The sequence below is a fragment of the Modestobacter muralis genome (assembly GCF_010682105.1).
GTDB classification, from domain to species: domain Bacteria; phylum Actinomycetota; class Actinomycetes; order Mycobacteriales; family Geodermatophilaceae; genus Modestobacter; species Modestobacter muralis.
Genome location: NZ_JAAGWH010000012.1, coordinates 1 through 111868 on the forward strand (window position 1 = coordinate 1; position 111868 = coordinate 111868).

General features: G+C 75.2%; 117 protein-coding genes and 1 pseudogene (1 of these 118 cut by a window edge). 47 read left to right on the forward strand and 71 right to left on the reverse strand.

The window, feature by feature from the left end:
* Window positions 1–651, reverse strand: a pseudogene (locus GCU67_RS03435) (hypothetical protein); the annotation flags it as partial.
* A gap of 264 nt (window positions 652–915) precedes the next feature.
* Here GCU67_RS03435 and GCU67_RS03440 point away from each other — a divergent pair.
* Window positions 916–1788: an aminoglycoside phosphotransferase family protein gene (locus GCU67_RS03440; protein WP_211660701.1), complete on the forward strand. Its 873-nt coding sequence runs from the start codon at window positions 916–918 to the stop codon at window positions 1786–1788.
* On the opposite strand, the gene GCU67_RS03445 is transcribed toward GCU67_RS03440, so the two are convergent.
* Entirely contained in the window at window positions 1785–2501 is a 717-nt protein-coding gene (locus GCU67_RS03445) for a demethylmenaquinone methyltransferase (RefSeq protein ID WP_163609700.1), read from the reverse strand. The genes GCU67_RS03440 and GCU67_RS03445 overlap by 4 nt on opposite strands.
* Window positions 2502–2539: 38 nt before the next feature.
* Between GCU67_RS03445 and GCU67_RS03450 the strand changes: the two genes are divergently transcribed.
* Together GCU67_RS03450 and GCU67_RS03455 are read left to right on the forward strand one after the other, a co-directional pair.
* A complete protein-coding gene (locus GCU67_RS03450; RefSeq protein WP_163609701.1) occupies window positions 2540–3793 on the forward strand; it encodes an isochorismate synthase in 1254 nt (417 codons plus the stop codon).
* Window positions 3794–3898: 105 nt separating this feature from the next.
* Window positions 3899–6571, forward strand: a complete 2673-nt coding sequence (locus GCU67_RS03455) for a putative bifunctional diguanylate cyclase/phosphodiesterase (RefSeq protein WP_163609702.1) — start codon at window positions 3899–3901, stop codon at window positions 6569–6571.
* On the opposite strand, the gene menD is transcribed toward GCU67_RS03455, so the two are convergent.
* A complete protein-coding gene (gene menD / locus GCU67_RS03460) occupies window positions 6558–8342 on the reverse strand; it encodes a 2-succinyl-5-enolpyruvyl-6-hydroxy-3-cyclohexene-1-carboxylic-acid synthase (RefSeq protein WP_163609703.1) in 1785 nt (594 codons plus the stop codon). The genes GCU67_RS03455 and menD overlap by 14 nt on opposite strands.
* A complete protein-coding gene (locus tag GCU67_RS03465) occupies window positions 8339–9295 on the reverse strand; it encodes an o-succinylbenzoate synthase (protein WP_163609704.1) in 957 nt (318 codons plus the stop codon). Before GCU67_RS03465 ends, menD begins: the two co-directional genes overlap by 4 nt.
* Window positions 9296–9432: 137 nt before the next feature.
* On the opposite strand from GCU67_RS03465, the gene GCU67_RS03470 reads away from it, so the two are divergent.
* Genes GCU67_RS03470 through GCU67_RS03485 form a run of 4 tightly spaced genes read left to right on the forward strand, consistent with a single transcriptional unit; the run spans window position 9433 to window position 12778 of the window.
* A complete protein-coding gene (locus tag GCU67_RS03470) occupies window positions 9433–10125 on the forward strand; it encodes a CDP-alcohol phosphatidyltransferase family protein (protein WP_163609705.1) in 693 nt (230 codons plus the stop codon).
* Window positions 10118–10687, forward strand: coding sequence for a hypothetical protein (locus GCU67_RS03475; RefSeq protein WP_163609706.1), 570 nt, complete (start codon window positions 10118–10120; stop codon window positions 10685–10687). The genes GCU67_RS03470 and GCU67_RS03475 overlap by 8 nt, the downstream gene beginning before the upstream one ends.
* 37 nt (window positions 10688–10724) lie before the next feature.
* A complete protein-coding gene (gene menE, locus GCU67_RS03480; protein WP_338104744.1) occupies window positions 10725–11909 on the forward strand; it encodes an o-succinylbenzoate--CoA ligase in 1185 nt (394 codons plus the stop codon).
* The gene (locus GCU67_RS03485; protein WP_163609707.1) at window positions 11909–12778 is read left to right on the forward strand and encodes a 1,4-dihydroxy-2-naphthoate polyprenyltransferase; all 870 of its coding nucleotides are present in this window, start codon (window positions 11909–11911) and stop codon (window positions 12776–12778) included. The genes menE and GCU67_RS03485 overlap by 1 nt, the downstream gene beginning before the upstream one ends.
* On the opposite strand, the gene GCU67_RS03490 is transcribed toward GCU67_RS03485, so the two are convergent.
* Both GCU67_RS03490 and GCU67_RS22670 read right to left on the reverse strand, forming a co-directional pair.
* Window positions 12771–13103: a DUF4229 domain-containing protein gene (locus tag GCU67_RS03490; protein WP_163609708.1), complete on the reverse strand. Its 333-nt coding sequence runs from the start codon at window positions 13101–13103 to the stop codon at window positions 12771–12773. The two genes, GCU67_RS03485 and GCU67_RS03490, sit on opposite strands and share 8 nt — an antisense overlap.
* Window positions 13096–13524, reverse strand: coding sequence for an Lrp/AsnC family transcriptional regulator (locus GCU67_RS22670; protein WP_338104745.1), 429 nt, complete (start codon window positions 13522–13524; stop codon window positions 13096–13098). Before GCU67_RS22670 ends, GCU67_RS03490 begins: the two co-directional genes overlap by 8 nt.
* A gap of 138 nt (window positions 13525–13662) precedes the next feature.
* On the opposite strand from GCU67_RS22670, the gene GCU67_RS22675 reads away from it, so the two are divergent.
* Entirely contained in the window at window positions 13663–13887 is a 225-nt protein-coding gene (locus GCU67_RS22675) for a hypothetical protein (RefSeq protein WP_163609809.1), read from the forward strand.
* A gap of 78 nt (window positions 13888–13965) precedes the next feature.
* Here GCU67_RS22675 and GCU67_RS03505 read toward each other — a convergent pair whose 3' ends face one another.
* The 14 genes from GCU67_RS03505 to GCU67_RS03570 form a co-directional block, all read right to left on the reverse strand.
* The gene (locus tag GCU67_RS03505) at window positions 13966–14262 is read right to left on the reverse strand and encodes a hypothetical protein (RefSeq protein WP_163609709.1); all 297 of its coding nucleotides are present in this window, start codon (window positions 14260–14262) and stop codon (window positions 13966–13968) included.
* A 135-nt stretch (window positions 14263–14397) separates the two neighbouring features.
* Window positions 14398–15348: a c-type cytochrome biogenesis protein CcsB gene (ccsB, locus tag GCU67_RS03510; RefSeq protein ID WP_163609710.1), complete on the reverse strand. Its 951-nt coding sequence runs from the start codon at window positions 15346–15348 to the stop codon at window positions 14398–14400.
* Window positions 15345–16979 (reverse strand): cytochrome c biogenesis ResB family protein, encoded by a 1635-nt coding sequence (gene resB, locus GCU67_RS03515; RefSeq protein WP_170311001.1) that lies wholly within the window; start codon window positions 16977–16979, stop codon window positions 15345–15347. Before resB ends, ccsB begins: the two co-directional genes overlap by 4 nt.
* A 67-nt stretch (window positions 16980–17046) precedes the next feature.
* On the reverse strand, window positions 17047–17868 hold the full coding sequence (locus GCU67_RS03520) for a cytochrome c biogenesis CcdA family protein (protein WP_163609711.1): 822 nt from the start codon (window positions 17866–17868) through the stop codon (window positions 17047–17049).
* A gap of 1 nt (window position 17869) precedes the next feature.
* Entirely contained in the window at window positions 17870–18451 is a 582-nt protein-coding gene (locus GCU67_RS03525; protein WP_163609712.1) for a redoxin domain-containing protein, read from the reverse strand.
* Window positions 18444–19079 (reverse strand): histidine phosphatase family protein, encoded by a 636-nt coding sequence (locus GCU67_RS03530; protein ID WP_338104746.1) that lies wholly within the window; start codon window positions 19077–19079, stop codon window positions 18444–18446. Before GCU67_RS03530 ends, GCU67_RS03525 begins: the two co-directional genes overlap by 8 nt.
* On the reverse strand, window positions 19076–20476 hold the full coding sequence (gene hemL, locus GCU67_RS03535) for a glutamate-1-semialdehyde 2,1-aminomutase (RefSeq protein WP_163609713.1): 1401 nt from the start codon (window positions 20474–20476) through the stop codon (window positions 19076–19078). Before hemL ends, GCU67_RS03530 begins: the two co-directional genes overlap by 4 nt.
* Window positions 20477–20579: 103 nt before the next feature.
* Window positions 20580–21509, reverse strand: a complete 930-nt coding sequence (gene hemB / locus GCU67_RS03540) for a porphobilinogen synthase (RefSeq protein WP_246214532.1) — start codon at window positions 21507–21509, stop codon at window positions 20580–20582.
* A 65-nt stretch (window positions 21510–21574) separates the two neighbouring features.
* Window positions 21575–23143, reverse strand: a complete 1569-nt coding sequence (locus tag GCU67_RS03545) for a bifunctional uroporphyrinogen-III C-methyltransferase/uroporphyrinogen-III synthase (RefSeq protein WP_163609715.1) — start codon at window positions 23141–23143, stop codon at window positions 21575–21577.
* A gap of 73 nt (window positions 23144–23216) precedes the next feature.
* Entirely contained in the window at window positions 23217–24158 is a 942-nt protein-coding gene (gene hemC / locus GCU67_RS03550) for a hydroxymethylbilane synthase (protein WP_163609716.1), read from the reverse strand.
* Window positions 24155–25561, reverse strand: coding sequence for a glutamyl-tRNA reductase (locus GCU67_RS03555; protein ID WP_163609717.1), 1407 nt, complete (start codon window positions 25559–25561; stop codon window positions 24155–24157). The genes hemC and GCU67_RS03555 overlap by 4 nt, the downstream gene beginning before the upstream one ends.
* The gene (locus GCU67_RS03560; protein WP_163609718.1) at window positions 25558–26274 is read right to left on the reverse strand and encodes a redox-sensing transcriptional repressor Rex; all 717 of its coding nucleotides are present in this window, start codon (window positions 26272–26274) and stop codon (window positions 25558–25560) included. Before GCU67_RS03560 ends, GCU67_RS03555 begins: the two co-directional genes overlap by 4 nt.
* Window positions 26275–26482: 208 nt before the next feature.
* A complete protein-coding gene (locus GCU67_RS03565) occupies window positions 26483–26746 on the reverse strand; it encodes a glutaredoxin family protein (protein WP_163609719.1) in 264 nt (87 codons plus the stop codon).
* Window positions 26739–28328 carry an AMP-binding protein gene (locus tag GCU67_RS03570; RefSeq protein ID WP_338104747.1) on the reverse strand — a complete coding sequence of 530 codons (1590 nt, stop codon included), beginning with the start codon at window positions 28326–28328 and terminating at the stop codon, window positions 26739–26741. Before GCU67_RS03570 ends, GCU67_RS03565 begins: the two co-directional genes overlap by 8 nt.
* A gap of 143 nt (window positions 28329–28471) precedes the next feature.
* Between GCU67_RS03570 and GCU67_RS03575 the strand changes: the two genes are divergently transcribed.
* The 3 genes from GCU67_RS03575 (at window position 28472) to GCU67_RS03585 (ending at window position 31508) form a co-directional block, all read left to right on the forward strand.
* The gene (locus GCU67_RS03575; RefSeq protein WP_163609721.1) at window positions 28472–29161 is read left to right on the forward strand and encodes a sigma-70 family RNA polymerase sigma factor; all 690 of its coding nucleotides are present in this window, start codon (window positions 28472–28474) and stop codon (window positions 29159–29161) included.
* A 110-nt stretch (window positions 29162–29271) separates the two neighbouring features.
* Window positions 29272–30537, forward strand: coding sequence for a hypothetical protein (locus GCU67_RS03580; protein ID WP_163609722.1), 1266 nt, complete (start codon window positions 29272–29274; stop codon window positions 30535–30537).
* 59 nt (window positions 30538–30596) lie between these two features.
* Complete coding sequence (locus tag GCU67_RS03585; RefSeq protein WP_163609723.1) at window positions 30597–31508, forward strand: HAD-IB family hydrolase; 912 nt, start codon at window positions 30597–30599, stop codon at window positions 31506–31508.
* Between the two features lie 161 nt (window positions 31509–31669).
* Here GCU67_RS03585 and GCU67_RS03590 read toward each other — a convergent pair whose 3' ends face one another.
* The 8 genes from GCU67_RS03590 to GCU67_RS03625 all read right to left on the reverse strand — a co-directional run bounded on the left by GCU67_RS03590 (window position 31670) and on the right by GCU67_RS03625 (window position 37932).
* Entirely contained in the window at window positions 31670–31885 is a 216-nt protein-coding gene (locus tag GCU67_RS03590; protein WP_163609724.1) for a hypothetical protein, read from the reverse strand.
* 38 nt (window positions 31886–31923) lie between these two features.
* Window positions 31924–32829, reverse strand: a complete 906-nt coding sequence (locus GCU67_RS03595; RefSeq protein ID WP_163609725.1) for a lysophospholipid acyltransferase family protein — start codon at window positions 32827–32829, stop codon at window positions 31924–31926.
* Window positions 32822–33952, reverse strand: coding sequence for an NAD-dependent epimerase/dehydratase family protein (locus GCU67_RS03600; RefSeq protein WP_163609726.1), 1131 nt, complete (start codon window positions 33950–33952; stop codon window positions 32822–32824). Before GCU67_RS03600 ends, GCU67_RS03595 begins: the two co-directional genes overlap by 8 nt.
* 10 nt (window positions 33953–33962) lie before the next feature.
* Complete coding sequence (locus tag GCU67_RS03605; RefSeq protein ID WP_012854759.1) at window positions 33963–34061, reverse strand: 30S ribosomal protein bS22; 99 nt, start codon at window positions 34059–34061, stop codon at window positions 33963–33965.
* A 244-nt stretch (window positions 34062–34305) separates the two neighbouring features.
* Window positions 34306–34644: a helix-turn-helix domain-containing protein gene (locus tag GCU67_RS23120; protein ID WP_237496660.1), complete on the reverse strand. Its 339-nt coding sequence runs from the start codon at window positions 34642–34644 to the stop codon at window positions 34306–34308.
* A gap of 429 nt (window positions 34645–35073) precedes the next feature.
* Window positions 35074–35901 (reverse strand): pyrroline-5-carboxylate reductase, encoded by an 828-nt coding sequence (gene proC / locus GCU67_RS03615; RefSeq protein WP_163609727.1) that lies wholly within the window; start codon window positions 35899–35901, stop codon window positions 35074–35076.
* A 55-nt stretch (window positions 35902–35956) separates the two neighbouring features.
* Window positions 35957–36988: a hypothetical protein gene (locus tag GCU67_RS03620; RefSeq protein ID WP_163609728.1), complete on the reverse strand. Its 1032-nt coding sequence runs from the start codon at window positions 36986–36988 to the stop codon at window positions 35957–35959.
* Window positions 36988–37932, reverse strand: a complete 945-nt coding sequence (locus GCU67_RS03625; protein ID WP_163609729.1) for a Ppx/GppA phosphatase family protein — start codon at window positions 37930–37932, stop codon at window positions 36988–36990. Before GCU67_RS03625 ends, GCU67_RS03620 begins: the two co-directional genes overlap by 1 nt.
* A gap of 84 nt (window positions 37933–38016) precedes the next feature.
* Between GCU67_RS03625 and GCU67_RS03630 the strand changes: the two genes are divergently transcribed.
* Window positions 38017–38856, forward strand: a complete 840-nt coding sequence (locus GCU67_RS03630) for a DUF3109 family protein (protein WP_163609730.1) — start codon at window positions 38017–38019, stop codon at window positions 38854–38856.
* Here the strand turns inward: GCU67_RS03630 and GCU67_RS03635 are convergent.
* Window positions 38752–39828 (reverse strand): helix-turn-helix domain-containing protein, encoded by a 1077-nt coding sequence (locus tag GCU67_RS03635; protein WP_163609731.1) that lies wholly within the window; start codon window positions 39826–39828, stop codon window positions 38752–38754. The genes GCU67_RS03630 and GCU67_RS03635 overlap by 105 nt on opposite strands.
* A gap of 81 nt (window positions 39829–39909) precedes the next feature.
* Here GCU67_RS03635 and GCU67_RS03640 point away from each other — a divergent pair, with 81 nt between their 5' ends.
* Entirely contained in the window at window positions 39910–40140 is a 231-nt protein-coding gene (locus GCU67_RS03640; RefSeq protein ID WP_163609697.1) for a hypothetical protein, read from the forward strand.
* Window positions 40141–40190: 50 nt separating this feature from the next.
* Window positions 40191–40397 carry a DUF3072 domain-containing protein gene (locus tag GCU67_RS03645; RefSeq protein WP_338104748.1) on the forward strand — a complete coding sequence of 69 codons (207 nt, stop codon included), beginning with the start codon at window positions 40191–40193 and terminating at the stop codon, window positions 40395–40397.
* A gap of 278 nt (window positions 40398–40675) precedes the next feature.
* Here the strand turns inward: GCU67_RS03645 and GCU67_RS03650 are convergent, their stop codons facing one another.
* Together GCU67_RS03650 and GCU67_RS03655 are read right to left on the reverse strand one after the other, a co-directional pair.
* Entirely contained in the window at window positions 40676–41356 is a 681-nt protein-coding gene (locus tag GCU67_RS03650) for a response regulator transcription factor (protein ID WP_163609733.1), read from the reverse strand.
* On the reverse strand, window positions 41353–42663 hold the full coding sequence (locus GCU67_RS03655; protein ID WP_163609734.1) for an ATP-binding protein: 1311 nt from the start codon (window positions 42661–42663) through the stop codon (window positions 41353–41355). The genes GCU67_RS03650 and GCU67_RS03655 overlap by 4 nt, the downstream gene beginning before the upstream one ends.
* A 239-nt stretch (window positions 42664–42902) precedes the next feature.
* Here GCU67_RS03655 and phoU point away from each other — a divergent pair, with 239 nt between their 5' ends.
* Window positions 42903–43568 carry a phosphate signaling complex protein PhoU gene (gene phoU, locus GCU67_RS03660; protein WP_163609735.1) on the forward strand — a complete coding sequence of 222 codons (666 nt, stop codon included), beginning with the start codon at window positions 42903–42905 and terminating at the stop codon, window positions 43566–43568.
* A gap of 105 nt (window positions 43569–43673) precedes the next feature.
* Here the strand turns inward: phoU and GCU67_RS03665 are convergent, their stop codons facing one another.
* From GCU67_RS03665 to mshA, 3 genes are all read right to left on the reverse strand, one after another.
* Window positions 43674–44426: a phosphoglyceromutase gene (locus tag GCU67_RS03665; protein WP_163609736.1), complete on the reverse strand. Its 753-nt coding sequence runs from the start codon at window positions 44424–44426 to the stop codon at window positions 43674–43676.
* Window positions 44427–44528: 102 nt separating this feature from the next.
* Window positions 44529–45776, reverse strand: a complete 1248-nt coding sequence (locus GCU67_RS03670) for an aminotransferase class I/II-fold pyridoxal phosphate-dependent enzyme (protein ID WP_163609737.1) — start codon at window positions 45774–45776, stop codon at window positions 44529–44531.
* Between the two features lie 259 nt (window positions 45777–46035).
* Window positions 46036–47430 carry a D-inositol-3-phosphate glycosyltransferase gene (gene mshA, locus GCU67_RS03675; RefSeq protein WP_338104749.1) on the reverse strand — a complete coding sequence of 465 codons (1395 nt, stop codon included), beginning with the start codon at window positions 47428–47430 and terminating at the stop codon, window positions 46036–46038.
* Window positions 47431–47542: 112 nt separating this feature from the next.
* Between mshA and GCU67_RS03680 the strand changes: the two genes are divergently transcribed.
* Window positions 47543–48319: an SDR family oxidoreductase gene (locus tag GCU67_RS03680; protein ID WP_163609738.1), complete on the forward strand. Its 777-nt coding sequence runs from the start codon at window positions 47543–47545 to the stop codon at window positions 48317–48319.
* A 53-nt stretch (window positions 48320–48372) separates the two neighbouring features.
* Here the strand turns inward: GCU67_RS03680 and GCU67_RS03685 are convergent, their stop codons facing one another.
* Together GCU67_RS03685 and GCU67_RS03690 are read right to left on the reverse strand one after the other, a co-directional pair.
* The gene (locus tag GCU67_RS03685) at window positions 48373–48654 is read right to left on the reverse strand and encodes a hypothetical protein (RefSeq protein WP_163609739.1); all 282 of its coding nucleotides are present in this window, start codon (window positions 48652–48654) and stop codon (window positions 48373–48375) included.
* A complete protein-coding gene (locus GCU67_RS03690; protein WP_163609740.1) occupies window positions 48651–49685 on the reverse strand; it encodes a UDP-N-acetylmuramate dehydrogenase in 1035 nt (344 codons plus the stop codon). Before GCU67_RS03690 ends, GCU67_RS03685 begins: the two co-directional genes overlap by 4 nt.
* Before the next feature lie 40 nt (window positions 49686–49725).
* Here GCU67_RS03690 and GCU67_RS03695 point away from each other — a divergent pair, with 40 nt between their 5' ends.
* Window positions 49726–50571, forward strand: coding sequence for a class I SAM-dependent methyltransferase (locus GCU67_RS03695; RefSeq protein WP_163609741.1), 846 nt, complete (start codon window positions 49726–49728; stop codon window positions 50569–50571).
* Here the strand turns inward: GCU67_RS03695 and GCU67_RS03700 are convergent.
* A complete protein-coding gene (locus tag GCU67_RS03700; RefSeq protein ID WP_163609742.1) occupies window positions 50537–51121 on the reverse strand; it encodes a TetR/AcrR family transcriptional regulator in 585 nt (194 codons plus the stop codon). The two genes, GCU67_RS03695 and GCU67_RS03700, sit on opposite strands and share 35 nt — an antisense overlap.
* A 72-nt stretch (window positions 51122–51193) precedes the next feature.
* On the opposite strand from GCU67_RS03700, the gene GCU67_RS03705 reads away from it, so the two are divergent.
* A complete protein-coding gene (locus GCU67_RS03705; protein ID WP_163609743.1) occupies window positions 51194–51880 on the forward strand; it encodes an alpha/beta fold hydrolase in 687 nt (228 codons plus the stop codon).
* A 4-nt stretch (window positions 51881–51884) separates the two neighbouring features.
* Here GCU67_RS03705 and GCU67_RS03710 read toward each other — a convergent pair whose 3' ends face one another.
* Window positions 51885–52601, reverse strand: coding sequence for an SDR family NAD(P)-dependent oxidoreductase (locus GCU67_RS03710; RefSeq protein ID WP_163621124.1), 717 nt, complete (start codon window positions 52599–52601; stop codon window positions 51885–51887).
* Between the two features lie 87 nt (window positions 52602–52688).
* Between GCU67_RS03710 and GCU67_RS03715 the strand changes: the two genes are divergently transcribed.
* Window positions 52689–53303 (forward strand): TetR/AcrR family transcriptional regulator, encoded by a 615-nt coding sequence (locus GCU67_RS03715; protein ID WP_163609745.1) that lies wholly within the window; start codon window positions 52689–52691, stop codon window positions 53301–53303.
* On the opposite strand, the gene GCU67_RS03720 is transcribed toward GCU67_RS03715, so the two are convergent.
* On the reverse strand, window positions 53293–53508 hold the full coding sequence (locus GCU67_RS03720) for a hypothetical protein (RefSeq protein ID WP_163609698.1): 216 nt from the start codon (window positions 53506–53508) through the stop codon (window positions 53293–53295). The two genes, GCU67_RS03715 and GCU67_RS03720, sit on opposite strands and share 11 nt — an antisense overlap.
* On the opposite strand from GCU67_RS03720, the gene GCU67_RS03725 reads away from it, so the two are divergent.
* The 4 genes from GCU67_RS03725 to GCU67_RS03740 are packed head-to-tail and all read left to right on the forward strand — an operon-like array spanning window position 53473 to window position 55682.
* On the forward strand, window positions 53473–53745 hold the full coding sequence (locus GCU67_RS03725) for a VOC family protein (RefSeq protein ID WP_246214533.1): 273 nt from the start codon (window positions 53473–53475) through the stop codon (window positions 53743–53745). The genes GCU67_RS03720 and GCU67_RS03725 overlap by 36 nt on opposite strands.
* Window positions 53746–53800: 55 nt before the next feature.
* Window positions 53801–54589, forward strand: coding sequence for a maleylpyruvate isomerase N-terminal domain-containing protein (locus GCU67_RS03730; protein ID WP_163609746.1), 789 nt, complete (start codon window positions 53801–53803; stop codon window positions 54587–54589).
* A gap of 2 nt (window positions 54590–54591) precedes the next feature.
* Window positions 54592–55452: a spermidine synthase gene (locus GCU67_RS03735; protein WP_163609747.1), complete on the forward strand. Its 861-nt coding sequence runs from the start codon at window positions 54592–54594 to the stop codon at window positions 55450–55452.
* A gap of 26 nt (window positions 55453–55478) precedes the next feature.
* A complete protein-coding gene (locus GCU67_RS03740; RefSeq protein ID WP_163609748.1) occupies window positions 55479–55682 on the forward strand; it encodes a PspC domain-containing protein in 204 nt (67 codons plus the stop codon).
* Between the two features lie 13 nt (window positions 55683–55695).
* Here GCU67_RS03740 and GCU67_RS03745 read toward each other — a convergent pair whose 3' ends face one another.
* From GCU67_RS03745 to GCU67_RS03775, 7 genes are all read right to left on the reverse strand, one after another.
* A complete protein-coding gene (locus GCU67_RS03745; protein ID WP_163609749.1) occupies window positions 55696–55980 on the reverse strand; it encodes a DUF2516 family protein in 285 nt (94 codons plus the stop codon).
* Between the two features lie 146 nt (window positions 55981–56126).
* Window positions 56127–56918, reverse strand: a complete 792-nt coding sequence (locus tag GCU67_RS03750) for a hypothetical protein (RefSeq protein WP_163609750.1) — start codon at window positions 56916–56918, stop codon at window positions 56127–56129.
* On the reverse strand, window positions 56915–57403 hold the full coding sequence (locus tag GCU67_RS03755; RefSeq protein ID WP_163609751.1) for a helix-turn-helix domain-containing protein: 489 nt from the start codon (window positions 57401–57403) through the stop codon (window positions 56915–56917). Before GCU67_RS03755 ends, GCU67_RS03750 begins: the two co-directional genes overlap by 4 nt.
* 250 nt (window positions 57404–57653) lie before the next feature.
* Window positions 57654–58631: an asparaginase gene (locus GCU67_RS03760; protein WP_163609752.1), complete on the reverse strand. Its 978-nt coding sequence runs from the start codon at window positions 58629–58631 to the stop codon at window positions 57654–57656.
* 146 nt (window positions 58632–58777) lie between these two features.
* Window positions 58778–59344: an RsiG family protein gene (locus GCU67_RS03765; RefSeq protein WP_163609753.1), complete on the reverse strand. Its 567-nt coding sequence runs from the start codon at window positions 59342–59344 to the stop codon at window positions 58778–58780.
* A 58-nt stretch (window positions 59345–59402) separates the two neighbouring features.
* Window positions 59403–60512: a CAF17-like 4Fe-4S cluster assembly/insertion protein YgfZ gene (gene ygfZ, locus GCU67_RS03770; protein ID WP_163609754.1), complete on the reverse strand. Its 1110-nt coding sequence runs from the start codon at window positions 60510–60512 to the stop codon at window positions 59403–59405.
* Window positions 60509–60985: a transcriptional repressor gene (locus tag GCU67_RS03775; RefSeq protein ID WP_163609755.1), complete on the reverse strand. Its 477-nt coding sequence runs from the start codon at window positions 60983–60985 to the stop codon at window positions 60509–60511. The genes ygfZ and GCU67_RS03775 overlap by 4 nt, the downstream gene beginning before the upstream one ends.
* 38 nt (window positions 60986–61023) lie before the next feature.
* Between GCU67_RS03775 and GCU67_RS03780 the strand changes: the two genes are divergently transcribed.
* From GCU67_RS03780 to GCU67_RS03790, 3 genes are all read left to right on the forward strand, one after another.
* Window positions 61024–61869: an aminotransferase class IV gene (locus GCU67_RS03780; protein ID WP_163609756.1), complete on the forward strand. Its 846-nt coding sequence runs from the start codon at window positions 61024–61026 to the stop codon at window positions 61867–61869.
* Window positions 61870–61940: 71 nt separating this feature from the next.
* Window positions 61941–63251 carry a Na+/H+ antiporter NhaA gene (nhaA, locus tag GCU67_RS03785; RefSeq protein WP_163609757.1) on the forward strand — a complete coding sequence of 437 codons (1311 nt, stop codon included), beginning with the start codon at window positions 61941–61943 and terminating at the stop codon, window positions 63249–63251.
* Between the two features lie 335 nt (window positions 63252–63586).
* Window positions 63587–64312, forward strand: a complete 726-nt coding sequence (locus GCU67_RS03790; protein ID WP_211660703.1) for a hypothetical protein — start codon at window positions 63587–63589, stop codon at window positions 64310–64312.
* Between the two features lie 67 nt (window positions 64313–64379).
* On the opposite strand, the gene GCU67_RS03795 is transcribed toward GCU67_RS03790, so the two are convergent.
* Together GCU67_RS03795 and GCU67_RS03800 are read right to left on the reverse strand one after the other, a co-directional pair.
* Entirely contained in the window at window positions 64380–66086 is a 1707-nt protein-coding gene (locus GCU67_RS03795; protein WP_163609758.1) for a DUF885 domain-containing protein, read from the reverse strand.
* Entirely contained in the window at window positions 66083–66655 is a 573-nt protein-coding gene (locus GCU67_RS03800) for a heme-binding beta-barrel domain-containing protein (protein ID WP_163609759.1), read from the reverse strand. Before GCU67_RS03800 ends, GCU67_RS03795 begins: the two co-directional genes overlap by 4 nt.
* A gap of 322 nt (window positions 66656–66977) precedes the next feature.
* On the opposite strand from GCU67_RS03800, the gene GCU67_RS03805 reads away from it, so the two are divergent.
* Both GCU67_RS03805 and GCU67_RS03810 read left to right on the forward strand, forming a co-directional pair.
* Entirely contained in the window at window positions 66978–67778 is an 801-nt protein-coding gene (locus GCU67_RS03805; RefSeq protein ID WP_338104750.1) for an alpha/beta fold hydrolase, read from the forward strand.
* Entirely contained in the window at window positions 67778–69532 is a 1755-nt protein-coding gene (locus tag GCU67_RS03810; RefSeq protein ID WP_163609814.1) for a putative bifunctional diguanylate cyclase/phosphodiesterase, read from the forward strand. The genes GCU67_RS03805 and GCU67_RS03810 overlap by 1 nt, the downstream gene beginning before the upstream one ends.
* Here the strand turns inward: GCU67_RS03810 and GCU67_RS03815 are convergent.
* Window positions 69469–70437 (reverse strand): NAD-dependent epimerase/dehydratase family protein, encoded by a 969-nt coding sequence (locus tag GCU67_RS03815; RefSeq protein WP_170311002.1) that lies wholly within the window; start codon window positions 70435–70437, stop codon window positions 69469–69471. The two genes, GCU67_RS03810 and GCU67_RS03815, sit on opposite strands and share 64 nt — an antisense overlap.
* Window positions 70438–70564: 127 nt before the next feature.
* On the opposite strand from GCU67_RS03815, the gene GCU67_RS03820 reads away from it, so the two are divergent.
* Window positions 70565–71239 (forward strand): WHG domain-containing protein, encoded by a 675-nt coding sequence (locus tag GCU67_RS03820; RefSeq protein ID WP_163609761.1) that lies wholly within the window; start codon window positions 70565–70567, stop codon window positions 71237–71239.
* Window positions 71240–71337: 98 nt separating this feature from the next.
* Window positions 71338–72186 carry a S1 family peptidase gene (locus GCU67_RS03825; RefSeq protein ID WP_163609762.1) on the forward strand — a complete coding sequence of 283 codons (849 nt, stop codon included), beginning with the start codon at window positions 71338–71340 and terminating at the stop codon, window positions 72184–72186.
* A gap of 109 nt (window positions 72187–72295) precedes the next feature.
* Here GCU67_RS03825 and GCU67_RS03830 read toward each other — a convergent pair whose 3' ends face one another.
* The 5 genes from GCU67_RS03830 to GCU67_RS03850 all read right to left on the reverse strand — a co-directional run bounded on the left by GCU67_RS03830 (window position 72296) and on the right by GCU67_RS03850 (window position 75728).
* Window positions 72296–72589, reverse strand: a complete 294-nt coding sequence (locus tag GCU67_RS03830; RefSeq protein WP_163609763.1) for a DUF1416 domain-containing protein — start codon at window positions 72587–72589, stop codon at window positions 72296–72298.
* Between the two features lie 2 nt (window positions 72590–72591).
* A complete protein-coding gene (locus tag GCU67_RS03835) occupies window positions 72592–73425 on the reverse strand; it encodes a sulfurtransferase (protein WP_163609764.1) in 834 nt (277 codons plus the stop codon).
* 335 nt (window positions 73426–73760) lie between these two features.
* Window positions 73761–74096 (reverse strand): thioredoxin family protein, encoded by a 336-nt coding sequence (locus GCU67_RS03840; protein ID WP_338104751.1) that lies wholly within the window; start codon window positions 74094–74096, stop codon window positions 73761–73763.
* A 94-nt stretch (window positions 74097–74190) separates the two neighbouring features.
* A complete protein-coding gene (locus GCU67_RS03845; protein ID WP_163609766.1) occupies window positions 74191–74901 on the reverse strand; it encodes an LmeA family phospholipid-binding protein in 711 nt (236 codons plus the stop codon).
* Entirely contained in the window at window positions 74898–75728 is an 831-nt protein-coding gene (locus tag GCU67_RS03850) for a hypothetical protein (protein WP_163609767.1), read from the reverse strand. Before GCU67_RS03850 ends, GCU67_RS03845 begins: the two co-directional genes overlap by 4 nt.
* 147 nt (window positions 75729–75875) lie before the next feature.
* Between GCU67_RS03850 and GCU67_RS03855 the strand changes: the two genes are divergently transcribed.
* The 6 genes from GCU67_RS03855 to pstB all read left to right on the forward strand — a co-directional run bounded on the left by GCU67_RS03855 (window position 75876) and on the right by pstB (window position 81898).
* Entirely contained in the window at window positions 75876–76616 is a 741-nt protein-coding gene (locus GCU67_RS03855) for a winged helix-turn-helix transcriptional regulator (RefSeq protein ID WP_163609768.1), read from the forward strand.
* Between the two features lie 56 nt (window positions 76617–76672).
* Window positions 76673–77581 (forward strand): mycothiol synthase, encoded by a 909-nt coding sequence (mshD, locus tag GCU67_RS03860; protein ID WP_276508387.1) that lies wholly within the window; start codon window positions 76673–76675, stop codon window positions 77579–77581.
* Window positions 77582–77780: 199 nt separating this feature from the next.
* The gene (pstS, locus tag GCU67_RS03865; RefSeq protein WP_246214534.1) at window positions 77781–78929 is read left to right on the forward strand and encodes a phosphate ABC transporter substrate-binding protein PstS; all 1149 of its coding nucleotides are present in this window, start codon (window positions 77781–77783) and stop codon (window positions 78927–78929) included.
* 128 nt (window positions 78930–79057) lie between these two features.
* The gene (gene pstC, locus GCU67_RS03870) at window positions 79058–80008 is read left to right on the forward strand and encodes a phosphate ABC transporter permease subunit PstC (protein WP_163609770.1); all 951 of its coding nucleotides are present in this window, start codon (window positions 79058–79060) and stop codon (window positions 80006–80008) included.
* Entirely contained in the window at window positions 80008–81093 is a 1086-nt protein-coding gene (gene pstA, locus GCU67_RS03875; protein ID WP_163609771.1) for a phosphate ABC transporter permease PstA, read from the forward strand. The genes pstC and pstA overlap by 1 nt, the downstream gene beginning before the upstream one ends.
* Before the next feature lie 25 nt (window positions 81094–81118).
* On the forward strand, window positions 81119–81898 hold the full coding sequence (pstB, locus tag GCU67_RS03880) for a phosphate ABC transporter ATP-binding protein PstB (protein WP_163609772.1): 780 nt from the start codon (window positions 81119–81121) through the stop codon (window positions 81896–81898).
* 139 nt (window positions 81899–82037) lie between these two features.
* Here pstB and GCU67_RS21625 read toward each other — a convergent pair whose 3' ends face one another.
* Entirely contained in the window at window positions 82038–83444 is a 1407-nt protein-coding gene (locus GCU67_RS21625) for an LCP family protein (RefSeq protein ID WP_338104752.1), read from the reverse strand.
* 1223 nt (window positions 83445–84667) lie between these two features.
* On the opposite strand from GCU67_RS21625, the gene GCU67_RS03890 reads away from it, so the two are divergent.
* Window positions 84668–85636, forward strand: a complete 969-nt coding sequence (locus tag GCU67_RS03890) for a hypothetical protein (RefSeq protein ID WP_163609773.1) — start codon at window positions 84668–84670, stop codon at window positions 85634–85636.
* A gap of 58 nt (window positions 85637–85694) precedes the next feature.
* Here the strand turns inward: GCU67_RS03890 and GCU67_RS03895 are convergent, their stop codons facing one another.
* Window positions 85695–86126, reverse strand: coding sequence for a DUF2795 domain-containing protein (locus GCU67_RS03895; RefSeq protein ID WP_163609774.1), 432 nt, complete (start codon window positions 86124–86126; stop codon window positions 85695–85697).
* A gap of 13 nt (window positions 86127–86139) precedes the next feature.
* A complete protein-coding gene (locus tag GCU67_RS03900; protein WP_163609775.1) occupies window positions 86140–86349 on the reverse strand; it encodes a hypervirulence associated TUDOR domain-containing protein in 210 nt (69 codons plus the stop codon).
* 324 nt (window positions 86350–86673) lie between these two features.
* Here GCU67_RS03900 and GCU67_RS03905 point away from each other — a divergent pair, with 324 nt between their 5' ends.
* The 5 genes from GCU67_RS03905 to GCU67_RS03925 all read left to right on the forward strand — a co-directional run bounded on the left by GCU67_RS03905 (window position 86674) and on the right by GCU67_RS03925 (window position 92254).
* Window positions 86674–87483 (forward strand): SIP domain-containing protein, encoded by an 810-nt coding sequence (locus tag GCU67_RS03905; RefSeq protein ID WP_163609776.1) that lies wholly within the window; start codon window positions 86674–86676, stop codon window positions 87481–87483.
* A gap of 109 nt (window positions 87484–87592) precedes the next feature.
* On the forward strand, window positions 87593–88330 hold the full coding sequence (locus tag GCU67_RS03910) for a response regulator (RefSeq protein WP_163609777.1): 738 nt from the start codon (window positions 87593–87595) through the stop codon (window positions 88328–88330).
* Window positions 88327–89925 (forward strand): sensor histidine kinase, encoded by a 1599-nt coding sequence (locus GCU67_RS03915; RefSeq protein ID WP_338104753.1) that lies wholly within the window; start codon window positions 88327–88329, stop codon window positions 89923–89925. Before GCU67_RS03910 ends, GCU67_RS03915 begins: the two co-directional genes overlap by 4 nt.
* A 137-nt stretch (window positions 89926–90062) precedes the next feature.
* On the forward strand, window positions 90063–90971 hold the full coding sequence (gene cysD, locus GCU67_RS03920; RefSeq protein ID WP_163609778.1) for a sulfate adenylyltransferase subunit CysD: 909 nt from the start codon (window positions 90063–90065) through the stop codon (window positions 90969–90971).
* Entirely contained in the window at window positions 90971–92254 is a 1284-nt protein-coding gene (locus GCU67_RS03925; RefSeq protein WP_163609779.1) for a sulfate adenylyltransferase subunit 1, read from the forward strand. Before cysD ends, GCU67_RS03925 begins: the two co-directional genes overlap by 1 nt.
* Window positions 92255–92272: 18 nt before the next feature.
* Here the strand turns inward: GCU67_RS03925 and GCU67_RS03930 are convergent, their stop codons facing one another.
* Complete coding sequence (locus GCU67_RS03930; RefSeq protein ID WP_163609780.1) at window positions 92273–93034, reverse strand: globin domain-containing protein; 762 nt, start codon at window positions 93032–93034, stop codon at window positions 92273–92275.
* Window positions 93035–93308: 274 nt separating this feature from the next.
* On the opposite strand from GCU67_RS03930, the gene GCU67_RS03935 reads away from it, so the two are divergent.
* On the forward strand, window positions 93309–93872 hold the full coding sequence (locus GCU67_RS03935) for a dihydrofolate reductase family protein (protein ID WP_163609781.1): 564 nt from the start codon (window positions 93309–93311) through the stop codon (window positions 93870–93872).
* Window positions 93873–93920: 48 nt separating this feature from the next.
* Here GCU67_RS03935 and GCU67_RS03940 read toward each other — a convergent pair whose 3' ends face one another.
* The 4 genes from GCU67_RS03940 to hrpA form a co-directional block, all read right to left on the reverse strand.
* Window positions 93921–94382 (reverse strand): cupin domain-containing protein, encoded by a 462-nt coding sequence (locus tag GCU67_RS03940; protein ID WP_163609782.1) that lies wholly within the window; start codon window positions 94380–94382, stop codon window positions 93921–93923.
* 125 nt (window positions 94383–94507) lie between these two features.
* Window positions 94508–95455 (reverse strand): NADP-dependent oxidoreductase, encoded by a 948-nt coding sequence (locus tag GCU67_RS03945; protein WP_163609783.1) that lies wholly within the window; start codon window positions 95453–95455, stop codon window positions 94508–94510.
* A 65-nt stretch (window positions 95456–95520) separates the two neighbouring features.
* Complete coding sequence (locus tag GCU67_RS03950) at window positions 95521–96375, reverse strand: MmyB family transcriptional regulator (RefSeq protein WP_163609784.1); 855 nt, start codon at window positions 96373–96375, stop codon at window positions 95521–95523.
* A 244-nt stretch (window positions 96376–96619) separates the two neighbouring features.
* The gene (gene hrpA / locus GCU67_RS03955) at window positions 96620–100570 is read right to left on the reverse strand and encodes an ATP-dependent RNA helicase HrpA (RefSeq protein WP_163609785.1); all 3951 of its coding nucleotides are present in this window, start codon (window positions 100568–100570) and stop codon (window positions 96620–96622) included.
* A gap of 179 nt (window positions 100571–100749) precedes the next feature.
* On the opposite strand from hrpA, the gene GCU67_RS03960 reads away from it, so the two are divergent.
* Both GCU67_RS03960 and GCU67_RS03965 read left to right on the forward strand, forming a co-directional pair.
* Complete coding sequence (locus GCU67_RS03960; protein WP_338104754.1) at window positions 100750–101265, forward strand: MarR family winged helix-turn-helix transcriptional regulator; 516 nt, start codon at window positions 100750–100752, stop codon at window positions 101263–101265.
* Window positions 101262–103259 (forward strand): MDR family MFS transporter, encoded by a 1998-nt coding sequence (locus GCU67_RS03965; RefSeq protein ID WP_163609786.1) that lies wholly within the window; start codon window positions 101262–101264, stop codon window positions 103257–103259. Before GCU67_RS03960 ends, GCU67_RS03965 begins: the two co-directional genes overlap by 4 nt.
* Window positions 103260–103539: 280 nt before the next feature.
* Here GCU67_RS03965 and GCU67_RS03970 read toward each other — a convergent pair whose 3' ends face one another.
* Complete coding sequence (locus tag GCU67_RS03970) at window positions 103540–103719, reverse strand: hypothetical protein (protein WP_163609787.1); 180 nt, start codon at window positions 103717–103719, stop codon at window positions 103540–103542.
* 297 nt (window positions 103720–104016) lie between these two features.
* On the opposite strand from GCU67_RS03970, the gene GCU67_RS03975 reads away from it, so the two are divergent.
* A complete protein-coding gene (locus GCU67_RS03975) occupies window positions 104017–105072 on the forward strand; it encodes a YihY/virulence factor BrkB family protein (protein WP_163609788.1) in 1056 nt (351 codons plus the stop codon).
* Window positions 105073–105149: 77 nt separating this feature from the next.
* Here GCU67_RS03975 and GCU67_RS03980 read toward each other — a convergent pair whose 3' ends face one another.
* Window positions 105150–105857, reverse strand: coding sequence for a hemerythrin domain-containing protein (locus GCU67_RS03980; protein ID WP_163609789.1), 708 nt, complete (start codon window positions 105855–105857; stop codon window positions 105150–105152).
* A 128-nt stretch (window positions 105858–105985) separates the two neighbouring features.
* On the opposite strand from GCU67_RS03980, the gene GCU67_RS03985 reads away from it, so the two are divergent.
* Window positions 105986–106210, forward strand: a complete 225-nt coding sequence (locus GCU67_RS03985) for a hypothetical protein (protein ID WP_163609790.1) — start codon at window positions 105986–105988, stop codon at window positions 106208–106210.
* A gap of 3 nt (window positions 106211–106213) precedes the next feature.
* Here GCU67_RS03985 and GCU67_RS03990 read toward each other — a convergent pair whose 3' ends face one another.
* The 7 genes in view from GCU67_RS03990 to GCU67_RS04020 are tightly spaced (each overlapping or abutting the next) and all read right to left on the reverse strand, a layout consistent with a single transcriptional unit that may run on beyond the window.
* Window positions 106214–106948 (reverse strand): PIG-L deacetylase family protein, encoded by a 735-nt coding sequence (locus tag GCU67_RS03990; protein ID WP_163609791.1) that lies wholly within the window; start codon window positions 106946–106948, stop codon window positions 106214–106216.
* A complete protein-coding gene (locus GCU67_RS03995) occupies window positions 106941–107543 on the reverse strand; it encodes a hypothetical protein (RefSeq protein WP_163609792.1) in 603 nt (200 codons plus the stop codon). Before GCU67_RS03995 ends, GCU67_RS03990 begins: the two co-directional genes overlap by 8 nt.
* Window positions 107540–108376, reverse strand: a complete 837-nt coding sequence (locus tag GCU67_RS04000) for an HAD family hydrolase (RefSeq protein WP_163609793.1) — start codon at window positions 108374–108376, stop codon at window positions 107540–107542. Before GCU67_RS04000 ends, GCU67_RS03995 begins: the two co-directional genes overlap by 4 nt.
* Window positions 108373–109524, reverse strand: coding sequence for a non-hydrolyzing UDP-N-acetylglucosamine 2-epimerase (gene wecB, locus GCU67_RS04005; protein ID WP_163609794.1), 1152 nt, complete (start codon window positions 109522–109524; stop codon window positions 108373–108375). Before wecB ends, GCU67_RS04000 begins: the two co-directional genes overlap by 4 nt.
* Window positions 109521–110672 carry an ATP-grasp domain-containing protein gene (locus tag GCU67_RS04010; RefSeq protein ID WP_163609795.1) on the reverse strand — a complete coding sequence of 384 codons (1152 nt, stop codon included), beginning with the start codon at window positions 110670–110672 and terminating at the stop codon, window positions 109521–109523. Before GCU67_RS04010 ends, wecB begins: the two co-directional genes overlap by 4 nt.
* Window positions 110669–111856 (reverse strand): archaeosortase/exosortase family protein, encoded by a 1188-nt coding sequence (locus GCU67_RS04015; protein ID WP_163609796.1) that lies wholly within the window; start codon window positions 111854–111856, stop codon window positions 110669–110671. Before GCU67_RS04015 ends, GCU67_RS04010 begins: the two co-directional genes overlap by 4 nt.
* Window positions 111849–111868 carry the 3' portion of a glycosyltransferase family 2 protein gene (locus tag GCU67_RS04020; RefSeq protein WP_338104755.1) on the reverse strand. The gene runs 1459 nt beyond the window's last position, so 20 of the gene's 1479 nt are visible here — the last part of the coding sequence; its start codon lies off the right edge, out of view — the gene reads right to left on this strand; the stop codon is at window positions 111849–111851. The genes GCU67_RS04015 and GCU67_RS04020 overlap by 8 nt, the downstream gene beginning before the upstream one ends.

Here is a 111868-nt window from a genome sequence, read left to right on the forward strand (position 1 = left end):
CCGGTCAGCCGCCGCAGCATCGACGGCGATCAGTGCGGCCGCGGTGCGCTCCTGCAGCCGGACCGGCGTCTCCCCCGCACGCGCCCACCCCAGCGCCTGGGCCTCGACCTCGGCCACGACCGCCGGCTCCACCTGGCCACCCGCGGCCTGCGACTGACCGGCCAACGCCCGCACGATCGCGTTCGCCCGCGGCTCGTCCACCAACCCGTCCGCCAACGCACCCCAGGTCGCGGGCAGCTCGCGCACCAGCGCCAATGACCGCTCGGCCAACCCCGTCGCCGCACTGAGCGAGACGCCCTTGAGCATCGCAAGCTCGTCGACCAGGAACTCCGAGACACCGACCGGCACCCGGGTCGGGGCCCAGCCCTCGACCCCGTGGCCGGGTTGGTCGTCGGTGAGGTCGGTCTGGGCCGGACGGCGGGCGGCCAGCTCCGCCACCACCACCGCCTCGTACGCAGCCAGCTGGGCGCGGCCGTCAGCGACCGCACGCATCTCGCGCACCAGCTCGTCCTCGGTGCACAGTTCCGGCACCAGCACCTCCGACAGCCGGGTCCGACGGCGCGTCGCCCCGGGCGGGGGTGGTACCCAGGCAGCCCGGGGCTCGGCACGGTCGACGACCGTCAGCCCCACCCCGTAGCCGCCTCCGAACATGCCCCCACGCTAGCCAGTGGGTACGACAGTTCCCGCAGCTCAGGCGTGTCCTTGCCCAGGCACGAGACACCCGTCGAGCGGCCCGCCCTCATGCTCCCCATGCCGCACCTCGCCAGCAGGGCCGTGGCCGACCCAGCCTCCAGCGAGAGCCGGCCAGCAGCACCGCACCCAGCGCACGGAGCCGGGTGGCGGGCCGGCACCCACCCGGCCTCCCGGGCGGGAAGGCGGTGGACTCGTCACCCCACAGCGGGCAGGGTCGGCGGTGTGCAGCTGCCTCCGCTCGACGAGATCCTCGTCCGCCGACTGATCGCCGCACAGTTCCCGCAGTGGGCCGGCCTGCCCGTCACCCGCGTCGAGCCGGGCGGCTGGGACAACCGCACCTTCCGGCTCGGCACGGAGCTGCTGGTCCGCCTCCCCAGCGCCGCTGAGTACGCCGAGGCGGTCGCCAAGGAGCAGCTCTGGCTGCCCGTGCTGGCCCCACAGCTGCCGCAACCGGTCCCCGTCCAACTGGCCGCCGGCGCGCCCGGCGAGGGCTTCCCGTGGCCGTGGTCGGTGTACGGCTGGCTGGACGGTGAGGACGCCGCCACCTCACCGGTCCGCGACCTCGCCGCCCTCGCCGCCGATCTTGCCGCTTTCCTGGGCGCGCTGCAGGCGATCGACCCCTCCGGAGGACCGACCCCCGGAGCACACAACTGGTTCCGCGGCGCACCGCTGACCCACTACGACGACGAGACCCGGCAGGCGCTGGACGTCCTGGGCGACGCCGTCGACCGCCGGGTCGCCCTCAGGGTCTGGGACACCGCCCTCTCGACGACCTGGCCGCACCCACCACGCTGGTTCCACGGCGACGTCGCGGTCGGCAACCTGCTGGTCCGCGACGACCGCCTCGCCGGCGTCATCGACTTCGGCACCTGCGGCGTCGGCGACCCCGCCTGCGACCTGGTCATCGCCTGGACGCTCCTCGACGGCCCCAGCCGGACGGCGTTCCGCGACGGCCTCGACCTGGACGACGACACGTGGGACCGGGCGCGCGGCTGGGCGCTGTGGAAGGCGCTGATCGTCCGCGCCGGTCTGGTCGGCACCACCGCCGTCGAGCAGCGGCACACCGGGCGCGTGCTCCGGGAGCTGCTGACCTAGCGCTTCGTGCCGCGGTGCAGCGCGACGACGCCGCCGGTGAGGTCGCGCCACTCGACGCCGGACCACCCGGCCTGCTGCAGCCACCCCGCCAGCTCGGCCTGTGCCGGCCACGCCCGGATCGACTCCGCCAGGTAGACGTAGGCCTCGGGGTTGCTGCTCACCGCCCGGGCGATCGCCGGCAGGGCGCGCATCAGGTACTCGGTGTAGACGGTGCGGAACGGCCCCCAGACCGGGCTGGAGAACTCGCAGACCACGAGCGTGCCGCCGGGCCGGGTGACCCGGGAGAACTCCCGCAGCGCGGCCACCGGGTCGGCCACGTTCCGCAGCCCGAAGGAGATGACGACGCCGTCCACGCTCTCGTCGGCCAGCGGCAGCGCCATCGCGTCCCCGGCGACCTTGGGCACGTCCCGCGACGCCCCGGCCCACAGCATCCCCTGGGAGAAGTCGCAGGCGATCGCGTGGACGCCGTCGGCGGCGAGCTCGACGGTGGAGACCGCCGTCCCGGCCGCGACGTCGAGCACGGTGGCCCCGGGGCGGGCGCCGAGCGCCTCGCGGGTGGCCCGCCGCCACCCGGCGTCCAGACCGCCGGAGAGCACCGTGTTGGTCAGGTCGTAACGGCCGGCCACGCGGTCGAACATCGCGGCGACCTCCGCCGGGCGCTTGTCCAGCCCGGCCCGCACGCCCGTCGCCTCTGCTCGTCCACCGATCGCCACGTCGGCGACGCTACCCGTGGGCCTCCTACCCTGGAGCGGTGACCACGACCACCGCGAGGGCCGCTGCGGTGACCACGACCCCCCTGGGCACCCGCCGCACCCCGCTGCTCTCGCTGGTGCCCGCCGACGGCGCGCTGGCCTGGGTGCGCCGCGGCGAGGGCCTGGTCGGCTGGGGCGAGGCCGACCGCCTGGAGGTCAGCGGACCCGACGCCCTCCGCGAGGCCGCCGCGTGGTGGGCCGACCGGTGCGCCCGCACCGCGGTCACCGACCCCCTCGGCGTCCCCGGGTCCGGCCCGGTCGTGTTCGGCTCGATCGCCTTCGACCCCACGGCCGGGACGTCGGTGTTCGTCGTCCCGGAGGTCGTCGTGGGCCGCCGGGACGGCCGGACCTGGGTGACCGTCACCGGCGAGGACCCCGACGCGGTCGTCGAGACCTCCGAGCAGCACGCGGCCACCTCCATCGGCCGGCTCGCCTACGCGAACGGGGCACTGGACCCGGTCGCCTGGTGCGGCGCGGTCGCCACCGCGGTCTCCCGGATCGAGGCCGGCGAGCTGGACAAGGTCGTGCTCGCCCGCGACCTGCTCGTCTCCGCCGACCGGCCGCTGGACCCCCGCCGGCTGCTGCTGCGGCTGGCCGAGCGGTTCCCCGACACCTGGACCTTCGCCGTCGACGGCCTGCTCGGCGCCACCCCCGAGCTGCTGCTGCGCCGCACCGGCCGCGACATCGACTCCCGCGTGCTGGCCGGCACCGCCCCCCGCGGCGCGGGCGCCGAGGACGACCGGCTGGCCGCCGGCCTCGAGGACTCGGTCAAGGACCACGCCGAGCACGCCTACGCCGTCGACTCCCTCGCCGACGCGCTGCGGCCCTTCGTCGAGGAGCTGCACGTCCCCGAGCGGCCGGCCGTGCTGACCCTGCCCAACGTGCGGCACCTGGCCAGCGACGTCCACGGCCGCCAGCGGGACGGCGACCCCACGGGGCTGCTGGAGCTGGTCGGTGCCGTGCACCCCACCGCCGCGGTCTGCGGCAGCCCGACGCCGGCCGCCGCCCGGGTCATCGGCGAGCTCGAGGGCATGGACCGCGGCCGGTACGCCGGGCCCGTCGGCTGGCTGGACTCCCGCGGCGACGGCGAGTTCGGCCTGGCCCTACGCTGCGCCCAGCTCACCGGCGCCGACGGCGGCCGGCAGGCGCGGCTGTTCGCCGGCTGCGGCATCGTCGCCGGCTCCGACCCCATCGCCGAGCTGGCCGAGACCCAGGCCAAGCTGGCCGCCTTCCAGGCCGCGCTGGAGGACTGACCCTCCCTCCTCTGGGGGGACGGGAGCCGGCGGCACTGGAGCGGCGGGCCCGACCTGCCGACACCTCACAGGACGACATCCGTCGACCGGGAGGACATCGCACCCATGGGCACCACGACGGCCACCACTCGCGGACGGGCGACCGTCGGCGGCTGGCTGCTGGTCGCCACCGCCCTCGCCCTGGTCCTGACCGCCTCGTTCCCGACCGAGTCCCTGCTCACCGAGGTGAGCTACCTCCTGGTCAGCGCCGGCGCCGCGACGGCCGCCTGGGTCGGCTCCCGACGACGCGGCCCCGGTGGCGGCACCCGCCGGCTGGCCGTGGCCCTCACGCTCAACGCCGTCGGTGACCTCGTGTGGCAGCTGCAGGACTGGCTGGCCGGGAGCACCCCGGAGGTGTCCCTCGCCGACGTGGCCTACCTGGGCAGCTACGTGGCCCTGGGCGCCGCGCTGGTCGCCCACGCCGGGGGCGGTGCGACCAGCCCCCGCGAGCGCCTCCACGCGCTGTTGGACGCCGCGGCCGTGCTGATCGCCGCGCTGCTGGTGGTGTGGCAGGCCTCGATCGGCACCACCCTCACCGACGACTCGCTCACCCTGGTCAGCAAGGTCGTGCTGGCCGCCTACCCGGTGCTGGACGTGCTGGCCGTCGGCCTCGTCGTCCGTGCGGTCGTGCTGCGCGCCCGGCTCGACCTCCGCGCGGTGCTGCTGGCCCTCGGCGCCGCCGCCTGGGCCGCCTCGGACCTGGGGTGGCTGCTCCTGGCCGCCGCGGAGGGGATCGGGGACTGGCTCAGCGCCGGCTGGCTGGCTGGCGCGGTGGGCCTCGCCGCGGCGGTCTGGGCTCCCCCGTCCACCGCCCCGGAGCATCCGCCCACCGACTCGGTGATCGGCCACTGGCGGGTCACCTGCGCGTTCCTGCCACTCCTGGTACCCGGCATCATCGAGTTCGACGCCTGGCTGACCGGCATCGACGTGAGCCCGCTGCCCGGCCTGCTCGCCACCGTGGTCCTCACCGTGCTGGTCGTCGTCCGGGCGCAGCGGCTGCTCGCCGACGCCGTCCACTCCCGCGCCGACGTCCGGTCGCTGGCCCGCCGCTACGAGGCGCTGGCGCTCAACTCCTCCGACGCCGTGGCCGTCGTCGACCCCGCCGGCGTGCTGACCTCGGACTCCGCGTCGTTGGCCGAGCTCCTCGGCCAGCCCGGCCAGGCCGGGCGGTCGCTCCCGCAGCTGCTGAGCAGCATCGGCGTCGACCCCGCCGACGTGCACGGGGTGCTCGCACGGGCCACCGCCCTGCCCGGCGAGCCGGTCGAGCTGGAACTGCGCGGTGGGCACCCCACCGGCGGCGTGGTCTGGCTCGGCGGCCGGGCCGTCGACCTGCGCACCGACCCCGACGTCGAGGGCATCGCCGTCAACGTCTACGACATCACCGCCCGCAAGCTGGCCGAGGCCGAGCTCGCCCACCAGGCCTTCTACGACGGCCTGACCGGGCTGGCCAACCGTGCGCTGTTCCTGGACCACACCGAGCAGGCACTGCGCCGGGCCGGCCGCACCGGCAGCCCGCCGATCGTGCTGTGCCTGGACCTCGACGGGTTCAAGGACGTCAACGACAGCCTGGGCCACCTGGCCGGTGACGAGCTGCTGTGCACGATCGCCGGCCGCCTGCTGGGCGCGGTGCGGTCCGCCGACACCGTCGCCCGGCTGGGTGGGGACGAGTTCGCCGTCCTGCTCGACGACACCCGCGGCGGCGTGCCGTTGGCCTCCACACTGTCCGAGCGGCTGCTGGAGGTCATCGGCGAGCCGGTCGAGCTCGGTGGGCACCGGGTGCGGGTCGCAGCCAGCATCGGCATCGTCGCCGCCGACACCGGCGCCACCCCACTGTCGCTCTTCCGCGACGCCGACATCGCCATGTACCGCGCCAAGGCCGCCGGCCGCGCCCAGGCCGTCGTGTTCGACCCGGGCATGCGGGCGGCCGCGCTGCAGCGGATCGAGCTCGAGCGCGAGCTCGCCGGGGCGCTGTCGGCCGGTCAGCTGCGGCTGGTCTACCAACCCGTGGTCGACCTGCAGACCGAGTGCGTCGTCGGGTTCGAGGCGCTGCTGCGCTGGCAGCACCCCACGCTCGGGGCGGTCGGGCCGGACCGGTTCGTCCCGCTCGCCGAGGACACCGGCTCCATCGTGCCCATCGGCCGGTGGGTGCTCGCCGAGGCCACCCGCACCGCCGCACGCTGGCAGCGGGACCACCCCTCGGCCACCCCGCTGTCGATGGCGGTCAACGTCTCCGCCCGGCAGCTGGCCGACGGCACGCTGCTCGCCGACGTCGCCGAGGCGGTGGCCACCAGCGGCATCTCGCCGTCCTCACTGGTCCTGGAGGTGACCGAGACCGCGCTGGTCACCGACCCCGACGCCGTGGCCGAACAGCTGCTCGCGCTGCGCGGCCTGGGCGTGCGCCTGGCGCTGGACGACTTCGGCACCGGCTACTCCTCGCTGAGCTACCTGCGCCAGTTCCCGGTCGACGTGCTCAAGATCGACCGTTCCTTCGTCGACCTGCTCGACGGCTCGGCCGAGGACGCCGCCATCGTGCACGGCCTGGTGCAACTGGGCCGCACCCTGAAGCTGGAGATCGTCGCCGAGGGCGTGGAGACCGAGGCCCAGCGCGACCGGCTGCGCGCCGAGCGGTGCCAGCTCGCGCAGGGCTGGCTGTTCGCCCCCGCGCTGGAGGCCGACGAGGCCGAGCGGCTGCTGCTGTCCCGGGCCCTGCAGACCTCGGACCCGCTCAGCCAGAGCTGAGCCGGCCCAGCGCCGCGGCCGCGACCTCCCGCAACCGGGTCCCCAGCGCCGCCTCGGCGGCGGCGTCGGTGCGGACCACGACCACCCGCGGACCGCCGGCGCCCAGCGCTTCCACCAGCTGCGCCGGGTCGCTGACCGCGGTCGCCGCCCAGCCCAGCGCGCGGGCCACCGCCACCAGGTCCCGGCCGTGCGGGGTGCCGAACACCCGGCGGAACGAGGCGGCGTGCTGCGGCTGCCCGGGCTCCAGGGTGGTGAAGATGCCACCGCCGTCGTTGTCCGGGACGACGACGGTCAGGTCGGGCCGCTGCTCCCCCGACCCGGTCAGCAGGCCGGTGAGGTCGTGCAGGAACGTCAGATCGCCCATCAGCGCGAACGCCGGCCCGCCCCCGGCGCCCTGGTGCGCCAGCGCCGCGCCCACCGCGGTGGAGATCGTGCCGTCGATGCCGGCCACACCGCGGTTGGCCAGCACGGTGAGCCCCGGCCGCGGCACGGCGAGCCGGTCGACGTCGCGCACCGGGGTGGAGGAGCCGAGCACCAGCAGCGCCCCGGCCGGCAGGGTCGCCACCAGGTCGCGGGCCAGCCGCGCCGCGGTCAGCCCCCGGCCGGGGACGTCGTCGAGCTCCGCGTCGACCGCGCGGCCCACCCGGTCGGCCGCCGCCGACCAGTCCGCGGCCCAGCCCCCGGCCACCGACCCGGCCCCCGGCGCCCGGCCGGGGTCGCGCAGCGCCAGACCCGGGTCCAGCTGCGCACTGCCGACGACGGCGGTGCTCCGGGACGGGTCGGCCCAACGCGGCGAGGGCGAGTAGGTCTGCACGGCCACCGCGGGGTCGGCCAGCAGCGCGTTCACCGGCCGGGACAGCGTCGGGCGGCCCACCACGACCACCCGGTCGGGCCGGTGCGCGGCCAGCCAGCCGGGTGACCCGAGCAGCAGGGCCGGCCCGCGCAGCGCGCCCGCGGCACCCCAGGCACCGCTGCTGGGCTCGGCCAGCACCGGCCACCCGCGCTGGTCGGCGACGACGGCGGCGGCCCGGCCGACCGCGGTCGGTGCGTCACCGGCGACCACCAGCGTGCGGTCGCTCCCCGCGGGGTCGACGTCGGTCAGCGGGGCGCTGCGCGGCCCACCGACGCCCGCCGTCACGGTCCACGGCTCGCCGTCCGGCCGTCCGGCGAGGTCCCCGGCCAGGCGTCCCGGCCGGGCCCCGGGGCCGGCGTCGTCGGGCATCAGCGGCTCGCGCAGCGCCAGGTTCAGGTGCACCGGGCCCGGGTCGCCGGACAGCTCACCGCGCGCCACCACCAGCGCCTTGGCCACGACCGAGCGCCAGTACCGGTTCTGCGCGGCCTCCCGGCCGACCTCGGGCACCCCGACGTCCAGCGCCCAGCGCACCGCGCCGCCGTAGAGCCCGACCTGGTCGATCGTCTGGTTGGCGCCGGTGGCGCGCAGCTCCGGCGGCCGGTCGGCGGTGAGCGCCAGCAGCGGCACCCCGCTCTCGTGCGCCTCGAGCACCGCGGCGTGCAGGTGGGCGGTCGCCGTGCCGGAGGTGGTGAGCACCGGCACCGGCCGGCCGCTGGACTTCGCCAGCCCGAGCGCGAGGAAGGCCGCCGTCCGCTCGTCGATCCGCACGTGCAGCCGCAGCCGGCCGGCGACCTCGGCGTCGGCCAGCGCCACCGCCACCGGCGCGGACCGGGACCCCGGTGAGAGCACGGCGTCGGTGACGCCGCCGCGGACCAGCTCGTCGACGAGGACCCGGGCGAAGGCGGTGGCCGGGTTCACGCCTGCACCGCCGCCAGCCGGGCGAGCCAGCGCCGCGTGGTCTCGGGGTCGGCAGCGGTCTCCGCGAGGCGGTCCGGGGTCACGGCGCGCACCGGCAGCGCCCCGTCGACCGGCAGCAGCGGGTCGGCGGTGACGTCGTCGGTGAACAGCGCGACGGTGGCCAGCCCGCAGGCGAAGGGCAGCTCGGGCAGCGCCGCGGCCAGGGCGACGCCGGCGGCGATGCCCACCGAGCTCTCCAGAGCCGAGGAGACGACGCAGGGCAGGCCGTGCGCCTGCGCGACCTCCAGCGCCGCGCGCACCCCACCCAGCGGCTGGACCTTCAGGACGACGACGTCCGCGGCCTCGCGCAGGTCGACCCGGCGCGGGTCGGCGGCGCGGCGGACCACCTCGTCGGCGGCGATCCGGACGTCGACCCGGCGGCGCAGCTGCGCGAGCTCCTCGACCGTGGCGCACGGCTGCTCGACGTACTCCAGTCCGACGCGGTCCAGGGCGGTGATGCGGGCGACCGCGGTCTCGACGTCCCAGGCGGTGTTGGCGTCGACCCGGATGCCCCCGTCCGAGCCGAGCGCGTCCCGGACCGCCTCGACCCGGGCCTCGTCCTCGCCCGGGTCCTGCCCGGGCTCGGCGACCTTGACCTTGGCGGAGCGGCAGCCCGACGCGGTGACGATCGCGTGCGCCCGCTCCGGCCCGACGGCCGGCACGGTGACGTTGACCGGCACGCTCGTGCGCAGCGGCGCGGGCCAGCCCAGGACGGCGGCCTCGTGCGCGGCGGCCCACCAGCGGCGGCTCTCGGCGACGTCGTAGTCCCAGAAGGGGGAGAACTCGCCCCAGCCGGCCGGCCCGCGCAGCAGCACCCCGTCGCGGACGTCGATGCCGCGGAAGCGGGTGCGCAGCGGCACCCGGTAGACCGAGGTCTCCAGGGCCGGCGCGGCGGACACGGGGGCGGGGACCACGGGCACCAGCCTAGGCGCGCCGCACCCGGTGTCCCGGCGGCATCCGGTGTCCCGCGCACCGGCTTGCCCTACCGTTCCCTGCGGCTGCGGGCACGTCCGCCCGGGTCCCGTGCACGTCGAACCACCCGGAGGTCGCAGTGGCAGCTCGGACGGGGCACCTGCCCGCCGCGGACCGCTCGCCGCGGTACCCCGGTGGCCCGGTGCGGTGCGGGGTGCGCGGCTGCGGCTGCGAGGACCCGCGGGTGCTGCTCAACGCCGCCAACGCGGTCACCGTGCTGCGGACGCTGGCCTCGCTCGGCCTGGTCGTCGGGGCGGCCGCCGCGCACTCGTGGCCGCTGCTGCTGGCCGCCTACCTGACCTACTGGATCGGCGACTCCGCCGACGGCAACATCGCCCGGTTCCAGCACCAGGAGACCCGCTTCGGCGCGTACTTCGACGTCGTCTGCGACCGCGTCAACTGCATCAGCTGCGCCCTGGTGTTCCTGCAGTTCGTCGACGCGCCCTGGCCGATCGCGGTGTTCCTGTTCCAGTTCGTCGTCGTCGACCTGCCGCTGACCCTGCTGCCGATGCGCTGGCCGGTGCTCTCGCCCAACTACTTCTTCCTGATCGACCGGCTGGCCTACACGCTCAACTGGCACGTGGTCGCGAAGGTCACCAACACCACCCTGCTGATCACCCTGCTGGTCCTGCTGCCCGACCAGCAGTGGATCGCCCTGGTCGCCGCCTCGACCGTGCTGGTGATCAAGCTGTGGTCGCTGGGCCGGGTGCTGCGGCTCACCGTCCCCAGGGACACCCCGCACGTGCCCCAGGGGATGCTCGCCGGTGCCTGATGCCGGCACGATCGGCCTGATCGCGCTCGGCCTGCTCGTCGGCGCGGTCTCGGCCGTCACCCCGTTCCTCCCCGTCGAGGCCTACGTCATCGGCCTGGCCGTGCAGAACACCCAGACCGTCGCCGTCGCCGGCGCGGTCGCCGCCGCGATGGGGCAGACCGTGGGCAAGGTGCTGCTGTTCACCACCGCCCGCGGCGCCACCAGCTCGCGGTGGCTGACCCGGCTGCGCGACCGCGGCGCGAAGGAGGCCGCGGAGATCGCCGCCGCCGAGGAGGCCGGGGAGCAGCCGCCGGGCGGGCCGGTCAAGCGGGCCCTGCGCCCGGTCGGCCGCTGGCTCAAGCGGGTCAACGCCCTCGGCGTCCGGCTGCTGTCGGGCCGCTGGGGCCCGGCGGTGGTGTTCCTGTCCGGCTCGGTCGGCATCCCGCCGCTGCTGGCCATCGCCTTCTACGCCGGGACGTCGCGGATGAGCCTGAAGGCGTTCATCGTCACCTGCCTGGCCGGCCGCACCGTCCGCTTCGTGGCCCTGGCGCTGGTGCCCGACCTGGTGCCCGACCTGTTCTGAGCGGGTCCGGCCGGGGCGCGCCGTAGCCTGACTCCTCGTGGTGGTCCCGAGCGCGCGGCAGCTGGCCCTGGTGCCCGCGCCCCCTCCCGAGGCCGCCGGCACCGCGCTGACCACCGTCTGGCCGGCGCTGCGCCGCGCCCTGGACGGCGGTGCCCCGGTGGCCGTGCTGCCCGCCGGCACCGGCCCGGCCGACGCCGCCCGGGCGCTGCTACGCCCCGACGAGCCGCTGGAGCCGGGCACCGACCTCGTGGTGGTCACCTCCGGGTCCACCGGGGGCGGGCGGGGCGTCCTGCTGTCGGCGGCCGCGCTGCGCGCCTCGGCCACCGCCACCCTGGACCGGCTGGGCGGTCCGGGCGGCTGGCTGCTAGCGCTGCCGACCTCGGCCGTGGGCGGGCTGCAGGTGCTGGTCCGCAGCGCCCTGGCCGGGCGCGAGCCCGCCGTCCTGGCCCGCGGCGAGCGGCTCGCCGACGCGGTGGGCCGGCTGCCCGAGGGCGACCGGCGCTACACCTCGCTGGTGCCCACCCAGCTGCGGCGGTACCTGGCCGAGGAGCCCGACGTGCTGGCGTCCTTCGCCGCGGTGCTGGTCGGCGGGGCGGCCACCGACGCCGGTCTGCTCGACGCGGCCCGCGCCGCCGGGGTGCGGGTGCGCACGACCTACGGGATGAGCGAGACCGCCGGCGGCTGCGTCTACGACGGGGTGCCGCTGGACGGCGTCTCCGTGCGGGTGGCCGACGAGAACGGCGGGCGGGTGGGCGACGGCATCGAGCTGGCCGGCTCGGTCCTGGCGCACGGCTACCGGCTCGACCCGGCCGGCACCGCCGAGGCCTTCCGCGACGGCTGGTTCGCCACCCGGGACGCCGGCTCGCTGGCCGCCGACGGCACCCTCACCGTGCACGGCCGGCTGGACGACGTGCTGATCAGCGGCGGGGTCAACGTGTCCCCGCAGGCCGTCGAGGCGGTGCTGCGCGAGCACCCCGCGGTCGCCGACGCCGTCGTCGCCGGGCTGCCCGACCCCGAGTGGGGCCAGCGCGTGGTCGCCGCCGTCGTGCCCACCCCCGGCGCCGTGCCCGACCTCGCCGAGCTGCGGCCCTGGGTGGCCGGCCGGCTCGGCCCCGCCGCCGCCCCGCGCGTGCTCACCCTGATCGACGCCGTGCCGACCCTGCACACCGGCAAGCCCGACCGCCGTTCCGTCACCGAGATGCTCGCCCGAGGAGACCTGTAGTGGCCACCCCCGCCCAGTGGCTGGAGGGTGCCCGTCCCCGCACCCTGCCCGCCGCGCTCGCCCCCGTCCTCGTCGGCTCCGGGGTCGCCGCCGCCCTCGACGGCTTCCGGCTCGGCCCGGCGCTGCTGGCCCTCGTCGTCGCGCTGTCGCTGCAGGTCGCGGTCAACTACGCCAACGACTACTCCGACGGCAAGCGCGGCACCGACGCCGTCCGGGTGGGGCCGATGCGGCTGGTCGGCTCCGGGGCCGCGACGCCGCAGCAGGTGCTGGTCGCGGCGATGATCGCCTTCGCCGTCGCCGGGCTCGCCGGGCTGGCGCTCGCCGCGGTCTCCAGCTGGTGGATGGTCGCCGTCGGCGCGGTCTCGATCCTGGCGGCCTGGACCTACACCGGCGGGCCGATCCCCTACGGCTACCGGGCCCTCGGCGAGGTCTTCGTCTTCGTCTTCTTCGGCCTGGTCGCCGTGGTCGGGACGACGTTCGGGCAGACCCGCAGCCTCGACGGGCTGGCGTTCGCCGCCGCCGTCCCGATCGGGCTGCTGTCGGTGGCGCTGCTGGTGGTCAACAACCTGCGCGACGTGCACGGGGACGCCGCCGTCGGCAAGCGGACCCTCGCGGTGCTGCTCGGCGAGGCCCGCACCCGGATCGCCTACACCGGGCTGCTGGTCGTCGCGTTCGCCTGCATCGTGGCCATCGGGGTCGAGCGGCCGTGGGCGCTGCTGGGCCTGCTCGCCGCGCCGCTGGCCGTGCCACCGGTGCGCACCGTCCTCGGCGGCGGGCGGGGTCCGCTGCTGATCGGCACGCTCAAGGCCACCGGTCAGCTCACCTTGGCCACGGGCGTCCTGCTCGCCCTCGGCCTCGCCCTCAGCTGAGGTCGTCGCCGCCGCGGAGCTCGGTGCGGAGGCGCTCCTTGTGCTCGGCGCGGGCCACCAGCGCGGTGGTCAGCCGGGTGCGCACCGGGGCGAGCGCCAGGTAGGCCACCGGCATGGCCAGCAGCACGCCGAAGAGGAAGCCCGGGGTGCCCGGCAGGCCGAGGACCCACAGCAGCGCGATCAGCGCGGCGGCGATGGCCAGCCGGCCCAGGGTGTAGACCACCAGCCACTTCGCCACCTGGGGCTGCTCGCCCGGCACCCGGGTCGATCCCCCGGTCTCGACGGGTCCGGCCTCGGTCGGTCGGGCCTTGATCGGTTCAGCCATGACGGCCCTCCCACTTGGTCGACAGGACGACGGTCGTCCGGGTCCGGGCGACGCCCCTGATCCTGTTCAACGCACTGATGGTGTCCTCGAGTGCCCGGATGTCGGGGACCCGGACCTTGAGCACGTACCCCTCGCTGCCGGCGACCCGCCAGCAGTCCTCGACGGAGGGCAGCTCGGCAAGCGCCTGCTCGAGCCCGGTGTCGTCGACCTGGTCGCTCTCGATCACCCCGACCAGGGCGGTGACGCCCAGGCCGACCGTGGCCGGGTCGACGACCGCCTGGTAGCCGGTGATGACCCCCGCGGCCTCCAGCTTGCCGACCCGCTCGTGCACCGAGGGGGCGGAGAGCCCGACCTGACGGGCGAGCTCGGCGTAGCTGGCCCGGCCGTTGGCCCGCAGCAGGCCGACCAGCTGCTCGTCCACCGCGTCGATGTCGGCCTCCGGCTCCTCGGGGCGCCCGCCGGGGCGCTGCTGTGCGGGTCCCGCCCGGACGGACGGTGCGATCCCCTCCCCCGAGTATCGCCGCGGTCGTACATTGGAGGAGATGAGGGGGGTGGCCGGATGGTCTTCCTGGTCCTGATGGTGATCGCGGTGGTCGCGGTCGTGCTGGTCATGCGCGCAGGTTCTGCCTCGGGTGGCGGGCCAGGCGGCTCCGGACGACCGGGGAGCGGTCCCCGTGGCCCCCGGCCGCAGCGGCCGACCCGGCTGATCGCACCGGACGACGACCCGGACTTCATCCGGGAGCTCGAGCGCCGCACCCGCCGGGACGACGGCAGCCTCAGCTAGACGCCGGGCCCCCGTACACAGCACGAGCCGTCAGCCCACCGGGCTGACGGCTCGTCGCCGTCCTGCAGGGTCCTTCCGTCAGGCCGCGTCGTCCTGGCGTGCGCCGCCGAACAGCCGGCGCCAGCCACCGCGGCTGCGGGCGGGGCGCTGCTCCGCCGCGCCGGCGGAGTCCGCGTCGCCGGCCGGCCAGCCGAGCCCGCTGCCGTCGGCCGGGTCGCCGGGCCAGCCGAGGCCGCCGGTGCCGTCTGCGCCGACCGGGACCAGCCCGGGGGCGTGCCGCGGTGCGACCGGCTCCGCCGGGGCCGGACGCTGCGCGAGCGCGGCGGCCACGAACGGGTCGACACCGGCTCCGTCGTCAGCTGAGTGCTTACCCACCGTGAACAACACCGCCTTCAGTCATGCCGCCAGGATGACACGGACCGTGCAGCGGCAGCCGCCTCCGACGTACCGTGCGGTCTCGTTTCACCCGTTCGTGACTGCCAGTGAGGTGCTCACCTCACCCAGCAGTGGTCAGACGCCGGCGTAGCTGTGCAGGCCAGTGGACACGAAGTTCACGTACAGCAGGTTGAAGACCATGACGGCCAGGCCCACGACGTTGATCCACGCCGAGGGGCGGCCGCGCCAGCCCGACGTCGTCCGGGCGTGCAGGTAGGCGGCGTAGACGATCCAGGCGATGAAGGCCCAGGTCTCCTTGGGGTCCCAGCCCCAGAAGCGGCCCCAGGCGCCCTCGGCCCAGATCGCCCCGGCGATGACCGCGAAGGTCCAGATCGGGAAGCCGAAGACGGCCGTACGGTGCGCGGTGCGGTCGAGCACGGCCGCCGAGGGCAGCCGGTCCAGCAGCGAGGGGGCGAGCACCTCCCCGGACTCCGCACGCTCCTCGCGGCGGCTACGGACCAGGTACAGCACGCTGACGATGCCGCTGACGAAGAAGACGCCGAAGCCCAGCGTCGCCGTCGAGACGTGCACGGCCAGCCACCAGGAGCGCAGCGCGGCCACCAACGGGCCGGCCTCGACGTAGAGCACCATCCGGATCAGCGCCAGGGAGACCACGACCGGGCCCAGGACGAACACGCCGATGTGCCGCAGCTGCGGGGCGCGCACGGCCAGCACCAGGTAGGCCAGGACGGCGACGAGCACGACCACGGTGGAGAACTCGTACATGTTGCCCCAGGGCAGCCGGTCGGCCGACATCCCCCGGGTCACCAGGGACGCAGCGTGGGCGACCAGCCCGAGGCCGGTCAGGACCATGGCGACCGAGCCCAGCCGGCGGGCCCGCGCGGGCTCCGTGCCGGCTGCGGCGGACGCCCCCTGGACGGGGGCCCCGGCACCGACCAGCTGGCGGCTGCGGACCGGGCGGCCGAAGGCCAGCTCCGCGCAGAACGCCACCAGGGCGAGGGAGTACACGACCACGGCGACCGTGAAGAACGTGTCTGACAAGCTGGCCAGCGACTCGTCGATCACGACGGCGGAGCCTCCTCGGAGAGTGGGGGTGCGGCGGCAGGTCCCTGCGCCGCGCGGGTGGCCAGTGCGGCACCGACGTCGTCGATGAGCGCGGTGAAACGGGGTCCGGTGTCGGCGCTCCCCCGGGTCAGCGAGCCGACAGACAGCACGGTACCCCCGCCATCGGGCCCTGGGATGACACGGGCGAAGACCCGCTCGCGGCGCACGAGCAGCATACCGAGCAGGCCGGCGAGCACCGCGATGGAGGCGCCCAGCACCCATACCTGACCGGGGTCGTGGGAGACCTGGATCGCGGCGAACTCCTTGAAGCCGCTGAAGGTCACGACGGTGCCGTCGGGCAGCGTGGTCGACTCCCCCACCGCCAGGTTGGCCCGGCCGACCTCGTTGAGGCTGCCGCGGTCGATCTGGTCCTGGTCGAGGGAGAACACCGACTGGGGCAGCCCGGAGTCCAGCCCCAGGTAGCCGGCGTAGACGATCACAGCCACCTGTGGGTCCAGCGGGCGCGGGTCGACGGAGGTCAGCACCCCGGCCTGAACGACCCCGGTGGGGGCGAAGAAGCCCTCGACGGCGAGCTGCTCCGTGGCGCCGGTGCCCAGGTCGGGCACCTTCAGCACGCCCTGGCTGGCCAGGGTGCCCGGGTCGGTGGGCAGGAACGGCGCGGACAGGTCGGTGAGCGCCGTCCCGTCCGGGAGCACGATCGTGAACTCCGGCGAGTAGCCGTGCCCGGTGACGTAGACCCGGTCGCCGTCGAGGCGCAGCGGGTCGTTGACGCCGATCGTCCTGGCGACCGGCTCGCCGCCGTCGACGTCGTAGCTGATGTCGGCGGTGAAGGAGGCCGCGGTCAGGTTCTGCTCGTACACCGCCTCGAAGTCCTCGAGGTTCACGCAGAGCGCGGTCAGGTCACCACCGCTGACCAGCGGACCGGAGCGGTAGGTGTCGTACTGCTGGAAGGAGTTGCAGAACCCCTGGCCCTCGGTGACCAGGATGCTGCCCTCGTAGCCCCACATCTTGCCGCCGGCCAGGCCGAGCAGCAGGGCCAGCAGCGACAGGTGGAACAGCACGTTCCCGGTCTCGCGCAGGTAGCCCTTCTCACCGGAGACCTCCGGGCCGGACCTCCCCTCGCGCCGGACGACGCGGAAACGGCGGACCCGCAACTCCTCCTCGACGACGTCGAGGGCGGCCGCGCCGGGCAGCGAGGTGGACAGCTCGGCGTGCTCCGGCAGCCGCTGCAGGTGCCGGGGGACCGGCGGCGGCGGCGTGAAGAGCGAGCGGCCGTGTTCGATCGCCCGCGGAACCACGCAGCCGATGAGGGAGATGAACAGCAGCAGGTAGATGGCGGCGAACCACGGGGAGCTGAAGACGTCGAACAGGAACAGCCGGTCCAGCCACCGCGCGAGCGTCGGGTACTCGGCGAAGTACCGGTTCACGTTGGTCTGCGACAGCGAGCGCTGCGGCAGCAGCGAGCCGGGGATCGACGCGACCGCGAGCAGGAACAGCAGCATGAGCGCGGTGCGCATCGCGGTCAGCTGCCGCCACCAGCGGAGCAGCCTGGCCAGCACCCGGTGCCCCGGCGAGGGTGGTGACGGCGGGGTGGCCGGCGCGGCCGGGCGGGGCGGGGCGGTGGTGGTCACCGGGTCTCCTCGTGGGCGCTGGTGGGGTGGACGGGCCGGGGCGGGTGCACCCGGGTCGGTACGGCGGTCACAGTGGCGCGGACTCCGCCAGGCCGCTGCTGGCCAGCCAGCTGCGCAGCCACCCCATCACCTCGGTCCACGCACCGGTGACCAGCATCAGGCCGACGGCGATGAGCACGAACCCGCCGACCCGGGTGACGGTGCCGGCGTTGCGGCGCAGGAACGACATCGCCCCGACCGCCCAGCGGGCACCCAGCGCGACGAGCACGAACGGCACCCCTAGCCCGAGGCAGTAGGCCAGCCCGAGGAACGCACCGCGGCCGGGCGTCGCCTCGCTGAAGGCCAGGTTCTGCACCGCGGCCAGCGTCGGGCCCAGGCACGGGGTCCAGCCCAGGCCGAACACGATGCCCAGCAGCGGGGCGCCGGCCAGCCCGACGGCGGGACGGGCCTGCAGCCGGGCGGTGCGCTGCAGGAACGGCAGCCAGCCCAGGAACCCCAGCCCGACGACGATGGTGACCACGCCCATCACGCGCGTGATCGGGTCGTTGTACTCGAGCAGCAGCCGCCCCAGCCCACCGAACGCACTGCTGATGGAGACGAACACGACGGTGAAGCCGAGCACGAACAGCACCGCGCCCAGCACCATCCGGCCGCGCGTCGAGCGCTCGTCCGTCGTCCGGAGGGCGGTGGCGACCGAGCCGCCGGCCGGCGCGGGAGCAGGAGCGGCACGGGCGCCGCTGCCGACCAGGCCGGTGACGTAGGAGAGGTAGCCGGGGACCAGCGGCAGGACGCACGGCGAGGCGAAGCTGATCAGCCCGGCGAGCGCGGCGACCGCGGCGGCCACCAGCAGCGGACCGTCGCTGATCAGGTCCGTGATCCCCTGGACCATCTCAGGCCTCCGCGCTCAGCCGTGCCAGCACCGCGCGCAGGTCGTCCTGGCGCACCTCACCGGTGTACACCGCCGCGACCCGGCTCTGCCGGTCCAGCACGATCGTGGAGGGGATCGCGGCCGCCGGGTAGTCGCGGAACGCCAGTGCGACCCGGCCCTCGGGGTCGTACAGCGAGGGGAACGTGATGCCCTCGTCCGCCACGAACGCGTCGGCGAACTGCTGGTCGTAGTCCTTCACGTTCAGGCCCAGGAACTGCACGCCGTCGTCCTTGACCTCGTCGTAGACCTGCTGGAACTCCGGGGTCTCCACCCGGCAGGGCGCGCACCAGGAGCCCCAGAAGTTGAGCACCGCGACGTCCCCGGCGAGCTCGGTGGAGCGGAACGTCTCACCGGTGAGCAGCGTCCCGGTGAACTCCGGTGCGCTGGCCCGCTCGGTGTCCGGGATCACCTGGGCCGCCGGCGTCCCGGCGACGAACCGGAACTCCCCGCCGTTGTTGACGTCCACCGCGTCCGAGCCGCTGGAGCAGCCCCCGAGCAGCGCGACCGCGGCCACCGCGGCGAGCCCGGCCCGCCGACTACGCACCGGGCACCGCGTGCGGGTCGGTGGCCCCGGCCGGCTCGGCGTAGCTGAGCCCCACCATCCGGTCGCCGTCGTAGGTGACCGAGGTGACGCTGGCCAGCCCGCACTGCCGCTTGCGCGGGTCGTGCAGGTAGGGGCGGCCCTCCAGGTGCAGGCGCACGGTCCAGACCGGCAGCTGGTGGCTCACGCAGACGGCCTCGTGGCCGCGGGCGGCGTCCCGGGCGGTGGCGATCGCGCCGATCATCCGGGCGGCGATCTCGCGGTACGGCTCGCCCCAGGACGGCTTCCACGGGTTGCGCAGCCGCCACCAGTTCTCCGGGTGCTTCATCGACCCGTCGCCCACGCCGAAGGTCTTGCCCTCGAAGCTGTTGCCCGCCTCGATCAGCCGCCCGTCGGTGGCGATCTGCAGCCCGAGGGCGTCGGCGATCGGCTGGGCGGTCTGCTGCGCGCGCTCCAGCGGGCTGGCCACCAGGTACGTCACGTCGCGGGTGGAGAACCACTCGGCCACGGTGCGCGCCATGCCCTCACCGGCCTCGGACAGCCGGTAGCCGGGCAGCCGGCCGTAGAGCACGCCGGCGGGGTTGTGCACCTCGCCGTGCCGCATGAGGTGGACGACCGTCACCTCGCTCACGGCTGCAGCTCCTCGGGGTCGAGAGCCTCGGCGGAGACGGGCGCTCCCCCGGCGGCGGCCGCCGCAGCCTGCGCAGCGGCGGGCAGCGCGGCCAGCACGTGCTCGACGGCGGCGTCGTCCAGCGCGGCGCTGACGAACCAGGACTCGAACGCCGAGGGCGGCAGGTAGACGCCGCGGGCGAGCATCGCGTGGAAGAAGGCGGCGTGCGCGGCGACGTCCTGGGTGCGGGCGTCGTCGTAGTCGCGCACCTGGCGCTCGTCGGGGACGAAGAACACCGAGAACATCGAGCCGGCCTGCTGCACCCGGTGCGAGACCCCGGCGGCGAACAGCGCGGCGCTGGCCGCACCTCGCAGCACGGCGGCCACGGAGTCGCAGCGCTCGTAGACCTCGTCGGTGCACAGCCGCAGCGTGGTCAGCCCGGCAGCCACCGCGACCGGGTTCCCCGACAGGGTGCCCGCCTGGTAGACCGGCCCTGACGGGGCCAGGTGGTCCATGACGTCGGCGCGGCCGCCGAAGGCCGCAGCCGGCATGCCGCCGCCCATGACCTTGCCGAAGGTGAACAGGTCGGCGTCCACCGGGTCGACGCCGTACCAGCCGGCGCCGGTGACCCGGAAGCCGGTCATCACCTCGTCGACCACCAGCAGCGCGCCGTGCGCGGCGGTGATCCGGCGCAGTGCGGCGTTGAAGCCGTCCAGCGGCGGGACGACGCCCATGTTGCCGGCGGCGGCCTCGGTGATCACGCAGGCGATCTCGGACCCGCGCTCGGCGAACACCGCCTCGACGGCGGCGACGTCGTTGTAGGGCAGGACGACGGTGTCGGCGGCCGCGCCGGTGGTGACACCGGGGGTGTCGGGGCGGGCCTGGCGGGCGACGTCGGAGCCGGAGGCGTGCAACAGGGTGGCGACGCCGGACCCGGCCGCGGCGAGGAGGGAGTCGACGTGGCCGTGGTAGCAGCCGGCGAACTTCACGATGACCGGGCGGCCGGTGTACCCGCGGGCCAGCCGGATGGCCGAGAGCACCGCCTCGGTGCCGGAGTTGACCAGCCGCACCCGCTCGACCGGGGCGACCCGGCGGACGATCTCCTCGGCCAGGTCGACCTCACCGGCGGTGGGCGTGCCGAAGGTGAACCCGCGCCGGGCGGCGTCGGTGACCGCGGCGACGACCTCCGGGTGGGCGTGGCCCAGGATCATCGGGCCCCAGGAGGAGACCAGGTCGACGTAGCGGCGGCCGTCGGCGTCGGTGATCCACGGGCCGGACCCGGAGGCCATGAAGCGCGGGGTGCCACCGACGGCCCGGAAGGCCCGGACCGGGGAGTTGACGCCGCCGGGGGTCACCCGTCCGGCGCGCTCGAACAGCTGCGCCGACGCGGGCGCCTCGTACGGGTAGGGCTCAGTCACGGTCCCACTCTCCCAGGGTCAGCTGTGTGCCCGCCCCGTGGTCCTTCGGCCCCCTTGCAGGGTCCCGCCGCGAGCTTGCGAGTGGTGGGGAGCAAGGGGGTCCTTACTGCAGCCAGCGGGCGGCCTCGACCGCCCAGTAGGTGAGCACCGAGCCGGCGCCGGCCCGCCGGATGGCGATCAGGGTCTCCAGGATCGCCCGCTCCCGGTCGATCCAGCCGTTCGCGGCGGCCGCCTCGACCATCGCGTACTCACCGCTGACCTGGTAGGCGGCGACCGGGACGTCGACCGCACCGGCCACGGCCGCGACGATGTCCAGGTACGGGCCGGCCGGCTTCACCATCACCGCGTCGGCGCCCTCGGAGAGGTCCTGGCGGACCTCCCGCAGCGCCTCGGCGGCGTTCGGCGGGTCCATCTGGTACGTCGAGCGGTCGCCGAACTGCGGCGCCCCCTCGGCCGCCTCGCGGAACGGGCCGTAGAAGCCCGAGGCGTACTTCGCGGCGTAGGCCAGGACAGGGGTCTCGGTGTGGGCGGCGCTGTCCAGCCCGGCCCGGATCGCGGCGACCTGGCCGTCCATCATCCCGCTGGGGGCGATCACGTGCGCCCCGGCCTGGGCCTGGGCGATCGCGACCGCCGCGTAGCGGTCCAGGGTCGGGTCGTTGTCGACCACGCCGGCCGGGGTGACCACGCCGCAGTGCCCGTGGTCGGTGTACTCGCACAGACACAGGTCGGCCATCAGCACGAGTTCGTCACCGAGGTCGGCGCGCAACTGCTGCAGCGCGACGTTGACCACCCCGTCGGCGGCGTCGGCCTGCGAGCCGACGGCGTCCTTGTCCGCCGGGATGCCGAACAGCATCAGCCCGCTGATCCCGGCCTCGGCCGCCTCGTGGGCGGCCTTCCGCAGGGAGTCCTGGGTGTGCTGGACGACGCCGGGCATCGAGCTGATCGGCTGCGGGGAGGTGAGGCCCTCCTTGACGAAGACCGGCAGCACGAGGTCGGCCGGGGACAGCCGGGTCTGCGCCGTCCACCGGCGCATGGCCGGGGTCGAGCGCAGCCGGCGTCCCCGCGCGAACCCGGGGTTAGCCCCACCCTGGAACGAGGTCACTTCGTGGTCTCGCCCTCCGCCTCGGCCCGGCGGGCCTGGGCGAAGGCAGCGAGCGCGTCGACGAGCGGGCCGACGGCGGCGGTCTCGGGCTGCACGTCCACGCGCAGGCCGAACTCGACGGCGCTGGCCGCGGTGGCCGGACCGATCACCGAGACGACGGTGCGGGCGTGCGGCTTGCCGGCGATGCCGACCAGGTTCCGCACGGTGCTCGAGGAGGTGAAGCACACCGCGTCGAAGCCACCGCCCTTGATCGCCTCGCGCACCGCGGCGGCCGGCGGCGCCGCCCGGACGGTCCGGTAGGCGGTGACGTCGTCGATCTCCCAGCCGCGCTCCTTGAGCCCGGCGGCGAGGGTCTCGGTGGCGATGTCGGCGCGGGGCAGCAGCACCCGGTCGATCGGGTCGAACACGTCGTCGTAGGGCGGGAAGTCGGCCAGCAGGCCCTCGCTGGACTGCTCACCGGTGGGCACCAGCTCGGGCACGATGCCGAACTCGCGCACCGCGTCGGCGGTCTGCTGGCCCACGCAGGCCACCTTGACCCCGGCGAAGGCGCGGGCGTCCAGGCCCAGCTCGGTGAACTTCTCCCGCACCGCGCGCACGGCGTTGGTGGAGGTGAAGACGATCCAGCCGTAGCGGCCGGTGACCAGGCCCTTGACGGCGCGGTCCATCTGCGCGGGGCTGCGCGGCGGCTCGACGGCGATGGTCGGCACCTCGACCGGCACGGCGCCGTAGGCGCGCAGCCGCTCGCTCATGTCGCCGGCCTGCTCCTTGGTGCGCGGCACCAGGACCCGCCAGCCGAACAGCGGGCGGCTCTCCCACCAGCCGAGCTTGGCGCGCTTGTCGACGACCGCACCGACGGTCACCACGACCGAGCCGGTCAGGCTGTCGAGCCCGGCGGACTTCTCGGCCACCGCGGCGAGCTTGGCGGCCACGCTCTTCTGCGCCGTGCCGGTGCCCTCGGTGGTGACGACCACCGGGGTGCTGCCGGACAGCCCGCCCTCGACCAGGCCGGCGGCGATGGCGGTCAGCTGCTCGGCGGCGGCCTGCAGCACCAGCGGGCTGCCGGTGCCGTTGGCGGCGGCGGCCAACGCGGCCAGCCGGTCCGGGCCCTCGACGGTCGCGTCGAGTCCGCGCAGGTCGGCGTGCACCGAACCCGCGCCCAGCGGCACGCCGGCGTAGGCCGGGACGGCGGTGCCGACGGCCACACCGGGGACGACGTCGAAGGCGACGCTGGTGCGGGTGACCGCCAGCGCCTCCTTCACCACGGAGTCGCTGGTGAACGGGTCGCCGGCGACGAGCCGGACCACCACGTTGCCTGCCTTGGCACCGGCCACGGCGCTCTTGGCGACCTCGGCCGGCTCGCCGGAGACGATGCTCAGCTCGAGGTCGGGGTGGGCCTCCAGCAGCGCCTCGCGCACGGCGGCGGAGACGTCGGGGTCGGCCAGCACCGTGTCGGCGCCGGCGATCGCGGCGCTGGCGCGGGTGGTGAGCAGCTCGGGGTCACCGGGGCCGGCGCCGACGAAGACCACCATCCCCTTGCCGGTGCCGTTCTTGCGTGAGCGCGTCATCGCGTGCTCCTGTTCTTCAGCCCCTGAGGGGGTCGGTGCGGGTGGTACGGGACGGGTGGGGTGCGGACGTCGCTCACCGGCTCATCGCCATGAGCTGGGCGGCACCGCGGTCGAGCAGCTCGGCGGCCAGCCGGCGGCCCAGGTCGACCGCGTCGGGCGCGGGACCGGAGATCGAGCCCCGGACGCCGTCGCTGCCGTCGATCGCGGTGACCGAGGCGCGCAGGTAGAGCTCGGCCGCGCCGTCCTCGCCCTCGGCGAGTTCGGCGTAGGCGGCCACGGGAGCGCTGCAGCCGGCCTCCAGCGCGGTGAGGACCGCGCGCTCGGCGGCCACGCAGGCCCGGACGGCGGGGTCGTCGAGGACGGCGACCAGCTCCCGGACCCGGGTGTCGTCGGTGCGGCACTCGATGGCCAGGGCGCCCTGCGCGGGGGCCGGCAGCACCTGGATCGGGTCGAGGGTCTCGGTGACCGCCGACAGCCGGTCGAGCCGGGCCAGGCCGGCGCGGGCCAGCACGACGGCGTCCAGGTCGGCGTCGGGCCCCAGCGCGCGGGCCATCCGGGTGTCGACGTTGCCGCGGATCGGCACGACGTCCAGCCCGAGGCCGAGCGCGCGCAGCTGGGCCATCCGGCGCGGCGCCCCGGTGCCGATGCGGGAGCCGGGCGGCAGCTCGCCCAGGGTGAGGCCGTCGCGGGCCACGAGGGCGTCGCGGGGGTCCTGCCGGGCGGGGACGGCGGCCACGGTCAGACCGGTGGTCGGCGCGGTCGGGAGGTCCTTGAAGCTGTGCACGGCCAGGTCGACCGTGCCGGCGTGCAGGGCCTCGCGCAGCGCGGTGACGAACACCCCGGTGCCGCCGAGCTGGCTGATCGCCTCGGTCGACCGGTCGCCGTAGGTGCTCACGTGCACCAGCTCGACCGGGACGCCGCTGGCCGCGGTGAGCGCGTCGGCGACGTGCTGGGACTGGGTGAGGGCCAGTGCGCTGGCCCGGGTGCCCAGCCGCAGCGGTGCCGGGGCGGTCACGACCGGCCCCCGGGCAGGCCGTCGCGGCCGGCCTCGATCCGCGGGTCCAGCGCCGACAGCGGGGTGCCGGCGGGCACCTGCGGGTCGAGGGTGACGGCGTCGGACAGCGTGGCCCGGTCGCCGTCGGTGACGCCGGACAGGCCCAGACCGAACAGCGCGCGCAGGGCGTCGGCGTAGTCGGTGCCGTTCGGGGCGCTGGCCAGCTCCTTCACCCGCACGGTCGGCTCGTGCAACAGCTTGTCGACGACCCGGCGCACGGTGCGGGCGACCTCGCTGCGCGCCTTGGCGTCGAGGTCGGGCAGCCGGGTGGACAGCCGCAGCAGCTCGGCGTCGACGACCTCGGCGGCCTGGCTTCGCAGCGCGGAGACGGTGGGGGCCACCGCGGCGGCCTGGCGCTCGGCGCGCAGCAGCGAGGTCTCCAGCTCCACCAGCGCGTGCGCGGCGGCGATGTCGACGGCGGCCACGGAGCCGGCCACCGGCCGGCCGGGGTGCGCGGCGCGCTCGCCCTGCAGCATGGCCAGGTCGATCAGGTGGACCCCGGGCAGCGCGGCGACGCCGGGCTCGACGTCGCGGGGCAGGGCCAGGTCGACGACCGCCAGCGGGCGGCCGCCGCGGTCACCGACCACGTCGGTGCCGATGACGGTGCCGATGGCGCCGGTGCAGGTGACGAGCACGTCGGCGGCGGCGATCTCCTCGGCCAGCCGGTCGAGGTCGGCCTGGCGCCCGCCGATCGACTCGGCCAACCGGGCCGCGCTGGCCGGGGTGCGGCTGCTGACGGTGACGGCGGCACCGCGGCGGGCCAGGGTGGTCGCGGCCAGCGCGCCCATCGAGCCCGCGCCGACCACGAGCACCGGCCGGCCGGCCAGCTCGCCGAGGACGTCGGTGACCCGGTCGAGGGCGACCGAGACCAGCGAGGCGCCGGCCTTGTCGATGCCCGTCTCGGCGTGCACGCGCTTGCCCACCCGCAGCGCCCGCTGGGTGATCGGGTGCAGCTCGCGGCCGACCGTGCCCTCCTCCTGCGCCAGGGCGTATGCGGCGCGGAGCTGGCCGAGCACCTGCGTCTCACCGACGACCATCGAGTCCAGACCCGCGGCGACGGTGCACAGGTGGCCGATCGCCTGGTCCTCGTAGTAGACGGTCACGTACGGGGAGAGCTCCTCCACCGTGGCGCCGGCGTGCCGGGCGAGGACCCGGCTGACGTCGGTGATGCCGCCGTGGAAGCGGTCGACCTCGGCGAAGACCTCGATCCGGTTGCAGGTGGCCAGCACCAGCGCCTCGGAGACGTGCTCGCTCTCGACGAGCTCGTGCAGGGTCTTGACCTTGTCGTCGCCGGTCATGCTGACCTGCTCGAGCAGGGCGACCGGCGCGGTCTGGTGGCTGATGCCGACGGCGAGCAGGCTCATCGGACACCTGCCCGGGCCGTGGAGGGGAGCGGGCGGACCCGCTCGACCCGGTTCGGCTCGACCGCCGAGGGGGTGCTGTCGCGCTGCTGGTCCAGGAAGGCCAGCACCTGCAGCTCCACCGAGAGGTCGACCTTGCGGACGTCGACGCCCGCAGGCACCGCCAACGCCACGGGCGCGAAGTTCAAGATGCTCCTCACCCCCACCGCGACGAGCCGGTCGCAGACCGACTGGGCCACCTCGGCAGGTGTCGTGATGACCCCGATGGAGGCCCGGGTCTCGGCCACGACGGTCTCGAGCTCGGCCACGGGGGCGACGGTCAGCCCGGCCACCGAGGAGCCGACCGTCGCGGGGTCGGTGTCGAGCAGGGCGACGAACTCGAAGCCCCGGCCCGGGAAACCGCTGTAGTCGGCCAGCGCGGAGCCCAGCCGGCCGACGCCGACGAGGACGCAGGGCCGGGACCGGGCGCCACCGAGGGTCTCGGTGAGCCGGTCGCGCAGGCTCGCGACGGAGTAGCCCACGCCCCGGACGCCGCACGGGCCCAGGTGCGAGAGGTCCTTGCGCAGGCCCGCAGGGTTGACCCCGGCGGCCGTGGCCAGCTCCCCGGAGGAGACGTGGCTGCGACCGTCGTCGGCGAGACCGGCCAGCACCCGCAGGTACACGGCCAGCCGGGCAACGGTGGCCTCCGGGATGTTCCGGGGCCGCGACTCGGGCACGGGCAGACTCCACAGCGTTCCGAGGGCGACCGGCGGTCAGCCGGGGACGCTCGGGGGGACTTCGGGGACGCGGGCGCGTCGGCGCCCGGCGAACGCAACGGTAGCCGCTTGTGAACGCCTGAACAAAGTCGACGAGGTCGTAACCGCAGGTCGGCGGGGTCTGCTGTGTCGAGGACCACGCCCACACCACCCGGACGGGTGCCCGGGATCAGCCCGGACCGGGCGGCACCCCGAGGTCGCGGCGCAGCCGCGGGACGTCGACGGTGAAGTGGCTGTGCTCCCGGCCGTCGAGCAGCACGACCGGCACCCGGTCGCCGTACTCGATCCGCAGCTCGACGTCGGCGTCGACGTCGAGCAGCTCGACCCCGAGGCCGGCCTCGGCCCCGATCCGGCTGAGCGTCTCGGCGGCCACCACGCACAGGTGGCAGTTCTGCCGGGTCAGCAGCTGCAGGCGGGTGCCGGGCTCACTCACCGGACACCGCCTCGGCGGCCGCGGCCCGCTCCAGGCCCAGCTCGCGCAGCCGGGCCCGGCTGACCTTGCCGGTCAGCGAGTGCGGCAGCTCGGGCACGAAGTGCACCGCGACCGGCACCTTGAACCGGGCCAGCGAGCGTCCGGCGTGCTCGCGCAGCTCCTGCTCGGTGAGCGTGGCGCCCGCCGTGCGGACGACGACGGCGTGCACCGCTTCCCCCGTGACCGGGTCGGGCACGCCGATGACCGCGGCCTCGACGACCTGGGGGTGCTCACCGAGGACCCGCTCGACCTCGCCGGGGTAGACGTTGAAGCCGCGCACCAGCACCAGGTCACGGCGCCGCTCGACCAGGTGCAGGTCGCCGTCGGCGTCGCGGTGGGCGATGTCGCCGGTGGCCAGCCAGCCCTCGGCGTCGGGCCCGTCGGCGCCGTCGGGCCAGTAGCCGCTGAACAGGTTGGGGCCGCGGGCGCACATCTCACCGGCCTCCTCGGCGTCCTGCTCGCCGTCCGGGCCGGTGAACGGGTCGCCGAACACCCCCGGACGCACCCGGGTGCCCGGGTCGTCACCGGCGGCCGGGCCGCCCGCGGTGTCGCGCAGCACCAGCTCGACGCCCGGCAGCGGGCCGCCGATGCACTCGGGCTTGGCGCGGCCGGTGGCCAGCGTGCTGGCCAGCACGGGGGCGGCCTCGGTGAGGCCGTAGCCCTCCCAGACGGTCACCGCGGCCCGGTCGCGCATGGCGGTGAACAGCGCGCCGGGCATCGGGGCCGCGCCGCAGCTGGCGGTGCGCACGGCGGCGAAGCCGCGCCGCAGCACCGTGTCGCTGCCGGCGGCGTCGGCGACCGCGAGCCAGGCGCCGTACATCGGCGGCGCCCCGACGACGGCGGAGACCTCCTCGGCGCTCATCAGGGCCAGCGTCGCCGCGGGGTCGAACTCCTCGACCACCACCCCGCAGGCGGCGGTGGCCGCGACCAGCCCGAAGCCGCTGTTGAACCCGTACACGTGGAAGAGCGGCAGGACCAGCAGCACCCGGTCGCCGGCGCGCACCGGCGGCGGGTCGAGGGCGAGCAGCTGGTGCTGGTTGGCCAGCAGTGCGGCGTGGGTGAGCATCGCGCCGCGGGGGCGCCCGGTCGTGCCGCTGGTGTAGGCCAGCAGCGCCAGCGCGGAGGGGTCGTCGGGGTCGGCCGGGGCGGGGCCGTCGGCGTCCGGTGGGCCCACGCAGACCGGGACGCCTGCGATCGCCGGCCGGTCCGCGACCACCACCAGCAGACCGGCACCGGAGTCGGTGAGCAGGTGCTCGACCTCCGGACCGGTGTATGCGGTGTTGACCGGGACGACGACCAGCCCGGCCCGCAGCGCGCCCATGACGGCGACCACCCAGTCGACGCCGTTGGGCAGCTGCACCGCGATGCGGTCGCCGGGTCGCAGCCCGCGGGACACGCAGCCCGCGGCGGCCCGGTCGACCAGCGCGTCCAGCTCCGCCCAGGTCAGCCGCCGGTCGCGGTGCACGAGCGCCGGCGCGTCCCCGGCGGTGGCCGCCGCCCGGCGGACCAGCGCGGAGAAGGTGCGCACCTCGTCGACCGGCACAGGAGACCTCCGCGGGGGCAGCAGCCGTCTCGGACGGCGGGAACGTGGACGCAGCGGCACGATGTTGTCACCATGGTCGCCGGGCCGCACTGCGCCCGGACGGGGCCGACCGGCTCGACGGGGAGGGAGGGGTCGACACCAGCATGTCCCGCCCCTGGCCGGCCGCCCGCAGCGCCGTGCCGACGCCCCCGCCCGCGCCCGCCCGACCGGCGCCGTGGCCGCGCGCGTCGACCGCCCCCCGGCCGACCCCGCACCCGCGCACCCCGCCGGACGCCGCCCCGCCCGAGCAGACCGACGTCTGGGAGCTGGTGCGCCGGACGCAGGCCGGCGAGGCCGAGGCGTTCGGGCAGCTCTACGACCGCTACGTCGACGTCGTCCACCGCTTCCTGTACGCCCGGGTCGGTGACCGGGCCACCGCGGAGGACTTCACCAGCGAGACGTTCGTCCGGGCGCTGCGCCGGATCGACTCGCTGAGCTACCAGGGCCGCGACGTCGGGGCCTGGCTGGTCACCATCGCCCGCAACATCGTGCTCGACCACGTGAAGAGCAGCCGGTTCCGGCTGGAGGTCCCCACCGCCGACATGCGGGACGCCGACCGGGCGACCGAGGGCCCCGAGGACGCGGTGCTGCAGCGGCTGACCAACGCCGCCCTGTTCGCCGGGATCGCGCAGCTGTCCGAGGACCAGCGCGTGTGCCTGGCGCTGCGCTTCCTGCAGGGGCTGTCGGTCGCGGAGACGGCGGCGGCGATGGGCCGGAAGGAGGGCGCGGTCAAGGCGCTGCAGCACCGGGCCGTGCGACGGCTGGCCGGCCTGTTGCCGGAGGGGCTGGCGTGACGTGCCCCGGCTCCGGAACCGGCTCCCCGTGACCACGGCGGGCGCGCCTCGTTGACCGTTCCGGGACGCCGCGCCGGCCGGGGCGGACGCGGCACGGGACAGGGGGTGCGATGACGGTGCAGCAGTCCGATCCCGCCCCTGGCAGCTCCCGACGCGGCTCGGCTGCCGAGGACGCCCTGCTCGCCCGGCTCGAGGCGCTGGGCACAGACCACGCCGTCGTCCCGGACGAGGCGTTCCGGGCCGTCACCCGCGAGCGGCTGGTGGCGATGGCCGCCGTCCGGACCCCGGAGCCGGCGCCGAACGGGACGCTCCGCCGGTGGCTCGCGTCGTCCGGGGAGCGGCCGCGCCGGCGTTCCCGGCTCACCGCGGGCGTGGCCGGTGCCGCGCTCACCCTCGCCGCGCTCGGCGGGCTGCTGGGCGCGGCTCAGGGCGCCCGGCCCGGCGACCTGCTCTACGACGTGAAGCGGGGCGGGGAGCAGACCCGGCTGTCGCTGGCCGGGCACGGCGACCGCGGGCTGACGCTGCTGGGCCTCGCCACGACCAGGCTGCAGGAGGCCGGCGAGCTGGTGGGGGTGAGCGTCTCGGCGTCCGCCGCGGGGGGCGAGGCCGGACTGGCGGCCGGCGCGGACGCCGGCCTGCTCGTCGACACGCTGACCACGATGGACGCCCAGACCACCCAGGGCACCGCCGACCTGACCGCCGCCGCGGTCGAGCAGGACGACGCGGCGGCGCTGGAGGTGCTCGTCGGCTGGGCCGGTCGGCAGCGCACGGGCCTCACCGAGCTCTCCCCCGCCGTGCCGCCCGGCGCCGAGGACGCCGTCACCGCCGCCGGCCGCCTGGTCGAGCAGGTGGCCGCCCGCGGTGCCGCGCTGCAGGAGGCGCTGGCGTGCCCGGCCGGGCCGGCCACCGGCGGCGCGGACGCACTCGGTCCGCTGCCGGCACCCTGCGCCCCGGTCACCCCGCCCGCCGCGCCGCCCGGGACGGCCCCGGTCACGACGTCTGCGGCGAGCGGCGCCCCGGCCGCACCCCGGACCACGCTGTCGGCGTCCCCGCGCGGGTCCACCGCCGCCCCGGCGCCGGGCAGCGGGCAGCCCCGGGCGACGCGGCCGACGCTGCCCACGCCCGGGACCGCCGTTCCGCGGCCGACGGCGCGCGCACCGCGTCCGGCGCTGCCGACCCCGACCCTGCCCCGCCTGCCGGTGCCGTCCCTGCCCGTCCCGAGCGTCTCGCTGCCGCCGGCGCCCGGGGCGCCCGCGCCTCCGGCGGCTCCCTCGTCGTCCGCCGGGGCCGCGGTGGAGCTGCCGCCCGTGGTGCCGGGGCTGCGGGTGTGCCTGCCCCCGGTGGTCACCGTCGACTGCAGGCCCTCCGGCGGCTGAACCGGCCGCGGCGCTAGGGTCGCCGGGACCGGGAGCCGAGGCTCGGAGGGTGGTGCGGGGTGGCGCGAGTGCCCTTCCTGGGGCGGGGTGCACGCAGCCCGCTCGACATCGAGGACGAGGAGGCCCGCGCGCTCCTCGCCGGTGCGGCCTCGGCGGCCGCGGCGGAGACCGAGTTCACCGCCCCGGAGCCCGACCGCACGGCTGCGGCGTTCTTCGACGTCGACAACACGATGATGATGGGCGCCTCGCTGTTCTGGTTCGCCCGCGGCCTGGCGGCCCGCAAGTACTTCACCTCCCGTGACGTGGCCTCCTTCGTGTGGCAGCAGGCCAAGTTCCGGGTCGCCGGCAGCGAGAGCGCCAGCGACATGCACACCGTGCGGGACAACGCGCTGGCGTTCGTCGCCGGGCGGTCGGTGCACGAGATCGTCGAGGCCGGCGAGGAGATCTACGACGAGCTGATGGCCGACCGGGTCTGGTCGGGCACCCGGGCACTGGCCCAGCAGCACCTCGACGCCGGGCAGCGGGTCTGGCTGGTCACCGCCACCCCGGTGGAGCTGGCCTCGATCATCGCCCACCGGCTGGGCCTGACCGGTGCGCTGGGCACCGTCTCGGAGATCGTCGACGGCCGCTACACCGGGCGGCTGGTCGGGGAGATGATGCACGGGGAGTCCAAGGCCCAGGCGGTGCGCGCGCTGGCCGAGCAGGAGCACCTGGACCTCACCCGGTGCACCGCCTACAGCGACTCCACCAACGACCTGCCGATGCTCACCCTGGTGGGCAGCGCGGTCGCGGTCAACCCCGATGCCGAGCTGCGCGCGGTCGCCCGCTCGCGGGGCTGGACGGTCAAGGACTTCCGCACCGGGCGCAAGGCCGCCAAGATCACCGGCTCGACGGTCGGCGTGGCCGCGGTCTCCGGCGGCGTGGTCGGCGGCCTCGTCGCCCTGCGCCGCAACCAGCGCTGGCCGTTCTGATCCCGGGCCGGCCCTGCGCCGGCCGGCCGCGCACCGACCGGCGCTCCGGGACGCCGGCCGGGGGTGGCTACGGTGTGCGCGGAGGCGGGCTCGGGGGCCTGGGAGTCCGCCTCAGCGCACACCGTCGCGGTGGCCGCGCGGTGCGGCAGCCGGGCGGGGCGTCAGGGCGCGGGTGGACGCGGGCGGAACGGTCCGCCGCCGCCCTCGTAGTCGGCGTGGGCGGCCTGGGGGTCGCGCCGGGCGCCGTGCTCGGTCACCAGCAGCTCGATCGCGGCCTCGTTCGCCGCTGGGTCCTGGCCCTCGACCAACCGCGACCGGTGACCGCAGCGGCACACCGCCCACGTGCGGTGCAGCCCGAAGGGGCGCGCGTGGCTCACCACATGGTCGCCGTCCGCCGGACCTGGCTGCTCGGCGGTCAGCTGAAGACGCTGCGGCGCTGCAGGAGCAGGCGGTAGAGCGAGTGCTGGATGGTCTCGCGGACCTGGTCGGTCAGGTTGAACACGACCATCGGGTCGTCGGCGGCGGCCGGGCCGTAGGACGCGGTCTCGATCGGCTCGCCGAAGGCGATGAACCACTTCGACGGCAGCGGCACCGCGCCCAGCGGGCCCAGCAGCGGGAACGTCGGGGTGATCGGGAAGTAGGGCAGGCCCAGCAGCCGCGCGGCGGTGCGGGCGTTGCCCAGCATCGGGTAGATCTCCTCGGCACCGACGATCGCGCAGGGCACGATCGGCGCCCCGGTGCGCAGCGCCGCGCTGACGAAGCCGCCCCGGCCGAAGCGCTGCAGCGTGTACCGCTCGCTGAAGGGCTTGCCGACGCCCTTGAACCCCTCGGGGAACACCCCGACCAGCTCGCCGGCCGACAGCAGCCGTTCGGCGTCCTCGTTGCAGGCCAGCGTGACGCCGAGCTTGCGGGCCAGCGACCCGATGAACGGGTGCTGGAAGACCAGGTCGGCGCCGAGCAGCCGCAGCCGCCGGGCCGCCGGGTGGTCGTCGTGCAGGGCGACCGTCGTCATCAGCGCGTCGACCGGGACGGTGCCGGAGTGGTTGGCCACCACCAGCGCGCCCCCGACGTCGGGCACGTTCTCCAGGCCCTGGGTCTCCACCCGGAACCAGCGCTGGAACCACGGCCGCAGCGCGGGCAGCAGCAGGTGGTCGGTGAGGTCGGGGTCGAAGCCGAACTCGTCGGTGTCGTAGTCGCCGGTCACCCGGCGCTGCAGGAAGTCCAGCACCCCGGCGAGCTGGTCGTCCCAGCTCGGCGGCGTCACCGGCGGCGGCGGTTGCTCGTCGTCGGGGCGCAGCGGGATGACCCGGGCCTCAGGCATCGTGCACCGCCCGGAGGCCGGGCACCGAGGGCGCGGGCTGCGGCCGGCTGCCCCGGAGCGCGGTGACGAGGTCGCCCAGCACCGCAGCGCCCCGCGCGACCTGACCGACCGCCGTGCGCGCCGAGGACGCGGCCGAACCGACGACCTCGGGGGACACCACCGGCGACAGCGTGCGCCCGAGGTCGGCCAGCGCCTCGGCGGTGCTGTACCGCGGGGTGGAGCCGAACTCCTCGCGCAGCACGCGGGTGTCGACGACGCGGCCCGCGTCGAGGTGCCGCAGCTGCTCCGGTGACCACGCGGGCAGCCCGGCCCGGCGGGAGAGGCGTCCGGCGGAGCCGAGGGCGGGCTCGGGGAGCGGCAGCGCGACGCGGCCGAGCCGGCGGACGGCCTGCGACAGCAGCACCGTGCCCTCGGCGGCGACGTTCACCGTGCCCACGTGCTCACCGGTGGCGGCGCGGGTCAGCACGGCCACGGCGTCGTCCTCGTGCAGGAGCTGCAGGCGGGCGTCGTGTCCCAGGACGGTCGGCACGACCGGCAGCCGCAGGAGGCCGGCGAGCTGGGAGTCGATCCGCGGGCCGATCACGTCGGCGAAGCGCAGCACCGAGACGCCGACGTCGGGACGGCGGCGGGCGAAGCCGCGCACGTAGCCCTCGATGTCCAGGCTGTCCTTGGCGAAACCGCCGGAGGGGACACGGCGGGCCTGCATGGTCTCGGTGAAGACGGCCGGGTCGCGCGGGCTGGAGCCGTAGACGGCCGTGGTGCTCTTGAGCACCAGTCGACGCACCTGCGGCGAGCGCTGGCAGGCGGCGAGCAGCTGCATCGTGCCGATGACGTTGAGCTCCTTCATCGACACCCGCCCACCGGGCGCGGCCGGTGAGGAGCTGATGTTCATGTGCACGACGGTGTCCACCGACGCCGACTCGATGACCTTGCCGATCAGCGGGCTGCGGATGTCGGCACGGACGAACTCCGTGCGGCCGAGGCGGCGGAGCACCTCGGGGGCCGGGGGGACGGTGTCCACCCCGATGACGCGGCCGATGGCCGGGTCGGAAGCGAGCTCGGCCGCCAGCGCGCCGCCCAGCCAGCGGCTGACGCCGGTGACGAGGACGACCGCGGGCGGCACGAGCGTCAGCTCACTTCTTGTTGCGCCGCTGCACGCGGGTCTTCTTGAGGAGCTTGCGGTGCTTCTTCTTCGCCATCCGCTTGCGGCGCTTCTTGATGACCGAACCCATGTCCTGCTCCCGACGTCGTATCGCTGGTGCCCGGGGATGCGGACCGAGGTCGTTCCGCAGATCCGTCGTCCGTGCACCGAGCGAGGTGATCAGCTCGTGCGCGGCCCGCCCCGCCAGGGACGGCTCCGCTCAGCGCCCGAGACTACCCGGCGGTTCTCCAGCCCGAGCACCTGCCGTGCCCGTCGGCCCCGCTGCAGGGTCCCGCCACGAGCTCGCGAGTGGTGGGGGGCAGCGGGGTCCTTACTCAGGCGATGTCGGTGTAGGCGTCGCGCAGGTACTCGTGGACGGCGCGCTCGGGCACCCGGAAGGAACGGCCGACGCGGACGGCGGAGAGCTCGCCACCGTGGACGAGGCGGTAGACGGTCATCTTCGAGACGCGCATCAGGGCGGCGACCTCGGCGACGGTCAGGAAGGCGACGGCGGCGCGGGGGGCCGGGACGGCGGCCTGGCGGCCGACGGGCATGGCGGCCGGGTGGGCGGCGGGCACGGGGCGGGACATCGAGGCTGCCGAGATGGGCCGGCCCATCGGACGCGGCGCCGGGACGCCGGGACGGGAGGTCTGGATGGTGGCGCGCTGGGGCATGGTCACGTCGTTCGTCTCCGTAGTCAGCACGCTCCGTTGCCACCGGCTTCCCCACCGGCGGGCGTGTCACGTTCGTGCTGGAAGAGACCCTAGGGCGACGGGAGTGACAGAAGCGATGGGTGAAACGGACAGGCGGACCGGTCCGTACTGGGCACAAGTGGACAGAGACACCCTGTCACCCTCCCGTGACGGCGTGTTGTCCCCAAGTCGACTCGTCCGTCGCACGGCCCGTCCACAGGAAACTGGGGATAAGTACACACCTGTGAGTCACCTGGAGCCGCGTGTGACGAACGGTGCGTCCCGCAACGGGAGCCGTGGGGACGGTGGGGCGAGTGGGTCGGCGGCCGTTCTCGTCGCTGAGCGTGACGAGTTGCTGCGGCAGGTGTGACGCCGGACGGGCAGCCGACCGCGGTGGAGCGTCCCGGCCGTTCAGTCGGCCGCGCGGCCCAGCTCGACCGAGCGGTCGTGCGCGGCCTCGAGCGCGGCGATCAGTGCCGCCCGCACGCCGTGGCGCTCCAGCTCCCGGACGGCGGCGATCGTCGTCCCACCGGGGCTGGTGACGGCCTCCCGCAGCTGCACCGGGTGCTCACCGGACTCCCGGAGCATGACCGCCGAGCCGTAGGCGGTCTGCACGATCAGGTCGGCGGCCAGGGTGCGCGGGAGGCCCAGCAGGATCCCCGCGTCGATCATCGCCTCGACCAGGAAGAAGAAGTACGCCGGCCCGCTGCCGGACAGCGCCGTGACGGCGTCCTGCTGGCTCTCCGGCACCCGCCGCACCGCGCCGACCGAGGACAGCAGCGCCTCGGCCTCGTCCAGGTGCGCCTCGGTCGCGTGCGCGCCGGCCGACAGCACGCTCATGCCCGCATCGACCAGCGCCGGGGTGTTGGGCATGACCCGCACGACCGGGGTGCCCGCCGGCAGCGCGGCCTCGATCCGGGCGGTGGGCACCCCGGCCGCCACGGACACCACGAGGTGCTCCGGGCCCACGTGCGGGGCGAGGGACTCGACCAGGACGTCGACGTCCTGGGGCTTGACCGCCAGGAGCAGCACCCGGGACCTGGCCGCGGCCCCGGCCAGGTCGGTGACCTCGACGCCGTACCGGGTGGCGACCGCCGCGGTGCGCTCGGGGCTGCGCCCGACCAGGACGATCCCCGCCGCGCTGCCCGCCCGCCGGACCAGCCCGGCCAGCAGCGCCTCGCCGATCTTCCCGCCCCCGACGATGGCCAGCCCGGTGCTGCGTCCCTCTCCCGCGCTCATGCCCGCGACGGTAGTGCCCGGCCGTGCGTGCGGCGGCGGGGCGGGGTGGCCGGGTTCAGCCGGCGGCGATGAGCCCGGCCGCTGGGGCGACGGTCAGGACCGTCCCGGCCAGCAGCAGGACCGCGAGCAGCGGGACGCCGGGCGCTCCCTCCCCGTGCCGCTGCCGCCAGACGTGCACGCCGGCGACCAGGCCGGTGATGGTCAGCGGCGCCACCACCATCGCCACGTAGGGCATGACGCCCCACAGCACGGTGAAGGCGAAGTACAGCCCGATGCCGACGGCCAGGGCGACCACGAGCTCGCCGGCGAACCGCACCCAGGCGAGCACGCCCTGGCGGGCGGTCAGCGGCTCGGGGTCGGCCTCGGCCAGCTGGGCGGCGGTGACGACCGGGATCGGGCCGGTGACCGGGTGCTCGGCGGCGCGCCGGGCGCGCTCGACACTGTCGGGCAGCGCGGTCGAGCCGGTCACCCCGGAGCGGACGGCGGAGGTGGCGGGCCCGGTGCCGAACAGCGGCGGTGAGTCGGCCGCAGGCTCTGCGTTGTCCAGGTCGCCCTTGCGCCGCCCGGGGCGCACCGGCGGGGGTGCTGCCACCTCGGACCTGCCGCCGCCCACCCGGCCGGTGCTCGAGGGCCCGTCACGGTCGTCGAGGTCCCAGGCGGCCGGCAGCGAGGCCGAGGTGCGGGCCGGCTCCGGCGTCCGGGCGGGTGCGGGGGTGCGGGCGGGGGCGACCGGACCGGCGAGGCCGGCCGCCGGCCGGGCTGCGGGCTCGGGTGCCGGGGTCCAGCCCTTGCCGACCGGACGGGAGGGCGCAGCCGGCGCCGGGCGCGCGACCGGCACCTGGGCTTGCGCCTGCGCCCTGGCCTGCGCCTGCGCTGCGGCGCGTGCCGCGGGCGGCCGGACCGGCGGCTCGGCCCGCGGGGTGCCCGGCGAGGACTCGACGCGCGCCGACCGGCCGGTGGACTCCACGTCCTCGCCGGGGCGGCGCCGCCGCCCCGGGCGCGTGCCGAGCTCGCTCTCCAGGCCGTGCTCGCGGAGGATCTCGGCGAGCGAGCGGACGCTGTACTCCCCCGAGTCGGTCTGCGACATCAGGCTCCCTCCAGCTGGTCCATCCGGCGGAGGATGACTCCCTCACGCAGTGCCCACGGGCAGATCCGCACAGACGTTACGTCCACGGCGCGCATCGCGGCCTGCGCCACGACGGCGCCGGCCGGGACCTGGTGCGCGCGTTGCGCCGACACGCCCTGCAGCTCGGCCAGCGCGGTGGCCTCGATCCGGGAGACGAAGCCCCGCACCTGGGTCAACCCGGTGGCGGTCATCCCGCGGGGCGCGCGCAGCCCGGCCCCCGACGGCGCGGCCCCGGCCAGCCGGGCGAGGGTGCGGAAGGTCTTGGAGGTGGCGGCCACCAGGTCCGGTTCGCCGGCGGCGCGCAGCTTCTCCCCGACCGGGGCCAGGACGTCGGCGGCGTGTTCCTCCAGGGCGGCCAGCGCCCGGAGGTCCGGGCGGCCCCCGGTCTCGGCGTCGGGCAGGAAGCGCCGGGTCATCCGGCCGGCGCCCAGCGGCACCGACAGGGCGACGTCGGGGTCCTCGTCGATGCCGGTCGCGAGCTCCAGTGAGCCGCCGCCGATGTCGAGCACCAGCAGCCGGCCCGCGCTCCAGCCGAACCAGCGCCGCACGGCCAGGAAGGTCAGCCGGGCCTCGTCCTCGCCGGTGAGCACCTGCAGGTCCACGCCGGTCTGCTCACGGACGCGGCGGAGCACCGCGGCGCCGTTGTCGGCCTCCCGGATCGCGGAGGTCACGAAGGCCAGCAGCTCGTCGCAGCGCTGCTCAGCCGCCTGCTGCTTGGCCCGCAGCACCGCGTTGAGCAGCGTCTTCTCCCCCGCCTTGGACAGCTTGCCGTCCTCGCCCACGTGCTCGGCCAGCCGCAGCACCGACCGGTCGTCGTGCATCGGCGTGGGGTGGGCACCCCGGTGCGCGTCCACCACCAGCAGGTGCACCGTGTTGGAGCCGACGTCCAGAACCCCGAGTCGCATGCCGAGAGTGTGCCTGGCCCTCCAGCGGTCCGCGCCGAGCGGAGCGAGGAGTGCGGGGAAGGGCTCCGTCACTACCCTGCTCCGGTGGACCCGAGCACCGTCGTCGAACCGCCACCCGAGGTCGGTCTGGACTTCCCCCGCGAGTGGGTCGAGTTCCCCGACCCGGCCGACCCCGAGCACCTCGTCCGCGCCGACCTCACCTGGCTGACCAGCGCCTGGACCTGCGTGTTCGGCCGCGGCTGCGCCGGGGTGGTGGCCGGGCGTGCCGAGGACGGCTGCTGCAACCACGGCGCCTTCTTCACCGACAGCGACGACCTGGAGCGGGTGGCGGCGTCGGTGGCCGACCTGACCCCCGCCGACTGGCAGCGGCACCCGGGCACCGCGGTGGGCCGGGACGACTGGACCGAGGCCGACACCCTCGACGAGCCGGCGGAGGACGGGACGGCGGAGCAGGCCCTGCGCACCCGGGTCGTCGACGGCGCCTGCGTCTTCCTCAACCGGCCCGGCCACCCCGCGGGTGCGGGCTGCGCGCTGCACGCGATGGCGCTGCGCCAGGGCCGGCACCCGCTGGAGACCAAGCCGGACGTCTGCTGGCAGCTGCCGGTGCGCCGGGAGCAGGAGTGGGTCGACCGCCCCGACGACACCCGCGTGCTGGTCTCCAGCATCGGCGAGTTCGACCGGCGCGGCTGGGGCCCCGGCGGGCACGACCTGCACTGGTGGTGCACCGGCTCCCCCACCGCGCACGTGTCGGCCGAGCCGCTGGTGGAGACCTACGGCCCCGAGCTCACCGCGCTGCTCGGGCCCGCGGCCTACGCCGAGCTACGCCGGCTGACCGAGGCCCGCATGGACGCCGGCCTCGTCGCCCCGCACCCGGCCAGCCCCCGGCCCGTGCCCGTGGAGCTGCACCGCCGTCGTCCCGACTGAACCGGCGCCGGGCCGGAAGGTCTGCCGGTAGGCGCGCGGGGAGACCCCGCGCCGGCGGCCGAACTGCTCGCGCAGCCCGGCCGCGGTGCCGAACCCGACCAGCCGGGCGATCTCCTCGACGGGGGCGTCGCTGTCCTCCAGCAGCGCCTCGGCCGCGGCCAGCCGCTGGGCCAGCAGCCAGGCGTGCGGCGTCGTCCCGGTGGTGGCCTTGAACCGGCGGGCGAAGCTGCGCGGGCTCATCAGCGCGCGGCGGGCCAGCAGCGGCACGCTGATGTCCTCCGCCAGGTGTGCCCGCGCCCAGTCCAGGACGACGCCGAGCAGGTCGTCCTCGCAGCGGGCCACCGGGGTGTCGATGAACTGGGCCTGCCCGCCGTCGCGGTGCGGGGGCACGACCATCTCCCGGGCCAGCGCGTTCGCCGCCGTCGCGCCCCACTCCCGGCGCACCACGTGCAGCAGGGTGTCCACCCCCGCGGCGGTGCCGGCACCGGTGATCAGCCGGCCGTTGTCGACGTAGAGGACGGCGGGGTCGACGTGCACGGCCGGGTACCGGGCGGCGAGCTCGCCGGCGAACCGCCAGTGCGTGGTGGCCCGCAGCCCGTCGAGCAGTCCCGTCTCGGCCAGCACGAACGCCCCCGTGCAGGAGCTGATCAGCAGGGCGCCGCGGGCGTGCGCGGCCCGCAGCGCGTCGAGCAGCGCCGGCGGCGGGACGGTGTCGACCAGCTCCCAGGCGGTGATCAGCACGATGTCGGAGACGGCCAGGCGCTCCAGCCCGTGCGCGACGGTGACCGGGATGCCGGTGTCGGTGTGCACCACCCCCGGGACCGGCGCGACCATCGCGAAGTCGAACAGCGGCAGGCCCATCGCCCGGCGGTCGTAGCCGAAGAACTCGGCCGCCACGCCCAGCCCGAAGCCGCCGACCAGCCCGTCGTCGACCACCACACTGACCACCACGCGGGAGCTCTGCGCCGTCATGGCCACACGATGGCAGAAGTGACGCGGTCGTGGTCAGCTCTGCCACTCGTCCGGTGCGTCCACCGCGCCCAGGCTCGGGCCATGTTGCTGATCACCTGCCCCGTGACCGGGGTCGACGAGCTCGTCGCCGAGCGGCACGTGCGCTCGGCCACCAACCACCCGACCTATGTCGCCCTGGCCGTGGCGTGCCCGTGCGGCCTGGTGCACGTCTACCGGACCGGCCGCCGCTGGGAGCTGGCCCGGGCCCGGGTCGCCACCCGCACCGCAGCACCGGCCGAGCGCGCGGAGGCGGTCCAGCCACAGCGCGTGTGAGCGCTCCGAGCCGGGGGTAGTTCGAACACATGAGCGAATCGAATGCACCTGTGAACAGCGGTCAGCCCGGCGACCCCAGCGCCGAGAAGGACCCCTCCGACTGGGTCACCGGCGGCGAGCCGGCCACCGGCGCCCAGAAGAGCTACCTCCACACCCTGGCCAACCAGGCCGGCGAAGAGGTCCCCGACGACATCAGCAAGGCCGACGCCTCGATCAAGATCGACGAGCTCCAGAACGAGACCGGCCGCGGCAAGTGAACTGACGGCTGGTGTCCACGGACACCAGCCACCGCCACACCCACGTGGGAACGGCGGAGCCGGTCAGCCCGGACGGTGGGCCCGCAGGGTCCACCTCCGGGCTGACGGGAAACGGCTCAGCTAAGAGCGACCCGGACGGGGGTCGCGGGGCATGACACGCCGCAGGCGGTGACGCCGGACGGTGGGCCCGCAGGGTCCACCTCCGACGTCACGGGAAACGGCTCAGGGCGTGGTGACCCCGCTCCTGGCCGCGCTGCGATCCGGAGGATCACGATCAGTCACGCCTCGAACTTGTACCCCAGCCCGCGGACGGTGACCAGGTAGCGCGGGTTGGCCGGGTCGGGCTCGAGCTTGGCGCGCAGCCGCTTGACGTGGACGTCGAGGGTCTTGGTGTCGCCGACGTAGTCCGCGCCCCACACCCGGTCGATGAGCTGACCGCGGGTGAGCACCCGGCCGGCGTTGCGCAGCAGCAGCTCGAGGAGGTCGAACTCCTTGAGCGGCAGGGACACCGGGGCACCGTCGACGGCGACCACGTGCCGGTCGACGTCCAGGCGGACCGGGCCGGCGGCCAGGGTGGCCTCGGTGGACACCTCGGCCTCGGTCCCGCGACGCAGCACCGCCCGCATGCGGGCGACCAGCTCCCGCGCCGAGTAGGGCTTGGTGACGTAGTCGTCGGCCCCCAGCTCCAGGCCGACGACCTTGTCGATCTCGGTGTCCTTGGCCGTCAGCATGATGATCGGCACGGAGCTCTTCGCCCGCAGCGACCGGCAGACCTCGGTGCCGGACAGGCCCGGCAGCATGAGGTCCAGCAGCACGATGTCGGCTCCGGCCCGATCGAACTCGACGAGCGCGTCCGTGCCGGTGGCCGCCACGACGGTGTCGTAGCCCTCCCGACGCAGCATGTAGGACAGCGCATCGGAGAAGGACTCCTCGTCCTCCACCACGAGCACTCGGGTCATTGCCGTCCTCTCCTCGCAGCCCCAGCGGGGCCGTGGTCAGTGTCCCCGGGGACGTCGGCGCCGGTGGCGTCGAACCCCCGGGACGGGTGCAGTGGGGGAACCGGCGGGCGCTCGGGCGCCGCCTGGTCGTGGGGTTCCTCGGCGTCGGCGTCGAGCGGGATCCGCAGCGTGAAGGTGGAACCGAGGCCCTCCTCGCTCCACACGGTGACCGAGCCTCCGTGGTTGCTGGCCACGTGCTTGACGATGGCGAGACCGAGCCCGGTGCCGCCGGTGGCGCTGGCCCGGGACTGGTCGACCCGGTAGAACCGCTCGAAGACCCGGGAGCGGTCCGAGCGCGGGATGCCGATGCCGGAGTCGGTCACGGCGATCTCGGCGAACCCCGACCGGGCGCGGGCGCCCACGGCGATGGTCGTGTCCGGGGGGCTGTAGGCGACGGCGTTGGCCAGCAGGTTGGTCAGCGCGGTGGCCAGCTGCGCCTCCGCGCCGCGGACGACCAGGCCGGGCTGCGCGGCGACGGCGAGCTGGATGTCCTTGGCCGCGGCGGCGGCGCGGGTGCGGTCGACGGCCTCGGCGACGACGGTGCCGACCGCGACCGGCACCAGCTCGGGCAGCGGCTCGGCGCCCTGCAGCCGGGACAGGTCGATCAGCTCGCGCACCAGCCGGGCGAGCCGGGCGGCCTCGTGCTGCATCCGGGCGGCGAACCGCTGGACGGTCTCCGGGTCGTCGGCCGCGCCCTGGACGGCCTCGGCCAGCAGCGCGAGCGCACCGACCGGTGTCTTGAGCTCGTGCCCGACGTTGGCGACGAAGTCGCGGCGCACGGCCTCGACCCGGCGGGCCTCGGTGACGTCCTGCAGCACCAGGGCGACCGGGCCGGGCTGGACGACGGGCCCGGTGCCCAGCCGGATGCCGTGCACGCCGACCATCCGGGGGCCGGTGCCCACCAGGTCACCGGGCAGGGCGACGTCGGCACGCCGGCTGCCGGTGAGCTGCACGTTGCGGGCGACCTCGACCAGACCGGGCACGAGCACACGGTTGCCGCGCAGGATGCCCAGCGCGCGGGCCGAGGGGTTGGCCATGAGCACGGCGTCGTCGGCGCCCAGCACGATGACGGCGGGGTCCATCAGGTCGACCAGCCGGCGACTGAGCGCGCCCTCCTCGTCGGCCCGCAGCTCGCTGCGGTCCTCGGCCGTACCGGGGGCGCGCTCCTCCCGCCGCTGGCGGGCGCGCGGGGACCGCACCGCCACTGCCACCGAGGCGAGCAGCAGGCCGAGCACGAGGCCCACCAGCAGGGCGACCAACGGGTCCACGGGGCCGATGCTAGACACGGACGGGCCCTCCACCGGCGCCACAGGTGATCATCACCCGCTCGGGGGTGATCTGTTCACCGCTGCGCACCAGGGCGTTCACCAGCCAGCCTCCTCCGACGGCGCTCCCGGTCTCTACCCTCGGGGCACACGTGTCGCGCACAGCCATGGGCACGGGCAGCTGGGGCGCGTCACCGACGTCGGGCGTCACCTGGGCGCACACGACGCGATGAGGAGGAACGGTGCGCGAGAGCTACCGCGAGGAACTGGACGACATCAACGCCTGTCTGGTGGGGATGGCGAACTCGGTCGGATCGGCGATGAGCACGGCGACGACCGCCCTGCTCGACGCCGACGTGGCCCTGGCCGACCTGGTGATCGCCGGGGACCGGCGGATCGACGCCGTCCGGGAGAGCATCGAGGAGCGCTGCTTCACCCTGCTGGCCCGCCAGCAGCCGGTCGCCACCGACCTGCGCGCGATCACCACCGCGATGCGCATCGTGGCCGACCTGGAGCGGATGGGCGACCTCGCCGAGCACATCGCGAAGGTGGCCCGGATGCGCTTCCCGGAGCACGCGGTCCCCCAGGAGGTGCGGCCGATCTTCCTGGAGGCCGGGCACGTCGCCGAGAGCCTGGTCGCCAAGGCCGGCACGGTCATCGCCAAGCGGGACGTCGAGACGGCCATCGAGCTCGAGGCCGAGGACGACGTCATGGACCAGCTGCACAAGTCCATGTTCCGCGAGCTGCTGAGCGAGGACTGGCCGCACGGCATCGAGGCGGCCATCGACGTGACCCTGCTGGGCCGCTACTACGAGCGCTTCGCCGACCACGCCGTGAGCGTGGCCCGCCGGGTGATCTACCTGGTCACCGGCGAGCGCCCGCTGAGCACCCCGGCCGAGACGCACTGAGCTACGACGAAGGCCCCACCCGCCGAGCGGGTGGGGCCTTCGTCGTACGGCCCCTCTGCAGGGTCCCGCCCCGAGCTCGCGAGGGGTGGGGGGCAGAGAGGTCCTTTACTTGCCCTGGTTCTTGACGGCCTCGATGGCGGCGGCCGCGGCGTCGGGGTCGAGGTACTGGCCGCCGGTGGTGAGCGGGCGCAGGTCGTCGTCGAGGTCGTAGCGCAGCGGGACACCGGTGGGGATGTTCAGCCCGACGACCTCCGCGTCGCCCATGCCGTCGAGGTGCTTGACCAGGGCCCGCAGGCTGTTGCCGTGTGCGGTGACCAGCACGGTCTTCCCGGCGCGCAGGTCCGGCACGATCGCGTCGTACCAGTAGGGCAGCATCCGCACGACGACGTCGGCCAGGCACTCGGTGGCCGGCCGCACCTCCGGGGGCAGGGCGGCGTAGCGCGGGTCGGCGTCCTGGCTGAACTCGCTGCCGGCCTCGATCGGCGGCGGCGGGGTGTCGTAGCTGCGGCGCCAGGTCATGAACTGCTCCTCGCCGTACTCGGCGAGGGTGGCGGCCTTGTCCTTGCCCTGCAGGGCGCCGTAGTGGCGCTCGTTGAGCCGCCAGGAGCGGCGCACCGGGACCCACTGCCGGTCGGCGGCGGCCAGCGCCAGCTCTGCGGTGGTGATCGCCCGCTTCAGGAGTGAGGTGTGCAGGACGTCGGGCAGCACGTCGTGCTCGCCGAGCAGCCGGCCGCCGCGGGCCGCCTCCGCGCGGCCCTTCTCCGACAGCTCGACGTCCACCCAGCCGGTGAAGAGGTTGGCCTTGTTCCACTCGCTCTCGCCGTGGCGGAGCAGGATGAGGGTCCCAGAGGAGGTCACGCCGCCATCCTGCCCGACCGGCTCCGCAGCGTGCTGGGACGGCCCCCGCGCAGGGGCCCGCCGCGAGCGTGCGAGCGGTGGAGGGGCGCGGGGGTCCTCCCCTCAGGCCATGGCCGCGACGTGGCGGTCGCGCACGGGTGCGCGGCTGGCCAGGACGGCGGCGGCGACGAGCTCCCCGGCGCGGACCAGTTGCTCCTCGGTGTGGGTCGCCATCGCCGCGAGCCGCAGCACGCCCTTGCCCCGCGGGACCGCCGGGTGCACGACCGCGTTGGTGTAGACGCCGGCGTCGTGGGCGGCGGCCCAGGCGACCCGGGTGACCTCGTCCTCGCCGGTGGGGACGGCGATGACGGCGCCCCGGCCCGGCAGCGGCGCGGCGCCGCACTCGGTGAGCACGCGGCGGAGCAGGTCGCCGTTGTCGCGCAGCCGCTGCATCCGCTCGGGCTCCCGGCGCAGGACGCGCAGCGAGGCAAGGGCCGCGGCGACCGCGGACGGGTCGTTGGCGGCGCTGAACACGTAGGGCATCGACGAGCAGCGGATGCCCTCGGCGACGGCCCGCGACGTCATCACCGCACCGCCCACGCTGGCCAGGGACTTGCTGAAGGCCACGGTCACCGCGTCGACCCGGTCGAGCACCCCGGCCTCCTCGGCGGCGCCGCGGCCGCGCTCGCCGAGCACCCCGAGGCCGTGCGCCTCGTCGACGACCAGCCGGGCCCCGAACCGCCGGCAGAGGCCGGCGATGGCCGCCAGCGGGGCCGCCTCCCCGCTCATCGAGTAGACGCCGTCGACGACCACGACCGCGCCGGCCTGGGGGGCCAGCGCGGACAGCCGCCGCTCCAGGGAGGCCGCGGAGTTGTGGGTGAAGCGCGCGACGGTGCCCCGGCTGGCGGCAGCGGCGGCGTGCAGGCTGGCGTGCGCGTGGGCGTCGACGAGCAGCACGTCGCCGGGGGCGCAGCTGGTGGACAGCACGGCGAGGTTGGCGTTGACCCCGGCGGAGGTCAGCACGGCGTCCTCGGTGCCGTAGTGCTCGGCGAGCTCCTGCTCCAGCGTGAGGTGCAGCCGCGTCGTCCCGTTGAGCATGCGGCTGCCCGCGGCGCTGGTGCCGTACTGGCGCAGCGCGCCGACCGCGGCCTCGACCACCTGCGGGTCGCCGGCCAGGCCGAGGTAGTTGTTGGTGCCCAGGTTGATCCGGGTGCGGCCGTCGTCGAAGACGGTCAGCGGCTGCGGCGCGCCCGCGGTGGGGACGGCGTGGGTGGCCACGCCCGCGCGGTCGTGCCGGCGCAGCAGTGCGGCGAACTCGCTCTGCAGCAGCGGGGCGAACGGGTCCCGTCGGACCGGGTGGGCGTCGAACACGTGGCGGCCTCCTCGTCGCCGCGAGGGGCCGCGGCGGTGCAGTGCCGACCCTGACGGTCAGCACGCTCCGTGGTCAACGATGACCGCTCAGTCCGGTCGAGGGTCACCCGACCCGGGGAGATCCGGGTCACTCCTGCACGCGTGGTGACGGCGCGCGGCAGGAACGTGCCGCGCGGGTGTCACCCGACCGTGCACACCCGGCAGCGCACACCCGGCCGGACCGGCCCCGGCCGGACTCCCCCGGCCGTCGCTCAGCCGGTCAGCGGGCGCGCAGCCTCATCGGGGTGCGGAAGCGCTCACCGGCGCCGCGGGCGCCCTGCCGGGCGGCCCGGCGGGTCTCGACCGTCACCCGCATCTCGGCCATCGCGGCGGCGTAGGCGTCGACCAGGGAGTCGGTGGTGCGGTCCCAGCTGAACGCGGCGGCGTGCCGGCGGGCGCCGACGGCCAGCAGCTCCCGGCGGGCGAGCACCCCGCGCACGGCGGCCGCGTAGTCCTCCGGGTCACGGCTGTCGACCAGCAGGCCCGACACCCCGTCGGCCACGGCGGTGGGCAGGCCACCCACCGCGGCGGCCACCACGGGCGTGCCGCAGGCCTGGGCCTCCAGCGCCACCAGGCCGAAAGACTCGTTGTGGCTGGGGACGACGGCCACGTCGGCGGCCCGGTAGTGGTCGGCCAGCTGCTCGGCGCGCTGCGGCGGGAGGAAGCGCACCACGTCGGTGATGCCCAGCGCCACGGCCAGCTCCTGCAACCGCTGTGGCTCGGCGAGCCCGGAGCCGCTGGGGGCGCCCGCGACGAGGACCTGCAGGCGGCGGCGCAGCGCGGGGTCGGCGGCGAGCATCCGGGCGGCGGTCTCCAGCAGCAGGTCGGGGGCCTTGAGCGGCTGGATGCGGCCGACGAACAGCAGCACGACCGCGTCCTCGGGGACCCCGATCCGCCGCCGGGCCGCCCGCTGGTCGCCGGGCGAGAACCGCTGCAGGTCGACGCCGGGCGGGATCACCAGGGTGCGTCGGGGGTCGGCGTCGTAGAAGTCGACGAGCTGCCGGGCCTCCTCGGCGGTGTTGGCCACCAGCCGGTCGGCCTCGGCGACGACCTGCTCCTCGCCGATCACCCGGGCGCGCGGCTCGGGCTCGTCGCCCGCGGCCAGCGCGGCGTTCTTCACCTTGGCCAGGGTGTGCGCCGAGTGCACGAGCGGCACGCCCCACCGGTCGCGTGCCAGCCAGCCCACCTGGCCCGACAGCCAGTAGTGGGAGTGGACGACGTCGAAGTGCCCCGGGTCGTGCTGGGCCTCCTCACGGAGGACGGCGGCGGTGAATGCGCACATCTGGGCGGGGAGCTCGGCCTTGCCCAGACCCTCGAACGGGCCGGCGCTGACGTGCCGCACGGTCACCCCGGGCGCCATCTCGACGACCGGCGGCTGCTCGCTGGAGGTGGCCCGGGTGAACACGTCGACGGCGATGCCGCGCTCGGCGAGCCGGCGGGAGACCTCGACGACGTAGACGTTCATGCCCCCGGCGTCGCCGGCGCCGGGCTGCTCGAGCGGGCTGGTGTGCACCGAGAGGGTGGCGACCCGGCGGGGCAGCACGAGGCGGGCCGGCTCGGGCACCGGACCGGCGCGCCAGGGCGTGGGCTGGCGGGGGTGACGGCGAGCGGGCACGGCACTCCTCCCCCGCTCGGGCGCCGGCCGGCCGGGACGCATGTGGCTGGTGTGCCACCCGGTCGGGCACCCCTGTCTCCGTCCCAGTGTGCAACAACGCCAGGATGGGCACATGTCCAGCCCTTCGCTCCCGCCCTCCCCCTTCCGTGGTCAGGGCCGTGTCGCCGTCGTCACCGGCGCCTCCAGCGGCATCGGCGCCGCCACCGCGGAACGGCTGGCCGCCGACGGGTTCACCGTCGTGCTGGCCGCCCGCCGCGTCGACCGGCTGACCGCCCTGGCCGAGCGGATCGGCGGCCGGGCGGTGCAGCTGGACGTGACGGACCAGTCCTCCGTCGACGCCCTCGCGGCCGGGCTCGACCGGGTCGACGTCCTGGTCAACAACGCGGGTGGGGCCTTCGACACCGCGCCCGTCGCCGACGCCGACCTCGACTCCTGGCAGCGCACCTACGACGTCAACGTGCTGGGCACCGTGCGGGTGACCCGGGCGCTGCTGCCGGCGCTGCGTGCCTCCGGCGCCGGGGACGTCGTGTTCATGGGCTCGACCGCCGGGCTGGTCAGCTACGAGGGCGGCGCCAGCTACACCGCGGCCAAGCACGGCGTGCACACGCTGGCCGAGACGCTGCGGCTGGAGCTGGTCGGCGAGCCGGTGCGGGTGATGGAGATCGCACCCGGGATGGTGCGGACCGAGGAGTTCACCCTTAACCGCACGCAGTCGCAGGAGCGGACCGAGGCCGTCTACCGCGGGGTGCGCGAGCCGCTGGTCGCCGCGGACGTCGCCGACGTCGTGAGCTGGGTCGTCACCCGGCCGCACCACGTCAACGTCGACCTGCTCGTCGTCCGCCCGCGCGCCCAGGCCGCCCAGCACAAGGTCGCCCGCGACCCCGAGTGACGCCGATGGAGTCCCAGCGCTCGGTTCCTGCAGCGCTGGGACTCCATCAGGGCCTACTCGGCGTGGTGGAGGAGGACCTCGTAGGCCTTCGCGACGCGGGCGGGGTCGGCGGCGGAACCGCTCCTGTCGAACAGCGCCTGCGCGTCGGTGACCTCGCCGGTGGTCGCCGTCCCGGTGTTGAGCACGCGGGAGATCAGGCCCGACAGCGCGGCGTCGGCCTCCAGGCGGGCCATCCACCCGGTCAGCTGGCGGGGGTCCGCCGGCATCGGGGCAGGTGTGCGCAGCGCGTCATAGAGCGCGCCGAGCTGCAGGGACTCGTCCGGGCGCATGCTCACGGCCGGACCTGCGTGGGCTCGGGCACCAGCGTGACGCCGAACTGCGCGCGCACCGCGGAGACGACCTCGCCGGCGAAGGCCATCAGCTCCGCGGCGGTCGCGCCGGGCTCGGTGGTCAGCGCCAGGCTGTGCCGGGACGACGTCCCGACCCGACCCGCGCGGGTGCCCTTGCCGTAGCCGGAGTGCTGCACCAGCCAGGCGGCGCTGAGCTTGACCTGCGCGGCACCGTCGGCGCCCACGCCGGCCGGCCAGGACGGGCAGCCGGGCACTGCGGTGCCCACCGGCACGATCGGGTTGGTGAAGAACGAGCCGGCGCTGCGGGAGTCGGGGTCGGCAGGGTCCCAGACCATGCCCTTGCCGCGGCGCAGCTCCAGCACGGCCTCGCGGACGGCGCCGAGCGGCGCGGTGTCCCCGAGCTCCACGCCCAGTTTCTTCGCCAGCTCCGCGTAGCTGACCGGGCTGGAGGAGTCCGAGGGGCGGAGCGCAAAGGTCACGGCCAGGACGACGAAGGTGCCGGGGCGGGACTTGAGCATGCTGTCGCGGTAGGCGAACGCCAGGTCCGCGGGCGTGAGCACCCGCTCGACCTGCGCCGTCCGGTCCCAGACGCGCACGGCGGTGACCAGCGCGGCGACCTCCTGGCCGTAGGCGCCGACGTTCTGCACGGGGGTGGCGCCGGTCGAGCCGGGGATCCCCGAGAGCGCCTCCATCCCGGCCAGGTGCTCGGCGACGGTGAGGGCGACCAGGGCGTCCCAGTCCTCCCCCGCCTCGACCTCGAGCAGCACGGCGTCCGGGGTGTCGGTGCGGGCCACCCCCCGGCTGCGGACCAGGACGACGTCGCCGGGCCAGCCGCTGTCGGGGGCGACGATGTTCGACCCGCCGCCCAGCACCAGCAGCGGGCGCCCGGCGTCATCGGCGTCCCGCACGGCGGCGACCAGCTCGGCGCGGGTGGCGACCTCGACCAGCCGGTCGATCGGACCGCCGACCCCCAGGGTGGTCAGGTCCGCCAGGCGGGCGTCTCGGCGTTCCAGCACGCACCCACGGTAACGGCCCGTGCGGCTAACCTCGTCCTCCGTGAGCGACCACACCCAGCGTGCGTCGCTGCCGCCCGTCCGCAAGGCCCCCCGGCTGGCCGCCGGCCGGGCGCGGGCGCTCGGTCTGCCCACCCGCGGCACCACCAACGCCAACCGGCTGCGCCGGGTCGACCGCTGGCTGGTCGCCACCCAGGTCGCCCGGCTGCGCGACGCCGCCCGGCCGCTGGTGGTCGACCTGGGCTACGGCGCGTCGGCGGTGACCACGCTGGAGCTGGTGGACCGGCTGGCCCCGGAGATCGAGCGCCTGGAGGTCGTCGGGCTGGAGATCGACCCGGAGCGGGTGGCCGCGGTGGCCGCCGACTGCGACCCGCCGCGGGTGGACTTCCGGGTCGGCGGGTTCGAGCTGGCCGGGCTGCGACCGGTGCTGGTGCGGGCGTTCAACGTGCTGCGCCAGTACGACGAGGAGTCCGCCGGCCGGGCCTGGGACACCATGCGCGCAGCACTGGCACCCGGCGGCCTGCTGGTGGAGGGCACCTGCGACGAGTGGGGACGGCGCGCGTCGTGGGTGGCCCTGGACGAGGACGGCCCGCTCACCCTGACCCTCGCCGCCCGGGTGTCGGACCTGGACCGTCCCTCCGACCTGGCCGAGCGGCTGCCCAAGGCGCTGATCCACCACAACGTGCCCGGGCAGCCGGTGCACACCTTCCTGACCGCCTTCGACACGGCGTGGGCGTCGGCCGCGGGGCTGTCGGCGTTCGGCCCGCGGCAGCGCTGGGCGGCGGCGTGCGAGGCGCTGACCGCCGACGGCTGGCCGCTGCTGGGCCCGACCCGGCGCTGGCGGCACGGCGAGGTCACCGTGCGCTGGTCGGCGGTCGCCCCGGCCTGAGCGGGGGCTCGCCCAGCTCTGCCACGAAGGTCGCCCAGGCGTGGTCGACGCGGTCGGTGTCGCCGGTGGCGTCCAGGTCGACGATCAGCCCGCGGACGACGGCCAGCACCAGCGTCGCGAGCTCGGGGCGCCCGATCGTGCGCAGCCCCTCCTGCAGCGGGGCCAGCCAGTCGGTCGTGGCCTCCCGCCGGAAACCGGGCCACAGCTGCTGCTCGGCGTCCTCCCGCAGCCGGTTGAACACCGCCAGGTAGCGCTGCCCCGCAGGCCCGGTCATGCCGGCCCAGGCGCGGGCCAGCGTCCTCCGGTAGTCCTCGTCGGCGCGCACCCGCAGCAGGGCCTCCCAGTCCCGGCGCTGGCGGGCGCGGGCGTGCTGCAGGACCGCGCGGAGCAGCGCCTCCTTGGTGCCGAAGTGGTACAGCAGCATCCGGGCCGAGGTGCCCGAGGCGACGGCGAACGGCTCGAGCCGGTCGGGCAGGCCGCCGGCCAGCACGGCGTCGGTGCACGCCTCCAGCAACCGCTCCCGGATCTCCGGCTGCTTCTGTCGGCCCACCGCCGGATCTTTTCGCGTAACTGGCGCTACGTCTAGCGTCGGTCGTGTTGGTCCGACGCCGTGGAGGCTCAGATGCGAGTGGTGTTCGTGCACGGTGCGTGTGTCCGGGACGGCGCGTGGTGGTGGCACCGCACCGCCGCCCTGCTGGCCGAACGGGGCGTGTCCAGCGTGGCGCCCGCGCTGCCCAGCTGCGGGGAGACCGGCGTCCCCGGCCTCGGGCTGGACGAGGACGTCGCCGCCGTCCGGCAGGTCCTGCTCGACAGCGACGAGCCGACCGTGGTGGTGGGGCACAGCTACGGCGGGATCGTCACCGCGGAGGCCGCCGTGGGCGTCGGCGCGGTGCGGCACCTGGTCGCGGTGTCGAGCTACCTGCCCGTGGTCGGGGAGGGCCTGTCCACCTTCGGCGCCCCGGAGCCCGCCCCGTTCCTGGACGTCGACCCCGCCGCCGGCACGTTCGGCGTCCGGCCCGAGCTGCTGGCCGACACCTTCCTGCAGGACTGTCCCGAGGTGGCCGACGACGCCCTCGCCCGGCTGGCCCGGCAGAGCCTGTCGGTGCTCGGGCAGCCGGTGCAGGTCACCGCCTGGCAGGACGTGCCGTCGACCTACCTCGTCTGCGCCGACGACCGCGGCACCCCGGCCGCGGCGCAGCGGGAGTTCGCCCGCCGCGCCGGCACCCTCGTCGAGCTGGACGCCGGCCACCACCCGTTCCTGTCCCAGCCGCAAGCCGTCGCCGACCTGCTGCTCGGACTGCCGGTCTGAGCCGTCAGAGCGCCGCGACCCGCCGCCCGAGGGCCCGCGGCGCCAGGCGCAGCATCGTCGGCAGCAGCCGGGTCTGCCCCGGCAGGGCCATCGGCCGGCGCCTCCGGAGCGCGTCGAGCGTGACCGTCGCGACCTCGGCAGCCGACAGCATCGGCCGGTCGAGGCCGGCGTTCATGGGCGTGTCGGTGGTCGGCGGGAGGACCTCGAGCACGTGGGTGCCTCGGGGGGCGAGCTGGCGACGCAGGCCGTCGGCGAACCCGTGCAGTCCCGCCTTGACCGCGCCGTAGGTGGGCGCACGGGTGGGCGAGACCAACGCGAAGCCCGAGGTCACGAACACGACCGCGTCCAGCGACGGCCAGCGACGCAGCACCTCCCCGGTCAGGTGGATGGGCGCGGTGAGGTTGAGCTCGACCTCCTCGTCGAGCGCTGCGGTGGCGTCGTCCGCGGCGAAGTCCCGCTCGACGAACGTCCCGGCGTTGTTGACCAGCACGTCGAGCCGGCCGAACCGGGCGGTCACCGCCTCCAGCAGCGCGGCGCGTGCCTCGGGCGCGGTCACGTCGGCCCGGACGGCAAGCGCCTGCAGGTGCGCCTGCCCGAACCGGTCGAGGGCCGTCTGCGACCGGCCGCACACGACGACGGACGCCCCCTCGGCCAGGAACGCCTCCGCGAGCGCCAGACCGATGCCCGACGTCCCCCCGGTGATGAGCACGACCTTCTCCACGACTGCCTCCTCGATGTGTACCAATCGGTACACATCGAGACGCTAGCAGTTCAGCACCAATCGGTACCGAACGCGTAGGGTGTCCCCATGACGAGCGGACGGACGGCCGCAGTCGGCCGGCCTCGCGGCTTCGACATCGACGCGGCCCTGGACGCGGCAGTCCGGGTCTTCTGGGCCCAGGGCTACGAGGGCGCCAGCCTCGACGACCTGACCGACGCGATGGGCATCAACCGCACGAGCATGTACCGGGCCTTCGGCAACAAGGAGGAGCTCTTCTCCCTGGCGCTGGCGCGCTACACCGAGGGCCCGGCGTCCTACGTCGCACAGGCGCTGGCCCAGCCGACCGCCCGCGAGGTGGCCACCACCTTCCTCGTCGGTTCGGTGCGGGCCACCACGCTCCCCGACTGCCCGACCGGGTGCCTGGGCGTGCAGGGCTCGCTGGCGGCCGGCACCTCCGGGCGCCGGGCGCGCGACGTCCTGGCTGCCTGGCGGGAATCGGGCACCAGCCACCTGCGGGACCGGTTCCAGCGGGCCGTCGAGGACGGCGACCTCCCGGCCGACGCCGACCCCGGACTGCTCGCCCGGTACCTGATGACCGTGGCCAACGGGATCGCCGTCCAGGCCGCGGGCGGCACGCCCCGCGACGAGCTCCAGCTGGTGGCCGACCTGACGATGCGGAGCTGGCCCCCGGTCAGCCCCTGATCACGGGCTCCGGCGGCGACTGGTCACCGGCGTACCCGAGCCGCACCACCTCGCGGGCGCGGACGGCCGCGGGCAGCCCCACGAGGACTGCCAGGTCGACCTCCGCCGTCGGGTCGCCGGCGAGCGGGGTGACCTGGACGGCGTCCCGCTCGTCGGGGACGTGCTCTCGATGCTGCGCACAGCGGAGGACAGGACCGTCCGCCACCACTGCGAACGTCCCCTCCGCGGTACCGAGGGGTACGACGCCGGGACCGACGCCGTGCACGTCTCGGTGCGCGGCACCGACACCGAGGAGGTCACCGGGTACTGGCAGGCGCTGGTCGTCGGCGGCACGGTGCGGGCCGAGCTCGCCCCGGCCGGCTACGCCCCGCTGTACGGGATGGTCACCGATCGCTTCGGCGTCACCTGGGTCCTCGACGTCCTCCCGCCCTACACCGGCTGACCCGGTCCGGGGGCGGACGGCGACGGCCGCCCCCGGCCCACCATGGGGAGTCCGGGTGACCGCCTGGGGCACCATGGACCGCGTGCCCGCCGAGCTGTTCGACACCTGGACCGCCGCCGTGGAGCGGGAGGGCGAGCGGTTCGGTGTCGTCGCCCAGGAGCTCGACGCCGGCCGCACCCCGGCTGCCGGCGGGCTGCAGGCCGCGGTGCCGTGGCTGACCGACTGGACCGCCCGCGACCTGGTGTCCCACCTCGGCGTCGTCCACCGCTGGGTCGTCGGGATCCTGCGGGCCGGCACCACCCAGCGACCCCGCTCACCCCGCGACCTCGCCCCGCCGGACGAGGACCTGCACGGCTGGTACGCGCAGGGGTTGATCGAACTGGTGGCCACCCTGCGCACCACCGATCCCGACGCCCCGGCCTGGCACATGAGCCCGGCGGCCGCGCAGACCGCGGGGAGCTGGGCCCGGCGCCAGGCGCACGAGCACACCGTCCACCGGCACGACCTCGAGGCAGCCGCATCGCTGGCGCACGCCCCCGTCGACCCGGTGCTGGCCGGCGACGGCGTCGACGAGCTGCTGGCCGTCGTCCTGCCCCGCTGGCAGCACACCGCGCCGCTGGCGACCGGCCGGGCCCGGGTCGGCGTCGTCGCGACCGACCTGGCCCGCAGCTGGACCGTCGAGGTGGCCGACGGCGCCGTGCGCTGCACGGACGGTCCCGCCGCCGACCCCGACGCCGAGGTGGCCGGGACGGCGACCCAGCTGCTGCTGCACCTGTGGGGACGGCCGGGTGAGGTCGCGGTGCACGGCGACCGGTCCGCCGAGGCCCTGCTGCGGGGTCGCTGACCATGGGCCGCAAGGACCGGGCGCACCTGTCCGCCCTCCCCGGGCCGACGCAGGTCGCCGGGGGCACCGCCGAGCTGCTGGCCGACGCCGACCGCGAGGGCTCCTGGCAGCTGATGCTCGACGGCGTCCCGCAGTCGCACGTGGACCTCCTCGACCCCGCGTACCTGGAGTTCGAGTACGTCCGCCGGATGGGCCACGTGCTCGACCTGACCGCCGAGCCGGACGAGCCGCTGGACGTCGTCCACCTGGGCGGGGGCGCGCTCACCCTGGCCCGCTACGTCGCCGTCACCCGGCCCGGCTCCCGGCAGCGGGTCGTGGAGCTCGACGAGCCGCTGACCGAGCTGGTGCGCCGGGAGCTGCCGCTGCCCCGCAACGCACGGGTGCGGGTGCGCGCCGCCGACGCGCGCGCGGGGCTGGCCGCCCTGCCGGACGCCTCGGCCGACGTCGTCCTGGTCGACGTGTTCGCCGGCGCGCGCACCCCGGCGCACCTGACCACCGTCGAGTTCGCCGCCGACGTCGCCCGCGTGCTGAGGCCCGGGGGCGTGACGGCGTGGAACGTCTCCGACGGCCCGCCGCTGCGGTTCGCCCGCGCGGAGGCGGCGACGCTGCGCGCGGTCTTCGCGCACGTGGCCCTGCTGGCCGAGCCGGGGACGCTGCGCGGACGGCGGTTCGGCAACACCGTGGCGGTCGGCTCGGACGCCGAGCTGCCGATCGCCGGGCTGACCCGCCGGTGCGCCGGTGACCCGATGCCCGCCCGGGTGGTCAGCGGTGCCGACCTCGACGGCTTCGTCGGCCAGGCGGCGCCGGTGACCGACGCGGACGCCCAGCCCTCACCCCAGCCGCCGGCCGGGGTCTTCGACTGAGGCCCGCGGCGCCGTAGGGTCGGGAGATGACGACTCCCCCGTACGGTCGGCTCACCCGCGACACCCGGCACAAGGTCGTGGCCGGGGTCTGCTCCGGCCTGGCCCGCAGGTTCGGGCTCTCCCGGGGCGGCCTGCGCGCGGCCTTCGTGGTGTCCTGCGTGCTGCCGGGCCCGCAGATCCTGGCCTACATCGCGCTCTGGGTCCTGATGCCGGCCGACGACAGGTACTGACGGCCGGCCCGTCTCACCAGGGGTTGTTGCCCGGCTTCAGGCTGCGCACCGCGGGCCGCACGTCGACCAGGTAGACCACCGCGGCGACGACGGCCGGCAACCCGAGGAAGCTCAGCGGGCCCAGGAGGAACAGCAGCAGCGCGGCGATGCCGGTGATCGCCAGCCAGGCGGGCTTGCTCAGCTTGCCCGCGGCGACGTAGGCCGACGCCGGGCGGATCACGGCGTCGACGAGGGCCCAGAGGGCCAGGGCCAGGGTGCCGTAGTACACCAGGTCGGTCACGAAGCCGTCGAAGCCCATGCACCGAGGATAGGCGGGTCCGGCCACCCGCTGCCGGGGAACGCGCCCGCCGCCGGCCTTGCTGACCCGTCCGGGTGGGACGACGACGCGCCGGCGCCCGCGGATGCGGGCGGCCGGGGCGTCGGCTCACGGAGCGGAGCGGTCGGTCACTTCCCCGAGCGGCGGGTCTTGGCCGGGACGGCGAGCGGGTCGGGCAGCTGGGCCTTCGCCGGCTTCGCGGCCGGCGTCTTCGCGGCCGGCGTCTTCGCGGCCGGCGTCTCCACGGCCGGCTCGGCGGTGACCGGCTCGACGACGACGGCCTCGGCCGGAGCCGGCTCGGCGGCGTCGGCCAGGGTGGCCTTCGTCGACTCGGCGGCCTCCTGGACGTCGGCGGTGGCCGACTCGACGGCCGCGGTGGTGCGGGCCGCAGTCTTCTGCGCGACGGAGGTGACCGTGTCGGAGGCCTCGGCCACGGTCTCGGCGGTCTCGTCCAGGACGTCCTCGAGCCCGTCCTCGACGGCGTCCACGGCGCGCTCGGTGCGGGCCACCACCTTGCGGAAGACCGGCTGCCGGCGCAGGTCGCCGACCAGCTGCTCGCCGCGGCCGGCCAGCTCGCCGATGGCCTCCAGCGCCTGGGCGCGGGCACCGTCGACCAGGCCGGTGACGGTGCCGAGCACCGTCTCCGGACGCAGCTCGGTGACGGTGCTGCGGGCGTGGACGGCGGCCCGGCGGGCCTGCTCGCGCGCGGCCACGACCCGGGCACGGGCCTCCTTGGCGCCCAGGTCGGCCTGCACCTGCGCCTCACCGGGGAGCGCCTCGGCGCGGGAGCGCAGGCCGTCGACGACGGTGCGGGCACGGTCGACGGCGACGTCACCGGCGCCGAGCGCGGCCAACAGGCCGGTGCGGCCGGTCTCGACGAGGGTCTCGCCGTAGTGCTTCAGGGTGTCGGTGCGGCTCATGCCGTCTCCTCCGAGGGGGTGGGGGTGGGTGCGGCCGCCTCGAGCGCGCGGGCGAGCTGGGCGGCGTGTTCGCGGGCGTAGGTCTCGTACAGCTCCAGGAGCACGGCCTTGTGCCGCTCCGACAGCGCCGCGTCACCGCGGATGGCGGCGACCGTGCCGGCGGTGCCCGACCGGCGGTCGAGGATGCCGGCCTGCTCGTACAGCGTCTCCGCGGAGATCTTCAGGCCCCGGGCGATCTGGCCCAGGATCTCCGCCGACGGCTTGCGCAGGCCACGCTCGACCTGGGAGAGGTAGGGGTTGCTGACCCCGGCCACCCGGGCCAGCTCCCGCAGCGACACCTGGGCGGCGCTGCGCTGGGTGCGGATGAACTCCCCCACGTGCGAGCTCACGGCCGCGGGCACGGTCTGGGCCTCGGCGGCTGCGGTGACCACGCTCTCGCGGACCGCGGTCACCTGCTCGCGGACGAACTCCGTGGGTCGCTGCACGTGATCATCCTAGCCCGCAGTGCTAGCTCCTGCAAGCGGGCTGCTAGCACGCCGTCGTCCACTGTCTTCCCTGCCGCGGGACCCCGCACTGCTCGCCACAGGACCACCCGGGCGCCGCCGCGCGGGTTGACCCGCGTGAGCGGGCGTTGAGCCGCGCCCCGACGCGGCTCAACGCCTGCTCGTGCGGGTCAACCCGCACCAGAGCAGCGAGGACACCACCCCGGCCTGACCCGTCGGGAGGGTCAGCGGCTCAGCCCAGGACGTCGGACGGGCGGATGTGGCCGACCACGCCCTCACCACCGGAGACCGCGGTCGACGACCAGGGGGCGAGGGTCGCGGCGGGCACGCCCAGCCGCACCAGCCCGGCGCACAGCGCGGGCAGCCGGCCGCGGTCGCCGCCGTCGTCGAGCTTGAGGGCGACCGCCCCGGCGCCGGGCAGCGCCGCGACGTGCACGCCGTCGGCCCCGCCCTTGACCAGCAGGCCGTCGACGGCCTGCATCAGCTCGGTGTCGTCGCGCCCGGTGCCGGCGACCAGCCACGGGTGGGCGCGCATCGCGTCGGCGACGCGCCGGCCGGCCGTGCCCGGCTCGGCCTGCACCAGCGACAGGACGCCGCGGGCCAGCCCGGTCAGCGGGATCTCGTGCTGGGGCGCCCCGCACCCGTCCACGACGACGGCGGACACCGGGTCTCCCCCGGCCTCGCCCAGCCGTGCCTCGATCGCCTGCTGCAGCGGGTGCCCGGGGTCCAGGTAGCCCTCGGTCGGCCAGCCGGCCGCGACGCAGGCGGCCAGCATCGCCGAGTGCTTGCCCGAGCAGTTCATCGCCAGCCGCTCCGGCGCGCGGCCTTCGACCAGCCAGTGCGCGCGGGTGGCCTCGTGACCGGGCAGCGACGGCGGGCAGCCGAGGTGCGCGGGCTCGAGACCGGCGTGGGCCAGCACCTGGGCGGCCAGCTCGCGGTGGTCGTCCTCACCGTTGTGCGAGGCGGCGGCCAGCGCCAGCTCCCGGTCGTCCCGCGGCTGCCAGCCGGCGTCGAGGTAGACGGTGGCCTGCACCGGCTTGTTCGACGATCGCGGCAGCACCGGCCGGGTCACGTCCCCGACGGCCGACTGCGGTGCCCCGTCGGCGCCGAGGACGACCAGCGCTCCCCGGTGCACCGACTCCAGCACGTCGGACGCCAGCCCGCCGCGCCACACCTCCACCAGCACCGGGTTCTGCGGCCACTCGCTCATGCGGTGATCATGCCGAGCCCCCGGTGACGTGCTGGAACGGCCCCCGTGCAGGGTCCCGCTCCCAGCTCGCTCGGAGTGGGGTCAGGCCCCGTCCCGAGGCTCGGTGCGAGCTCGCTCGTGCCGAGGAGGACGGGGTCCTTCGACCTTCATCCGTGGCGGGACTCGTCGGCCAGCAGCTGGGCGACGTCGGCGAGGCCCTCGCGGTAGCGCCGGGCCAGCTCACCGGCGACGGCGTCCATCACCGCCTGCACCCCGCGACGGCGCTCGGACAGCGTCCGCTCCCCCGCGGCCAGCGACCGGGCGGTCTGCTCGAGCAGGTCGTCGGGCATGGACGGGACGTCGGTGAGGTCGGCGCCGGGCGCGAGGCTGTTGACCCACGTCTCGAACTGCTCGGGCGCGGTGGGCTGCACGGTCTGGTGCCGGCCCAGGCCGTGCGCGGGGCCGCGGCCCTTCTCGGACAGGATCTCCGGCAGCAGGTCGACCAGCGAGCGCCCGTCGTGCTCGGCGCGGCGCTGCAGCTCGCGCCGCACGATGTCCAGCCGGCCCTGCAGCAGGCGCCGGGTGTAGGAGAGGTTGACCTCCTCCTGCTCGGCGCGGTGCCGCAGCGCCCGGACCTCGGTCATCGGCACGTCCTGGACGCCGTCGAGGAACGAGGGGTCCAGCAGCTCGTCGACGCCGGTGCCGCCGGCAGGGGCAGGGGTGGGAGCAGTCATCGCGCGACCTCCGCGGGAGTGGGGACGGTGGATGCCAGCCCCGGGCACGCGCCCGGGGTCACCGGCCGATCGTCGCAGACCGGACCGCCCGGACGCGGTCGCGGGCCGCCGCCCGGGTGTCGTCGAGCGTCGCGGGGGTGTCGTCGGGGTCGATGGCGGCCGCCGCCTCGCCCACCTTGAGCGCCGCGTCGGGCGCCAGCGACTGCTTGACCAGGGCGAGGGCGATGACGCCCAGCTCGTGGTGGCGCACCGCGGTGCCCAGTCGGCCGACCTCCCGCGTGCCGGAGGTGACCGGCGTCCCAGGGCGGGGCAGCGTCTCGGCCATGCCGTCGAGGTGCAGCAGCACCAGCCGGCGCGGCGGGCGGCCCAGGTTGTGCACCCGGGCGACGGTCTCCTGACCGCGGTAGCAGCCCTTCTCGAGGTGGACGGCGGTCTGCAGCCACTCCAGCTCGTTGGGGATGGTGCGGTGGTCGGAGTCGACCCCGGCCCGCGGACGGCGGGCTTCGACCCGCAGCGCCTCGTAGGCGTCGACCCCGGCGAGGACGGCGCCGGCGTCCAGCAGCTGCTGCGACCGGGCGGCGAGCTCGGCGCGCGGCACCAGCAGGTCGACGACCGCCGCCGTCCCGTCGCCGATCGCCGGCATCCGGCGCACCCAGCCCCCGCCGTCCAGCGGCGCGACGGCGTACGGCTGCGCCGGCACGGGCCAGCCGGCGGTGGTGAGCACCTCGTCGCCGCGCGGGCCGACCAGGGACAGCAGCGCCCACGCGTCAGTGACCAGCGCCGGGTCGACCCGCAGCATGAAGCGCATCCGCTGCAGGAAGGTCACCAGCGCCGCGCCCGTGCCCGGCTCCACGTCGCCCCAGGTGGTGCCGTCGAGCTCGGTGAGGACGACGTGGTGCTCGACGTGGCCCTGCGGGGAGAGCACCAGCGCCTCGGAGCCGGTCGCGTCGCCGAGGCGCTCCAGGTGCTGACTGGTCAGGCTGTGCAGCCAAGACAACCGGTCGGCGCCCGGGACGACGAGGACGTCACGGTCGCTGCGGTCGACCAGCCCCGCGCCCTCGGCCAGCCAGCGCTGCTCGGGCAGCGGCTCGCCGTAGTGGGCGGCCACGGTGGCGTCCTCGTGGTCCAGGGCGACGGCCCCGGGGTGCTGCAGCAGTGGGGAGGTCATGCGTTCTCCTTCTCCGTGCAGGCTCGGCAGGTGCCGGACAGCGCCACGTGGCCCACGTCCAGGGTGAAACCCAGATCGGCCCCCAGACGTTCCGCCGCCCCGTCGAGCACCCCCGGGTCGACCGAGCTGATCTCGCCGCAGGTCTGGCAGACGACGTGCACGTGCCGGTGCTGCTGGCCGGCGTGGTAGATCGGCGCGCCCTTGCCCAGGTGGGTGTGCCAGACGAGCCCGAGCTTCTCCAGCAGCTCCAGCGCGCGGTAGACCGTGGAGGTGTCGGGCGCGGCGCCGTCGGGTCCGGCGTCGGCGCGCAGCCGGGCACCGATCTCCTCGGGCGTGCCGTGCTCCAGCGCCGAGACCGCGGCCAGCACCCGCTGTCGCTGACTGGTCAGCCGCAGCCCGCGGGACCGCAGCTCCGCGGCCAGGGGTCCCTGGGCCGCAGGCCGCGTCGACTCCTGGCTCTCCGGTCCGGACACGCTGCCGAGCCTAGAGCGCAGGTGGCAGGGTGGACGGGGTGACGAGTCCTCGGGTGGCGCTCTGGCGGAACGGTGCGGCGACGGCGGTCTCCCCGGACGAGCCGGTGGTCACCGCGTTCGACCTGGGCCTGGGCCGCGGCGACGGCGTCTTCGAGTCCGCGCTGGTCGCCGGCGGTGCGACCCCTCACCTGGACGACCACCTGGTCCGGCTGCGGCGCTCGGCGGGAGTCCTCGGCATCGCCCACCCCGGGGACGACGCGGTGCGGGCCGTGGTGGCCGCCGCGGTCGGCGGCTGGCCGGCCGACGTCGAGGGCGCCTGCCGGGTGTTCCTCACCCGCAACCTCGGGGACGGCACCCCGCCCACCCTGCTGGCCCTGCTGGCCGCCGTCCCGGCCGAGACGCTGCGCCAGCGCACCGAGGGCGTCAGCGTCGTCACCCTGTCCCTGGGCATCCCGGCCGACTTCCGGGCGGGCGCGCCGTGGCTGCTGGGCGGCGCGAAGACGTTGTCCTACGCGGTGAACATGGCCGCCGGCCGGCATGCGCACTCCGTCGGCGCCGACGACGTCGTCCTCACCTCGCTGGAGGGGCGGGTGCTGGAGGGGCCGACCTCGACCGTCGTGTGGGCCGCCGGCGGCCGGCTGCACACCCCGCCGGTGGAGACCGGGATCCTCGCCGGCACGACCCAGGCCCGGCTATTCACCCGCGCCGAGGCCGACGGCTGGCCCACGTCGGTCACCCCCGGCACGGTGGCCGACCTGCACGCCGCCGACGCCGTCTGGCTGCTGTCGGGCATCCGCGGGGCCACCACGGTGACCCGGCTGGACGGCGTCGAGCGCGGGGACGCCGGGCTGTCCGGGCGGGTGCGGGAGCTCCTCGACCGGTAAGGTCGCCCCCGGTGCGCCGGGAAGTCTGGTCGGCAACTCCTCAGCCGACCCCGCACCCCGGAGCTGCCCCCGTGCCCAGCACCCTGTTCGCCCGCGGTTCGTACCGCGAGGCCACCCGCATCGCCGACGTCCTGCGCAAGGAGACCGTCGGCGGCGTCCTGCTCATGATCGGTGCATTCATCGCGCTGGTCTGGGCCAACACCCCCTGGTCGGCGGCCTACGAGTCGTTGCGCGACCTCCGGGTCGGCCCGTCGGACCTCCTCGGGCTGCACCTGGACCTGTCGCTGGGCACCTGGGCCGCCGACGGCCTGCTCGCGGTCTTCTTCTTCGTCGCCGGGCTCGAGCTCAAGCGCGAGTTCGTCGCCGGCGACCTCCGCGACCCGCGCAAGGCCGCCCTGCCGGTGGCCGCGGCCGTGGGCGGCATGGCCGTGCCGGCGCTGTTCTACGTGCTGGTCAACCTGCGCACCGGCGACGGCGCGCTGACCGGCTGGGCCATCCCCACCGCGACCGACATCGCCTTCGCCCTCGCGGTGCTCGCGGTGATCAGCACCCACCTGCCCACCGGGCTGCGCACGTTCCTGCTGACCCTGGCGATCGTCGACGACCTGCTGGCCATACTGATCATCGCCGTCTTCTACACCTCCACGCTGCAGGTCGTGCCGCTGCTGCTGTCCCTCGTGCCGATCGCGCTGTTCGGCGTGCTGGTGCAGAAGCGGGTCCGGTCCTGGTACCTGCTGCTGCCACTGGCGCTGCTCGCCTGGGTGCTCATGCACGAGTCGGGCGTGCACGCGACCGTCGCCGGAGTGCTGCTGGCCTTCACCGTGCCCGTCGTGCGCAGCGACGCCGCCGGCGGCCCGGACGCCGGGCCCGGGATGGCCGAGCACTTCGAGCACCGGGTGCGGCCGATCTCGCAGGGGTTCGCCGTCCCGGTGTTCGCCTTCTTCTCCGCCGGGGTGACCGTCGGCGGGCTCTCCGGGCTGGGCACCGCGCTGTCGGACAGCGTCGCCATCGGCATCGTCGTCGGCCTGGTCGCGGGCAAGACCGTCGGCATCGCCGGGGCCACCTGGCTGGTCAGCCGGTTCACGAAGGCCGAGCTGGACCCCGAGCTCGGCTGGCCCGACGTGGTCGGCCTCGCGATGCTCGGCGGGATGGGCTTCACCGTCTCGCTGCTGATCGGCGAGCTGGCCTTCGGCGCCGGCTCGCTGCGCGACGAGCACGTCAAGGTGGGCGTCCTGACCGGCACGCTGCTGGCCGCACTGCTGGCCGCGGTGGTGCTCCGGCTGCGCGACCGCCGGTACCGGCTGGTCGCCGAGGAGGAGGCCCGGGACGACGACGCCGACGGGGTCCCGGACGTCTACCAGCGGCCGTCCGCCGAGAGCTGAAATATGTCGTTGCCGACCTCCAGATCGCGTCGTACGGTTGGGTCACACGAGAGAGGAGGTGGTCCCGAAGTTGATGACTTACAGGACGCGTGAGGTGGCTGTCCGCTAGCCGCCGTCCAGATGGGCCGCCCGCCCGGTCTCTGTGGAAGACCCACAGCTCGGACTGAGCAGCGGCATCCCGCCCGTCCGTCGATGGCGGCGAGCGAGAACCGGACAGTCACCCGACCCCCAGGCTGCCGACGTTGTCCAGTCGGCCCGTGCGCAGCTCTCCCACTACGGTGGGGTGCAGCGCCACGGAGCAGCCTGGGGGTTGTCCGTTGTCTGGGGGGTGGAGCGTGCAGTTCACCGGCCGTTCGGTCGCCTTGGACACCGTCGCCGGCCTCTGGCTGGCCGAGTCCGCGCAGGCCGCTCCACCGGGCACCGTCGCCGCTCTGGTCCCCTCCTCCTTCGAGGCCGTCGCCCGGGTCTTCCACCCCGCCGTCCGCTACGTCGGCGACGACGACGTCGAGGTCCCCTGGTCCTCCGTCGCCGCGGCCAACGGCACCACGGCCCACCCGCTCATGCAGTGGGGCTCGGTCACCGGGGCCATGGAGTACTTCGAGAACGACGACCAGGCCCCGCTCTGGCACGGCGCCCCGGCCCGCGGCCACCTGCCCGCCCCGGTCGCCGAACGCCTCGTCGCCGTCCTCACCCGCTGGACGACGACGCCCGACGTCTGCTGGTTCGCCGTCGCGCAGGGCGGCGCGGTCATCACCGACCACCCGACGCTGTCGCTGCCCGACCGGGAGTACTGGCTGATCAACGGCCCGATCGGGCTGGCCGCGGAGAACATGGCCGCCGAGCCGTTCGAGCAGAGCGCCAACGTGTGGTGGCCGGCCGACCGCGCCTGGTGCGTGGTCACCGACATCGACCTGGTCACCACCTACGTCGGCGGCAGCGCCGACTGCATCGCCGAGGTGCTGGCCGCCGACGGCCTGGAGGCCGCCCCGGCGGACGAGAAGCAGCGCACCACCTGGGACGCCGACCGGGTCAACCCCACCCCCAGCGACGCCCCCGACTGAGGAAGGACCCCCTCGCCCCCCACCGCTCGCAAGCTCGCGGCGGGCCCCTGCGAGGGGGCCGAACGACTCACAGCTGGGCGAGCTCGGCGGCCAGGTCGTCGAGGCCGAGGCTGCCCTGCGACAGTGCGGCCATGTGCCAGGCCTTGAGGTCGAAGTCCGCACCGCGGGCCTGCTGGGCGGCCGCGCGGCCCTCCAGCCACGCCCGCTCCCCCAGCTTGTAGCTGATCGCCTGCCCGGGCATGCCCAGGTAGCGGACGAGCTCGCTGTCGAGGAAGTCGGCGTCCCGGCCGCAGTTCTCCCCGAAGAAGGCGCGGGCCAGCTCCGGCGTCCAGGGCTGCCCGCGGTGCTCGGCGACCGCGCCCTCGGCGTCGTCGGGGACGGGCAGCTCCAGGTGCATGCCGATGTCGACGACCACCCGGACGGCGCGCATCTGCTGGGCGTCGAGGTAGCCCAGCCGGGCGCCGGGGTCGGACAGGAAGCCCAGCTCGTCCATCAGCCGCTCGGCGTAGAGCGCCCAGCCCTCGAGGTTCGCGCTGACCCCGCCGAGGGTGGTCTGGTAGTTCGACAGGTCACCGGCGACGTGCACCCACTGCGCGAGCTGCAGGTGGTGGCCGGGGACACCCTCGTGGTACCAGGTGGAGACCAGGTCCCAGAGCGGGAAGCGCTCCTTGCCCAGCGTGGGCAGCCAGGTGCGGCCGGGCCGGGAGAAGTCCAGCGACGGACGGGTGTAGTACGGCGCGGCGGCGCTGCCGGGCGGGGCGATCATCGACTCGACCCGGCGCAGCGGCCCGGCGATGTCGAAGTGGACGCCGTCCAGGGCCTCGATCGCGGTGTCCATCATCGCCTGCAGCCGCTCGCGGATGGCCTCCACGCCGTCGACGGCCTCCCCGTGCTCGCCGAGCCAGCGCATCGCCTCCATCGGGGTCGCACCGGGCCGCACCTGCTCGGCGAGGACGCGCTGCTGTTCCAGGATCCGCTTGTGCTCCGCCCAGCCCCAGGCGTAGGCGTCCTCCAGGCCGGTGCCCGAGCCGAGGTCCGAGCCGTTCCAGGAGCGGGCGAAGCGGGCGTAGCGCTCCCGGCCCACCGCGTCGGGCGTGCCCTCGGCCTGTGAGGCGTAGGTGTCCCGGAGGAAGTCCCGGACGTCGGCGACGGCGGCGTCGGCGGCCGCGGCGGCGGCGTCCAGCTCGGCGCGGAGCTCGACCGGGCCGTCGGCGACGAAGCCGGCGAAGTAGGGGCCCTCGAGCCAGGCGTCCAGCTGCCCGACCACGGTGTGCACCTGGCGCGGGGCGGCGAGGAGCCCGCGCTCGGCGCCGGCGGCCAGCGACTCCTGGTAGCCCCGGTAGGCCGCCGGGACGCGCGCCAGCCGGCGGGCGACCACGGCCCAGTTCTCGGGGGTGGCCGTGGGCATCATCGAGAACACCGAGCGGATCGACTGCACCGGGGAGAACAGGTTCGACACCGCGCGCAGGCCCTCACCGGCCTCGTGCAGAGCGAGGGCGGCGGTGAGCCGCTCACGCAGCAGCCGGGCGCAGCGCCGCTCGATCGGGTCCTGCTCCAGCGCCGGGTCCGCGGCCAGCACCCGGTCCAGCTCGGCCAGCGTCGAGCGCATCAGCTCGGCCTCGGCCTCCTGCCCGTCCGGGGTGGTGTCGGGCAGCCGGTCGTCGCCGGGGCGGTTGCCCAGCTGGGTGGCCACGAGCGGGTCGAGGTCGCAGACGGCCTCGACGTGGGCGTCGGCGACCTGGCGCGGGGTGGTGGGTCGTGCAGCGGTGGTCATCGGATCCGTTCCAGTCGCGCGGACATGGTGGGGCGCAGCGGCTGGTCGGCGGCCGCGCGGTCGACGGCGTACATCAGCGCGCCGTCGACGATGCCGTAGAGGCGGGTGGCCCGGCTGACGTCGGGGTGGTCGGGGGTGCGGGCCAGGACGTCGCTGACCAGTTCCCAGCTCGTCGTCGTCCGGGCGGTGCCGACGTAGATCTCCACCAGGCCGGCCGGGGAGCTGACCAGCAGTTCGACCTCGTCCTCGCCGCGGGGGCGCCAGAAGCCGGACTCGCGGGTGTCGGGGCCGGCCACCTGGCCGTCCTCGCTCAGCCGCCAGGTGCGGGACTCGTAGGACAGGAAGTCGCGGCCGTCGTGGGCGAAGCGCACCCACTGGCCGAAGCGGTGGTCACCGCCGGTGCCGGCGGCCTGGCCCTCGCCGTGCCACTCACCCAGCAGCGGCAGCACCGACAGCAGCTCGTGGGCGACCTCGGGGCCGGTGCGGACGTCGACGGTGTCGGGCACCGGCAGCTCGGTCGGGCCGGCGGCGGGGCCGTCGGGCAGCCCGGGCGGGAGGGGTGCGCTCATCGGACGTCGTTCCTCTGCTGCTCGGTGCGGGTGAGCCGCCACGCGGAGGCGGCGAAGCCCAGCGCAGTCAGCCCGGTGAGGGTGACGAGCACCCAGGCGGAGACCAGACCCATGCCGCCACCGTAATGCGGGGCACCCGGCACGCACCGGGGGAGGTCCGGCTCACCCCTGTGGGGTGCGGGGCTCAAGGGGACCGGGGCGGACGCCGACGTACGGGAGAGGACGACCCTCGACGCAACGGGGGCCACCAGACCGACATCGATGAGGTGACCGGGTGTCGATCGACGCCGGACCACGACCGCTCCCGCTCACGTACGGGCCGGTGACCAGGAAGCTCAACGTGACCTCCGCCGGCCCCGCGGACGGACCGGTGGTCCTGTTCGCCCACGGCTTCGGCTGCGACCAGGGCATGTGGGACGGCGTGGTGCCGCACTTCAGCGACGACCACCGCGTCGTCCGCTACGACCTGATGGGCTACGGGCAGTCGGACTTCTCCGCCTACGACCCCATCCGCTACGCCACCCTCGACGGGCACGCCGACGACATCCTGGCCATCTGCGCCGAGCTGGACCTGCGCGACGTCACGATCGTGGCCCACAGCGTGAGCACGATGATGGCGGTCAAGGCGGCCGTCCGGGAGCCCGGGCGGTTCCGGCAGGTGGTGCTGGTCGCCGCCAACCCCTACTTCCTGCAGGACCCGGAGACCGGCTACGACGGCGGCTTCTCCGACGCCGACATGACCGAGGTCGCCGGCGCGCTCGACAGCAACTACTTCACCTGGGCCGAGGCGATGGCCCCGGTCATCATGGGCACCCCCGAGGCGCCCGAGCACGGCGAGCGGCTGACCGCGAGCTTCTGCCGGGTCAACCCCGACGTCGCCCGCCAGCTGCTGGGCCTGATGTTCAGCACCGACCACCGGCCGCTCCTGCCGCAGGTGACCACCCCGACGGTGGTGCTGCAGGGCCGCGACGACGCCATGGTGCCCGCGTCGGTGGCCGGGTACCTGCACGCCCACCTGGCCGGCTCGACGCTGGTGCAGCTGCAGGCCCTCGGGCACTGCCCGCACATCAGCGCACCCGAGGAGACCGCAGCGGCCATCCGTGCCCACCTGCTCACGACGTGATGCCGGACTACGCGGACCTGTGGGAGCACGCCCCGGGCAGCCACCTGCTGCTGGACGACGACGGGCTGATCACCGCGGCGAACGCCACGTTCTGCGAGTGGACCGGCCATGCCGCCGCCGACCTGCTCGGCCGGCCGTTCACCTCGCTGCTGCCGATCGGTGACCGGGTCCTGCACACCACGCACGCGTTGCCGCAGCTGATGGTCACCGGCCGGATCGCCGAGGCGTCCGTCCAGGTGATCGGCGCCGACGGGGAGCGCCACCCGGCGCTGATGGGGGCGACGCGGGTGACCGCCGGGCTCCCCGCCCCGGAGACCCGCGTCGTGCTGGTCGACGCCCAGCAGCGCCGCCGCTACGAGGAGGAGCTGCTCACCGCCCGGCGGCGGGCCGAGGAGTCCCAGGCCCGGATCGCCGCGGCCGAGGCCGCGCTCACCGAGCTCGTCCACCACGACTCGCTGACCGGGCTGCTCAACCGACCCGGGCTGCTGCACGCCCTGCACGGCCGGCTCGGGCGCTGCGGCGCCGACGCGACCGGGCCCGGGACCGCCGTCCCGACCGTCTTCTTCATCGACCTCGACGGGTTCAAGGCCGTCAACGACGGGCTGGGCCACGGCAGCGGTGACGAGCTGCTGCGGGTCGTCGCCCGCCGCCTGGAGGACGCCTCCCGGGCCGGCGCCGACGTCGCCCGCCTGGCCGGCGACGAGTTCGTCGTCCTGGACGACGTCTCCCCCACGGGGACCCGGCGGGTCGCCGCACGCCTGCTCGACGTGCTCGCCGAGCCCGTCGTCCTGCAGGGCGTCGAGGTGGTGGTCGCCGCCAGCATCGGCAGCTGCGCGGCCGAGGTGCCCGTCGCCCCCGCCGACGTCGAGACCGCCGCCGACCTGGTGCTGCTGCGGGCCGACACGGCCATGTACCGGGCCAAGGCCCAGGGCAGCGGGCGCTGGGAGGCCCACGTCCCCGGCAGCCCCGACCCGGCCGCCGACCGGCTGGTGCTGCTCGAGCAGCTGCGCAGCGCCATCCGCGACGGCGAGCTGCGGGTGCACTACCAGCCCCGGATGGCCCTGCCCGGCGGCGGCGTGAGCGGCGTCGAGGCGCTGGTCCGCTGGCAGCACCCCACCCGCGGGCTGCTCCAGCCCGACTCGTTCATCGACGCCGCCGAGGAGTCCGGGGTCATCCGTGACCTGGGCGCCTGGGTGCTCACCGAGGCCGTCGGGCAGGCCGTCCGCTGGGACGCCGCCGGCGTGGCCCCGGGACTCCAGATGGCGGTCAACGTCTCCGCGCGCCAGCTCGCCGACACCGGCCTGGTCGCCCGGGTCGCCGGGGTCCTGGCCCGGGCCGGGCTGCCGGCCTCCCGGCTCGTCCTCGAGATCACCGAGACGGCGCTGATGCACGACCCGGAGTCGGCGCTGACGACCCTGCAGGCGCTGCGGTCGCTGGGCGTGCTGCTGGCCGTCGACGACTTCGGCACCGGCTACTCCAGCTTCACCTACCTCAAGCAGTTCCCGGTGGACGAGCTGAAGATCGACCGCTCCTTCGTCGCCGGGATGACCACCGACGCCGGCGACCGCGCCATCGTGGCCAGCTGCGTCCACCTCGCCCACGCCATGGGGCTGGTCGCGGTGGCCGAGGGCGTCGAGTCCGCGGACGAGCGGGACGCGCTGCTCGCACTGCGCTGCGACCAGGCCCAGGGCTACTTCTTCAGCCGGCCGGTGCCGGCGGACGAGGTGCCCTTCCCGGCCACCGTCCCCGCCTGAGCGGTCGCCTGCACCACCTCCGACCAGGGGGTGGCCTGCAGGCCGAGGACGGCGGTGGTCTCCTGGGCGTCCAGGACGAAGTCGGCGTCCCACTGGTGCCGGATGGCGACGAGCTCGCGCAGTTGGGCGTCCGCCACCCCCAGCGCGCGCAGTGCGGGCCACGGGATGCCGCTGACCCGCGCCGGCCGGCCGCCCATGGCCGCGGCCAGGTCGGTGAGCGCCTGCCGCTGACTGCGCGGCTCACCACTGGGCACCATCCAGGCCCGGCCCTCCGCCCGGGGGTCGGACCCGAGGGCCACCAAGGTCGCCGCGACGTCGGGGACGTACGTCCAGCTGTGCCGGGCGTCGGGGTCCCCGATCACCCAGGCCCGCCGGCCGGCGCGCAGCGTCGCCAGCTGCCGGACCAGGTGCGACTGCGCGGGCGGGACGGTGGGCCCCACGAAGTCCGACGCCCGCGCCTCGGTGACGCGGATGCGGCCGGCGGCCCGGGCGGCCAGCAGGTCGTCCCAGATCCCGGCCTTGAGCCGTCCCTTGACGTCGGTCGCCGCCAGCGGGGTGGCGGCGGTCATCGGCCCGTCGGGGCGGCCGTACCCGTACAGGCTGCCCATGACCACCAGCACCCCGGCCTGCTCGGCGGCGACGCGCACCGCGGCCGCGATCGGCGGCCACTCCCGGGTCCACCGGTCGTAGCGCGGCGGGTTGACCGCGTTGTACAGCGCCTCGGCCGCACCCACCGCCGCGGTGAGCGCCGCGGCGTCGGCGGCGTCCACGGCCCGGTGCTGCACGGCATCGGTGCTCGAGCCGCCGCTGCGGGACAGCACGACCACCTCGTGCCCGCGCTCGGCCAGCAGCTGTGCGGTCGCCGTCCCCACCGGGCCCTTGCCCAGCACCACGTGTCGCCCCATGACGTCCTCCGATCGTCTGCGAGAGCAGTGCTCTCGGTGATGTCGACGACCGTCCTCCGGTCCGGCACAGCTGTCAAGAGCGGTGCTCTTGTTTGCGTGCACTGCTCTCGTCGTTCATCCTGGACAGGTGACGACCGCCCGTGACCGTGCCCGCGCCGAGCTGACCGCGGAGATCGCCGACCTCGCCCGTGCCCAGCTGGCCACCGTCGGGGCGCCCGGGCTGTCGCTGCGCGCCGTGGCCCGCGAGCTGGGGATGGCGTCCTCGGCGGTCTACCGCTACTTCTCCAGCCGCGACGAGTTGCTCACCCGGCTGATCATCGACGCCTACGACGCGCTCGGGGCGGCCGCCGAGTCCGCCGACGACCCCACCGCTCCGCCCGTCGAGCGCTGGGTGGCCGTCTGCCGGGCGGTCCGCCGCTGGGCGCTGGCCCACCCGCACGAGTACGCGCTGCTCTACGGCTCACCCGTGCCCGGCTACTCGGCACCGCGGGACACCGTCCCGTCGGCCGTGCGGGTCGGTGCCGTGCTCGGCCGCGTGCTCGGGGACGCCGCCCGGGCCGGCCTGCTGCCGGACGCCGGACACCGCACGACGGGCGTGGTCGGTCCCGAGGCGGCCGGCCTGCTCGGTGGCGACCACCCGGCCCTGGACGACGCCGTGCGGGCCCGGGCGCTGCTGGCCTGGAGCTCGCTGTTCGGCGCGGTCAGCTTCGAGGTGTTCGGCCAGTTCACCGGGGCGGTCGTCGACGCCGAACGGTTCTTCGACGACGCGATGGCCGCCCTCGCCGGCCTGCTGGGTCTCTGAGCACCGACCAGGTGTTCGCTGTGGTGGTCCAGGATGCGTCCCGCGGCCTCCGCCCTTACTGTGCGCGACACATCGATCACATGGCGAGAGGGATGTACATGCGCAGGTTGACCGCTGTCCTGACCGGGCTGCTGGCCCTGACCACCGCCGGGGTGCTGGCCCCGAGCACCGCCGGCGCCGTCACCGGCGGCACCGAGGACACCGCGAACAGGTACTCGAACGTCGGGCTGCTGTTCTTCTACGACGCGACGGGCCGCTACCGCTGCTCCGGGACCCTGATCTCCCCGACCGTGGTGCTCACCGCGGCACACTGCACCACGGGCACGCTGGGGCAGACCATCGTCACCTTCGATGCCGACGTCGCCAGGACCGCGGACGAGGCGGCCACGACCGTCCCGCGGGCGGACCCGGCCGTCGGCTACACGTCGGCCCCCGAGGGCTGGTACGCCGGCACCGCGTACACCCACCCGGACTACTCGGACTTCACCGACATGGACAACTGGAACGACGTCGGGGTCATCGTGCTCGACGAGCCGGTGGAGGGCATCACCCCGGCGGAGGTCGCGCCCGTCGGGTACCTCGAGCAGTTCGCCCAGCCGGCGCTCAACGGCACGACGTTCACCGTGGTCGGCTACGGCACCGAGGTGCGCAAGCCGGTGAGCGGGCCGCGCAAGCCCACGCCGATGAGCTACCCGATCGTCCGGCGCTACACCGACGTGGTGGGGCAGAAGCTGACCCCGCAGATCCTGCAGGTCAACGGCAACGAGCACGACACCCGCGGCGGCGGTGGCAGCTGCTTCGGTGACTCCGGTGGCCCGACCTTCAAGGACGGGTACGTCGTGACCGTGACCAGTTACGGCTACACGGCGAACTGCCGCTACCTGGACGGACTGCAGCGGGTGGACATCGCCGTCGTCCAGGACTGGCTGGAGACGTTCCTCGACTGACCCGGGACGAGACAGGGCCCGCCTCCCGCGAGGGAGGCGGGCCCTGTCGGCCCCCTCGCAGGGCCCCGCCGCGAGCTCGCGGCGCGGCGGGGGGCGAGGGGGTCCTTCCTCAGGCGATCGCCAGCGTCGTCTCGTTCAGGCCGACGTCGGCGGCGATGCTGCGCTCGGCCCGGCCGACCGGCGACAGCGACCGGAGCGTCCAGTCACCGGGAGCGGCGAAGAACCGGAAGTGACCCTCCGGGCTGGTCACCACCTCCGCGGTGAACTCGTCCGTGGCGTCCAGCAGCCGCACGTAGGCGCCGGCGACCGGCGACCCGTCGTGCCAGACCTGCCCCTGGATGACCGTCTGGGTCGTCAGGTCTACGCCGGCGAGACCGCCACCCTGCTCGGGGGCCCCGCACACGGTCAGGCGCCCTTCGCGATCGGGACGCCGACGAGGGAGCCGTACTCGGTCCAGGAGCCGTCGTAGTTCTTGACGTTCTCGTGGCCGAGGAGCTCGCGCAGCACGAACCAGGTGTGGCTCGAGCGCTCGCCGATGCGGCAGTAGGCGATGGTGTCCTTGCTGGTGTCGAGGCCCGCGTCGGCGTAGAGCTTCGCGAGCTCGTCGTCGCTCTTGAAGGTGCCGTCCTCGTTGGCCGCCTTGCTCCAGGGCACGTTCACCGCGGTCGGGATGTGCCCGGCGCGCTGGGCACCCTCCTGCGGCAGGTGCGCGGGGGCGGTCAGCTTGCCGGCGAACTCGTCGGGCGAGCGCACGTCGACCAGGTTCTTGGTGCCGATGGCGTCGACGACCTCGTCGCGGAAGGCGCGGATGGAGGCGTCGGGCTCACCGGCGGCGTAGGAGGTGGCCGGGCGCTCGACGACGTCGGCCGACAGCGGGCGGCTGTCGAGCTCCCACTTCTTGCGGCCGCCGTCGATGAGCTTGACGTCGCCGTGGCCGTAGACCTTGAAGTACCAGTAGGCGTAGGCGGCGAACCAGTTGTTGTTGCCGCCGTAGAGCACGACGGTGTCGTCGTTGCTGATGCCCTTGGCCGACAGCAGGGCGCTGAAGCCCTCGCGGCTGACGAAGTCGCGGGACTCGGCGTCCTGGAGGTCGGTCTTCCAGTCCAGCTTGACCGCGCCCTCGATGTGGCCCTTGTCGTAGGCGCTGGTGTCCTCGTCGACCTCGACGAAGACGATGCCGGGCTGGCCCAGGTGCTCGGTGGCCCAGTCTGCGGTGACGAGCACGTCGGTACGGCTCATGGGGTGGCTCTCCTTCGGTGGTTGCTCGGACGGGTGCGGGCGTCGCGCGCCCGCCGGACGAGGAGGTGGAGCTCGCAGCCCCGGCGGGAGCCGGGGACTGCGTCGGGCTGTGCTGCGACCGGTGGGGCACCGGTCACGAGCGCGCCGGGCCGTGGACCACGGACGCCGGCTGCGTCAGGTGGGGACATCGGGGAGGGCCTCCGGACGGCGGACAGGGCGCGTCTGGGCGGGTGGGGTCCGCCCTCAGGGAGCCGGACACAGGCTGCTGCCGACGCGGCACAGGTCGACTGTGCGGCGCGAGGTCAGCAGGGGGCCCACGGCGCGAGGGTAGCGGATCACGCCCGCGCGCCGGTGTGGGCGTCCACCAGGGCGGTGAGCTCCGCGGCGCGGGGCGCGCCACTGCTGCGCCCGAGCACCGCGCCGCTGCGGTCGAGGTAGAACAGGGTCGGGGTGACCCGGACGTCCAGGGCGCGCACCTCGTCGAGGTGGCTCTCGGCGTCCACGTGCAGACAGGACAGCCCCGGGCGGGAGGTCTGCAGCTGCTGCAGGCGGGCGCGGGTGGCCCGGCAGGGGCCGCAGAAGGCGGTGGAGAACTGGACGACGGTCAGGTCGGCGTCCTGCGGACGCGCCCCGAGCGCCGCCAGCACGGCGAGCTCTGCTCCGGCGGGCACGGCAGCAGGAACGCCCCCGGCCGCCGACGGCATTCCCGACCGTGGGCACCCAGCCGGTGAGCACCCAGCCGGTGGGCACCCAGCTGCTGGGCACTCAGCCGGTGAGCACCGTGTCGGTGGCCTCGACCCGGACGTCGATGCCGTCGGCCGCCGGCACCGCGCTGGTCAGCTGCAGGCCGAAGGGCAGCGCGGGCACCGCGTAGCGCAGGTCGAGCAGTTCCGCGGCCTGGTCGAGCACCGCGTCGGGCACGTCCAGGGCGCCGGCCGAGGCGTCGCCCACGTCGACGACGACGTCGCCGTCCTCCAGGCGGACCGTGCCGGTGGCGGTGACCGGCAGCAGGACGCCGAGCACCTCGACCTGCCGGGTGATGCGGATGCCCTCACCCTCCTGGGCCAGCGTGGTGTCGCCGCCCAACTGCTGGGCCAGCAGTGCGTAGGAGAGGGTGGCGGTGCCCTCGACCCGGTCGACCGGGATCTCCTGCACCGAGCCGGACACGACGTCGGACAGCGGGACGTGCACCCCGCGCAGCGAGACGTCGGCGTTCGTCCCGGCCGGCTGGCCGAGCTCCTCGGCGGTGAGCCGCAGCCGGACGTCGTCGTACTCACCGCCCAGCGCCTGGGTGAGGAACGGGAAGCCGGCGATCTCCACCTCGGGCGGCGAGGTGAGCCCGCCGCGCTGCGCGACCTGCGCGGCGACCCGGTCCTCGGCGATGCCGACCCCGACCCGGTCGACGACGACGAGCAGGCCCCCCACGAGCAGCAGCAGGAACACGAGGGCGCCCAGACACCCGACCCGGCGGCTCACCCCGTGCCGTACAGGGCGAGGGCGTAGGCGACCGGCGCCGCCGCGGCCAGCGGCAGCACCGCCTGCACCACCGGCAGCGACCAGCTGGGGACGCCGCGCTCGGCCACGACGTAGGACGCCCCGACCGCCATCAGCGCGGCGGCCCCGCCGAGCGAGGCGCCCAGGACCACCGCCGACAGCGCGTCGGCCAGCGCACCGCCGTCCCGGCGCAGCAGCGCGACCACGACCGCCGCCAGGACGGAGACGACCAGGCCGAGCAGGCCGCGCGGGACGCCGTCGGCGATCTGTGGGCGGGGCAGGACGAGGTCGACGAGGTGGCCGGCCAGCACCGCACCGCCGACCGCGAGCACCGCGGTCTGCGCGGTCTGCGCGGTCTGCGCGCCGTCGTGGACCCGGGCGACGGCCAGCAGCACCGCGAGGGAGCTGACACAGCACAGCAGCAGCAGGACCCCGGCCAGCGAGGCCACCAGGTAGCGGCGCGGCGAGGGGCGGGTCATCTGGTGGACGACGGCGAGCAGGAAGCCCAGCCCCAGGACCGCCAGCAGCCGGTCCAGCTCCGGGCGCTCGGGCAGCACCATCGCCAGGTCCGCGCCCACCGCGGCCAGGGCACCCAGCGCGAGAGAGCCGGTGGACCCGCGGATGCCGGTGGCCACCACCCAGGCGGCGACCAGGGCCAGCTGCAGCACGAGCACGGCGGCGAAGCGGCCGGCGTCGTCGAGGGCGAGGGGCAGCAGCGCGAGGAGCGCGGTCGCCACGACCACGGCCCCGGCCGCGGGCAGGTGGTGGACGCGCGGGGACAGCCCCACGTCCGCCCCGGTCGCCGTCACCCCGAGATCGTCCCAGAGACCGGCGCCGGAGCCGTGCGGACCCGCCCGACCGGTGAGGGTCCTGATCTGCCCGCCCGTCCGCTATCCTGCCCTCTCACCTCGACAGCGCGGTCGACGGCCTGGGACCACGCCCCAGTGAGGAGAGACATGCGACTCGTGCTCATGACCTCGGCCCGACAGGCCACCACGGAGGTCCTCCCCGCGCTCGGGCTGCTGGCCCACCAGGTGCGCATCGTCGCCCCGGAGCTGTCCAGCCTGCTCGACGGTGACGCCGGGGACGTCGTCCTCGTCGACGCCCGGCACGACCTGGTATCCGCCCGCACGCTGTGCTCCCTGCTGAACTCGACGGGGGTGGCCGCCTCGCTGGTCGCCGTCCTCTCCGAGGGCGGCCTGGTCGCGCTGTCGGCCGACTGGGGCGTCGACGACGTGGTGCTCGACACCGCTGGCCCTGCAGAGGTCGACGCCCGGCTCAAGTGGGCCACCGCCCGCCGGCTGGCCGCGGCTGCACCGGCCGACGGCGGCGAGGGCGGCGTCACGCGGGCCGGCGAGCTGGTCATCGACGAGCACAGCTACGCGGCCAAGCTCCGCGGCCGCCCGCTCGACCTCACCTACAAGGAGTTCGAGCTCCTCAAGTACCTGGCGCAGCACCCCGGCCGCGTCTTCTCCCGCGCCCAGCTGCTGCAGGAGATCTGGGGGTACGACTACTTCGGTGGCACCCGCACCGTCGACGTCCACGTCCGCCGGCTGCGGGCCAAGCTGGGCACCGAGCACGAGGCGCTGATCGGCACCGTCCGCAACGTCGGCTACAAGCTCGACCAGCAGGTGGCCGACGCCACGGCCGCGGCCACGGCCGCGGCCGACGTCGCCACGACCGACACCCTCGGCTGAGCGCCGGTCCGCTGAGCGCCGAACCGCCCGCCCACCTCGTCGAGGTCACCGACCGACTGTCCGCCGCGGTCGTGGCCGAGGTCGGGGCGCTGCTGGCCACCGCGCTGGCCGCCGACGGCGTCCGGCCGGTCTCCGAGGAGTCCGAGCTGCGGCTGGCCCACGGCGGCCCGGCCGGCGGTGGCGACCTGACCGCCCGGGACGCCGCGGGCAGCCTCGTCGGCTACGCGCGGCTGGAGCGGCCCGCCGGCGACCCGGAGGCCGAGGCCGAGCTCGTCGTCGCACCGGCCGCGCGCCGCCGCGGCGTCGGGGCGGCGCTGCTCGGCCGGCTCGAGGAGCTCGCCGGCGAGCGCCCGCTGCGGGTCTGGGCGCACGGCGAGCTGCCCGGCTCGGCGGAGCTGGCCCGCGGCCGCGGGTACGAGCGCGCCCGGGTGCTGCTGCAGATGCGCCGTCCCCTCGACGGCGTCGACCCCGACCCGCACCCGCGCCTGCCGGTCGGCGTCACCGTGTCGACCTTCCGCCCGGGCACCGACGAGGACGCCTGGCTGCGGGTCAACGCCCGCGCCTTCGCCCACCACCCCGAGCAGGGCTCCTGGACCGCCCGCGACCTCGCGCTGCGCGAGGCGGAGGACTGGTTCGACCCGGCCGGCTTCTTCCTCGCCTGGCGCGAGGAGACGACCGGGCCCCGACTGCTGGGCTCGCACTGGACCAAGGTCCACCCCGCCGGCGAGGTCGGCGACGCGCCGGTCGGCGAGGTCTACGTGCTCGGCATCGACCCCGACGCGCAGGGCACCGGGCTGGGGCGCACCCTGACCGACCTGGGCCTGGCGCACCTGCGGGCCCGCGGGCTGTCGCACGTGCTGCTGTACGTCGAGGAGGACAACAACGCGGCCGTCGCGCTCTACCGTCGCAGTGGCTTCACGCGACACATGGTCGACGTCTCGTGGCAGCGGCCCACCTCTCGCTGAGGGTGCAGTTCCGGTTCCCCACGGTCTCGCCACGCGGTGGTTCACCCGGTGGACGTACAGCGTGTGCCGAGTCGTGGCCGACGTCTCAACCGGCGTTCACGCCTCGTTCACCGAGGCAGCCGGATCCGTCCACCTGGGCTGCTTAGCGTCTTGCCACGTCACGCAGACCGCCCGGCTACGACGTCCGGGCACCCTTCAGTTGAAAGGCACTGAGTTGAAGCTCAGCACCACGACGCGCGCAGCAGCGGTCTCCTCCGCTCTCGCCGCCACCCTCGCTCTGGCCGCCTGTGGCGCTTCCAACGAGGAGGGCTCCGGCAGCGCCGGTGCGGCCACCTCCGGCGGCAGCGCGTCGAGCGCCGCCCCTGAGCTGAGCGGTGCTCTCGCCGGCGCCGGGTCCAGCGCGCAGCAGTCCGCCATGGAGGCGTGGCAGGCCGGTTTCGAGGGTGAGAACCCCGACGTGCAGTTCAGCTACGACCCCAGCGGTTCCGGCAACGGCCGCAAGGCCTTCCTCAGCGGCGCTGCCGACTTCGCCGGCTCCGACGCCGCGCTGAAGGACGAGGAGCTGGCCCAAGTCGCCGACCGGTGCGCGACCGCCGACGTGTTCGAGCTGCCGAACTACATCTCGCCGATCGCCATCGCCTTCAACCTCGAGGGCGTCGACACCCTCAACCTGAAGCCGGCCACCGTCGCCGACATCTTCAGCGGCAAGGTCACTACCTGGAACGACCCGGCCATCGCCGCCGACAACGCCGGTGTCACCCTGCCGGCCACCCCGATCGTCCCCGTGCACCGCGCCGACGACTCGGGCACCACGGAGAACTTCACCGCGTACCTGAACGAGGCCGCCCCCGACGCGTGGACGGCCGAGCCGGACGGTGTCTGGCCGCTCGAGGGCGGCGAGAACGCCAACGGCACCTCCGGCGTCATCGACGTCGTCACCAGCACCGCCGGCGCGATCACCTACGCCGACGCCAGCCGGGCCTCCGACCTGGGCGTCGTCAGCGTCGCCGTAGGCAGCGACTTCGTCGCCCCGTCGGCCGAGGCCGCCGCCGCCGTGGTCGAGAACTCCCCCGTGGTCGAGGGCCGCGGCGAGTACGACTTCGCCATCGACCTCGACCGCGCCACCGAGGGCACCGGCGAGTACCCGGTCGTCCTCATCAGCTACCACGTCGGCTGCGTGCAGTACGACGACGCCGCCAAGGCCGCGGCCGTCAAGGGCTTCATGCAGTACGTGATCAGCGAGGACGGCCAGGCCGCGTCCTCCGAGAACGCCGGTAGCGCCCAGATCTCTGACACCCTGCGCACGCAGGCCCAGACGGCCGTCGACGCCATCACCGCCGCCGGCTGACACCGGCACACCGCGATGGCCCGGGACGTCGACCGACGTCCCGGGCCATCGCACCGCCCGGACCCGGGCACCCGTACCGCCTGGAGCACCCCCCGCACCACCCCCACGAACGACCACACGGAGCAGCGGTGACCGCCACGAAGGCCCCGACCGAACCACCGGCGCAGCGCACCGTCCGCCGCCCGGGTGACCGCATCTTCGCCGGCGCCGCCCGAGGCTCGGGCATCTTCATCCTGCTGGTCCTGGCCGGCGTCGCCGCCTTCCTGATCAGCGAGGCCATCCCGGCCCTGACCGCCGCATCGTCGGAGATCCCCGACGGCAAGGGGCTGGGCCCCTACATCGGCCCCCTCGTGCTGGGCACCCTGCTCGGAGCGGTGATCGCCCTGCTGGTCGCCACGCCGCTCGCGGTGGGCATCGCGCTGTTCATCACCTACTACGCGCCCCGCCGGATCGCCGCGACCATGGGCTACGTCATCGACCTGCTCGCCGCGATCCCCAGCGTCGTCTACGGCTTCTGGGGCCTGGCGGTGCTGGCGCCGAAGCTGGTGCCCTTCCACGCCTGGGCCGCCGACCACCTGGGCTTCCTGCCCTTCTTCGCCGGCCCCGCCTCCGCCAGCGGCCGCACGATGCTCACCGTCGGCATCGTCCTCGGCGTGATGATCCTGCCGATCATCTCGGCCATCTCGCGGGAGGTGTTCAGTCAGGCGCCCGCGCTGCACCGCGAGGCCGCCCTGGCCCTGGGCGCCACCCGCTGGGAGATGATCAAGATGGCGGTGCTGCCCTACGGCAAGTCCGGCGTGATCGCCGGCTCCATGCTCGGTCTGGGCCGCGCCCTCGGCGAGACGATGGCGGTGGCGATCATCCTGTCCGGTGGCGCCGGCGCGACCGTGAACCTGATCAGCAACTCGAACCCCTCGACGATCGCGTCGAACATCGCGCTGCGCTTCCCCGAGGCCACCGGCATCGGCGTGAACACGCTCATCGCCAGCGGCCTGGCCCTGTTCCTCATCACGCTCGCCGTCAACATGCTCGCCCGCTGGATCGTCAACCGGCGCGCCGACTTCTCCGGAGCCAACTGATGAGCACCCAGACCCCCCTCGCCCCCGTCGGCGCCACCAGCCTGGGCAACTCCGGCCCGGTCCGCGAGCAGCGCCGGCTGCCCCGCTTCGCCCCGCTCGGGCTCTTCCTCGCCGGTGTGGCCGTCGGCGCCCTGCTGTCCGCCCTGACCGGCTTCAGCGTGGCGCTGACCGTGATCTACGGCGTCGTGCTCGGCAGCCTGTTCGTGTACCTGGTCTCCCGGGCCGTCGAGGGCCGCCGCAAGGCCGCGGACCGGCTGGTGACCAGCCTGGTGACCACGGCCTTCGCGATCGCCATGGTGCCGCTGGTCTCGCTGGTCTACACGGTCCTGGACAACGGTCTGCCCCGGCTCGACGGCGCCTTCTTCACCAACTCGATGTACCGGGTCGTCGGCGAGGGCGGTGGCGCCTACCACGCCATCCTCGGCACCGTGATCATCACGGCGCTGGCCACGATCATCTCGGTGCCCATCGGCCTGCTGACCGCCATCTACCTGACGGAGTACGGCACCGGCCGGCTGAAGAAGGCGATCACCTTCTTCGTCGACGTCATGACCGGCATCCCCTCGATCGTGGCCGGCCTGTTCTCCTACGCGCTGTTCACGCTGATCTTCGGCGTCTCGGTCCGGATGGGCGTCATGGGCGCCGTCGCCCTGTCGGTGCTGATGATCCCGGTGGTCGTGCGCTCCTGCGAGGAGGTGCTCAAGCTCGTCCCGAACGAGCTGCGCGAGGCCGCCTACGCCCTGGGCGTCCCGAAGTGGCGCACGGTCGTCAAGGTGGTCCTGCGCACCGCCATCGCCGGCCTGGGCACGGGCATCACGCTGTCGGTCGCCCGCGTCATCGGCGAGACCGCACCGCTGCTGATCACCGTCGGCCTCATCACCGGCACCAACCTCAACCCGTTCGACGGGCGGATGGCGACGCTGCCGGTGTTCGCCTACTACCAGCTCACCCAGCCGGGCACCGCGACGCAGGCGTTCCTCGACCGGGCCTGGACGGCAGCGCTCGTCCTCATCATCCTGGTCATGGCGCTCAACGTCGTCGCCCGCCTGATCACCCGCTTCTTCGCCCCCAAGACCGGTCGCTGACCGACCCATCCGGAGGAACACCACCGTGGCCAAGCGCATCGACGTCAGTGACCTGGACATCTACTACGGCAACTTCAAGGCCGTGGAGGGCGTCAACATCTCCATCGAGCCGCGCAGCATCACCGCGCTGATCGGCCCCTCGGGCTGCGGCAAGTCGACCTTCCTGCGGTCGCTGAACCGCATGCACGAGGTCATCCCCGGCGCACGCGTCGAGGGCAAGGTCGTCATCGACGGCCAGGACCTCTACGGCGCCGGCGTCGACCCGGTCGACGTCCGCCGTCAGATCGGCATGGTCTTCCAGCGGCCGAACCCGTTCCCGACGATGTCGATCTACGACAACGTGGTGGCCGGGGTGCGGCTCAACAGCACCAAGATGAAGAAGAGCGCGATGGACGACCTCGTGGAGCGGTCGCTCAAGGGCGCCAACCTCTGGAACGAGGTCAAGGACCGGCTCAACCGCCCCGGCTCCGGCCTGTCCGGCGGCCAGCAGCAGCGGCTGTGCATCGCCCGCGCCATCGCGGTCGAGCCCGAGGTGCTGCTGATGGACGAGCCGTGCTCCGCGCTGGACCCGATCTCCACGCTGGCCATCGAGGACCTGATGACCGAGCTCAAGGAGCGGTTCACCATCGTCATCGTCACGCACAACATGCAGCAGGCCGCGCGCGTGAGCACCTCCACCGGGTTCTTCAACCTCAACGGCGTGGGCCAGCCGGGTCGGCTGATCGAGTTCAACCCGACCGAGAAGATCTTCAGCAACCCCGAGGAGAAGGCCACGGAGGACTACATCTCCGGCCGCTTCGGGTGATCCCCGGCTGAACCGCCCGGCGCAGACCCCGGCCCCGTCCCCCGCCTCGGCGGGAGGCGGGGCCGCTCTCGTCCGGCCCGGGTCCCCCACCGGCGGCCGGGGCCCGTGGCTGCTCCTGGTCTCGACGAGGCGGTCCGGGTCAGCTGGTGCAGGCCCGGACCGCCTCGTCCGCGGCGGGCGGGACGGCCGTCGCCGGCACCGGTGTGCCGGCCGGGGCCGCCACCAGGCCGGTGTAGTCCGGGCCGACGACCAGCTGCACCGCGGCGCCCACCGCGGGGGTCTCCACCAGCACCGCACCGGGGACCGCGGTGGCCACCGTGCGGGCCGGCTCCAGCGCCGCCGGGCCGTAGCGGACGACGGTGCGGTCGACGGCGCCGGGCTCGACCCCGCGGGCGCCGATCCGGAACCCGCCGGCGGCCAGCCCGTCGGCGATCTCGGCGGTCCGGCCGGTCCCGGTGGCGTCCAGCACGTCGACGGTCACCCCCTCCGGCGGCACGGTGACCGTGGTGCCCGCCGGGACCGGGTCGGCGACGACCGCCGGCTGCCCACCGGCCGGTGCCGCGGCCTGGGCGGCGTCGGCGGGCTGCCCCTCGGCGGGCGGCTCGGGGACCGGGAGCCGGCCGCTGTTGATGACCTCGTCGAACAGCTCGCGGGTGGCCAACGCGTCGACGACGACGGCGGCCTGGTCACTGCCGGTGGCCACCCGGCCGACCTGGGCGACGGGCAGCGCGGCGACCTCCACCGCCGACTCCCCCTGCGGCCCGAGCGCCAGCCCCAGTGACCGCACGTCCTGCAGGCTGGTCTCCTGGTCGACGGTGAGCGTGTCGCCGGCCCCGGACAGGAAGCGGGCGAGCGTCAGCGGGTCGGCGAGGGCTCCCCCGGCCAGCCCCGCGGTCAGCGTCGAGCTGAGCACCTGCTGGCCGCGGGCGCCGACGACAGCGCCGGTCACGTCGGACCCCGCCGCACCGGGCCGCAGGTGGTCGGCGACCGCGTCCCCGGCCATCTGCTGCTCACCGGCGGTCGGGCACATGTCCACCTCGCCGAGCACCTCGACCAGGCCCGGCAGCCGGGCGGCGTCGACGCCGACGTAGTGGTCGACACGCAGCCCGGTCAGCTGCTGGACCGACCGCACCAGGCAGGAGGGGCCGCCGCGGAGCAGCGCGTCGGCGAAGGGCTCGGTGGCCGGCGGCCGGAGCGAGCCGTCGGCGGCTCGGCAGGCCGGGGTGTCGCTGAGCGCGGTCGGCGGCAGCGTCACCACGACGGCCTGACCGTCCTCGGCCACGTGGGCGACCAGCGCGCTCACCGACGCCAGACCGCTGCGCCCGGGGAGGCCGCTGGTGACCACCAGCGAGGTCTCCGCACCGACCTGCAGCTGCGGGGCCAGCACCTCCGGCCCGTCGGGCACCAGGGCGTCGACCCGGCCCAGCGCCCGGTCGCCGTAGACGTAGAGCCCGCCGTAGGCGGCGACGACCACACCGAGGAGGGCGAGCAGGGCGAACACCGTCCGGTTGAACCGGCGCCGGGCAGGGCTCGGTGGCGTCCGCACGCGCCGCACGGCGGTCGAGCCGGTCGAGGTCGGGAGGTCGCGGCCCGGGATCGGGGGGACCGGCAGGCTCCGGCGGACCCCGGGGACCGGGACCGAGTGCTGCGGCCCGCCCGGCGCCGGGACGGCGGGCAGGACCGGGCTCCCGACGGCGCCGCGGACCGGCAGCGGCGGCACCGGCACGGACGGCGACGCGCCACGCCCGGCCGGGACCGGTCCCGCCGGGCGGGACGGGCTCCCGACGGCGGAGGACCCCACGGACCTGGCGGGGCCCGCGACGACTGCGGGACCCGCGGGAGGTGTCGGGCCGGCGAGCGCGCCAGGGCCGGGCACCGGGACGGAGACCGCCGGACCGGAGCCCACTGCCGCGACGGGCGCCGGCCAGGGGGCGGCGACCGCTCCGGCCGCCGGTGTCGCCCACGGAGACGGGCCGGACGACGCGGTCGGGACGTCCGGTGTCGGGACGGGCCACGACGAGGTGGCAGCCGGGGCGGCCGGCTGCCGGGGCGGGGCCGCCGGGCTGCGCACGGGCAGGGCGGCGGGCGGCGGCGCGTTCCGTCCGGCCGCCGGCAGCGGTGGGGCGGACGGCCGGGCCGCGGGCTGGGCAGGCGAGGCCGGCGGCGGGGAGGGGGGCACGTCGGCGGGGGTGCCCGGGAGCAGGCCGGTCGCGGGGCCGGCCGGCGTCCCGGCGCGGGGGCCGGGTGCGGCGGGCTGCCAGCCGGTCGGGAGCACGGGCGGAGCGGGGGCGGGGCGGTCGGCGTCGCGCCGCGTGCCGACGCGGGGAGCCGGGTCGGCGCCGCGCGGCCACTCGGTGCGCCGGCCGTCGTCCGGCTGGCCGGTCGCCGCCGCCTCCCGGCGCCCGGCACGCCGGCCGACACCGCTGCCACCGGAACGGGCGACGAGCTCGGCGACGGTCAGCGGGGCGGTGCGAGGGTCACCGGCGGCCCGGGAGCCCGAAGCGGCGCGGTCGTCGACGGGCGCAGCACCGTCCGTCCCGCTCGGCCTCGGCTGGTCCGCCACCGGTGTCGACATCCCATCGTCGTGTCCTGCGGCACCGTGGCTGGGCCGCTCGATCCGCGCCCCGGCCGAGCTCGAGCAGCCCGCCGGGGGACCTTGCCACGATACGGTCGGCGGGCGCGCGCGGCGGCCTGACGCGCGGACGCCGGTCCGATGTCCTGCGCACGCTCGACCGGCAGGGAGGCGGGCCGGACCGTAGCGTCGGCCCGGTGAAGCTGCCCTTCCTCGGCCCGACCGACGTGCTGAACGCCGCCGGTGGCCTGCGTGACGGCGTCGCCGAGGCGCTGACCCTGCTGCCCAGGATCGCCGGCGCGATGGGCGAGCTCGAGCGGCTGCTGCAGCGCGGTACGGCGCTGATCGACCGCGCGGAGGTGCTCGCCGACTCCGCCGAGCGGGCGATCGCCGCCGTCGATGCCACCCGCGCCGACGCCGACGAGGCGATGACCCGGATCAAGGCGACGCAGGCCGCTGCCGACGACGCGATCGCCGGGGTGGCGGCCACCCGGGCGCGCGCTGACGAGGCGATCGAGCACATCGGTCTCACCCAGCGCGCCGCCGACCAGACGGTGCTGCAGATCGGGGAGACCCAGGCCGCGGCCGACCGGGCCGTCGAGCAGATCGGCGTCACCCAGGCGGCCGCCGACCGGGCGGTGGCCCGGATCGGCGCGACCACCGACGCCGCCGAGCAGGTGGTGGCGCGGATCGGCGGCACCACCGACGCCGCCGAGCAGGTGCTGACCGTGGTCGGCGGGACGGCCGCGGCGGCGGGCGGGCTGCTGGGCCGGGCCGAGGACCTGCTCGAGACCACCGCCCCCCTGCTGGACACGGTGACCCCGCTGGTCGGGACGCTGGTGCCGCTGGTCGACCACTACGCCGACCCGCTGACCCGGCTCGCCCCGGCGCTGGCCCGGTTCGCCGACCAGTTGGACGCCGACGAGGTGGCGGCGCTGATCGCCCTGGTCGACCGGCTCCCCGACCTGGTCGTGCACCTGGACGAGGACGTCGTCCCGGTGCTGGTGACCCTCGGCGACGTGGTGCCCGACGTGCACGCGCTGCTGGACACCGTCCAGGACATGCGCCAGGTGGTGAAGGGGTTCCCGGGCTCGCGGCTGTTCCGCCGCCGCGGCGCCGAGGAGATCGCCGAGGAGGAGGCGGAGGCCGAGGCCGGCTCGCGCTGAACGCGCGACCGGCGCCGCCCCCGTGGGGGACGGCGCCGGTCGACGGGCGCTGCGCGGCTCAGGTCTCCGTGGGGTACCCCAGGGCGCGGACGACGTCGCCGATGCGCTCGTAGGTCTCGCCGTCGGGCAGCGTCGCCAGCTCGTCGGCGACCGCGTCGGGTGCGCGGTGGTCGCGGGCGGCCTCGACCAGCTCCGGGCCGGTGGCCGGGAAGTCGGCACGGACGAGCCAGCGGGCCAGCTCGGCCCGGGCCACCACCGCGTCGGGGGTCATGCCCACCGGCACGCCGCCGACCAGGGTGTCCTCCGGCGAGCTGTCGACGTCCGGCTCGCCCTCGGCGGCGGGCTCGGGGTCCTTCCACTCCTCGGCGTGGGTGGACCGGCCGGAGCGCATCATGCCCTCGACCTCGTGCTTGAGCTGGTCGTCCTGGCGCGCGCTGTGCGTGGTGCTGCGGGCGGACGTGCCCGCGAAGGTGTCGTCGCTGTCGCTCATCGGGTCTCCTCCCTCAGTCCTCGTGCAGGGCGCTCGGCTTGTGGACGGCGGACTTGCCGCTCTTCTCGCTCTCCACCTCGTACTGCGGGTCGTCCTCGCTCGCCCGCACGGTGCGACCGGCGGCTTCGGTGTCCTCCGTGATCTTCTTCGTCACGGTGCCCTCGGCCTCGCCGCCGTGGCTCTTCCAGCTCACGTGGTCGCCCTTGTCGAACTCCTGCGCCATCGCCGGCTCCCTGTCGTCCACATCGTCGGTCCGCTCTGAGTCCGCCCTGCCTGCCCGGGGCGGGACGGGCGCACACATCGACCTGCCGGACCCGGGACCCCTCACCCGTTCGGGGGGGACTCCACCGGGACGGGTGGTCGGGCCGTCGGCTCGTCACGTAGCGTGCTCACTCGACGGGCCGTCCTGAGCGTCTCCCCCGGTCAGCGCAGTCAGCTGGTCACGCTCAGCGAGTGCTCGTCCTCGATCGCCGGCCCGGTCGGCCCCATTCCCCCGGGGCCGGCCGGGCCGGCCTCGTCGTGCCCGGTCCTCGCTAACCTGACGACCGTGGAACCGACCGAGACCCCCGCCGGCGCCCACGCGGGCGTCGACGCCGTCGCCCGCCCGGTCGACGTCCTCACCGTCAGCTCCGTGCGGGACGTGACGCCCGCGGTCCGCCGGGTCACCCTCACCGCCTCGGCCGCCGTCGTGGCCGCCGCCGGGCCGACGCTCTCCCTGCTGGTCCCCCGGGTCGGCGACGCCGCACCGCGGTGGCCGGAGATCGCCCGCGACGGCCGCATCGTGTGGCCGCAGGGCAGCCACGGGGTCGCGCTGCGCAGCTACACCGCCCGCCGCCAGGACCCGGCCGCCGGCGAGGTGGACGTCGACTTCGTGCTGCACGGCGACGGGCCGGCCGCGACCTGGGCCGCTGCTGCGGCGCCCGGTGCGGTCCTCGGGATCGCCAGCGCCGCGCCGCTGGGCGCCGAGCCGGCCGGCTGGCTGCTGCTGGCCGGCGACGAGACGGCGCTGCCCGGGATCGGCCGGATCCTGGCCGCCGCCGCACCGGACACCCGCGGGATCGCCCTGCTGGAGGTGGCCGGCCCCGCCGAGCAGCAGGAGCTGCCCGCCCCGCCGGGGGTCGAGGTGCGCTGGCTGCACCGGGCCGGCACCGAGCCCGGCGAGAGCACGCTGCTGGTCGACGCGGTCGCCGCGCTGGAGCGGCCGGAGGGCGAGGACCTCTTCGCCTGGGTGGGCGCGGAGTCGGCCACGGTGCGCGCCGTCCGGGCCGACCTGCGCGGCCGCTGGGGGCTGCGCCGCCACCAGCACCACGCGATCGGCTACTGGCGGCGCGGCCGGGCGATGTCGCCGGCCGGCTGACCGGAGGACCCCCAGCGTCCTCACAGGGGACGTCCAGGCCTCCCGCAGTGCGCCCGCGCAACCTGTCACCATGACCACGACCACGGCGCAGAGTCCAACGGGAGGCCTCGTGTCCGGTAGCAGCTCTGGCTCCTCGGCGTCCGGCTCCAGGCCGGAGGCCCGGCTGCTCGTGGTCGACGACGAGCCGAACATCCGCGAGCTGCTCTCGGCCAGCCTGCGGTTCGCCGGGTTCGAGGTCGCCACCGCGCCCGACGGGCAGCAGGCCCTCGCCGTCGCCGAGCAGTTCCGCCCCGACCTGCTGGTGCTCGACGTGATGATGCCCGGTCTCGACGGCTTCGGCGTCGTCCGCCGGCTGCGGCAGAACGGCACGCACACCCCGGTGTTGTTCCTCACCGCCCGCGACGCCGCCGAGGACAAGGTCACCGGCCTCACCCTGGGCGGCGACGACTACGTCACCAAGCCCTTCAGCCTCGACGAGGTGCTCGCCCGGATCCGCGCGGTGCTCCGCCGCACCCAAGGCGCCCAGCAGGTGGCGGAGGCGCCGCGGCTGACCTTCGCCGACATCGAGCTGGACGAGGAGTCGCACGAGGTCCTCAAGGCCGGGAAGCTGGTCAGCCTCTCCCCCACTGAGTTCAAGCTGCTGCGCTACCTGATGACCAACGCCGGCCGGGTGCTGTCGAAGGCGCAGATCCTCGACCACGTGTGGAACTACGACTTCAACGGCGAGGCCAACGTGGTCGAGTCCTACATCTCCTACCTGCGCCGCAAGGTCGACACCACCGAGCCGCGGCTGCTGCACACCCTGCGCGGCGTGGGCTACTCCTTGCGCCTGCCCCGCGGCACGTGAGCCGACCGGCCACCACCGCCGGGTCCGTCGGCACGCTCTCCTCCGACCCGGGCGAGGACCCGGGCGACCGCACGCCCGACCAGAGGGCGACCGAGGACCCGGCACCCCAGCCCGTCCGGCCGCCGTACGGCCCGCACGCCCTGCGGGCCCGGGTCCCGTTGCGCGTGACCCTCGTGGCGCTGCTGGTGGCCCTGGTGGCCGCGGCGCTGACCGCCACCGGCTTCGCGGCCACGTCGCTGCTGCGCGACTACCTCCTGGACCAGCGCAACCAGGAGGTGGTCAGCTACGCCCAGCAGCTGTCGAAGGACCTGCCGCTGCTGCAGCGCGCGTGCACCACCCCCGACGCCCAGCTCGCCGGCCGGGGGACCTTCCTGGCGTGCGCCTCGCCCGAGGGCACGTTCGCCGAGCTGTCCGACGGGCGCTCCTCGGCCACCACCCCCGACCTGCCCCAGTCCGGCACCGAGGTGCTCGACGGCTACGGCCAGGCGCCCTTCACGGTCCGCTCCCACGACGGCACCGCCCGCTGGCGGGTCGTCGTCCAGCCGGTCACGGACACGCTGACGATCGTCTACGGGGTCGACCTCTCCACCGACCGCGCCGTCCTCGCCCGGCTGATCGCGCTCGAGCTCGTGGTCGGCATGACCGTGCTCGTCGTCCTGGGCGTCGCGGGGTACCTGCTGGTGCGCAACAGCCTGCGGCCGCTTCAGGACGTCGAGCGCACCGCGCAGGCGATCGCGGCCGGGGACCTGTCCCGCCGGGTGCCGGTCGGCGACGAGCGCACCGAGGTCGGCCGGCTGTCCAACGCCCTCAACGGCATGCTCGGCCGGATCGAGCGCTCCTTCCGTGCCCAGCAGGCGTCCGAGGAGCAGGCGGTGGCCTCTGAGGGCCGCATGCGCCGGTTCGTCGCCGACGCCAGCCACGAGTTGCGCACCCCGCTGACCTCCATCCGCGGGTTCGCCGAGCTGCACCGGCAGGGCGCGGTGCGCGACCCGGCGGAGGTGCAGCGGCTGATGCAGCGGATCGAGTCCGAGGCGACCCGGATGGGCCTGCTGGTGGAGGACCTGCTGCAGCTCGCCCGCCTGGACCAGCAGCGGCCGCTGGACGTCGTCCCGGTCGACCTCGCCGAACTGGCCGAGGACGCGCTGCACGACGCCCGCGCCGCCCAGCCCGACCGACCCCTGGACCTGGTCCTGGACCCGTCACTGACCGAGGTCCCCGTCGTGCTGGGTGACGAGGCGCGGCTGCGGCAGGTCATCGGCAACCTGGTCACCAACGCCCTCACCCACACCCCGGCCGGGACGCCGGTGACCGTGCGGCTGTCCGAGCCCGCCGGCGACCCGGACACGGTCTGCGTCGTCGTCTCCGACGCGGGCCCCGGGATGTCCGCCGCCGACGCCGACCGCGTGTTCGAGCGGTTCTACCGGGCCGACACCTCCCGCACCCGGGCGGCCGGGGGCACCGGGCTGGGCCTGTCGATCGTCTCCTCGCTCGTCGCCGCGCACGGGGGCCGGGTCGAGCTGGCCACCGCGCCGGGCGAGGGCGCCACGTTCACCGTGCGCCTGCCGCGGTCGGGACCGGAGCCCACCGAGGGCTGAGCGGTCCCACCCGGCGGCGCCCCGGAGGCCATGCCGGACACTGGTCGCGGGGAATCCGCATCACGTCGGTGCGGTTGCCCCGCTGACGTGCGCCGCCGTCCGGCGGTGCGTGCCGCCGTCCCCGGGAGCCCGACAGCGTGACGACCGCAGACCACCGGCTCACCCAGCTGCAGACGCTGGAGGCCGAGTCCATCCACGTGCTGCGCGAGGTGGCCGCCGAGTCCGAGCGGCCGGTGCTGCTCTTCTCCGGCGGCAAGGACTCCATCGTGATGCTGGAGCTCGCCCGCAAGGCCTTCGCCCCGGCGCGGATCCCGTTCCCGGTGATGCACGTCGACACCGGGCTGAACTTCCCCGAGGTGCTGGAGTTCCGCGACCGGCGGGTCGCCGAGCTGGGCGTGGAGCTGATCGTCGCCTCCGTCCCCGACGCGATCGCCGCCGGCACGGTGCGCCAGGAGCCCAACGGATCGCGCAACCGGATCCAGACCCCGGTGCTGCTGGACGCCGTCGAGCGGCACGGCTTCACCGCCCTGTTCGGTGGCGCCCGGCGCGACGAGGACAAGGCCCGGGCCAAGGAGCGGGTGTTCTCCTTCCGCGACGAGTTCGGCCAGTGGGACCCGAAGAACCAGCGCCCGGAGCTGTGGGACCTGTACAACGGCCGCACCCACCTCGGGGAGTCGATCCGGGTGTTCCCGCTGTCGAACTGGACCGAGCTGGACATCTGGGGCTACATCGCCCAGGAGGAGATCGCCATCCCGGCGCTCTACCTGGCCGCCGAGCGCGACGTCGTCGACCGGGCCGGGATGCTGTACGCGGTCAACGAGTTCATCACCCCCAAGGACGGCGAGCAGGTGGAGCGCCGCAGCGTCCGCTACCGCACCGTGGGCGACGCCAACCTCACCGCCGCCGTCCCGTCCGTGGCCGGCACCGTCGCCGAGGTGATCGCGGAGATCGCGGTGACCCGGCTGACCGAGCGCGGCGCCACCCGTGGCGACGACAAGGTCAGCGACGCCGCCATGGAGGACCGCAAGAAGGAGGGGTACTTCTGATGAGCGCTCTCGCCCAGGCAGCCGCCGAGCTCGCCACCGCCCGCAAGGACATCCTGCGCATCGCCACCGCCGGGTCCGTCGACGACGGGAAGAGCACCCTGATCGGCCGGCTGCTCTACGACAGCAAGGCCGTCTTCGAGGACCAGTACGCCGCCATCGAGCGGGCCAGCCGGGGCGACCACGTCGACCTGTCGCTGCTCACCGACGGCCTGCGCGCCGAGCGCGAGCAGGGCATCACCATCGACGTCGCCTACCGCTACTTCAGCACCCCGCGGCGCACGTTCATCCTCGCCGACACCCCCGGGCACGTGCAGTACACCCGGAACATGGTCACCGGCGCCTCCACCGCGGACCTGGCGATCGTGCTGGTCGACGCCCGCAAGGGCATGCTCGAGCAGAGCCGCCGGCACGCCTTCCTCGCCTCTCTGCTGCGGGTGCCGCACCTGGTCGTCGCGGTCAACAAGATGGACCTCGTCGACTGGTCGGAGGAGGTGTACGAGGGCATCCGCGAGGAGTTCGCCGCCTTCGCCACCAAGCTCGAGGTGCCCGACCTGACCGTCGTCCCGATCTCGGCGCTGCAGGGCGACAACGTGGTCACCCGCTCGGCGAACACGCCCTGGTACGAGGGGACGTCGCTGCTGCACCACCTCGAGCACGTGCACGTGGCCAGCGACCGCAACCTCGTCGACACCCGCTTCCCGGTGCAGTACGTGATCCGCCCGCAGACCGACGAGTTCCGCGACTACCGCGGTTACGCCGGCCGGGTCGGCTCGGGTGTGCTGCGCCCCGGCGACGAGGTGCAGGTGCTGCCCAGCGGGCTCACCACCACGATCGCGGCGATCGACGGGCCCGACGGCCCGCTGGACGCCGCCTTCGCCCCGATGTCGGTGACCGTGCGGCTGACCGACGACCTCGACGTCTCCCGTGGCGACATGATCTGCCGGCCGCACAACGCCCCGACGGTCACCCAGGACCTCGACGCGATGGTCTGCTGGATGGCCGACACCCCGCTCGTGCCCCGGATGCGGCTGGCGGTCAAGCACACCACCCGCTCGGTGCGCGCCGTGGTCAAGGACCTGCAGTACCGGCTCGACGTCAACACCCTGCACCGGGACACGACCGCCGACGGCCTGGGGCTCAACGACATCGGCCGGGTCACGCTGCGCACCACCCAGCCGCTGTTCGTCGACGACTACCACCGCAACCGGGTGACCGGCCGGTTCATCCTCATCGACGAGGCCACCAACGCCACCGTCGGCGCGGGGATGCTCACGCCGTCCTGACCGCCGGAGGGACCCGGCTCAGCCGAGCCAGGGCGGCGCGACGCCCCAGCCCCAGCGGGGCACCGGCGCGGCGCGGACGACGTCCGCGCCGGGCTGGGAGTTCGCGACCGCGAGCCGGGTGCCCCACTCCAGGTAGCCGACGAACGCCGCGCGGAACTCGGGGTCGGCGGGCAGCCCGGTCTCGTCGGCGGCGTCCAGCAGCAGCTCGACCCACCGCCGCCGCTGCGGCTCGGTGATCGCCTTGCCCAGGTGGTGGCGGAGCATCGCCGGGTAGCCGCCGCGCTCCCGGGTGTAGCCGTCCGGGCCGCCGAACACCTCGCCCAGCCACAGCGCCACGTGCCGCGGGTGGTCGCCGTCCATGTGCGCGAACAACGGCCCGACCAGCGGGTCGTGTCGGACATGGGAGTAGAAGACGGTGGTCAGCCGCTCGAGGGCGGTGATGCCGCCGGCCCAGTCGTAGAGCGAGGGCACCGAGCCACCGGCGCCGTGCACCGGGGTGCGGGCGTAGTGCCGCATCTCCTCGATGCAGCCGGTCCACGGCCGCACCTCGGCCAGGAACTCCGGGAACAGCGGGCCCCTGCGGAAGCCCTGCAGGTGGTCCTCCGCCGACGTCCAGGTGATCCGGACGACGGCGCAGGCCGGCTCGTCGACGCTGCGGCTGAGCTCGTGGTCCACGCACTGGACGGCGCGGGCGAGCACCTCCGCCGCGCGCACCCATGCGGCCTCGAAGGCCGGCCAGCTGCCCTCGTCCACCCGGTACCGGACGTACTCCACGATCACCTGGGGCCTCCTCGATCGCCCGTGCGAGCGATCACACGCCTGCTCGCGCACCAGGACAAGGGGTCCTGCCGCGTGACCTCAGGGCGCGCCGTGACCGGTCAGGTGCGGTAGCCGAGACGGGCAGGTCGACGAGCCGTCCACCACGCCGACCAGGCCGGCTGACGACACCCCTGCCCCAGGTCCGCTGCCGAGGTCCGGGTGGTGCGTGAGCGGTGAGTTCTCCGCGATGTGCCGGTCCGTACGGAGGACACCGACCCACAGGAGGCACGACGCCGTGCGGAAGCTGACCTACGCCATGAACGTGAGCCTGGACGGCCACGTCGCCGCGCCCGCTGACGACCTGGGCTGGAGCGTGCCGAGCGACGAGCTGTTCCAGTGGTGGTCCGACCGGGTGGGGGCGACCGGCCTGGCGCTGTACGGGCGGAGGCTGTGGGAAGCGATGAGCTCCCACTGGCCCACCGCCGACCAGCAGCCGGGCGTGACAGCGGCACACGTCGAGTACGCCCGCCGCTGGCGGGACATGCCGAAGGTGGTGTTCTCTTCCACGATCAGCGCGGTCGACGGGAACGCCCGCCTGGTCACCGGCGACGCGGTCACCGAGATCGCCCGGCTCAAGGCCGAGGACGGCGGCCCCATGGACATCGGTGGCGCCACCCTCGCCGCAGCGGCGATGCGGGCCGGGCTCATCGACGAGTACGTGCTGCTCACCGCGCCGGTCCTCGTGGGCAGCGGCACGCGGTTCTTCACCGCTCTGGACGACTGGGTGGACCTCACCCTCGTGGAGACCCGGACCTTCCCCGACGGCGTGCTCCTGACCAGGTACGAGACCAGGGACTGAGAGCCCGACGTCGGACCGGCGCGGGCTCGGCCCACGCCGGGACCGCGGTCAGCGGGGCGGGCCCAGGACGGTGTTGCCGTACTTCGTCGCCACCGCCGGCTGCGGCGTGACCTCGAAGCCGGGGGGTCGCGGGGTGGCCCTGTCCCGTCCGGTCTCCCGGAACATCCCCTCGATGCCGGCCGGTGTCGTGATGATGAGCAGGTCGGCCTTCTCGGACGTGATGCGGTAGGAGTGCGGCACCCCTCTGGGCAGGAAGACGATGCCGCCCTCGGTCAGCTCGCTCTCCTGGTCGTCGGCCCAGACGAGCGCGGTGCCCGTGATCAACATGAACACCTCGTCCTCGTTGCCGTGCACGTGGTACGGCGGCGCCTCACCCCTGCTGACGTCGAAGCGCCCGACCATGAGCCGGCCGTCGGTGGCCGCGCCGTCGAGCAGGATGGACAGGGTGCTGCCCCCGAGCCACTCCAGCTGCTGGTGCTGCTCGGGTCGTGCGAGGTAGGCCGTGCTCATGGCTGTCTCCGTTCGGGTGGGTCACGGGTCGTGCTCGGGAGGACGCCCGCAGCCGGCGACGTCGGCCGTCTGCGGGGGTTGGTGCGAGTCAGCGGGGTGCACGTCCGGCGTCCGGCCGGCGCAGGTCACGCGGGCTGGACGACGACCTTGCCCTCGATGCGACCGGCCGCGGCCTCGGCGTGCAGTGCGGGCAGCTCGGTCAGCGGGATGCGGCGGGTGACCTCGACCTGCAGGTCCCCGCTGTCGACCAGGGACACCAGCTCGGTGAGGCGCTCCCGGTTCGGCAGCACGAACACGGTCGCGGCACTCACGCCGCGGGCCTCGTCACCCGGGGTGGCCATGAACGCGGTGGTGCTCACCACCCTGCCGCCGTCGCGGACGAGGGCCACGAGCGCGGCGAACTGCTCGGGGTCGATGGGGGCGAGGTTGACCAGCACGTCGACCTGCTCGTCGACGGCGCCCAGCACGTCGGTGGTGGTGTGGTCGATGATCTCGTCGGCACCCGCTGCCTGGACGGCGGCGGCGCTGCGCGGGCTGGCGGTCGCCACGACGTGCACGCCGGCCCGCGCGGCCAGCGCGACGGCGTACTTGCCGACCACGCCTCCGGCGCCGTTGATCAGGACCCGCTGCCCGGACGTCAGGCCGCCCAGGTCGAACAGCGCCTGCCAGGCCGTCAGCGCCACCGAGGGCAGGGCTGCCGCGTCGGCCAGCGGGACCTTCGTGGGTGCGGGGACCAGCGCGTCGGCCGGGGCGATCACGTACTCCGCCGCGCCGCCGTCACGCTCCATCGGCAGGAACCCGATCACCGGGTCCCCCGCCTGCAGACCACCGCCGATGGTGCCGCCGACGCCCTCCCCGAGCGCGTCGACCGTGCCGGAGACGTCGTAGCCGGGCACGTGCGGCAGCACGACGGGGATCGGCAGGAAACCGCCGCGCATGCCGTTGTCGGCGGCGTTGAACGCCGAGGCCGCCACCCGCACCCGGACCTCACCTGCGCCGGGGGTGGGCTGGTCGACGTCCTCGTACCGCAGGACCTCGGGACCGCCGACCTCGTGGAAACGCACTGCCTTCATCGCTGGACCTGCTCTCGCTCGACGTGCCGTCGGGGACGTCACCAACGTCGCAGGTCCTGACGCGATCATCCTGGGCCGGACTGGCCCACCTTGACGACCGCTGGTCCCTCGGCCGCCCCGACGACCTCCACCAGCCGGGCCGCGTCGCGCGAGCCCGGCGCCGCGGTCAGCATGACGGCCGCCAGGTCGTCCCCGGGGATGGCGATCAGGTTCCCGACCAGGGTGAGGGAGTCCCCGTCGGACTGGGTGAAGGTCGCGCTGCTCTCGTAGAGCTCCACCGGCCGCGGGGTGCGCCACAGGCCGTCGAACCGCGGGCTCCGGGTCCGCATCTCGTCCACCAGCGCGGCGAGCGACGCATCGGCCGGGTAGCGGAGCAGCGCGGCCCTCAGCTGGGCCACCAGGACCGCCTCGTGGCTGGTCGCGTCGGCCGCGGACTGCTGGAAGGCCGCGAACGGGTTGCAGAAGTGCCGCCAGGCCACGTTCCACTCCCACCGCTCCCCGGTGAGGTCCCAGTGCTCGAGGGCCAGGAAGCCGCTGTTGACCGCGACCAGGTTCATCGCCGCATCGGTGACGATCATCGGGGTGTCGGAGAACCGCTCCAGCAGCCGCGTCCCGCCGGGCCCCAGCTCGGTGGGCACCTGCCCGTCCGCGGCGGCGTACCCGGCCAGCGCACTGAGCCGCTCGTAGTCCGCCCGCCCGACCCGCAAGGCCCGGGCGATGGCCCGCACCACCCCGGCCGAGGGGTGGCTGCGCCCCTGCTCCAGGCGGCGGACGTAGTCCGCCGACATCCCCGCGAGCTCACCGAGCTCCTCCCGCCGCAACCCGGTCACCCGGCGGCTCCCCACCGGCAGCCCGACGACCGCAGGGTCCGTGCCCGCCCGCAGCTGGCGCACTGCCGCGCCGAACTCATCACTCCCCACAGCGCGAGTCTGCCCTGCGGACCGGCCCGGACGACGTTCCCCTGGACCCAGGACCACCGCAGCCCGGCCAGTCAGTCGATCGTGCAGGGCCGGCTGATGTCCGTGCGGCACGTGCGCGGCGGGACCAGCCTCGAGGTGGACCTGGGACCGGTCGAGGTCTCCTCCGACACCGACCAGCTGCGCGACGGGCTGGTCGAGGTCTCCGCGTCCTGACTGACGCGACGTGCGGCGGCCCGCAGCGGGCTCAGACCGAGACCGCGTCGATCGCCTTGTAGATGCGCTGCTCGGAGACGGGCCGCGGCGTGCCCACGGTCTGGGCGAACAGCCCGACCCGCAGCTCTTCCAGCATCCAGCGCACCCGCATCACCGCGTCGTCGGGCGCCCCGGTCGGCGGGACGGCGGCGCGCAGCTGCTCGTACTCCTTGGTGACGGCCTCGACCGTGGCCAGCCAGAGCGCGTCCCGGGCGGCGTTGGCCGGCAGCTTCTCCAGCCGCAGCTCCATCGCCTTGAGGTAGCGCACCAGGTCCGGCAGCCGCTTGCGCCCGGCGGTCGCGACGAAGCCGCGGTGCAGCAGCCCGCCCATCTGCGCCCGCAGGTCGGCGATCGCGGCCTCGGGAACCCGCCGCCCCGGCGCGGCACCGATGGCGATCGCGGTCTCCCGGGCCTGCGTCAGCACGGCCTCCACGCGCCGGACGGCGTCGCTGGTCAGCGCCGTCAGCTCCGCGCGGGCCGAGGCCACCAGCGCGGCGAACGCGGCCTCGGTGCGTGGCGGGCCACCGGCGGCGGCGATCAGCTCGTCGGCGGCGGCGTCCACGCAGTCGGCGACCAGGTCGGGGATCTCCCCGTCGGGGTTGAACTGCAGCGCCAGCCGGGAGCGCGGTCCGATGCCCTTGACCACCTGCTTGACCGGGGAGCTGACGACCAACTGCAGCAGCCGGCGGGCGCCCCGCCAGCTCAGCCGGGTCGCCTCGGCCTCGGTGGGCACCACCCGGACGCCGACCGTCTCACCCTCGTCGACGAGCGCCAGGAACGCGGTGACCACGTGCCCGCCGCGCTCGACCTCGACGGTCTGGGGCAGCTCCCCGAACGTCCAGGTGGTCTGCCGAGTGCGTTCGTAGGTCGACGCGGCGCGGGCCAGGCTGGCCCGGGCCTGCGGAGCGACCTGGGCGCGCAGCGCGGTGAGGTCCTTGCCCTGGGCGAGCAGCCGCTGGGCGTCGTCCAGCACCCGGTAGGTGGCGCGCAGGTGCGGCGGCACCTCGGCCGGCCGCCAGGCGTCCGGCGGGATGACCACCGAGGTGGCCCGGCGCAGCTCGCGCTCCAGCGCGGGCAGCAGCGCCTCGGTCGGGTCGATCTTCGGCAGCACCTCGCGCACCCGGTCCGGGATCGGCACCAGGCCGCGGCGCAGCTGCTTGGGCAGCGACCGCAGCAGCTCGGTGACCAGCTCGGCCCGCTGCCCGGGCACGGTGAAGGCCAGCGACTCCCCCGACGTCCGCGCGGCCACGGTGTCCAGCACGCCCAGCGGGACGTCGACGGTGACGCCGTCGGACTCGGCGCCCGGGGCGAACGCGTAGGACAGCGGCAGCGTCAGCCCCTGGGTCAGCTGCACCTCGTCCGGGTAGTCCTCGAGCTGCACCTGCCCGGCCACGGCGGCGTTGGTGAGCATCTCCGGGGTGAAGGTCAGCAGGTCCGGCGTGGCGCGCCGGGCCTCCTTCCACCAGCGGTCGAAGTGCCGGGTCGAGACGACGTCGGCGGGCACCCGCGCGTCGTAGAGCTCGAACACCGTCTCGTCGTCCACCCGGATGTCGCGGCGGCGGGCCCGCTCCTCCAGCTCGGCGACCTGCTCGATGGTGCGGGCGTTGTCGGCGGCGAAGCGGTGGTGCGTCGTCCACTCCCCTTGCACCAGCGCGTGCCGGATGAACAGCTCCCGGGAGACCACGGGGTCGATCGAGCCGTACTGCACCCGCCGGCCCACCACCAGCGGCAGGCCGTAGAGGGTGACCCGCTCGGTGGCCACCACCGAGCCGCGCTTGGCGTCCCAGCGCGGCTCGCTGTACTGCCGGTTCACCAGGTGGTCGGCCAGCTTCTCGACCGTCTCGGGGTCGATCCGGGCGACGGTGCGGGCGAAGAGCCGGCTGGTCTCGACGAGTTCGGCGGCGACCACCCAGCGCGGCGGCTTCTTGGCCAGCGGGGTGCCCGGGGCCAGCACGAAGCGGGTGTTGCGGGTGCCCAGGTACTCCCGGCCCGGGCGCCCGGGCTTGCCGGACCGGTCCTTCACGGGCTCGGCCTGCATGCCGACCTGGGACAGCAGCCCGGACAGCAGCGCGGCGGTGACGCCGCGCTCGTCGGGTGCGGGGGCGAGCTCGCCGAGGGTCATGCCCAGCCGGCGGGCCGTGCTGCGCAGCTGGCCGTGCAGGTCCTGCCACTCACGGATGCGCAGGTAGTGCAGGAACTCCTTCTTCACGGTGCGCCGGAACTGGTTGCCCGACAGCTCCTCGGCCCGTTCCCCCAGGTAGCTCCAGAGGTTGAGCAGACCGATGAAGTCGGAGTTCTCGTCGGCGAAGCGCTTGTGCATCTCGTCGGCGGCCTGCTGGTGCTCGGCGGGGCGCTCGCGCACGTCCTGCACGGTGAGCCCGGCGGCGATGACCAGCACCTCCTCCAGCACCCCGCGCCGGTCGGCCTCCACGACCATCCGGGCCAGCCGCGGGTCCAGCGGCAGGGTGGCCAGCGACCGGCCGGTCGGGGTCAGGCCGCCCGCGGCGTCGAGGGCGTCGAGCTCCTCCAGCAGCGCCACGCCGTCGGCGATCGCGCGACGGTCCGGCGGGTCGATGAAGGGGAACTCGGCGACGTCACCCAGGTCGAGGGAGGCCATCTGCAGCAGCACCGAGGCCAGGTTGGTGCGCAGGATCTCCGGGTCGGTGTACTCGGGGCGGCCCTCGTAGTCGGCCTCGGTGTACAGCCGGATGGCGATGCCCTCGCTGGTGCGCCCGCACCGGCCCGAGCGCTGCCGGGCCGAGGCCTGGCTGATCGCCTCGATCGGCAGCCGCTGGACCTTGGTGCGATGGCTGTACCGGGAGATCCGCGCGGTGCCCGGGTCGACGACGTACTTGATGCCCGGAACCGTCAGTGACGTCTCGGCGACGTTGGTGGCCAGCACGATCCGCCGTCCGGTGTGCGGCTGGAAGACCTTGTGCTGGTCGGCGGCGCTCAGCCGGGAGTAGAGCGGCAGCACCTCGGTGTGCGGGAAACCGCGCTCGCCCAGCGCGTCCGCGGTGTCCCGGATCTCGCGCTCACCGGCCAGGAACACCAGGACGTCGCCCGGCCCCTCGGCCACCAGCTCGGCGCAGGCGTCGACGATCGCGGTGACCTGGTCGCGGTCGGGGTCGGCGTCCTCGTCGTCGGGGTCGATGACCGGGCGGTAGCGGACCTCGACGGGGTAGGTGCGGCCGCTGACCTCGACGACGGGCACCTGGGCGCCGTCCACGCTGAAGTGCTTGGCGATCCGGTCGACGTCGATCGTCGCGGAGGTGATGACCAGCTTCAGGTCGGGGCGGCGTGGCAGCAGCCGGGCGAGGTAGCCCAGCAGGAAGTCGATGTTGAGGCTCCGCTCGTGGGCCTCGTCGATGATGATCGTGTCGTACTGGCGCAGCAGCCGGTCGCGCTGCACCTCGGCGAGCAGGACACCGTCGGTCATCAGCTTGACCAGCGTGCGGTCGCCCACCTCGTCGGTGAACCGCACCTTCCAGCCGACGACGTCGCCCAGCGGGCTGTCCAGCTCCTCGGCGATCCGCTCGGCGACCGTGCGCGCGGCGATCCGACGGGGCTGGGTGTGCCCGATCCGCCCGCGCACGCCGCGGCCGAGCCCCAGCAGGATCTTCGGCAACTGGGTGGTCTTCCCCGAGCCGGTCTCCCCGGCCACCACCACGACCTGGGAGCCGCGCAGCGCCTCGGCGATGTCGTCGCGGCGCTGACTGACCGGCAGGTCCTCGGGGTAGCTGACGACCGGGACGGCGTCCTGGCGGCGGGCGACGCGCTGCTCGGCCGCGGCGACCTCGGCGGCGATCTGCTCGGTCTGCTTCGCGCGGACTGCGAGGTCCTTCGTGCGCCGGGTGCCGTCGAGCCGGCGTCCGAGGCGGTGCTCGTCGCTCAGGGTCAGTGCGGACAGCCGGGACCGGAGGTCGTCGTGCGGGGTGGTCACGGTGTGCTCGCAGTTCCTCTCGAGGGCAGTACCTCCAGGGTCTCACCCCGACGGGTGCGGTCGCTCGCCCCGCGACCGGTGCAGAGCCCAACTGGTTGCATGCATGGTGCAACGGCTTGTACCGTGCACCTGTTCCTCCGGCGCAGTGCGGCGCCCCCCGCCGACCACCGGAGCGCCCCGTGTCCGAGACCGCCGTGTCCGAGACCGCTCGCCAGCTCTCCCTGCCCGAGGAGCTGGTCCAGCTGGTGCGCGTCATGCACCTGCTCAAGAACCAGAGCACCAGCGGCGCCGGCCCCGAGGCCCGGGAGCGGGCGGCGCACGTGCTGCTCTTCCCGTTGACCCGGCTGGGTCCGCTGCGCCAGGGCGCGCTGGCCGAGCTCGTGCACGCCGACCCCTCGACGGTGAGCCGGCACGTGACCCTGCTGGTCGACCGCGGGCTGGTCCGCCGGGTCGCCGACGCCTCCGACGGCCGGGCCAGCCGGCTGGTCGTCACCCCGGACGGCGAGGCCGTGATCGACCAGATGCGCCAGGAGCGCGCCGCCCTGTTCGCGCAGGTGACCGCCGACTGGGAGGACGCCGAGCTGGGCACCTTCACCCGTCAACTGCACCGCCTGGTGCAGCAGCTGACCGACCACCTCCCCACCCTGGGCACCGCCTCCGGCGGCGCCGCGACCCCCTCCGAGAAGGACCGATGAGCCAGACCACCGATCACGGGACGGGGGCCCAGCGTCGCGACGCCCGCGCCACGGCCGCCGCGCCCGACGCCTCCGGGGCGTTCACCCACCGCCAGATCATGACCATCCTGGTCGGGCTGCTGCTGGGCATGTTCCTGGCCGCACTGGACCAGACCGTGGTCTCCACGGCCATCCGCACCATCGCCGACGACCTGGACGGCTACGACCTGCAGGCGTGGGCGACCACCGCCTTCCTGATCACCTCGACGATCGCCACGCCGCTGTACGGCAAGTTGAGCGACATCTACGGCCGCCGCGGCTTCTACCTGTTCGCGATCGCGGTCTTCGTCGTCGGCTCGGCGCTCTGCGGGTTCGCGAACTCGATGTACGAGCTGGCCGTCTTCCGCGCCGTCCAGGGCATCGGTGCCGGTGGCCTGATGTCGCTGGCGCTGGCGATCATCGCCGACATCGTGCCGCCGCGGGAGCGCTCGAAGTACCAGGGCTACTTCATGGCCGTGTTCGGCACCTCCAGCGTGCTGGGCCCGGTCATCGGCGGGTTCCTCTCCGGGCAGGACTCGATCCTGGGCATCACCGGCTGGCGCTGGATCTTCTACGTCAACGTGCCACTGGGCATCCTGGCGCTGGTCGTCGTCTTCAAGGTGCTGCACCTGCCGCACACCAAGCGCGAGCACCGCATCGACTGGCCCGGCGCGCTGGCGCTGGTCACGTTCCTGGTGCCGCTGCTGATCGTGGCCGAGCAGGGCCGCACCTGGGGCTGGGGTTCCACCCGGGCGCTGGTCTGCTACGCCATCGGCGTGGTCGGGTTCGCGCTCTTCGTGCTCGCCGAGCGGGCCTACAAGGACGACGCCCTGCTGCCGCTGCGGATGTTCGGCAACCGCACCTTCGCCGTCAGCAGCGCCAGCTCGATCGTGCTGGGCGCCGGCATGTTCGGCGGCATCCTGCTGCTCCCCCAGTACCTGCAGATCGTGCACGGCTCCAGCCCCACCGAGGCCGGCCTGCAGATGATCCCGCTGGTCATGGGCATCATGTCCGGATCGATCATCGCCGGGCAGACGATCGCCCGCACCGGCAAGTACAAGCTCTTCCCGCTGGTGGGCGTGGTCTTCATCGTCACCGCGTTGGTGTCGCTGTCCCAGATCGTCGGCGCGGACACCTCGGTGTGGGCGCTCGTGCCGTTCATGCTGCTGCTTGGCGTGGGCCTGGGCTTCAACTTCCAGCCGGTCATCCTCGCCGTGCAGAACGCCGTCAGCCCCCGGGAGATCGGCGTGGCGACCTCCTCGGTCACCTTCTTCCGCCAGATGGGCGGCACGCTCGGGACGGCGGTCTTCCTGTCGGTGCTGTTCACCCGGCTGCCCGGTGACATCGGCGGGGCCGTGCAGGACGCCGCGACCGCGAACCCGGCGATCGCCCCGCAGCTGCAGCAGGCCGGCGCCGGCGGCACCGACCTGTCGAACACCTCGTTCATCCAGGAGCTGCCCGCCGAGATCGCCCTGCCGTTCAAGACCGGGTTCTCGCACTCGCTGGACGTCGTGTTCCTGCTCGCCGCGGTCGTGGTCGCCCTCGGCTTCTTCGTGCTGCTGTTCCTGCCCCAGCTGCCGCTGCGCACCCAGTCCGGCATCCAGGCGGCCCAGGCCGGCAAGGACGGCGACGCCGACTCCCCCGCCCTGGCCTCGGCGAACGCCGCCGGTGCCGCGGCCCCGACGTCGGTCGAGCCGCCCGTCGACGGCGTCGACCGGACCGGGGAGAGCGCCGTCCCGGCCGACGACCGGACCGTCACCGACCGGGGCGCCGCGGTCCAGCCGGCGACCGGGCCGGCCACCGGGACCGTCCTCGGAACCGGGTCCGGCGCGGCTGGTCACCCGGGCCGGCACGAGGCCGCCGACGGCGACACCCCGGAGGGCGGGCGGCACGAGGCAACTGCCCCCGACCAGCCCACCGGGCTGGCCAGCGTCCCGGCCGACCACCTGCCCGAGGAGCTGCGCCGCCGCAGCTGACCGCTCGGCCCCTCCGGACGGCCCCTGCGCCCCGCACCCGCGGGACGCAGGGGCCGTCCGCGTTCTTGCCGACGCCAGGTCTCCTGAGCGTCGGTGATCATGGGCGGCTCGCCGCGGGACACGCCGTGACGCGCGTGTCGCCCGGCCAGACGCCCGTGATCGACGGAGCGAGGCACGACGGGACGGCGGCTTGGAGCGGGGGCCGGACGTGCGACGACGGCGGCCCTCCTGGGAGGACCGCCGTCGGGAGTGTGCGTGCGCCGGGTGCGGCGCGGGAGGGCTAGAGGACCGCGGTCGCGGCCGCGGTGACGCGGGCGGCGGACTCGGGAGCCGGGTGCCGGACGACGGAGGCCGCCTGCTTCTCGGCCTCGTAGCGCTTGGTGGACTGCATGCCCATCAGGACGACGAGTGCGGTCAGCACCACGAATCCGAGCAGGCTGACTGCCGGCCACATCACCATCTGGTCTGCTCCACGTTCTCTTCGGTGCCCGCCGGCTGCCCGGCGCTCTGCCACTGCTCACTGCCCGGGCCGGAACGGCTCGAACCGTGCGCAGAGCGACTTCTCGGTGGACAGCGTGTGACTGTCGTCGCACGTGCAGGTGTCGCGGGGAAGCGACCTGCACGTTCCCCGGCCGCCCGGCCAGGACCAGCGCCTGGGACCCTCCGTTGCCGGAATGTCATCCCCGGCGTGCGTGGCACGGGTCCGGTCGGGGCACCCAGAGTCGACGAGCACGCGTCCCACCCACCGGAGGCCCCCATGGCCGGAGCCAGTGCGAGTGCGCCCCGAGAGGGCGCACGCGGCGGCACCGCGAACGACAGCACTGACCCGACCCGCGACGCGCGTGACACCGCGCCGGGCGACGACAAGATCAGCCGGGAGCGGGCCGACTACGCGCCCACCGGCGCCGACCCGAAGGCCACCACCGGCGGCACGCTCAAGCGCACGCTGAAGGAGTTCAGCGAGGACGGGCTCACCGACTGGGCGGCCACGCTGACCTACTACGGCATCCTCGCGCTCTTCCCGGCACTCACCGCGCTGCTGTCGATCGTGGGCCTGCTCACCGACCCGCAGCAGCTCACCGACGGCATCACCCAGGTCGTGCCTGAGCAGGCGGCGAACACGCTGAACCCGGTGATCCAGCAGATCGCGGGCAGCTCGAGCGCGGCCAGCCTCGGCCTGGTCATCGGCATCGCGGCGGCCATCTGGTCGGCCTCGGGCTACGTCGGCGCCTTCGGCCGGGCGGCCAACATCGTCTACGAGACCCGCGAGGGCCGGAAGATCTGGAAGCTCAAGCCGCTCCAGCTGCTGGTCACGCTCATCGGCATCCTGTTCGCCGCACTGATCCTGGCCATGCTGGTGCTCAGCGGCCCGGTCGTCGACGCCATCGGCCAGTCCATCGGTCTGGGCGAGACGGTGCTGAACATCTGGAGCTGGGCCAAGTGGCCGGTGATCCTGGTGCTGCTGGCGCTGATGATCGCCGTCCTCTACTACACCGCCCCCAACGCGAAGCTGCGCGGCTTCAAGTGGGTCAGCCCCGGTGCCGGTGTCGCGATCCTGGTCGCGGTGGTCGCCTCGGCGGCGTTCGCGTTCTACGTCGCCAACTTCGGCAGCTACAACAAGACCTACGGCGCGCTGGCCGGCGTCGTGATCTTCCTGATCTGGTTCTGGCTGATCAACCTGGCCCTGCTGTTCGGCATCGAGCTCGACGCCGAGATGGAGCGGACCAAGGAGCTGAAGGCCGGCGTGCCGCGCGCGGAGAAGGAGATCCAGCTCGACGCCCGAGAGGCGCCGAAGCGCAAGCAGACGACCTGACCCCAGGTCCGCCACGCACGAAGGCCCCCGGTCCCTGAGAGGACCGGGGGCCTTCGTCGTCGTCCGGGTCGGGCAGGTCAGCGGCTGGTCGGGGGCCGCTCGCCCCGGCGGGCCAGCGGGACCCGCTCCACCCAGCCGGCCACCGCCGCCAGACCGCGGCTGACCGCCCGGCCCGCCGGGGCGAGGCGGTCCGGGGCGTGTTGCACACCGGCGTCCACCAGGTCACGACTGCGGTCCAGGACGGTCAGCGGCAGCGCGGAGACCGCGTTGCCCGGCGGACGGCGGGACACCGTCGGATGCGGCCGCGTCGGGGACACCCGGCGGGCGATCTCCCACTGCCGGCCGAGCCGGCGCAGGGCGGAGCCGTCCAGCGCCTGCTGCAGCCGCGGGAACATCACGTCCTCCTCGTCCCGCACGTCCTCCCGCAGGACCTGGACGAGGCGGTCGAGCGTCGCCGCCCGGCGGGGGTCGTCGTGGCCGAGCGTCTCCAGCTCGCTGACCAGCTCGTTGACCTCCTGGTGCTCCTCCTCGACCTGCAGCGTGAGGGCCTCGCCGTCGGGCAGGACGCGGCGGACGACCGGCCAGAGCACCGTCTCCTCGGCGAAGGCGTGGCTGAACACCAGGCGGTCGATCCGGCGGAGCACGCGCTCCTGCTCGGTGCCGGTGGTGCCCTCGAGCTCCTGCAGCAGCCGGTCGAGCTGCTCGTGGTCCGCCCGCTGGCGGACGAACACCGACCCGGGTCCGCCGAGCTCGGTCACGGTCTGGTCGGCGATCGACCTGGTCATCTCGTGCTCCTCCGTGTGCACCGACGTCAGTGGCTCAGACGCGGGCGTTCCATGCCCGCGACCGGCTCGTCGCATGCACCGCCCGGTCCGGCGCGCGGACTCCCGGGACGGGAGGGCATGGTGGGGGCATGGCGAACCTGGTCGGGCGCTCCCGGCGCAGTGCAGACGACAGCGGCCCGGCCGGCGAGAAGCTGGCCGGGCCGCTGCACGCGGTGTCCGAGTCGGTGGGCCGGGTGGCCCAGGAGACGCACGAGGACGTGCCCGCGCTGTGCGGCGAGCAGGTCCAGGTGATCTCGGTGGAGGACGTGCCGGACGACGCCGGCCTGTGCCGGGTCTGCCAGTACGGCCCCTGAGGGTCAGCCCGCGGCGACCGGGGCGGAGATCAGGCTGCTGAGCCGGTGTGCGGCGACGACCAGGTCCTCGACCGCCGGTCGCGGGGTGGGCACCTCGGCCGACGGACGCGGCGCGGACGCCAGGTCCAGCACCATCCGGGTCGGCGCGAACGCCTCGGCGTAGCCGATCCGGGCCTGGGCGCCCCAGTGCCGGGCCGACGCCACCACGGCGTCCGGCTCGACCATCGCCGACATCTCCACCTGGGAGGCGTGCGCGCCCAGTGCGGCGAGCTTGCCGGACAGGTGCGCGGTGACGTCGACGAAGACGGTCGGGGTGAAGGTCAGGGTCGAGGGGCTCTGGTAGTGCATGACCCGGGAGAGCCGGCGGGCAGCGGACAGCGTCGCTGCGGAGACCGCCCGGTGGTCCTGGTGGCTGTCGTCGGGGGCGTGCACGTAGACCAGGTCGGCGTCGGTGCTGCGCAGCGCGGCCTCGATGATGCCGATGGTGGCGGAGTCGGGGACGACGGTGCAGTCGCGCAGACCGCCCCACCGCAGCTCGGCACCGAGGGTCCGGGCGGCGCGCTGCTGCTCGACGCGGCGGAGACCCGCCTGGCCGAACTCGTCGCCGGGGCCGTTCTCCCCACCGGTGAGCACCAGCATGGTGACCCGGTCGCCGGCCTGGTGGTGGGCCAGCAGCGTCGCGCCGCAGCCCAGCTCGATGTCGTCGGGGTGCGCCCCGACGGCCAGCACGCTACGCATCGACGGTCTCCTTCACGGGGGGCGCGGCCAGCCGGCGGCGGGCGCGGTGCACGACGAGGGCGCCGAGGCCGGCGGCGACGGCCAGGGCCCCCACCACACCGGTCCCGTTGCCGTCGGCGGGCATCTGGGTGTCCTTGGGGCAGGCGGCCGCAGCGGTGCGGCTGATGGTCAGCTTGGTCGAGCCGAGGGTCCAGTAGACGGTGCCCGAGCTGACCGCGAGGGAGAAGACGCCGTTGTAGGTGCCGGGCCGGAAGGTCGTGGGCTGCCGCCCGTTGTAGGACGACGGGCTGATCACGTTGTAGTCGCCGGTGATGGTGTAGGTGTTCGTGCTGGTGTTCCGGTAGCCGAGCACCGCGGTGTAGGCCCCGTTGACCCCCGACTGGATGCAGTTGAGCACCGGGTAGACGACGACAGGACCGGAGTACCCGCCACCACCGGAGTACCCCCCACCGTCGTACCCGTAGGAGCCGTAGGCCGAGGCCGGCGTCGCCGCGGCCACCGGCGCCAGCACCGCGAGCAGCGCGGTCAGCACGGTGAGCGCCGCTGCGCGCAGCGGCCGCCGGGTGCGCTGCCCCGTCGGTGAGGTCTTCGTCATCTGTCTGCCCTCGGTTCTGTGGCGAACGGATCGCCTGGTGCTCCTGTCATCGACAGCAGAGCGCCTGTCCTGGAGTCCCAGGCCGGCACGTCCTGCCTACGGGTGAGGTCGCCGTCCCCGGTCGGGTGGCCGATCACGGAGAGTGCGCAGGCCACGGCCCCCGGGAACGTGTCGGTGACCGCCCACGCCGCCGGCACGTCGGGCGCGTCGGCGTACTCGCCCTGCCGCACCCGGATCGCCCGCGCACCGACGGCGGCCGCGACCGCGACGTCCTTGCCCGGCCGGTCACCGATCATCAGCAGCCGGTCGGCCGGGACGCCGAGCTGCGCGGCGATGGCCAGCAGCCCGGCCGGGGACGGCTTGCGGGTGGCCCGTCCGCCGAGCTCGTCGCTGAGCACGACCAGCGGCAGCAGCCGGTCCAGCCCCGTGCCGGCGAGCTTGGCCCGCTGGATCACCGGTGCGCCGTCGGTCAGGCAGGCCAGCGGGACGGCGGCGGCGAGCGCGGTCAGGGCCGCCTCGACGCCGGGGTAGGTGGGCAGCCGGTCCGGCACGTGACCGGTGAAGGCGGCGACCAGCGGCGGCAGCAGCGCGGGCAGCGCCGCCGGGTCGACCCCGGTGGCCAGCAGCGCCCGGTCGATGGTGCCGCCGGTGTCGGAGCCGGCGGCCAGCTCCGCCACCAGCGCGGCGTGCACGGCGGCGCCGTCCAGCCCCGCGTCGGCCGCGGCCGCACCGACCGCCGCGGCGGCCCCGGCCAGGTAGCTGGCCTGCGGGTACAGGGTGTCGTCGAGGTCGACGACGACGGCCAGCGGCGGCGGCCCGGACCAGCCGGTCACCACGGGAGCCGGCCGTCGGTGAAGTCGGGCTCGGTGAGCTCGAGCAGGGCGTCGGTGCGCTCGTCGGCCAGGATCGCCGCGATCTGCGCGCCGGTCGTGCCGTCGCCGTAGGGGCAGGGCAGCGCGGCGGCCCGGGCCTGCCCGGCGGCGGAGGTGTGCGCGGCCGCGGCGGCGAGCACCGCCTCGGCGGCGCCGTCGTCGGTCAGCCCGGCCAGCGTCGTCGTCCCGGCGGCCACGCCCTCCCAGCGGGGGGTCGAGGAGCGCAGCACCACGACCGGGACGCCGAGGTGGGCGGCCTCCTCCTGGATGCCGCCGGAGTCGGTGACCGCGAGCGCCGACGAGCGCAGCGCGCCCATCAGCGTGTCGTGGTCGACCGGGCCGGTGAGCGTGATGCCCGGGTGGTCCAGGGCACCGGTGAGCCCGGCGGCGGCCAGCCGGGCGGTGGTGCGCGGGTGCACCGGGAAGGTGACCGGGCCGACCCGCTCGGCCAGGCCGCGGACGACGGCGACCAGCCGGGCGAGCCGGACGGGGTCGTCGACGTTGGTCGGGCGGTGCGCAGTGACCAACACCCCGGCGCGCTCGGCGACCGGGACCGGGGTGACGCCGCGGGTGACCAGGGTGTCGATGACCGGGTTGCCGACGACGAACACCCGCTCGGCGGGCACGCCCTCCCGGAGCAGGGAGTCCGCGGCCCGGACCGTGGGCGCCAGGTGCAGCTGGGCGATCGCGGCGGCGACCCGCCGGTTGACCTCCTCGACGCTGCGCATGTTGTAGCTGCGCAGTCCGGCCTCGACGTGCGCGAACGGCACGCCGGCCCCGCGGGCGGCCAGCGCGTAGGCCGGCACGGTGTTGGTGTCGCCCAGCGCCAGGACGAGGTCGGGGCGGAAGCGGGCCAGTGCGGTGGCGGCGTCGGCGTGCAGCGCGCCGGTGCGGGCCGACGCGGGCTCGGCCGGCAGGGCGAACCGGTGCGTCGGGACGAGCCCGAGGGCCTCCTGCAGCTGCGAGGCCATCGCGGCGTCGGCGTGCTGCCCGGTGTCGACCACGTCCACCCGGTGCCCAGCGGCGACCAGCGCGGCCACCACGGGGGCGAGCTTGACGACCTCCGGGCGGGTGCCGAAGGGCACCAGCACGTGCCGGCTGCGGCTCACCGGGTCACCGCGGGCACGGCGCAGGGGTCGGTGACCGGCGAGCCGTCGGGGGACGTGTACGTCTCGGCGAAGTAGCGGCTCATCCGCACCCCGGCGGTGAAGAAGAGGTACGGCAGCTCGGCGGCCGGCTCGCGGACGCCGGCCAGGTAGGTGCCGACGACGTCGGCGCCGGCGGCGAGGGTGAGCGGCAGGCCGCCGCTGAACCGCGGGTTGATCTCCACGACGGTGACCGTGCCGTCCTCGGCGACGAAGCCCTGCACGTTGGCCGGGCCGGTGAGCCCGACCGCGGACAGCGCGTCGGCGACCACGGTGGTGACGGCTTCGGACTCGAAGGTGGTGCCCTGCACGGAGATGCCGGCCTTGGTGGCGTCCCGCCAGCGCGGCACGACGGTGAGCAGCGAGCCGTCCCGGGCGACGAGCGCGTCGGCGGTGAACTCCCGGCCGGCGAGCCGGGTCTGCACGATCAGGCCGGGGTCGGCGGTCATCGCCGCGGCGACGTCCGCAGCGGTGTCCAGCAGCTGCACGCCGCGGCTGCCGCGCCCGGCGTTGGGCTTGACGATCCACGGCCCGGGGACGTCGGCCGCGGCCTCGACGGTCGCGGCGGTCGCCGGGGTGGGCACCCCGGCCTCGACCAGCCGGACGGCGAAGGCGGCCTTGTCGCAGCACAGGTCGACGGCGGCCAGCTCGGGCAGCCAGGTGGCGAGCCCGGCCGCGGTCAGCCGGTCGGCGGCGGCGGTCAGGGCCGGCAGCTCCTCGGCGACGGTGCTGACCAGCGCGTCGGCGCCGTGCTCGGCGGCGAAGGCGAGCAGGGCGTCGACGAAGGCCGGGTCGTCGGCGCGGGGGACGACGCCCCCGACGGCGGCCAACGCGCTGCCGGCGGCGATCGGGTCGATGTCGACGGCGACCACCCGGTGCCCGAGGGCGACCAGGCGGCGGACCACGGCGACCCCGGCCGGCCCACCCGAGCCGGTGACCAGGACGGTGGACCCGGGTGCGGCACCCACGGCCGGAGCGGCCGGCACCGGGGCGCGCGGGGCGGGCACGGCCGTCGCGGGCGCGGCCGGCACCGCGGGGCGGGGCAGCGCGCGGACGTCCACCACGGCCACGCGCGGTGGCGGGACCGGCCAGGGGTGCAGGGAGCGGGTCATCGGGGGTCCTCGGCGTCGGGTGCGGACGGGCTGGGAGCGGGACGGGAGAAGCTGCGCGGGGCCGGGGCGGTGCGGCGTGCCACCGGGGGCACCGGGACGGGCGCCGGCACGCGGGTGGGGACGACCGGCGCGGGTGCGGGGACCGGGGCCGCCGGCGGGACGGCCGCCGGGGCGGGGTCGGGGGCGTCGGCGGGGTGCAGCGCGCGGCTGAGCATCCAGCCCCGCGCCCACAGCCGCAGGGACGAGACGCGGTCGTTGGTCACCGGCTCCCACTGCCGGGCGGCGATGGCGTCGGCGAGGGCGTCGAGCACGGTGACGTCCTGCTCGTAGGTCGCGACGGCCAGCAGCGAGGCGGTGTGCGCGCCCAGGCCGTCGGCGGCGAGGGCACCGACGCGCTCCACCCGCCCCTCCACCGGCAGGTGGCCGATCCGGTAGTCGATCCGGGCCGTCTCGCGGCGGGCGCCGAGCCAGCGCGACACCCGGCGGGGCAGCACGAAGCGGTGCACGAGCCCGGCCAGGTTGCGCCCCTGCACGGGGGTGACCTGCTCGGCCTCGGGCAGCCGGTAGCCCAGCCCCGGGCGGGCCCAGCTGTTGGGGCGGCGGGCGGTGTGCCGACCGGCGACGTCCTGCTCGGCCCGCACGCGGGAGGGCAGGGTCACGCAGACCATGAGCAGGAAGCCGCCGAGGGTCGCGGCGAGGTTCCACAGCGTGCCCACCCAGTCGTGGAAGAGCACCAGCGAGCCGCCGCCCCACTGCAGGCCGATCACCGTGGAGAGCAGCAGCCGCACGTGGTTGGCGATCAGCACCGCGACGATCGCGACGGCCAGGCCGGCCACCGCGTGCCAGCGCCGGCTGCGCAGCACCGAGGCGGTCAGCGCGGTGAGGCCGACGACCGACAGGATCGACGAGCACGAGGCGGTGACGACGGCGTTGAGCAGCTCGCCGTCGGGCCGGAAGATCAGGATGCGGGTCGGGAGGACCCCGGAGACGGAGTCCACGCCGAACAGGTGGAGCAGCCCGACGACCCAGCTGGCCTCCTGGACCTGCAGCCACTGGGTGCCGTAGCGGTACCCGACCAGGCAGATCGCCCCGGCCAGCAGCAGGTCGGCGGAGACGGCCAGCTGTCGCCGGCTGGTCGCCCGCAGCCGGCGCGGGACCCGCGGCGCGAGGACGGCGTCAGCCACGGGAGCCCACCG

Excerpts from the sequence above, each read along its gene's own strand:
- GCU67_RS03650 (WP_163609733.1), bottom strand. The coding sequence starts at position 41,356 with ATGACCCGAGTGCTCGTGGTGGAGGACGAGGAGTCCTTCTCCGATGCG.
- GCU67_RS03580 (WP_163609722.1), top strand. The coding sequence starts at position 29,272 with ATGACGGTGCAGCAGTCCGATCCCGCCCCTGGCAGCTCCCGACGCGGC.
- GCU67_RS23120 (WP_237496660.1), bottom strand. The coding sequence starts at position 34,644 with ATGCCCCAGCGCGCCACCATCCAGACCTCCCGTCCCGGCGTCCCGGCG.
- GCU67_RS03985 (WP_163609790.1), top strand. The coding sequence starts at position 105,986 with ATGGCGAACCTGGTCGGGCGCTCCCGGCGCAGTGCAGACGACAGCGGC.
- GCU67_RS03490 (WP_163609708.1), bottom strand. The coding sequence starts at position 13,103 with ATGGCTGAACCGATCAAGGCCCGACCGACCGAGGCCGGACCCGTCGAG.
- GCU67_RS03980 (WP_163609789.1), bottom strand. The coding sequence starts at position 105,857 with ATGACCAGGTCGATCGCCGACCAGACCGTGACCGAGCTCGGCGGACCC.
- GCU67_RS03545 (WP_163609715.1), bottom strand. The coding sequence starts at position 23,143 with ATGACGCGCTCACGCAAGAACGGCACCGGCAAGGGGATGGTGGTCTTC.
- GCU67_RS03625 (WP_163609729.1), bottom strand. The coding sequence starts at position 37,932 with ATGCGACTCGGGGTTCTGGACGTCGGCTCCAACACGGTGCACCTGCTG.
- GCU67_RS22675 (WP_163609809.1), top strand. The coding sequence starts at position 13,663 with ATGGTCTTCCTGGTCCTGATGGTGATCGCGGTGGTCGCGGTCGTGCTG.
- GCU67_RS03825 (WP_163609762.1), top strand. The coding sequence starts at position 71,338 with ATGCGCAGGTTGACCGCTGTCCTGACCGGGCTGCTGGCCCTGACCACC.
- GCU67_RS03620 (WP_163609728.1), bottom strand. The coding sequence starts at position 36,988 with ATGTCGCAGACCGACTCGGGGGAGTACAGCGTCCGCTCGCTCGCCGAG.
- GCU67_RS04010 (WP_163609795.1), bottom strand. The coding sequence starts at position 110,672 with ATGACCCGCTCCCTGCACCCCTGGCCGGTCCCGCCACCGCGCGTGGCC.
- GCU67_RS03815 (WP_170311002.1), bottom strand. The coding sequence starts at position 70,437 with ATGGGGCGACACGTGGTGCTGGGCAAGGGCCCGGTGGGGACGGCGACC.
- GCU67_RS03945 (WP_163609783.1), bottom strand. The coding sequence starts at position 95,455 with ATGAAGGCAGTGCGTTTCCACGAGGTCGGCGGTCCCGAGGTCCTGCGG.
- GCU67_RS03800 (WP_163609759.1), bottom strand. The coding sequence starts at position 66,655 with ATGAGCGCACCCCTCCCGCCCGGGCTGCCCGACGGCCCCGCCGCCGGC.
- GCU67_RS03990 (WP_163609791.1), bottom strand. The coding sequence starts at position 106,948 with ATGCGTAGCGTGCTGGCCGTCGGGGCGCACCCCGACGACATCGAGCTG.
- GCU67_RS03925 (WP_163609779.1), top strand. The coding sequence starts at position 90,971 with ATGAGCGCTCTCGCCCAGGCAGCCGCCGAGCTCGCCACCGCCCGCAAG.
- GCU67_RS03750 (WP_163609750.1), bottom strand. The coding sequence starts at position 56,918 with ATGAGCCGCACCGACACCCTGAAGCACTACGGCGAGACCCTCGTCGAG.
- ygfZ (WP_163609754.1), bottom strand. The coding sequence starts at position 60,512 with ATGACCTCCCCACTGCTGCAGCACCCCGGGGCCGTCGCCCTGGACCAC.
- GCU67_RS03520 (WP_163609711.1), bottom strand. The coding sequence starts at position 17,868 with ATGGTCCAGGGGATCACGGACCTGATCAGCGACGGTCCGCTGCTGGTG.
- proC (WP_163609727.1), bottom strand. The coding sequence starts at position 35,901 with ATGAGCGCGGGAGAGGGACGCAGCACCGGGCTGGCCATCGTCGGGGGC.
- pstA (WP_163609771.1), top strand. The coding sequence starts at position 80,008 with ATGAGCACCCAGACCCCCCTCGCCCCCGTCGGCGCCACCAGCCTGGGC.
- GCU67_RS03725 (WP_246214533.1), top strand. The coding sequence starts at position 53,473 with ATGCTGCGCACAGCGGAGGACAGGACCGTCCGCCACCACTGCGAACGT.
- GCU67_RS03855 (WP_163609768.1), top strand. The coding sequence starts at position 75,876 with ATGCGACTCGTGCTCATGACCTCGGCCCGACAGGCCACCACGGAGGTC.
- GCU67_RS03940 (WP_163609782.1), bottom strand. The coding sequence starts at position 94,382 with ATGAGCACGGCCTACCTCGCACGACCCGAGCAGCACCAGCAGCTGGAG.
- GCU67_RS03575 (WP_163609721.1), top strand. The coding sequence starts at position 28,472 with ATGTCCCGCCCCTGGCCGGCCGCCCGCAGCGCCGTGCCGACGCCCCCG.
- GCU67_RS03995 (WP_163609792.1), bottom strand. The coding sequence starts at position 107,543 with ATGACGAAGACCTCACCGACGGGGCAGCGCACCCGGCGGCCGCTGCGC.
- GCU67_RS03680 (WP_163609738.1), top strand. The coding sequence starts at position 47,543 with ATGTCCAGCCCTTCGCTCCCGCCCTCCCCCTTCCGTGGTCAGGGCCGT.
- GCU67_RS03760 (WP_163609752.1), bottom strand. The coding sequence starts at position 58,631 with ATGAGCGAGTGGCCGCAGAACCCGGTGCTGGTGGAGGTGTGGCGCGGC.
- GCU67_RS03895 (WP_163609774.1), bottom strand. The coding sequence starts at position 86,126 with ATGAGCGACAGCGACGACACCTTCGCGGGCACGTCCGCCCGCAGCACC.
- GCU67_RS03975 (WP_163609788.1), top strand. The coding sequence starts at position 104,017 with ATGGCCGGAGCCAGTGCGAGTGCGCCCCGAGAGGGCGCACGCGGCGGC.
- GCU67_RS03605 (WP_012854759.1), bottom strand. The coding sequence starts at position 34,061 with ATGGGTTCGGTCATCAAGAAGCGCCGCAAGCGGATGGCGAAGAAGAAG.
- GCU67_RS03970 (WP_163609787.1), bottom strand. The coding sequence starts at position 103,719 with ATGGTGATGTGGCCGGCAGTCAGCCTGCTCGGATTCGTGGTGCTGACC.
- GCU67_RS03795 (WP_163609758.1), bottom strand. The coding sequence starts at position 66,086 with ATGACCACCGCTGCACGACCCACCACCCCGCGCCAGGTCGCCGACGCC.
- GCU67_RS03740 (WP_163609748.1), top strand. The coding sequence starts at position 55,479 with ATGACGACTCCCCCGTACGGTCGGCTCACCCGCGACACCCGGCACAAG.
- GCU67_RS03965 (WP_163609786.1), top strand. The coding sequence starts at position 101,262 with ATGAGCCAGACCACCGATCACGGGACGGGGGCCCAGCGTCGCGACGCC.
- GCU67_RS03715 (WP_163609745.1), top strand. The coding sequence starts at position 52,689 with ATGACGAGCGGACGGACGGCCGCAGTCGGCCGGCCTCGCGGCTTCGAC.
- GCU67_RS03635 (WP_163609731.1), bottom strand. The coding sequence starts at position 39,828 with ATGACGGCGCAGAGCTCCCGCGTGGTGGTCAGTGTGGTGGTCGACGAC.
- GCU67_RS03810 (WP_163609814.1), top strand. The coding sequence starts at position 67,778 with ATGCCGGACTACGCGGACCTGTGGGAGCACGCCCCGGGCAGCCACCTG.
- GCU67_RS03705 (WP_163609743.1), top strand. The coding sequence starts at position 51,194 with ATGCGAGTGGTGTTCGTGCACGGTGCGTGTGTCCGGGACGGCGCGTGG.
- GCU67_RS03595 (WP_163609725.1), bottom strand. The coding sequence starts at position 32,829 with ATGCCTGAGGCCCGGGTCATCCCGCTGCGCCCCGACGACGAGCAACCG.
- GCU67_RS03455 (WP_163609702.1), top strand. The coding sequence starts at position 3,899 with ATGGGCACCACGACGGCCACCACTCGCGGACGGGCGACCGTCGGCGGC.
- GCU67_RS03900 (WP_163609775.1), bottom strand. The coding sequence starts at position 86,349 with ATGGCGCAGGAGTTCGACAAGGGCGACCACGTGAGCTGGAAGAGCCAC.
- GCU67_RS03640 (WP_163609697.1), top strand. The coding sequence starts at position 39,910 with ATGTTGCTGATCACCTGCCCCGTGACCGGGGTCGACGAGCTCGTCGCC.
- GCU67_RS03835 (WP_163609764.1), bottom strand. The coding sequence starts at position 73,425 with ATGAGCCGTACCGACGTGCTCGTCACCGCAGACTGGGCCACCGAGCAC.
- GCU67_RS03555 (WP_163609717.1), bottom strand. The coding sequence starts at position 25,561 with ATGAGCCTGCTCGCCGTCGGCATCAGCCACCAGACCGCGCCGGTCGCC.
- hemB (WP_246214532.1), bottom strand. The coding sequence starts at position 21,509 with ATGCGCCGGTGGACGGCGCAGACCCGGCTGTCCCCGGCCGACCTCGTG.
- GCU67_RS03735 (WP_163609747.1), top strand. The coding sequence starts at position 54,592 with ATGGGCCGCAAGGACCGGGCGCACCTGTCCGCCCTCCCCGGGCCGACG.
- GCU67_RS03765 (WP_163609753.1), bottom strand. The coding sequence starts at position 59,344 with ATGACTGCTCCCACCCCTGCCCCTGCCGGCGGCACCGGCGTCGACGAG.
- GCU67_RS03745 (WP_163609749.1), bottom strand. The coding sequence starts at position 55,980 with ATGGGCTTCGACGGCTTCGTGACCGACCTGGTGTACTACGGCACCCTG.